Origin of the sequence: Streptomyces sp. (assembly GCF_019510245.1) — a bacterium.
Classification (GTDB): domain Bacteria; phylum Actinomycetota; class Actinomycetes; order Streptomycetales; family Streptomycetaceae; genus Streptomyces.
Genome location: NZ_JAEKKT010000129.1, coordinates 1 through 85,689, shown reverse-complemented (window position 1 = coordinate 85,689; position 85,689 = coordinate 1). Strand labels below are relative to the sequence as shown.

The window sequence follows — 85,689 nt, the reverse complement described above, 5'->3', positions numbered from 1 at the left end:
GCCTCCGGGTACGTGCAGAAGTCCTTCAGCCTCGGGTCCTACGCGGGCTCGACCGTCACCCTGAAGTTCAGCGGTGTCGAGGACTCCTCGCTCCAGACCAGCTTCGTCGTCGACGACACCGCCGTCACGACCGGCTGACGTACGGCAGTCGGGCGTCCCGCACTCGCGAGCCGGGTGCGGGACGCCCGCGTGGGTCAGCTCAGCGGGTCCAGCGTGAGGTACGCCTGCTGCGGACTGCCGTCGTTGACCAGCGACTCCTGGTTGCCGACGTCGTCGAAGGCGAAGGCGTACGCCTTGCCGTCGGCCATCTGGGCGTGGACGGCGCGCGCGTACTGGTTGGTCACGGAATCCTTGTAGAAGTCGGTCGGGTTGGTGTCCGGCTGGTTCGAACTCGTCAGCAGCGTGGACCGGTTGAAGCCCGCGCAGAGGGTGCGGGAGATCGGTCCGCGGACCTGGTCGTTGGGCGCGTCGAGCAGGTTGTGGCAGCCGAAGATGCTGTTCGCGTCCGGCTTCTGGAAGCTCGTCACCACCGCTCCGGCCGAGTTGGTGAAGTTCATGACGTTCCCCGAGACCCGGCCGTAGTACTTGGTGCCGGGCTGGTCGGCGAACGGCGTGACGGTCAGGGTCGACGTCGCGTACTTCGACCAGACCCGGTTGACGTAGTAGTCCATGACGGTCGAGGCGAGCGCCCCGGTCTCCACGCCGTAGAGCGGGGAGAGTGCGCGGAGCACGGTGCCGTCGGACCGGCTCTGGACCAGGTTGGCCCAGCCGCCCGGCTGTCCGCGCAGGGCGCTGAAGAACCCGCTGTAGCCGCCCGGCTTGAGGTGCCCGGTGTCGGCCGTGCTGCCGTCGGAGCGCTGCACCCCGACCGCGTACGGCACCGAGAACATGTCCACCTGGGTGCTGTTGATCCACAGACCCGAGTCGTTCAGCGTGTACTCGGACCAGTTGAAGAGGATGTTGCGGTTGGGGTCGCTCGGGTTCTGCACGGCGGGCTGCACCAGACCGCCGGTGGTCAGCCTGAAGTCGAGCTTCTGGCCGTAGGAGAAGTAGATCCGGCCGGAGAACTTCGGGATCCGGATCGTCTTCGACTGGCCCGCCGCCGGGCCCGTGATCGAGGCGTCCGGGGCCGGGGTCGGCGGGTTGCCGCCGGCCGGCCAGGCGTGGAAGGTGCCGTTCGCGTCGGCCCAGCCCTGCTGTCCCGAGGAGAGCTGGGTGCCGAGGTCGTAGACGTACACCTGGTCGCCGCGGCCGGAATTGTTGGTGATCTTCAGCGGGATCGTGTCCGGTACGGCCGCGCCGGCCGGCGCCGGAGTGCCCAGCGTGAGCACCCCGCCGATCAGCGCCGCAGCGGCCGCGAGCGGCAGCGCCCGGCGTGCGAGTCCTGTGCGCACTCTCCACCTCCGTGTGGGGTCGGGGTCGGCCCGGGAAATTGGTCCGGACCAAGTCTGAGAGCGCTCTCAGGTTGGCTGTGGGTCGGGTGCATGTCAATGGTGTGGACGAAATCAGGGGCCCGTCGGTCGACGGGCCCCGGAACCGGGTGGATCGGGATCCGGTGGATCCGGTGGAGCCGGATCGGGTGGATCAGAAGGTGCGCTTGAGCAGGTCGAGCAGGGCGGACCAGTGCCGCTCGTCGGCCTCGGCGGAGTAGGCGGGGGTGTCGGCCTGCGTGTAGCCGTGCGCGGCACCCGGGTAGATCTCGCAGGTGTTGCGGACCCCGGCGGCGTCGAGCGCCGCCTCGAAGATGCGGATCTGCTCCTCGGTCATCGACTGGTCCTGGTCGGCGAAGCCGAAGTAGAGCTCCGCGGTGATCCGGTCGGCCAGCAGGTGCGGGCTGTCCGCGTCGTCGGTGACCATCCGGCCGCCGTGGAAGCCGCCCGCGGCCGCGACCCGGTCCGGGAACGCGGCGGCGGTGCGCACCGCCAGCCGGGCGCCCATGCAGTAACCGGTGATCGCCACCGGCCCGTCGGCCACCAACGGGCTCGCGGCCAGCCAGTCCAGGTAGGCGGCCGAGTCCCGGTCGCTGAGCTCGGGCGTCAGCGACGTCATGATCGGCATGATCCGCTGCCAGATCGTCGGGTCCGCCGAGGGGTCGATGAACTCCGGGAGGTCGATGACCGGCGTGCGGCCGCTGCGGTGGAAGACGTTGGGGAGCAGGACCGTGTAGCCGGCCCCGGCGAGCCGGTCCGCCATCGACTTCAGGTGCGGACGGATTCCGAAGGCGTCCTGGTACAACAGCACGCCCGGGTGGGGGAGTCCGTCGGCGGGGTGGGCCAGGTAGGCGTCGGCGACACCGTCCGCGGTGGCGATGTCCACGTCGGTTCCCTGTACGGCGGTCATGGCGCAAGTGCCTCTCTGTGGAGTCGGCGTCGGGGTGGGGGACACCCGGCGCGGCATGTCCCGATCATCGTGGCACGCGAGGGTGGGGGAGTCGTGGACGGGGGATCCTCGAGTTCACTCGAAGCGGGAGGTGTCGCCCGCGCCCCGGCGGACGATCTCCGCCTCGCCGCCGGAGAAGTCGATGACCGTGGTCGGCTCGGTGCCGCACTCCCCGGAGTCGACCACCGCGTCCACCTGGTGGTCCAGCCGGTCCTTGATCTCCCAGCCCTGGGTCAGCGGCTCCTCCTCGTCCGGCAGCAGCAGGGTGCTGGAGAGCAGCGGCTCGCCCATTTCCGCCAGCAGCGCCTGGGTCACCACGTGGTCGGGGATGCGGACGCCGACGGTCTTCTTCTTCGGGTGCAGCAGCTTGCGCGGCACCTCCCGGGTCGCCGGAAGGATGAAGGTGTAGCTGCCGGGCGTCGACGCCTTCACGGCCCGGAACACGTCGTTGTCCACGCGCACGAACTGGCCGAGCTGCGCGAAGTCCCGGCACATCAACGTGAAGTGGTGCCGGTCGTCCAGATGCCGGATGGTGCGGATCCGGTCGATGCCGTCACGGCTGCCGAGCTGGCAGCCCAGCGCGTAGCAGGAGTCGGTCGGATATGCGATGAGCGACCCCGAGCGGACCGCGTCGGCGATCTGCGAGATGCTGCGCGGCTGCGGGTTGTCGGGGTGCACGTCGAAGTACTTGGCCATCTGCCGAGCTTATGCCGTACGGCGACTTCCGGCCGACCGGAGCGCTGCGCTGGACGTACCGCGACATGCCGTCCGCCGTCCGCGGCGCCGTCGCGGCTGGTCGCGCAGTTCCCCGCGCCCTTTGGGGTCGGTGGCGGATCGCCGTCTGTCTGCGGCGCGGTCGTGGCTGGTTGCGCAGTTCCCTGCGCCCTTTGGGGTCGGTGGCGGATCGCCGTCTGTCTGCGGCGCGGTTGGGGCTGGTTGTGTGGTTCCGCCCCCGGCCGAAGGCTGGGGGTACCCCCAGTGCCCCGAAGGGGCGCTGCGCTCGGTGTCGGGATGCGTGCGGGCCGGAAATCGGTGTGCATACCCGGTGGATTCCTGGGCAGCCGAAGAATCAGCCACCCCGGGACCCACCCCCCGGCCCCGGGTGAGGCTTTCTCCGTCGGCGGCCCTTCCCCCGAGGGCCGCCGGCGGAGCCGTGCCCGCCGGTCGGGACCGGGCCCCGTCCATCGGGTAACGTCCGTGGACCGAGGCCGACGTGAGGGACGAGGGGCAGGGCGAGATGGCAGGCCGAGCAGGCGAGGGCCCGCAGCCCCCGGTACTCCACGGCGACGGCTGGGCCGAGCAGCTCCTCGACCATCTGCGTCCCGGCGCCCGCGACCCGCGCCGGGTCGTCGCCTGGCTCGCCGGCGCCGTGCAGGGGACCGTCTGCCTCCAGGACGCCGGCGGCACCCTGCTCGCCGGGACCCCGGTCGCCCTCGACGCGGGTCTCGCAGCCGACGTGATCGCCGGGCGGATCTCCGCCGCCGCCGTCCAGGACGGCGACCGCCACCTGCGGCTGGTCGCGGTCCGCGCCCCCGACCCCCGGCCGACGGCCGCCGGACTGCTCGCCGTGGCCCGCGCGGCCCCCTTCGACCGGCGCGCCGCGGAGATCGTCACCCACACCGCCGGAGTCGTCGAACTCCTGCTGCGCGAGCGGGAGCTGACGGCCGCCGGGCACCGGCTCCGGCGGGCCACCGCCGACCTGCGCCTGGCCATCCTGCAACTCCTGATGGTGGAGGACACCGTCTCCGCCCGCCGCGTCGCCGCCGGCCTGTGGCCCGGACTGCTCGACACCGACAGCGCCTGCGTGTACATCGTCGAGGGGCAGCCGGCGGAACGCGACGGCCTCGCCGAGGACTGCCTCGTCGTGACCCGCGGCCAGGCCCTCGTCGTGCGCTGTCCCGCGATGGACGGCCACGTCATCGTCCTCAGCCCCGCGCCGGCGACGGCCGAGCGGCTGCGCTCCCTCGTCGACGGCCGCCCCGGCACCTTCCTCGGCGGCAGCGTCCGGCAGAACCTGGCCCAGACGTCCACCGCCTACGGCCAGGCCGTCAGCGCCCTCGCCGTCGCCCGCTTCCGCCCCGACCAGGCCGCCGTCTACGCCGAACGCACCCATCCGGAACGGCTGATGGACCCGGCCGCGCTGCACGCCTGGTCCGCCGCCGTGCTGCGGCCGCTCGACGCCCTGCCCCACCACACCCGCGCGGAACTCCTCGCCACCACCCGCCTGGGCCTGGAGTTCACCGCCGTCAGCGCGGCCAAGGTCCTCGGCGTCAGCCGCAACACCGTGCGCGCCCGCATGGACCGGGTCGAGACGCTGCTGGGCGCGGACTTCTCCGACCTCACCGTGCGTGCCGCCGCCCATCTGGCCCTCAACACCCAGGCGGTCCTGACGGAGGGTCTCGCCGCCGCGGTGCCCCGGCCCTCCGGCGTCCGGCTGGTCGACCTGCTGGCCGGTCCGGCGCTGCGGGCCTGGGCGCACGACCTCCTGGACCGGCTGGTCCGGGACGGTCGCGACCTGCGCGGCACCCTGCGTGCCTGGATCGCCGCCGGCGGCAACGCCGAACGCGCCGCCCACGACCTGGGCGTGCACGCCCAGACCGTCCGCGAACACGTGCGGGGCGCCGAACCCGTCCTGGAACGCCAGCTGCTGGCCACCGGCACCGACCTGTACGAGGTGGTGCTCGCCCATCTCGCCCTCGGGGACCTCGCCGTACCCGTCCTGCTCCGGTCGAATCCGGGCCAACCGGACTCACCTGTGCACGGGTGAGTCCTCGGCGGGTACGAACGGGCATCGGCGCGATACCCAACGGCCGGATCCGGACGTATGTTCACGATGCGCGGGGGCACGATCGGAACGGGGGACCGGTCGACGCCCCCGCGACCTCCGTTTTTCACGCCTCAAGACGTACCGGGATCTCCTGCCAGCCGCACGCGATGAACGACGGCACCTGCCGCAGCTCGTCCGCCCCGACACCGAGCCGCAGCCCCGGGAACCGCTCGAACAGCGCGGGCAGCGCGGCCAGCGCCTCCGCCCGGGCCAGCGGCGCGCCGATGCAGCGGTGCACGCCGATCCCGAACGCCAGGTGGTCGTCGCCACCCCGAGCGGCGTCGAACGCTGCCGCGTCCGGCCCGTAGTGCGCCGGGTCCAGGCCGGCCGCCGCGAACGTCGTGATGATCGCGTCCCCGGCGGGAATCGCGACGTCCCCGACCTTCAGGTCGCTCACCGCGAACCGCAGCGGCAGCGAGGCGATGGACGGATGCACCCGCAGCGTCTCGTCGATCACCGCGTCCCAGCCGACCGCCCCGGCGCGCACGGCGGCCAGCTGCACCGGGTCCGTCAGCAGCGCCACGACCGCGTTGCCGATGAGGTTGACCGTGGTCTCGAAGCCGGCCCCGATCACCAGCAGCAGCGTGTACAGGAGTTCCTCGTCGCTGAGCCGGTCGCCGTCCTCGTCACGGACCCGGATCAGCTCCGTGGTCATGTCGTCGCCCGGATGCTCCACCTTGTACGCGATCAGCCCGCCGAGGACCGTGCCGATCCGCTCCTGCACGAACGCGGCGTGCTCGGGGGTCGGGTCGGAGGTGTCCATGATGGCCGCGATCAGCCCACCGGTGTCGTCCCGCATCCCGTCGGGCACCCCGAACAGTTCGCAGATCATCCGCATGGGCAGCGGCTGCGCCAGCGCGGCCCGCAGATCCACCACCGCCCCGTCGGCCCCGGCATCCGCGACGCCGTCGAGCAGCTCCGCGGCGATCGCCGTGACACGCGGCCGCATCGCCTCGGTACGGCGGTGGGTGAAGCTCGGCGCCACCAGCTTGCGCAGCCGGGTGTGGTCGGGGCCGTACGCGGAGAGCATGTTGACCACGCCGATCCAGCCCAGCACCCAGCCCCAGGAGGGGTGTTCGCCGATCTCCGGCCAGAGCCGCCAGTGCCTGCGCGGGTCCTTGCTGACCCGGGGATCGAGGATCAGTTCCCTGAGGACGTCGTAGCCGGTCGGCGCCCAGGCGGGTATGCCGCCGGGCAGTTCGACGGGCACCACGGGGCCGAGGGCGCGCAACCGCGCGCTCTCCGCCGGGATGTCGGAGCCGAACGGGTCGAGAGCGATGCGGTCGGTGACGGTCACGACGACTCTCCAGGCTGGTCGGGGGAGCGGGGACTGAACCGGACGGGCAGCGAGGTCAGCGAGCGGTGGAACGGGCCGGGCCGCCAGCTGAGCCTCTCGCGGGGCAGGACCGGTTCGAGGTCGGGCAGCCACAGGGTGAGCTGTTCGATCGCCTCGGTCGCGATGAGCAGCGCGTGGTGCCGGACCGGGCAGGCGTGCGGTCCCGCGCCCCACGACAGGTGCGAGGCGTCCGCGGCGTGCCGGCCGCTCGTGACCTCCCGCTCGGCGAACAGCCCCACGGCACCGAAGGAGACCACCACCGGGATCGCCGGCCTGACCCACCCCCCGTGGAAGGAGACCGGCCGACGGGCGTAGTAGATGCCGTAGTTGGCCAGCGGGGTCTCGTGGTGCAGCACCTCGATCACCGCGTCCATGACCGGACGGGCGCCGCTGGTCAGCGTGGAGTAGTACAGCGGGTTGCCGAGTATCCGGGAGAGCGCGTTGGAGACGAGGTTCGTGCTCGGCTCGTAGCCGGCGCCGAGGGTGAGGAAGACCTGCCAGGTGACCTCCTCCGGGGTCAGCTCGGCGGGATGGTCCAGGAGCATGCTCGGCAGGTCCTCGCCGCGCTCCTCGACCTTGGCGGCGACCAGCCGCAGCACGTAGTCGGCGTACTCGGCCTCGCCCTCGGCGGCCTGCGGGCCGCCCTCCATCATCTTCAGGACGCCCTCGTTGAGCCGGTCGCCCTGGCTGTCCGGCAGCCCGAACAGGTTGTTGAAGACCAGCGCCATCAGCGGCCGGGTGAAGTCGACGACGAGATCCGCCTCGCCCTTGGGCCCGAACCGGTCGACCAGCAGCCGCACCGCCCGGTGCACCAGCTGACGCAGGTCGTGCGGCTCGATCAGGTCGAACACGTCGATGAGGGTGGTGCGGTAGCGGATGTGCGCGTCGGCGTCGGAGAACAGGGCGTTGGGCCGCCAGCGCATCATGCCGAGCAGCGGGGAGTCCTCGGGGACGGTCGCCTCCCAGTCCCGCGGGTCGTGCGAGAAGGTCTCCACGTCCCGCAGCACGTCGAGGGCGGCACGCCGCTCGGTGACCACGTACGCGGGCGTGCCCGGTGCGAGCTCCGCCCAGCCGACCGGGCCTTGGGCGCGCAGGGCCGCGTAGTAGCCGTGCGGGTTGCGGGCGAACCCGTCCTCCCACAGCCGTACCGGCCCCGAGACGGTGAAGGACTGCTGTGCGGTCATCGGGCCTCCGCCGGCCGGTGGTCGATCAGATGCTGGACGAGGGCGAGCAGCGCGTCGACCGAGGAGTGCCCGTCCCGGGCGTCGCAGGTCACCATCGGGGTGCCCGGCGCCAGGTCCAGGGCGGCGCGCAGCTGGTCGCCCGTGTAGTGGCTCGGCGCGTCGGGAAACGCGTTGAAGGCGACCGCGTACGGCAGCCCCGCCTCCTCCACCAGACCGAGCACGTCGAAGGAGGCGTCGATGCGGCGGCTGTCGACCAGGACCAGGGCGCCGAGAGCGCCGTGGGAGATGTCGTCCCACAGCGTCCGGAACCGGTCCTGCCCCGGTGTCCCGAACAGGTACAGCACGATCCCGCCGGACAGGCTGATCCGCCCGAAGTCGATGGCGACGGTCGTCGTCTGCTTCTCCCGTACCCCGTCGAGATCGTCGACGGGGACGGAAGCCTCGGTGAGGTGCTCCTCGGTGTGCAGCGGGCGGATCTCCGACACCGAGTCGATCAGGGTCGTCTTGCCCACCCCGAACGGCCCCGTGACCAGGATCTTGACCAGGTCGCGGGCGCTTTCGGGGAGATGGGGGCCGCCCCCGCGGGGCAGCTCACCGGTGCTTGAGGGCGCGGAGGCCATCGGCCACTCTCTTCAGCAGGTCGGGGTCGAACCGTTCGGCGGGCGGGATCGGCGCGCGGGCCAGGACCAGGTCCCGGTCGACGAGGTCGGCGGCCAGCACCCGCACGGCGGAGAACGGCAGCCGCAGCAGCGCCGCCGCCTCCACCACCGTCAGCGCGCCGCCGGACAGCAGTTCCAGCAGGGCCTGTTCGGCCGTCGGCAGACCGGCGGGCAGGGGAGTCCCGTCACGGCTGAGCACCGTCAGCCGTTCCAGGTGCGGACGGCTGGGCCGGGCCACCCCGCCGGTCGACAGGTACGCGGGGACCAGGGGACGGCCGCCACGGCGGCCGGTCATGCCGGCGCGCCGCCGTCGGAGCCTCTGGGCGCGGTCGCCATCGCCTTCTCGCCCAGCCGGGCCACCTGCGAGTGCACCCGGTGCGCCAGCAGGTCCAGGCGCACCTCCGGGTCGCCGTAGGCGGCGACGCAGGTGCCGTGATCGGTCGGCACGATCAGCACGTACCCGTGGTCCGACTCGATGACCACCTGCCGTACGTCGGCCCGGTCCCGGTCCGCGAAGGCGGCCGCCGCGGCCCGGCAGGCGCCCTGCACGGTGCTGGTGATCGCGGCGACCCGCTCGGCGCTCGCCCGGGACAGGCCGTCGGTGTAGCCGGTGGCGAGGCCGTCCCGGGTGAGCAGGACGGCGGCCAGTACATGCGGAACCTGCAGGACGGGGTCCAGCACCCATGCCGTCTCGCCCACATCGCGGCTGGTCATCTGGCCGTTCCTCCTTCGTCGTCGGTCCGCTGGGGTTCGGGCGCGTCGGCCCGCTTGGGGGCCCGCGCCGCCGCGGTGCCGTACTGCAGGGCCGCGAGCGCGGCGGCCGCCTCCTCGGGCCGGCGCGGGGCGGGCTGCGGCTGCGGCGCGCCGGGTGCGGCGGCCGGGGTACGACGGCGCCGCTGCGGCAGACCGCCCAGGTGCTCCGGGTCCGTACGGCCGGGGGCAGGGGTGCGTGCGTGCTCGGTCTCCGGCCCGGACCGGACCGGGGGCGGCTCGGTGGCCGCCGGAGACCCGGCCGGCGCGATCTCGGGCCCGGGGGTCGCGGGCACAGGCGTCCCGGGCTCGGGGGTCCCGGGCGCGGGCGCCTCGGGTACGGCTCCCTCGCGTACCGGCGTCGTGCGCGCAGCGGCCTCGCGCACCGGTTCCCCGCGCCCCACGCGCTCCCGGGTCGAGCGCGGCGCGCTCGCCGAGGGGGGCCGTTCGCCCGGGTCGATCCGGCCGATCAGGTGGCTGTCCACCCGCAGCACCGCGCGCACCCCGCCGTAGGGCGAGGGGGAGGAGACGTCGACGTTCAGGGCGAACTGGCGGGTGAGCTGGCCGATCGCGGCCAGGCCCATGCGCGGCGGGTCGCCGAGGTCGGTCAGCAGGATCGGGTCGCTGCCTGCCACCAGTCGCTGGGCGCGGGCCCGTTCGTCCTGTGTCATGCCGAGGCCCGCGTCGTCCACGGTCACGCACACCCCGTGGTGGACGTGCTCCAGATTGACCACGACGTCGGTGTCCGGCGCCGAGTGGCGCAGCGCGTTGTCGAGGAGTTCGGCGACGATGATGGCGACCGGTTCCACCGCGTGCGACACCAGCGCGGTGCCCGGCTCCAGGTGGTTGTGGACCCGGACCCGGTGGTAGCCGGAGAGCCGCGCCTGGCCGCCGGTGACGGCGTCCACCACGTGGGACTCCTCGCGGGCCAGCCCCACCCAGGCCCCGCACACCACGGCCGCGACCTGCGCCCGCCGCAGCGACTGCTCGTTCTCGTGGTCCAGCGCGAACAGCGTCTGCGCCAACTCCGGTTCGTCGTAGCGCTGCTGGAGCCCCCGCAGGGCGTCCTGAAGGCGGTACAGGGCGGCCTGGATCTCCCGGGTGGCGCCGCGCATCCCGGCCTGCGCGGCCGCGTCGATCCTGACGCGCTGCGCGGTCAGCTCCTCGCGCAGCGCGGTGAGCACGTACTCCAGCGCGATCCCGGTGGGCGTCCCGGGGGTGTGCTGCCCGGCCGGGCCGGGGACCCTCAGGTGCGGGTGGACGAGCTGGGCCGCGGCCGCGGGCATCCGGCGGGCGGCGAGATGCTCGACCTCGGTGACGAACGCGCCCTCGGCGCCCTCCAGCCTGGCGCGCAACTCCGTCACCTGGGCCCGCAGTGCGGCCTTCTGCCGCCGGGACCTCAGCAGGCTGCCGCCGAGAACGAGCGCGCAGAGCGTTCCGGCGGCGAGACCACCGGCCACCAGGTCCGGTAATTCGATCATGGAATCGGTTTCCAGGGGAGTAGGGCAGCAGTGGGCAGGGGGGAGCCCGGGGCCCTCCCATGTGGCGCTCGCTGCACAGTACACACCGTCATTGACCGGCCTCGCACGGTGAATCGTTACATCGCTGCGAATCCGTTCGGTGGCTGTTCGCTTCTGTGTCAAGTGTCGGAAATGCCGTATGGGAAACGTGAGTTGAGGCTCCACGCCCGGGTGGTGTCAGCGGGTGGCGGAGGCCGGTGCGGGGAGGGCGAAGACGTGGGCCGGGGAGATGATCCGGGTGAGCGCCTCGCCGAACAGGGTGCTGGGCTCGATGTCGTCCTTGGGGCTGATGTCGGTGTTGAGCAGCACGACCACGGTCGTCCGGGTCGACGGCAGATGGACGGTCAGGGACTCGTAGCCCGGCAGCGAGCCGTTGTGCCCGATCCACCCCTGGACGTCGAAGATGCCGAGGCCGTACCCGGCACCCCGGACGCCGGTCGACGGAGTGGTCAGCCGCTGCCTCTGGACGGCCGGACCGACCATGGTCCTGCCGTCGGGGAAGATGCCGGTGGCCACGGTGCGTGCCCAGGTGCGCAGATCGTCGAGGTCCGAGATCATCGCGCCGGCGGCCCAGCCCCAGGACGGGTTCCAGTCGGCGGTCTCCTCGACCTGCCCGGTGGCCGTCTGGTTCGTGTACCCTTGGGCGTGCGGGGCGGGGAACTCGTTCCCGGTCGGGAACAGGGTGCGGCTCATGCCTGCCGGTTCCAGGACGTGCTGTTCGAGGTAGTCGCCGAGCCGCTGTCCGCTCTCCTTCTCGACGAGCAGGCCGAGCAGGATCAGATTGGTGTTGGAGTAGGAGAACTTCTCCCCGGGGCGGAACAGCGCCGGGTGCCTGAAGGCGTACCCGAGCAGCTGCCGCGGAGTGAAGGAGCGCTGCGGATCCGAGGTCAGCGCCTTGAAGAAGTCCGCGTCCTCCGAGTAGTTGAACAGTCCGCTGCGCATCCCCGCCAGGTCCCGGAGGGTGATCCGGTCGCCGCCGGGCACGCCGTCGAGGTACTTGCCGATGGGGTCGTCCAGGCCGACCCTGCCCTGGTCGACCAGTTGCAGCACGGCGGTCACGGTGAACGTCTTGGTCTCGCTGCCGATCCGCATGTACAGATCGGGCGACATCGTCTGCCCGGTCGCCTTGTTCGCGACCCCGAAGGAGCGAACGTAGTCGCGCTGCCCGGGTGTCCAGACGCCGACGGTGACGCCGGGCACGTCCGCCTCGCGCATGACGTGCTGTACGGTCGCGTCGAGTTGGCGGGCGACCGCCGGGGTCATCGTACGGACGTCCGCGCTGCCGGGCGACGAGGGGGCGGGCGACGGCGCGGCGGACACGGCCGGGGCGGGGGCGGGCGCCGCGACGACGGGCGGCACGGTGAGCGCCCCCAGCGCGACGGCGATCGCGGCCCCTCGGCGCAGCACGGCGGACGGGTACGGCATGGGCTGACTCCAAGCACGTGAGAGGGACCGTGCGGTGGGGTCGGACGTCAGAACCCTGACTTCACAGGATACGAGCAGGGGTGCGAAGCCGCCCGCCGGCCACGGGCCGCCGCAACGCGCGCAGGGCGGGCGGACGGGCCCGGTCGGGGGTGCGCTTGGGGGGTGCGCTCACCCGCCCCCGCCGTCCTCGTCCTTTCGCCCCGCCGCCGACCTCACTGCTCCTCGCACACCGGCCGCAGCGCCGCCAGGGTGCCGTTGGCCTCGCGCAGCGCCGACTCCAGCGTGGCCGGCCTGTGCAGCGCACCGCTGCCGTCGGGCGGCACCAGCCACTCCAGGCACCGCGTGGGCCGGTACGGCGGCGGTACGGCGACCCACGCGCCCTTGGTCGCGTACCGCAGGCCGCCGCCGATCCAGCCGCCGGACGGGTCGGGCGGCAGGAAGAACCCGACCCGGCGCGCCGCGGTGTCCACCAGGGTCGGCCCGGGCACCGGCAGGGACGGCCGCCACAGCAGGTCCAGTGTGAGCAGCCCGAGCCGGTCCGGCACGCTCAGCACGTCCCAGAAGCGCCCCGCCTCCAGCAGCGACACGCCCTCACCGTGGTCCCACTCCCACTTGCACGCCCGGGGATCCGCCGACGCCGCCGCGAGCCATTCCACACCCTGCATCCACATCCTGTTCGTCATGCGCCGCTCCGGGATATCTCGCTCACCTGTTCCGCGTGCAGGGGAACGACCGAGACCGGGCACTCGGCGCGTCCGCACGCCAACCCGGCATATGCATGCTGGTAGATATTTCTAACTGGCGGAAGGGGTGGCGAACCCTGGCGTTTGAGGGCGAATGTTCGAACACTGCACAGCGGTACGGGTGTTGCTCAAAACGGAAGATGTCGCCTGACCGGCGCATACGCTCGATTCAGTCGTCGTGACAATCGATTCGAGCGTCACACCTTGATTCGGGGGCGATATCAGTCGTACTCTCCCGTCATTCCGCCGTCACCGCTCGACCAGGAGTACTCCATGGATCGCACCCGACTGCACGCCCTGCTGGCCCGCGAGAGCGCCGAGGCCGAGCGGCGAAACCCCCGCTCCCGAGCGGCATATGCCGATGCCGGCCACCTCTTCGGCCGGGTCCCGATGACGTGGATGAACAAGACCGCCGGCGCCTTCCCGCGGTACCTGGCGACCGCCCGCGGTGCCCGGGTCACCGACGTCGACGGGCACACGTACATCGACTTCTGCCTCGGCGACACCGGCGCGATGGCCGGTCACTCGCCGGCCGCTGTGACCGAGGCGGTGCACCGCCGGTTCGCCGAGCTGGGCGGGGCCACCGCGATGCTGCCCACGGAGGACGCGGAGTGGGTCGGCGCCGAGCTGACCCGACGCTTCGGGCCGGCCCGCTGGAGCTTCTCGCTGACCGCGACGGACGCCAACCGGTGGGCGATCCGGCTCGCCCGCGCCGTCACCGGGCGCCCGAAGATCCTGGTGAACAGCTACAGCTACCACGGCAGCGTCGACGAGTCCCTCATCGTCGTCGGCCCCGACGGCAAGGGAGCGCCCCGCCCCGGGAACGTCGGCGCGCCCTGCGACGTCACCCTGACCAGCCGGGTCGCCGAGTTCAACGACCTGGACCAGCTGGAGCGCGAACTCGCCCACGGCGACGTGGCGGCCGTCCTCATGGAACCCGCCCTCACCAACATCGGCATCGTCCTGCCCGAGCCCGGCTACCTGGAGGGTGTGCGCGCCCTCACCCGGCAGTACGGCACGCTGCTGATCAACGACGAGACGCACACCTTCTCGGCGGGCCCCGGCGGCTGCACCGCCGCGTGGGGCCTGGAGCCCGACCTGCTCACCATCGGCAAGGCCATCGGCGGCGGCATCCCGGCCGGCGCCTACGGCCTCTCCGCCGACCTCGCCGAGCGCCTCCTCGCCCGCGACGACCTGGACCTGGTGGACATGGGCGGCGTCGGTGGCACCCTCGCCGGAAACGCGCTCTCCATGGCGGCGACCCGGGCCACCCTGGAGCACGTGCTCACCGACGAGGCGTTCGAGCACATGGCACGGCTCTCCGCGCGCTTCGAGTCCGGCGTCCGCGCCGCCGTCGAGGCGCACGGCCTGCCCTGGTCGGTCAGCCGCCTCGGCGCCCGCACCGAGTACCGCTTCGCCTCCCCGGCCCCGCGCACCGGCACCGCGTCCGAGGCCGCCGCCGACCCCGAGCTGGAGGACTTCCTGCACCTCTACCTCGCCAACCGGGGCATCCTCCTCACCCCCTTCCACAACATGGCCCTCATGTGCCCCGACACCACCGAGCAGGACGTCGACACCCACACCGCCGTGTTCGGCGCCGCCGTGCTCGAACTGGCCGGCTGAGGACGAGGGGAAGAGACGAGGAAGGGGAGGGACATGGTGCACATGGACGACATCGACCGGGCCATCCTGCGCGAACTCCAGGCCGACGGCCGTATCGCCTACGCCGACCTCGGCCCCAGGGTCGGTCTCTCCGCCTCCGCGGCCCGGCAGCGGCTGCAGCGGCTGCTGGACTCCCGGGCCGTGCAGGTGGTCGGCGTCACCGACCCGATGGCCATGGGCGGCCAGGCGATGGCCCTGCTCGGCATCGGCGTGGACGGCGACCCCCGTGCGGTGGCCGACGCGCTCGCCGGTCATCCCGCGGTGGTGTACTCCGTCTTCACCTCGGGCGGCTTCGACCTGTTCGCCGAGGTGGTCACGCCCGGCCCGAAGGACCTGCTCGACTTCGTCAACGACGTGGTCAGGCCGATCGAGGGCGTCCGCGAGGTGAGGCCCTTCCCGTACTTCGGCATCCACACCCACCGGTTCCTGTGGGAGGTGGGCTGAGCGTCCGGCCGGCGGCGGTGCCCGGACCTCAGCCGATGGCCGGGGTCAGGACCAGCATGGTGGCGTCGTCCCGCACCTCGTAATGGCGGGTCAGGTCCGTCCACACCAGTTCGGTGAGCGCGGCCGCGTCCACGCCCGCGAACCCGGCGAGCCGCGCCGGCAGTGGATAGAAGCCCCCGCTCCGGTCGCGTGCCTCCCAGACGCCGTCCGAGGCGAGGAACAGCCGGTCGCAGGGCCCCAGCTCCACCGTGACCTCCTTCGCCCGCTCCACTCCCACCAGCCCCAGCCCCAGCGGCGCCCCGGGAGCGACGGCCACTTCCTGGGCCTGCCCGTCCCGCAGCAGGACGGGCGCCGGGTGACCGCAGGCCACGATCCGCACGGTCCGCAGATCGGCGGAGAACTCCAGCAGCAGGGCTGTGGCGAACAGCTCCGCGTGCGGGACGTCGGCCGAGTCCACCGTCAGCCTGCGGTCCATCCGTGCCGCCACCGACTCCAGGTCCTCCCGGTCGAGCACCGCCTCCCGGAACGTGCCGAGCAGCGACACCACCGTGGCGACGGCGGCCAGCCCGTGCCCCCGTACGTCCCCCATCACCGCCCGGACCCCGTACGGGCCGTCCCGCACGTCGAAGAAATCCCCGCCGACCAGCGTCCCGTGCTGCGCGGCCCGGTACAGCCCCACGCACCCCACCGCGCCGACCCGTTCCGGCAGCGGCGGCAGTACGGCCCGCTGCACCGCCTCGCCCACCGCCCGCTCGGTGAGCAGCTGGGCGTCGCGGTGACTGCGCACGTAGGACACGAAGATGCTCAGTAGCGCCACGAAGGTGACCGTGAGCAGGTCGGTGTCGCCGGGACGGTTCAGGTGGGTGGCGGGCACGTTGAGCAGCAGCACCACCAGGCAGCTGAGGACGGCGGTCGCCAGCGGGCCGTAGGAGAGGACGGCCAGCGGCGGGATGGCGCCGAGGAGGAAACCGAAGTCGCGCCCGTCGGGGCTGATCAGCGTCGCCGCCGTCACGACCCCGAGCAGGGCGACGGGCAGCACCCGGACCCAGCGTGGCGGCGGCGCACCCTGCAACCAGCCACGACCGTCCCGGTAGTCACGCGACGACCAGCCGCGCACCGAAGTCACATCCCTAAGCTACGCCCGTGAGCGGTCGCCGCACCTGTCCCGATCTTGAAATGCCCGCGGGGAAAACCCGTGGACGCGTCGGTGCCCGGCCCTCTAACGTGTGACCGCACGCCCAGGACCGGACGGAAGGAGGCGAGTGCGATGTCCCAGACACCCATCCCGCGCTCCCTCCCCGTTTCCCGGGCGTGACAGGTCAGAGCTGACCCGGGAGCGCTCCCCGTAGCACGCATCCCGGAGGAATCCGTGACCGATCCGGTCATCCGTACGCTCGACGACAGCACCGCCCATCTCTTCGACGACCTGCCCGACCCGCTGCGCATGCGGGAGAAGCACCAGCGCATCCGATTCCGCCCCGACTGGCAGCGCGTCGCCCTGCGCGACGGACGCGTGGTCGCCCGGGCCGCCTGGTGGGGCGCTCCCGGGGCCACCGAGCCGCTCGTGATCAACTGGTTCGACGTGGCCGAGGGCGAGGAGGAGGCCGGCGCCGAGCTGCTGCGCGGCGCGCCCTGGCAGGTCGAGGAACTGGAGCTCGACCTGCCCACGGGCTGGCACGGCGTGCCCGACCTGCGCACCGCCGCCGAGACCCGCTTCACCGCCGCCCGCAAGGCGGGCTTCGAGCTCCTGGTGGAGCGCTACAACTACCGCTGGACCCCCGACTGCGGCCTGCCCGAACGCCCCGGCCGGCTCCTCTTCACCCCCGAACCCGACGACGGGGTGTTCTTCGACGCGCTGCGCCGCATCCACTCCGTCACCCTGGACGCCCACGCCCTTCGCGCCATCGAGCAGGGCGGAGTGGACCAGGCGGCCCAGGAGGAGATGGACTTCTTCCACTGGATGCCCTCGCCCCGCGAATGGTGGCAGATCGGCCGCACGCCCGACGGCGAGCCGGTCGGCATCCACATCCCCGGGCGCAACCCGGGAGGACCCTGCATCGGGTTCATCGGCGTCCTGCCCGAGCAGCGCGGGCACGGCTACGCCTACGACCTGCTCGTGGAGTGCACGCACTTCCTCGTCGAACAGGGCGCCGAAGCCATCGCCGCCGCCACCGACCAGGGCAACACCCCCATGGCCGCACACTTCGCCAGGGCCGGATACCCCGTCGTCCGGGAGCGGGTGAACTTCTGGGCGATGCCCTGACTGCGCCCCGGGGGCGCGGGGCCGTACGGCATGTGCGGCAGCGTGGGGGCCGGCCGCGCAGTTCCCCGCGCCCCTTCAGGGGCGCGGGGAACTGCGCGAGCAACCACGACGGCGCCGCGGCCGAACCGCGGCCCCTCCAGCGGAGCGTCTAGCCGACGTCCTTGCCCAGCACGGTCTCCGCCTCCGCGAGGATCTCGGTGACCCGCAGGCCGAAGGCCGCGTCGCACGGGTGCGCCCGCCCCGTGCGCGCGGCCGTGACCAGGGCGTCGGCGGCCCGGGTCAGAGCGGGAACCGCTCCCTCCGCACTCCTCGGAAGGAGCGAGACCCCCGCCTCGCCCCGCAGCTCCACGTCGGCCCCGGCCGCCTCCGGCGGCGCGGTCAGGCTCAGCGTCACCGTGCTCGACGCCCCGCCCGCGTGTTCCAGGACGAGATGAACGGTGTCCGCGGAGCCGTGCACGGCGGCCGCCACCCGCCGTACGTCGCCGAGGACCGGCAGCAGCACGGACAGGGCGTGCGGACCCACGTCCCACAGCGCGCCCTTCTCCCGCCGCCACGGCGAGTCGGTGGCCGGGCCCTCACCGGTGAACAGCGAACCCAGCCAGTGCGCCCGTGCCGTGAACCACCCCGCCGTTGCGGCCTGTTCCCCGATCCACGCCTCGGGTTCCTGCTGGAACCGGGTGGTGAAGAACACCACGGAGGCGACCCGGGCCCGCTCGGTGGCCTCCACCACCGCCCGCCCCTCGGCGACGCCGAGCGCGAGCGGCTTGTCCAGCAGCAGATGGCGGCCCGCCGCAGCGGCCCGCACCGCCAGCTCCGCCTGGACGACCGGCGGCAGCGCCACGGCCACCGCGTCCACGTCGCCGAGCAGCGCGTCCACGTCGTCGTACGCCCGGACGCCGTACTCCCCGGCCAGGTCCGCCGCGGCCTCGGGGCGGCGGCCCCACACCCCGGTGAAGTCCAGCGAACCGTGCCCCGCCAGCGCGGGGGCGTACGCCGCCCGTGCCCAGGGCCCGGTGCCCAGCAGTCCGATGCGCATCTCGCGTTCCTTTCTCCGTACCCGGTTCCCCATCGTCGCTCAGCCGGTCAAGGCGTCGTGCTCCGCCCCCGCTCGGCGTAGGACCGGCACCGGCCGCTGCCGTGCGCCAGCCATCCGGCGATGGTCTCGGCGATCGGCTGACCGGTGTCCATCTCGACGAACCCGAACTGACCCGACTGGTTGCACTCCAGGAACCACCAGATGCCGTCGGCGTCCTCCGCGAAGTCGAAGGCACCGTAGGCCAGCTCGTCGTCCTTCATGTACGTGTGGACGGCCTCGGCGACCCGCGGCGGCACCTCCGCCTCCTGCCAGGGGGAGTCGGACGGCGCGAACCGGACGTCCACGTCGTCGGGGTGGGCGTCCGGGCTGACCGGCTTGCGGGCGGCCAGCAGCCGCTCACCGACCACCGTCAGCCGGATGTCGGCCCGTTTGGCGACCCGCCGCTGCAACAGCGTCGGCCCGAACGCCACCGCCGAGAAGTCGGTGTCCGGCGCCACCCGGCTGGTCGGCACCGCCCGCGGCGGCTCCTGCGGATGCGCGCCCGACACCGGCTTCACCACGAGGTCCGGGAACCGCTCCGCGAACTCACGGGCCGCCTGCGGAAACGTGGTGATCAGCGTCGCGGGCACGGCGAGCCCGCTGTGCTGCGCCAGCCGCAGCTGCCAGGGCTTGTGGCGGGCCCGGCGGGCCGCGTCCGGATGGTTCATCCAGCGCGCCTCGGTCCCGCGCAGCATGCCGTACAGCGCCTGCGCGGACTCCTCGGTCAGCCAGGGCGACGGCTGTGCGGCCCGCGCGGCCGCCGCTCCCGGCCTGCGCACCCAGATGGAGCGCAGGCCGTTCATGCTCACCAGGCGCCCGTTCACGGACAGATGTCCGCGGCTGACACCCTGCACATACTCGCCCGACAGGGCCACACCACTGGTCAGATCGGCAGGATCGAGGCGGACGACGGGCACTCCGGCCTCGTGCAGCCGGAGGACCACCATGTCCGCCGTCACGTCCTCGTCACTGGTCAGGATGAGCACGGTCATCGTGAGGATCCGCGATCAGTCGTCGAAGTGCGTCTTGGAGCCCGCGGTGGAGGTCGTGGTCCCCAGGGCTCTGAGCGTTGCGTGATCGGTGGCTGCGATCCGGCCATCGTGGAGAACGTTCAACTGCAGTCCGGAGTCATACGCGTACGGAGTGGTGACGTCCAACTGCACTGCGGGGCGTGCATAGTTGAGCGCGAACGGTTGCATGGTCTCTCCCTGTTTCGTTCTTCCATGCACTTATACGATTCGAACGCGTGGTTGGTTTCCTTACTCTGCGTAATCTCAGGCCGAATTAAGAGCTTGTTAAGGGAGAACCGGCGAATCGCTCCCACACGTGGCCGATTTCACATTCCCGTCCGGCACATGACGGCGTCACATGTCCGCGAAATTCCGGGATGTCGCCAAAGCCTGTTCGGCGTAGCTCCGTCCGAAGAGCACCGTGTGCACCAGCAGGGGGAACAGCTGGTGCAGGCCGATCCGCTCCTCCCAGCCGTCGGCCAGCGGCGCCGTCTCCTGATAACCCGCCACGATCCGGTCCAGATACGGGCAGCCGAAGAGATGCAGCATCGCGAGGTCGGTCTCGCGGTGCCCGCCGTGCGCGGCCGGGTCGATCAGCCGGACCCCGCCGTCGGCGCCCCACAGGACGTTGCCGCTCCACAGGTCGCCGTGCAGCCGGGCGGGCGGCTCGGGCGGACCCGCGAGTTCCGGCAGCCGCTCGCAGACCCGCTCGATCACGGCGGCCTCGCCCGGCAGGAGGGTCCCCCGGTCGACCGCTTCGCGCAGGTACGGCAGCACCCGGTGCTCGGCGTACCAGTGCGGCCAGTCGGTGCCGGGCTCGTCGCGCATCGGGGCGCGGCCGATCCAGGCGTCGCGTGGGCCGCCCGGCGGGGCCGCCCCGAACGCCGGAGCACCCGCCGCGTGCAGGGCGGCCAGCGCCCGGCCGAAACGCGTGGCCGCTCCGGCGTCCGGACGCCCGGTGCGGATCAGTTCGGTCACCATCCACCGCTCGTCGTGCCCGAGCACCTCCGGCACCGGCACCGCCCGGGCGGCGGCCAGCCAGCGCAGCCCCGCCACCTCGGCCCGTACCGCCCCGGGACCGTCGCCGCGCTTGACCATGACGGTGGGACCGCCCGCGAGGGTCACCTCCGCCAGGCCGCCCGACCGTGCCCGCTCACCGGAGACCGGCCGCCCGGTGAGCCGGGCGGCCACCGCACCCGGACCCTCGCCGCCGTCGACCACGGCCACCAGGGTACGGTCCGGGCGGGATCACGAGCCCCAGGTCCCCTGGTCGACGGCGCAGTTCCACCCCGAGCCGTGCAGCGTGAACCGCACCTTGTAGGTGTGGGTGTTCAGCAGGTGCGTCTGCACCTTCACCCCGAGAGCGGCCTTCTTCTTCAACGTCGTCGTGTACACCGACACCGTCTTCGACGTCCGGTGGCTGACCTAACAGGCGAATTTCGACAGCCTCGCGGCGTCGCCGCGCACAGTGAATTCCCAGTAACTCCCTTGTTGCACAAGCATTGACGCGCCCCACGCACCCCTCTAGTTTCTGATCGGTTTCCCGAACCGCGTCCGAAATCCCGGACATCCCCCCCTCGTCTGGAGCGCACATGAACGGCACCCCCCTGTCGCGCCGCCACTTCCTCGGTGCGGCCGCGACCGTCCCGCTCGCCGCCACCGGCGCCCTCGCCCTCGGCGCCGGATCCGCCCGGGCCGCGGCCAACTCGGCCTACGTGATGTGCTACTTCACCGAGTCCCCGGACATGCTGGCCGCCAACTACGGCCTGCACCTGGCCGTCAGCGCCGACGGCCTCCAGTGGACCCCGCTCAACCAGAACGACCCCGTCGCCACCCCCACCGCGGGCTCCCTCGGCCTACGCGACCCGTTCATCCTGCGCAAGCAGGACGGCACCTTCGTGGTGCTCGCCACCGACCTGTACGGCACCGACTGGTCCTACGTCAGCCAGTACATCCACGTCTGGGACTCCACCGACCTGCGCAGCTTCACCGGCTACCGGCGGATGAAGCTGCACGACATGAACACCCACGCCTGGGCGCCGGAGGCCTTCTGGGACGCCGGACGCGGCACGTACGGCGTCATCTACTCCGCCGTCAACGACAGCGGCCACAACGTCATCATGATCAACTACACCGCCGACTTCGCGACCGCCGGCGACCCCCAGGTCTTCTTCGACCCCGGCTACGACGTCATCGACGGCGACCTCGCCGTCGGCGTGGGCGGCGTCAACTACCTGTACTTCAAGAAGAACTCGACGCTCGTCGGAGCCCGTTCGACCTCACTGGACCCGGGCAGCTTCACCGAGTTCTCCACGGCCGTCTCGCACAACGGCACCGAGGCCCCGACCCTGGTCAAGTCCCTCACGACCGGCTCCACCTGGTATCTCTGGGGGGACACCTGGGACCCCAACGGCGTCTTCTACGCCTGGCAGACCAGCGCCCTGTCCGCCGGCACCTGGACCGCCCTCGACCAGAAGACCTACACCCAGCCGCTCAACTCCAAGCACTGCGGCATCCAGCCCATCACCGCGACGGAGTACGACAACCTCGTCGCCAAGTGGGGCACCCCCACCTGGAACCGGCTGAAGTCCTACAACTACCCGGCCAGGTACGTCCGGCACAGCAACTTCGTCGGCCGGATCGACGAGTACGCCTTCGACCCGTACACCGACGGCATGTGGAAGCTGGTCCCCGGCCTGGCCGACAGCGGCGGCGTGTCCTTCCAGTCGGTGAACTACCCGACCCGCTACCTGCGCCACTACGACTACCAGCTGCGGCTCGACGAGAACGACAGCACCGCGACGTTCGCCGAGGACGCCACGTTCTACCGGACCGCCGGTCTCGCCGACTCCTCCTGGTCCTCGTTCCGCTCGTACAACTACCCGACGCGCTACATCCGCCACTCCGACTTCGTGCTGCGCATCGATCCCGTCTCCACGAGCACGGACCGGGCCGACGCCACCTTCCACGTCGGCTACTGAGTCCACGACGGGCCCGTCCCGCGGCGACACGCCGACGACGGGCCCAGGACCGCCCGAATGGCGGTGCGTGCCGCCGGGGGATTGACCCAGCCGGGCGGTGTTGGGCGTGTCGTGACCACGGATGGGCGGCCTGGATGGTGCGCGACGCGGGGCTGGCTGACGGTGGTTCATGTCGGGCCGGGTCGTTACAGCTGATGGAGTATCGGCGCCCGGCCACGGCGGAAGGACATCGAGATGCGTTCTGCCCGCATGATCCTCGCGACGACGGCCGCCACCGCGGCCCTCGCGTTCTCCGCCCCCGCAGCCCAGGCCGCGGTCGCGGGCGACTTTGACAACGGAGGCCGTGACGACTCTTCCTACAGCAGCAACGACAGCAAGTTCGACCCCGACACCTACAAGGGCCAGGACGACGAGGAGAAGGGGGACCAGGGAGGCAAGGAGAACCAGGGAGGCAAGAACCAGGGGGGCAAGCAGGACCAGGGGGGCAAGGGGAAGAACGAGGGCGGCTCCTCGTGGGGCGGCGACGACGAGGGGAGCGACCGGCCGCACGGCGGCATGCACACCGGCGGCGGCGCCCTCGCCACGTCCGGTGTCACCGCGGGCGGGCTGGCCGTGCTCGGCGTAGCGGCCACCGGTGCCTACGCGCTGCGGCGCAGGAGAGTCCCCGGGTCCGCGTCCTGATGGGCCCACGCATGCGGCCGCGGTGCCGTCGGCGCTCCACACTCCGACGGCACCGCGCCACCTGTGTCCCGCCCTCCCGCTGCCGTGCCCCAGAAAGGTGACCTCCGATGGCAGCTGGCCCCACCACCCCCACCAAGCCCACCCCGCCCCACCCCGACGCCCCGGCCGGTCCCGGCGACGAGGACGGCCCCGGCAGCCCCCCGTCCGGCGGCCGGCTGCCCGTGTGGGGCATCGCCGTCCTGCTCGTCGCCGTGGCGCTGATCGGCGGACACACGGGCGGCTCCGACGTCACCGGCACCACCGGCACCACCAGGGCCGAGAGCACCGACGCCGTACCCTCGTCCGATCCCCGCCGGACCGGTGAGGCGCTGCCCCGGTCCACGCCGACCCGCCTGCTCATCCCGAAGATCGCCGTCGACGCTCCCTTCACCGCCCTCACCATCGGTTCCACGGGCCAGCTCCAGCCCCCGCCGGCCGCCAACACCAACCTCGTCGGCTGGTACTCCAGGGGTGCGGCACCCGGCGAGGCGGGCACCGCGATCATCGCGGGCCACGTCGACACCGTGACCTCCGCGGCCGTCTTCGCCAGGCTGGACGAACTCGAGCGCGGCGACCGGTTCACGGTGAGCCGGGCCGACGGCACGGACGCGGACTTCGTGGTCGACGACGCCGAGACCTTCGCCAAGGACGACTTCCCCAGCGACCGCGTCTACGCGGACACCCGCCGCCCCGAGGTGCGCCTGATCACCTGCGCCGGCGACTACGACCACGATGTCAGGGACTACACGGCGAACCTGGTGGTCTTCGCCCACCTGGTCTGACACCGCACCGGTGCCGCCGGGTCAGCCGCCCGTGGACTCCCGCACCACCAGGCGGAACGGACCGGCGAACTCCTCCCGTTCCGGTCCCGGCCCGCCCCGGTCCATGCGGGCCGCCAGCAGGGCGACCGCGCGCTCGGCCATCAGGTCGTGGTCCGGGTCGACGGTGGACAGGGAGGGGACGAGGTACGCGCTTTCGTCGACGTTGTCGAAGCCGATCACCTTGACCCGCTCCGGCACCCGGATCCCGCCGTCCGCGAGAGCGCGCAGCGCGCCCATGGCCACCGTGTCCGTCACACAGAACACCCCGTCGAAGCCGAGGCCCCGCGCCATCCGCTCACGGATGCCGCGGGCGGCCTCCTGCATGGTGAGCGACTCGGCCGTCACCACCAGCTCCGGGTCGGCCGGCAGCCCCGCGGCCGCCAGTGCCCGCAGATACCCGGCGTGTCGCAGGCTCGACACGTCGGCCTCGGCGCCCAGCCGCCCGCACACGATGGCGATCCGCCGGCAGCCCCGCTCGACGAGATGGCGGGTCGCGGCCTCGGAGGCGGCCTCGTTGGGCATGGCGACATGGTCGACGGGCCCGCCGAAGATCCGCTCACCGAGGATCACCACCGGATGGTCGACGTCGAGCGCCCCGACATCGGCCGGGCCCATGCCGACCGTGCTCAGGATGAGACCGTCGTAGAGCCGGTTGCGGGACAGCGAGAGAGCCGCCAGCTCGCTCTCCCGGCGGGCGCCGGTCTGCTCGATGCTCACCCGCAGGCCGTGCCCGGCCGCCGCCGCGATGATCGAGGCGGCCAGCCGGCCGTAGTAGGGGCGGTTGATCTCGGGGACGGCCAGGCCGATGGTGCCGGTACGGCCCTTGCGCAGGTTGCGGGCGGCCACGTTGACCCGATAGCCGAGCCGGTCCATCGCCTCCAGGACCCGCTCGCGGGTGGCCGCGCGGACGTTGGGGTGCCCGTTCATCACGTTGGAGACGGTCATCGCCGACACCCCGGCCGCCTTCGCCACGTCCTGGATCGTCGCCACACTCACTCCCGCCGGCTGTCCTCGGCAAGACGATAGAGGGCGGCGCCGTGGGCGGGCAGCACGGCGACCAGTTGCCGGCCGTCGTGAGCGGTGTCCGTGCCGGTCCACACCTCCCGGACGCGGTCTCGGGAGGTGGCACCGATCGATCCCAGCGGCACCTCGAAGCGCCGCTCCTCGTCCGCGAGCGAGAACACCGCCGCGTACCGGGTGTGCCCGTCCGTGTCCCCGGCGGTCCAGAGCACGAGGTCCCGCTCCCGCAGCACCTCCTGGTTGCCGGTGCTGTGCCACAGGACGTCGAGGGCCTCGTCGTTGGTGAGCAGCGCGATGGTCTCGGGGCGGGAGGTGGGCAGGTCGCCGCCCATCATTAGCGGCGAACGCGAGATCAGCCAGAGAGTGAGCAGGCTGACCTGCTCGGGGTGGGTGAGGGCGCACTGGCGGTCCGCGCCGCGCTCCGCGCGGATCCCGATGTGGCCGAGCGGCAGCATGTCGGCGTCCGCCCAGCCCGGCCCGCCCTGCCAGGGAGCCCAGCGGGCCATCCGCGCGAACTGCGCCTCGACGTCCTCCCAGCGGTCCCACAGGTCGTCGCAGACCCGCCACATGGTGGCGTGCTCCCGCAGGTGCTCCAGACGGGCGACGGACAGGTCGGTACCGGGGGAGAGGCTGAGCTCGATGGCCCGGCCGCTGCGCTCGATCGCCCGCGCGTAGGCGGCGATCTCCCGATCGTGGTACGGGAAGAGCATGTCGTCGGCCTTGACGAAGTCGACGCCCCAGTCGGCGAACTGGGCGACCTGGGCGTTGTAATAGGCCTGGGCGCCGGGGTGGTCGTGGTTCAGGCCGTAGTTGTCCGAGTTCCAGGGACACACGGAATCGGTGTCGGCGACGTCCGCCGCTGTGAACTCCGTGCCGAGCACGGGCAGTGCGGCCTCGACCGCGCGCCGTGGGACGCCCCGCATGACGTGCAGCCCGAACCGCAGGCCCATGCCGTGCACCCGCGCGGCCAGCGGCCCGAAACCCGCCCCGCCGGCGGCGGAGGGGAACCTGTTGGGCGCGGGGAGCTGGCGGCCGTGGCCGTCGAGGACGAGCGGGGCGTCCGGGTTGTAGCCGTGGGCGCGGGCGGTGGGCTCGTACCACTGGATGTCGACGACGACGGTGTCCCAGCCGTGCGGGAGCAGGTGCTCGCGCATGAACCCGGCATTGGCGAGGACCTCTTCCTCGGTGACGGTGGTGCCGTAGCAGTCCCAGCTGTTCCAGCCCATGGGCGGCCGCAGATGACGGGCGGGCAGCGGGCGTGCGGATCGGGTCATGTGCGCGCTCCTGCGGGTCAGCGCCGGTCCAGGGGCGCCTGGACGGTGACGAACGAGTGGGGCGGGAGGGTGAGCCGCAGTCCGCCGGCGGTCGCGGACACGCCGTCGAACGCGGTGGGGGAGACGGCCGTCGCGGCCTTTGGGGTGTTGTGGGCCTGGAGCGTGTCGGCCGTGAGGATCCGGGCGGCCGGCTCGCCGAGGCTGCCGCCGCGCAGGTCGAGGGTGACCTCGGCCGGTTCCTCCGCGTCCAGGTTGCTCAGCGAGATCAGGACGGTGCCGTCCTTGACGCTGGCCGAGGCGGACACCGTCTCCAGCTCCGTGTCGCCGACCGTGCGCCGGGTGTCCTCGCCGCGCAGGTGCACGGGGAGCGAGGTGGCGTCCTGGTGGCCCTTGTTCATCTCGAAGACGTGGTAGGTCGGGGTCAGGACCAGGGCGTCGCCGTCGGTGAGGAGCATGGCCTGGAGCACGTTGACGGTCTGGGCGATGTTGGCCATGTGCAGGCGGGCCGCGTGCTTGTGGAAGATGTCGAAGTGGGTGCTCGCCACCAGCGCGTCGCGCAGGGTGTTCTGCTGGAAGAGGAAGCCCGGGTCGGTGCCGGGTTCCACGTCCCACCAGGTGCCCCACTCGTCCAGGACGAGGCCGACGGTGCGCCCCGGGTCGTAGACGTCCATGACCGTGGAGTGGCCGGTGAGGATGCGGTCGATGCGGTGGGCGGACACCATCGTGCGGTAGTAGTCGTCCGTGCCGAAGCCGGTGGCGCTGCCCTTGGCCTCCCAGGGGCCGGAGAGCGTGTAGTAGTGGACGGAGATGCCCTGGAAGAAGTTCTTCGGGGTGGCCTCGCAGCCGAAGCAGCTGATCTGCTGCATCAGCGTCTCGGTCCACTTGTAGTCGGCGTCGGAGGCGCCCGAGGCGATCCGGTAGAGCTTGTTGTCGCCGTGGTCGCGGCAGTAGGTGGCGTACTGGCGGGCCAGGTCCGCGGAGTACTCGGCGCGCATGTTGCCGCCGCAGCCCCAGGTCTCGTTGCCGATGCCCCAGTACTTCACGCGCCACGGCTCCTCGCGGCCGTTCTCCTTGCGCAGCCTGACCATCGGGCTGTCGCCGTCCCGGGTGAGGTACTCCACCCACTCGCTCATCTCGCGGACGGTGCCGGAGCCGACGTTGCCGCTGATGTAGGGCTCGGCGCCGAGGAGTTCGCACAGGGCCATGAACTCGTGGGTGCCGAAGTGGTTGTTCTCCTCGACGTTGCCCCAGTGGGTGTTGACCATCCGGGGCCGCTGCCCGCGCGGGCCGACGCCGTCCCGCCAGTGGTACTCGTCGGCGAAACAGCCGCCCGGCCAGCGCAGGTTGGGGATGCCCAGGGCGCGCAGCGCCGACACGACGTCGAGGCGGATGCCGCCCTCGTTGGGGACGGGGGAGTCCTCGCCGACCCAGAAGCCGCCGTAGACGCAGCGGCCCAGGTGTTCGGCGAAGTGGCCGTAGAGGTGGCGGCTGATCGTCGGGCCCTCGATGTCGAGGTTGATGATCGCGGTGGCGGTGGGCACGCGCGCAACTCCTGTCCGGGAAGCCGATTGTTCGAGATACGGAACGCCGTTCGCCAAGTCGATGATGCGACCGTCGTTTGTATCGATAAAAAGCTGCCATCGGGCCGTGATCGCGTCAAGAGCGCGGACGGCCCGGCTCCTGTGCGCACAGGAGCCGGGCCGTCGGGAGCGAGGGGTGTCAGACCGCCGGGGACGGGAACGTCGGGTACTCGACGCCAGAGACGTGCTGGACGACCCGGACCACCTGGCAGGAGTAGCCGAACTCGTTGTCGTACCAGAGGTAGAGGATCGCGTTGTCGCCCTCCACCTTCAGCGCGCCGGCGTCGACGATCGACGCGTGGCGCGAGCCGATGAAGTCGCTGGAGACCGCGTCCGGGGCGGTGATGAAGTCGATCTGCCGCTTCAGCGGCGAGGTCAGCGACACCTCGCGGAGGTAGTCGAGGACCTCCGCGCGGGAGGCCTCGCGGGCCAGCTGGAGGTTGAGGATCGCGATCGACACGTCCGGGACCGGGACCCGGATCGAGCTGCCGGTGATCCGCGCCTTGAGGTCCGGCAGCGCCTTGGCGACGGCGGAGGCGGCACCCGTCTCGGTGATGACCATGTTGAGCGGCGCGGACCGGCCGCGGCGCTCGGACTTGTGGTAGTTGTCGAGCAGGTTCTGGTCGTTGGTGAACGAGTGGACCGTCTCCACGTGACCGCGCAGCACCCCGTACTCGTCGGCCATGGCCTTCAGCGGCGGCACGATCGCGTTGGTGGTGCAGGAGGCGCAGGACAGGATCTGCTCGTCCGGCTTGACGGTGTCGTGGTTGACGCCGTGCACGATGTTCGGGACGTCGCCCTTGCCCGGCGCGGTCAGGACGACCTTCTCGATGCCCGGGCGCAGGTGCTTCGACAGGCCCTCGCGGTCCCGCCACTTGCCCGTGTTGTCGATGAGGATCGCGTCCCGGATGCCGTACTCGGTGTAGTCCACGGCGCTCGGGTCGTCGGCGTAGATCACCTTGATCTCGTTGCCGTTGGCGAGGATCGTGCTGCTCTCCTCGTCCACGGTGATCGTGCCCTGGAACTGGCCGTGGATGGAGTCGCGGCGCAGCAGCGAGGCGCGCTTGACGATGTCCTCGCCGCCCGCTCCGCGCACCACGATGGCCCGCAGGCGCAGGCCGTTGCCCGAGCCGGCCTTCTCGATGAGCAGCCGGGCGACCAGGCGGCCGATGCGGCCGAAGCCGTACAGGACGACGTCCCGCGGCTCACGCTGCTCGATCTTGTTGGCCCCGGTGGCCCCGGCGACCGCCTCCGCGGTGAACGCCTCCACGCTCAGGCCTCGGTCGTCGGCCTTGTGGGTCGCGGCGAGCATGCCGATGTCGATCTGGGAGGGGCCGAGGTCGAGGGCGGTGAGCGCCCGCAGGAACGGCATCGTCTCGGTGACCGACAGCTCGGCACCGTCGATCTGGCGGGCGAAGCGGTGGGTCTTGAGGATGCTGACCACCGACTTGTTCACCAGGGAGCGGCTGTGGAGGAGGACCGTCACGTCCCGCTCCCGGTGCAGCTTCCCGATGAGCGGGATCATCGACTCCGCGATCTCCTCGCGGTTCTTCCAGTTGGTGAACGAGTCGTCGTTGACAGTCACAGACCTGAATCTCTCGATCGAGCTGGGTTGCGCTCATATGCTAAACCGGCCGGTGAATGATCGATCAAGGGGGTCCGGGTGTGATGCGGGTCGCGGAGTTCTGAACCCGGGCGGAAGACCGTAAGAAGCCTCCGTGTCGTGTTGCGGAGTCGCGGGCCGCTGCCGAAGGTCGAAGCGTGAGCACGTCCTCCGTCCCGCGGCCCGAGCCGGCCGCGCAGATCGGCCCCGCCCATCCCGCACCCGTCCGCCGTGCCCCGTCCGGCCTGCTGCCCGCCCTCGCCCTGTTCGCGGCCGTCCGGCTCGCCGGGGTCGCCGCCGTCGCCATGGCGAACCACGCCATGGGGCGCCCCCTGGTCAGGAACCTGGCCCACGCGTGGGACGCCCGCTGGTACCTGCACATCGCCGTCCACGGCTACGGCGACCTCATCGAGATCACCCGCAAGGGGGCCGTACAGACCGACTGGGCGTTCTTCCCGCTGTACCCCGGGCTCATCCGCGCGGTGACGACGGTCTTGCCGCTCACCCCCGGCAAGGCCGCCCTGATCGTCGCCTGGACCGCCGCCGTCGTCGCCGCGTGGGGCATCCACCGGATCGGCGACCACCTGTACGGCCGAGCCGTCGCCACCGCGCTCGTCGTCCTGTGGGCCGTACTGCCCCAGTCGGTCGAACTCACCGTCGCGTACACCGAGTCCCTCTTCTCGGCCCTCGCGGCCTGGTCGCTGTACTGCGTGCTCACGGGCCGCTGGCTGTGGGCCGGCTGCCTGGCCGCGCTTGCCGGGCTGTCCCGCCCCAGCGGCTTCGCGGTCGCGGCGGCCGTCCTGGCCGCGGGCGCGTACGAAGCGGTACGGCGCCGGGGCCGCGTCCCGCTCGCCCTGTGGGCCGGCTGCCTGTGCGCCCCGCTCGGCTGGCTCGGCTACGTCCTGTGGGTCGGGTGGCGAACCGGCAACCTCCTGCACGGCTACTTCGAGGTGCAGCGCGCCTGGAGCTCCCGCTTCGACTTCGGCGCGGGCTCACTGAGCTTCCTCAAGGGCCTGCTGCTGCACGGCGGCGGCTTCGTCTACACGGCGGACCTGGTGATCGTCGCGGCGGGGCTGCTGCTCTTCTGCCTCCTCTGCCTGGACCGGGCCCCGCTGGTCCTGGTGGTCTTCGCGGGCGTGCTGGTCCTGGTGGTCGTGGGCGGCTCGGGCTCCTTCTCCTCCAAGCCCCGCTTCCTGCTCCCCGCCTTCCCCCTCCTGATCCCGCTCGCCCGCGCCCTGGTCGGCAGCGGGCGCGTGCGCCCCGCCCAGGCGGTGCTCGTCGTCGGCGCCCTCGCCGCGGTCTCGCTGCTGTTCGGGGCCTACGTGATGACGGTCGCCCGCTCGCCCCTGTGACGTCCGGGCGCCCCTCAGGCCGATGGTCGCGTCGGGCAGCGGGGTCCGGAAGACGTCGGCCGGGCGGGGTCGGCGCGTGGTCCGACCGGGGTACGGCGTGGTCGCGGTACGGCGTGGTCGCGGTGGGGCGGCGGGTCGGCCGGTGGGCGGTGCGGGGTGCCCGGGACCAGGTGAGGGGCGGCCGGGAGAAGGGCGCGGCGCCGTGGCGGTCCCGGTTTCGCGGTGGCCGCGGACCCTGCCCCGGCCAGCGGGGGCCAGCGGGGGCCAGCGGGGGCCGTCGGGGAAAACGGGGCAGGCACGCCAGACGGCCGGTGGCGCCGATCACCGCGAAGTGATCGGCGCCACCGCAGAGCCGAACGGGCCACGGCTTGCGTGCCCGGTCTGCCGCGCCCCCGCGGGGCGCCTGCTCAGCGGGGGTTGAAGACCACGCTGGCGAAGCGGACGCTGCCGGACGCCGAGTGGCCGGGGGCGATCCGGTGTTCGGTGCCCTTGCACTTCGCCTTGCTGTAGACGACGAGCGCCTTCTTCGTGGCGTTCTGCGGCCCGCGCGCCTCCTGCGCCATGTCGAGGCACCTGCGGTCCGGCGGGTTCTGGATGGCGTACGCCTTGCCCTTCGGCCCCACCCAGACGAACGTCCCCTCGGCGGCGGACGCCGGTCCCATGGTGACGACGGTGAGGGCGAGCCCGCCGAGAGCGACGGCGAGCGGACGGAGGAGGCGCATCGTGAAGTCCTTCGTGAACGGTGAAAGCGGTGACCAGCGGACACCCCGGGTACACCGGGGTCCGGTGCCATCACACACCGTCACCGAACCCTAATCGGCGAGCGACACGGAAACCTCCCACGTCCGGGGGACCCCTGCCGGCGTGTCGTGACGTCCGGTCGGCCCGGCCGCGGGCTCACACGAACGCCACGACCAGGGCGACCGCGACGGTGAGCGCCGACAGTCCGACCATCGCGGTCCGCCACACGGACGACGGCCGCGGTGCCCGGGGTGCCGGGTCCGGGACCTCCTCGCCCGGGCCGGGACCGTCCGGCCGGGAGGCGTCGGACCGGTGGGCGGAAGAAGGGGTGTCACTGAAGCCCATGCCTCATCCAACGTCCGCGACCCGCACCGGAGTCGGCGCGGCCGGCGCGGTCACACCATCGGGGCAGTCCCCTTCCCCGGACGGACGCTCCCGTGGACCGCGCAGCGGCCGCGGCGCGGGCGGCGAGCCGCCGGCGTGCCCGAACTGCCATGTCGGCGATTCCCTGCCGGAATTGGGCGACATAAGAGTAAATTCCCGAACATTGCTTGAGAGAGCTGTCACCGGCAGACGGGGCAAGGAATGAGCACGGACGACCGCGGCACGGTGACGACCGGGATCGCACGACTGCACGCCATGCCCGCACTCGCCGGGCCCGGCCGCTTCGGGCTGGTGACCAACCACACCGGTGTCCTGCCGGACCTGCGCCCGGCCGCACCGGCGCTGCTCGCGGCCGGCGCGCCGCTGACCGCCCTGTTCGGACCCGAACACGGACTGCACGGGACCGGCCAGGCCGGCGAGAGCGAGACCGCCCGGACCGATCCCGGCACCGGCCTGCCGGTCCACGACACGTACCGGTGCGACGGCGAACGGCTCGACAAGCTGCTGATCGACAGCGGCGTCGACGCCCTCGTGTACGACCTCCAGGACATCGGGACCCGGTGCTACACCTATGTGTGGACCATGTTCGACCTGATGGTCTCGGCCGCCCGCACCGGTATCCGCTTCGTGGTCGCCGACCGGCCCAACCCCCTCGGCGGACTCGTCAGCGAGGGCCCGCTGCTCGACCCGGCATGGGCCAGCTTCGTCGGGCGCGCCCCGGTCCCCGTCCGGCACGGCCTCACCTGCGGCGAACTCGCCCGGTACCTCAACGCCTCGGCCGTGCCCCGGGCGGCGGGCCGCGCGGCCGACCTCACGGTGATCGAGGCCATCGGCTGGCGGCGCGGCCTGGACGCCGCCGCCACCGGCCTGCCCTGGATCGCCCCCTCGCCGAATATCCCGACGCCCACCACCGCCACCGTGTACCCCGGCACCAGTCTCTTCGAGGGCACCAACCTCTCGGAGGGCCGGGGCACCACCCAGCCCTTCGAGATCGTCGGCGCCCCCTACCTCGACGCCCGGTTCGCCCCCGCGCTCGCCGAACTCGCCCTGCCGGGCGTGCACTTCCGCGACCTGCGGTTCGTCCCGGCCTTCCACAGACACGCCGGACGGCAGCTGCGGGGGGTCCAGCTCCACATCACCGACCGCGCGGTGTTCGCCCCCGTACGCACCGCCGTCGCGATGCTCGCCGTGCTGCGGCGGCTGTACCCCGACGACTTCGCCTGGCACACCACGGACGGCGGCGCCGAGGGGACCGGCCACCGTCACTTCGTCGACCTGCTGTGGGGGTCCGACCGGCTGCGGCACACCGTCGACGCCGGAGACGACCCGCTGCCGCTGTGCGACCCCCCGGCCCCGCCCGCCGGATGGGCCGGCGACGACGTGCTGCTCTACCCCTGAGACCTGCCGCCCACCACGTCCCCGAACCCGTCCGCACCGCCCCCGAACCCGTCCGCACCCCCGACACCCGCCGCACCGCTCGGAAGGACACCCCCGTCGATGACCGACCTCACGACTCTCGCGACGACGACCCGGGCCGGGATCCGCGGCTTTCGCGCGGGTGACGGACCGCAGGTGGTGGCGGTGTGGCGGCGGAGCGCGCCGGCCGACCCCATCACCCCGGACCGCTTCCGCTCCCTGGTGCTGCTCGACCCCAACTTCGACCCGGAGGGGCTGCGGGTCGCCGTCGACGGCGAACGGGTCGTCGGCGCCGCCTACGCGGTGCGCCGGCGGGTCCCGATGGCCGGCACCGATCTGGAGCCCGAACAGGGCTGGATCCCGTTCTTCTTCGTCGCCCCGGAGGCACGAGGGCGCGGTCTCGGCCGCCGGCTGCTGACCGAGGCCCTCGACTGGCTGCACGGCCACGGCCGTACGAGGGCGGACTTCTCGTCGTACACCCCGAACTACGTCTTCCCCGGCCTGGACGCCGAGGCCTATCCCGAGGCGGCGGGGCTTCTCGACTCCCTGGGCTTTCGCACCCTGTACGAGGCGGCGGCGATGGACCGTGTCCTGGTCGGCTACCGCCTCCCGGACGCCATCGCGCTCCGCGTGGAGGACCTGACCGCGCGGGGCTACCGGTTCGGCACCCCGGCCGACGACGACCTCGTGGACCTCCTCGCCCTCGCCGGGAACCACTTCGGCCCGGACTGGGCCTGCACGATCCGGGCGTGCCTGGCCGCGGGCACGCCGCTCGACCGGATCGTCGTGGCCCGCGATCCCGGGGGCCGCATGGTCGGCTGGGCGATGCACGGCGCCTTCGACGCGGTGGACGAGCGGTTCGGGCCGATCGGCGTGCTGGAGGAGATGCGCGGCACCGGACTCGGCGAAGTCCTCCTCCACCTGGTCCTGGAGCGGATGCGGGCGCTCCGCGCGCACTCCGCGTGGTTCCTGTGGACCGGCGCGCAGTCCCCGGCGGGTCACCTCTACCGCAAGAGCGGCTTCACCACGACCCGGGTGTTCAAGGTGCTGCGCAGGGAGACCGCCCGGTGACACCGTCCCTGAGCCGGCGTCACTTCGCGCTCGCGCTGCCCTCGGCGCTCCTCGCCGCCGGCTGCGCGGCCCCCCACCAGGGCACCGGGCGGCCCGGCGACCCGGTCGTCCTCACCCTGCTCTCCCACTACGCCAGCGGGGAGCTCAAGAAGGCCCTCCAGCGGCCGGTGGACGAGTGGAACGCCCTGCACGACCGGGTCAAGGTGCGGACGAAGGCCGTCGAGTTCACCGACCTGCTGACCACCTTCATGGTCCGCCAGGCCGCGGGCCAGGGCACGGACATCCTGCACCCGTACTGTCTGTGGAACGGGCAACTCGTGCGCGCCGGGGTGCTGCGGCCGGCGCCGCCCGAGCACGCCGCGGAGATCGGCCACGGCTACGGCGCCGCCGCGGTCGGCTCCGCATCGGTCGGGGGCAGGGTCTACGGCTACCCCACCGAGATGCAGACCTACGCCCTCTACTACAACAAGCGGCTGCTGCGCGAGGCCGGCATCGACGGACCCCCGCGCACCTGGCCGGAGCTGGAGGACGCCGCCTGCCGGACCGCCCGGCAGGACCGGTACGGCAACACGCTGGTCCAGGGGTTCGGCCTGTCGGCCTTCGACGACTCCACGACCGTCGGCCAGACCCTCGCCCTGCTCAACGCCGCCGGCGGGCGGTTCGTCTCGGCCGACGGCAGGCGCACCGCCATCGACTCGCCGGCCGGCCGCGCCGTGTTCGGCCTGGAGCGCCGCCTCGTCGACAAGGGCGCGAGCGCCCCCGGCGTCAACGTCTACCAGGCGTTCGCCTCCGGACAGGTGGCCATGGTGATCAGCGCCGGCTGGTGGACCGCGAACCTCAAGGCACTGATGGGGCCGGCCTACCGTGACGTCGGCGTCGCCCCGGTACCGCTCCCCGCCGCCGGCGGCAGGCGCGCCACGCTCTCCACCGGCTTCATGCTCGGCGTCAACACCGCCAGTCGGCACCCGCGCGAGGCCTGGGAGTTCCTGCGCTGGCTCAACGCCGACAAGGTGCGCGGCACGAGCCGGATGAGCGCGCTGCAGGCGTCGGTCGGCTCCCTGACCGGCCGCGCCGACGACATGCGCACGCTCCTCGGCGCGGGCGGCGACCCGAACCTGCACCCGTTCCTGGACGCGCTGGCGTACGCCGTACCCGAACCGAACGTGCCGGGCGCGCAGCAGGCCAAGTCGCTGCTGCGCAAGAACATCGAGGCGCTGTGGACCGGTCAGCAGACGGTCGACGAGGCCCTGCGCGCCACCCGCCGCCAGGTCGACCAGGAGGTGGCGCGGTCATGGTGAACGCCACCCTGGCACCGGAGCCGACCGAACGGGCGGCGCGCGACAGGTCCGCCGCCACAGGGGTACGCGTCCACGCCCGGCGCCGGCGCCGCCAGGCCGTCGTCGCCTATCTCTTCCTGGCGCCGACGCTGCTGTTCTACGCCGTCTTCCTCGCCCTGCCGCTCGGCTTCGCGGCGCTGCTGTCGACGTCCCGCTGGGCCGGGTTCGACCTCGGTGACATCGACCCGGCCGGCCTGGACAACTTCGCCGGCCTGTTCGCCGACGGGGCGACGTTCCTGGCGCCGGTCCTCACCAACACGCTGCTCTTCGCCCTCGGCACCGTGGCCCTCGCACTCGCCGGGTCGGTGCTCGTCGCCACCTGTATCGACAGACTGCGCTTCCAGGGGCTGTGGCGCACCCTGTACTTCCTGCCGATCGTCACGACCGTGGTCGCCGTCGGCAACGTGTGGAAGTACATGTACCAGCCGGGCGGCCTCGTCAACGGCGTCCTCAACGCCGTCGGGCTCGGCTCGGTCGCTTTCCTCCAGGACCCGGACACCGCGCTGCCCGCGGTGGTGGTCGTGCAGGCCTGGGCCTCCGTCGGCTCGGCGGTCCTCGTCCTGACGGCGGGACTGAAGTCCATCCCGGAGACGTACTACGAGGCCGCCGCACTCGACGGCGCGGGGCCCGCGACCGTCTTCCGGCGGATCACGCTGCCGCTGCTGCGGCCGTCCCTGCTGTTCGTGTGCGTCACCCAGTTCCTCACCGGCCTCCAGTCCTTCGCGCTGATCATCGTGATGACCAAGGGCGGACCGGGCGACGCGACGAACGTGGCCGCGCTCGAGATGTACCGGCAGGCCTTCTCCTACGGCGACTGGGGCACCGCGAGCGCCGCCGCCTTCGTGCTGTTCGCGGTGGTCCTGGCGGTCACGCTGGTCCAGCTGTGGCTCTTCAGGCGCAAGGGGGAGGACGCGTGATCCGCCGCCGTTTCCCGTGGCTGTCGTATCTGCTGGTGGTCACCGGCGCGGTGCTCACGGTGGTGCCGTTCGCCGACATGCTGATGACGTCCTTCAAGGGACCGGACGAGGCCGGCACGCTGCCGTACCGGTTCCTGCCGAAGGCGTTCGACCTGTCCAACTACCGGGCGGCGATCCACCAGCTCGACCTTCCGGTGCTCTTCCGCAACAGCGTCGTCGCCACCGCCCTGATCACCGGCTCGGTGCTGCTCACGTCGTCGCTCGCGGGCTACGCGCTCGCCAAACTCCGCTTCCCCGGCCGGGACCTCGTCTTCCGTCTGGTGCTGTCGACGATGATGTTCCCGCCGTTCCTGTTCTTCATCCCGCACTTCCTGATCCTGGTGCACTGGCCGCTGGCCGGCGGCAACGACCTGTTCGGGCGCGGCGGCGCGGGCCTGACCGTCAGCATCGTGGCGCTCGCCATGCCGTTCCTCGTCAGCAGTTTCGGGATCTTCCTGACGCGCCAGTTCATGGTCGCCATCCCGGACGAGGTCCTGGAGGCCGCGCGCATCGACGGGGCCGGGGAGTTCGCCGTGTGGTGGCGGATCGTCGTCCCGCAGACCAGGCCGGTCCTGGTCACCCTCGGTCTGCTCACCTTCGTCGACGCCTGGAACGAGTACATCTGGGCGCTGCTCGTCTCGACCGCCAACCCGGACGTGATGACCCTGCCCGTCGGCATCCAGTTCCTCCAGGACTACGTCGACCCCACCCGCACGCTGCCCATCGTCATGGCCGGCCTGGTCCTGAGCGTCCTGCCGGTCCTGGTCCTCTTTCTGTTGCTGCAGAAGCACTACATCAGGGGCGTCATGCTCAGCGGCCTCAAGTGAGGCCCGGCACCGGCCCGCGCCGTTCAGCGGCCGTGCGTCGAGGCGCTGCGGTAGTCGGTGTACGTGTACGGGTTGTCGAGGACCTTCGTCTCGGGGACGTCCGGGTCCATGCCGTTCACCCACGCCTCCTCGCCCAGGGCCGACCGCAGGTGCTCCACGGTCCGCTCGACCGTGTGCCGCACCGAGTTCAGGTCCACGCCGAGCAGCCGGTGGTCGTGCTTGACCACCCGGCCGTCGACGACCACGGTGTGCACGTCGCCGCGCTGGGCCTGGAACGCCACATGGCCGTAGGGGTTGAGCACCGGGAAGGGGACCGGCGAGTGGTCGTTCCTCAGCAGGACGAGGTCGGCCTTCTTGCCCGCCTCGATGCTGCCCAGGTCCTGCTCGCGGCCGAGTGCCCTGGCACCGCCGAGGGTCGCCCATTCCACCACCTGGTCGGCGCGCAGCGCGCAGTGGGTGACGGTCTCGCCGCCGGCGTGGGCCTCCAGGTGCTCGCGGGCGCGATCCGCGCCGAGCGTGGTGCGCATGGCGGAGAACAGGTCGCCGCTCCACCACACGCTCGTGTCCATCGACAGGGAGACGGGGATGCCGTGGGAGCGGATCGCCCAGGTCGTCGGATAGCCCTGGCCGGCGCTCTGCTCGCGCTCCGTGGACACCGAGACCGAGCCGCCGGTCGCCGCGATGCGGTGGTAGGAGTCCGCCGACAGGGTGGCGGCGTGCACGTACACCGTCTCGGGGCCCATGAATCCGTGCTCGTGCATCAGCCGGATGCCGTCGTCGTCGGTGGCGCCCCAGACGGCGGCGTGGGTGGTGACGGCGACGCCCAGGTCGCGCGCCACCTCGAAGGCGGGCTTCTCGGGGAAGGCGGGATCGCCGGTGACGTCGAAGGCGAGCTGGAAGCCCAGCATGTCGTCGCCGGTGATCCGGCGGCGCACGAAGTCCCGGAACTCCGGTGCCGCGGTCCATTCCGCCGGCGCCTGCCGGATGTTGCCGTAGGCGAGGACGAACCGGCCGGGCACCGCCTGCAGCGCGTCCACCGCGGCGTCCGCGTGGTCGACCGTCTGGAGCCCGTGGGACCAGTCGACGACCGTGGTCACCCGCCTGACCTACCTCTCCGCGCCGGACTCCGTCCAGGGCGCGCTCGCCGCCGGGCTGCTCGGCGGCGGCTCCCGCTTCCTGGGTGTCACGGAGGACACCGGCCGCTTCCTGCACGACGTGCTGCAGTCCCTGGACGGCGCCCTGCCCACCGACGAGGCGGGCTGGGACGAGATCGCCCTGCGCACGGTCCGGGACCGGCGCGCGGCCGGGAAGTTCGTCCCCGGGCTCGGCCACCACGTGCACAAGGAAGGTGATCCGCGCACACCGCGGCTGATGCGCATCGCACAGGAGGAAGGCGTCTTCGGGCCGCACCTGCACCTGTTCGCCGCCATCGGACGAGTACACCCGGCCGTACTGAACAGAACGCTCCCGCTCAACGGAGCGGGCGTCTGCGGCGCCGCCCTCGCGGACCTCGGTCTGCTCCTGCCGCTGCTGCGCGGCTTCGCGCTGCCGGCCCGTACCGCCGGACTGATCGGCCAGCTCGCCGAGGAACTGCGCCATCCGGTCGCACAGGACGTCTTCCTCTCCGTCGACCTCAACAACACCCCTGTCGCACCCGACCCCTACACCCCGGAACCCCTCACGGGAGAACGCCGCGAGGGCTGACCCCCGGACCGCCGCACCGCCCTCCACCGCGACCGCCCGCAGACCTAGGAGCCGCAACCGTGTCCGTCGACGAGGACAACATCACCGAGCTGGCCGTCCGGCTCTGGGCCACCGCGCACTCCCCGCGGCTGGGTGAGCTCATGACCGCACTCGTCCGTCATCTGCACGAATCGCCCGTGAGGTGCGGCTCACCGAGGACGAGTGGACGGCCGCGATCGAGTGGCTGACCGCGGCCGGCCAGACCTGCGACGACAAGCGCCAGGAGCTGATCCTCACCTCCGACGTCCTGGGACTGAGCACCCTCGTAGTCCAGTTGAACAACAGGTTCGCGCCGCAGGCGACGCCCGCCACGGTCCTCGGGCCGTTCCACGTCGACGGCTCGCCGACCGCGCCCTACGGCTTCGACATGTCGGACGGCATCGACGGCACCCCGCTGTTCCTCACCGGCAAAGTGAGGAACACCGAGGGCAAACCCCTCCCCGGCGTGGTGCTCGACGTCTGGCAGGCCGACGCCGACGGCGCCTACGAAGCCCAGCTCCCCGACATCGACGAGGCCCGTCTGCGGGCCAAGTACCGCCCCCGCGAGGACGGCACGTACTGCATCCGCACCATCGCCCCGCGCGGCTGCGCCATCCCCATGGACGGCCCCGTCGGTGACCTGATGCGGAGGACGGACATCAGCCACTTCCGCCCCGCACACGTCCATTTCCTCATCGACGAACCCGGCCACCGGAAGCTGACCACCCACCTGTTCCAGGAGGGCGGCCAGTACCTCGACTCCGACGTCGTCTTCGGCACCAGGGACGCGCTGATCACCCCCTTCGCCGAGCGACCGGCGGGCACGGCTCCCGACGGCGGCACGCTCGCGGTTCCGTACCTGCTCGTCGAGTACGACTTCGTACTGCAACCAGGCTGAAAGGGACTTCTCCGCCACGTACAACCTTTCGCAGCGCCGCCGGTCTGAACAGACACACACCTACGCGAGAGCTGCTGGGGGTAGCCATGCGACGAACAGGTACTGCAGTGGCCGCGATGATGCTGGCGGGCGGCGGGCTGTTGACCGGCGCGGTTCCGGCGGTGGCCGCGCCGACGGCCGTGAACTGTGCCGTGACGTGGGGAGGCCTGGACAAGACCGGTGACCCGGTCGCCTCCAGGCGACTGACCGACGTGCGGACCGGACAGCACGAGTGCTTCGACCGCCTGGTCTTCGACGCGCAGGGCACGGCCGCCGACCCGATCGGCTACACCGTCCGCTACGTCGACGTACTGCACCAGGACCCGTCCGACGCCGTGGTGCCGATCAAGGGCGGTGCCATTCTGGAGATCTCGCTGTTCGCCCCGCGCTACGACCCGGCGACCGGACAGCCCTACCCGCCGCTTCCTGCCGTCGACGTCACCGGGTACCGGACGTTCCGGGAGTTCAAGGTCACCGGTGGCTCCGAGGGCTACACCCAGGCCGGACTCGGCGTCCGCGCCCGGCTGCCGTTCCGGGTCTTCCAGACGGCCAACCACCTCGTGGTGGACGTGGCCCACACCTGGTGAAACCGCTCGTTCACCCGCGCCGGGCAGTCCGTCGGCGGGGCGAGCGGGCATAGTCTGCGGGGAACGGAGGCGTACGGAGGCGTCCTCGACGAGGGCGGGACGCAGGTGCGGAAGCGGGTGAGGCCGCAGTGCAGACCCCAAAGGGGCAAGCGATGACGGTGCGGCCCGTGTCGGCGCGGCAGATGTGGCCGCTGTACGCCGCGGGGTTCACCACCGCGTTCGGGGCGCACGGCATCGCCGCGAGCCTCGGTGGCCAGGCGGGCATGTCGCTGCTGGTGCTGGGCGGGCTGCTCGCGCTGTACGACGGCGCCGAGGTGCTGCTGAAGCCGGTGTTCGGGACCCTCGCCGACCGGATCGGCGCCCGTCCGGTCCTGCTCGGCGGGCTGGTGTCCTTCGCCGTCGCGTCCGCGCTGTACGTCGCCGCCGACAGCCCCGGCTGGCTCTGGGCCGCGCGCCTCGGGCAGGGGGCCGCGGCCTCCGCGTTCTCCCCGTCGGCTTCCGCCCTCGTCGCCCGGCTCAACCCGGCCGCACGGCACGGCCGTGCCTTCGGCGGTTACGGCTTCTACAAGTCCATCGGCTACACCCTCGGCCCGCTGCTCGGCGGCGTTCTGGTCCGGGTCGGCGGACTGCGACTGCTGTTCGCCGTGCTCGCGGTACTGGGGGCGGCGGTCGCCGTGTGGGCCGCGTCCGCCGTGCCCGCCGTGCCGCCGCTGCCCAGAGCCCGCCAGACCGTCCTCGACCTGGCCCGTCGGCTCGCCGACCCGGTGTTCCTCGCCCCCACCTCCGCGCTGGCCGCCGCCACCGCGGCACTCTCGGTCGGGGTCGGCTTCCTGCCCGTCTCCGGCCGCGCCGCCGGGCTGGACACGGTCGCCACCGGCGCCGCCGTGTCGCTGCTCGCCGCGACCGCCGCAGTGGTCCAGCCACGCGCCGGACGTGCCCTGGACGACCGGCGCCTGAGCACCGGCAGCGGCCTCGCCGCGGGGCTGTCGGTCACCGCCGTGGGCCTGGCCTGCGCCATGCTGCCGGGACTGACCGGCATCCTGGTCGGGGCCGCCCTGATCGGCGCCGGCACCGGGCTGATCACCCCGCTCGGCTTCGCCGCGCTGGCCACGAGCACCCCCGCCGAACGACTGGGGCAGACCATGGGTGCCGCCGAACTCGGCCGCGAACTCGGCGACGCGGGAGGCCCGCTGCTGGTCGCGGGGGTCGCCACGCTCGCCTCGCTCACCTACGGCTACGGGGCGCTCGCGGTCCTGACCGGGCTGGGAGCGGTGGTAGCGCTCGTCCGCCGTCGGGCGGTGCCGGCCGTGCCCGGGGCCGAGGCGGAGGGGTGAACGCTCTTCCGGTCAGGCCGGGCGCCGGCGGCGCAGGAGGTGCCGGGCGACGAGCGCGGCCACGAGCACGCCGACGGCGATGAGCGCGTACCGCTGGTAGCGGCTGATCGCGTCGTAGACGGCGGTGATGTGGGTGCCCGTCACATAGGCGAGGCTCGTCCACAGGCCGACCCACAGTGCCGCGCCGAGGGCGTTGAAGACCAGGAAACGGCGCCAGGGCATCCCGCTGGTGCCCGCGATGATGCCGTTGACCTGGCGGAGCCCCTCCACGAAGCGGGCGACGACGACGATCTTGCCGCCATGGCGGGTGAAGAACTCCTCGGCCCTCCGGAAGCGCTCCGGGGTCAGGAACACATAGCGTCCCCAACGGTGCACGAAGGCCCGTCCGCCGGTGTGGCCGATCAGATACCCGATGTTGTCCCCGATGACGGCGGCGGCGAACGCGATGACCGCGACGGCCACGATGTTCAGCTGACCGGCCCCCGCGTAGACGCCCGCGGCGATCAGGATGGTCTCCCCCGGGGCGGGGACTCCGAAGTCCTCCACGAGGACCACGGCACCGACGGCCCAGTAGCCGTAGTGGCCGAGCAGGGGGGCCAGATGGGCCAGTGGGCCCGGAAGCGGCGGCGCCATGCCCCCACCGTACGCGGCCGGGCTGTCGACGGCCGGGGCAGGCACTCCGGTGGGCAGACGGCGGCCGTTACAGGCCGCGCCAGACGTTGTCGAAGGCCGCGTCCTCGATTTCCCGGCGCTGGCGTACGGCGGCCAGTTCCGTCACGGCGTCGTCCACGGCGGCCACCACCGTCACGATCGCCTCGGAGACCGCACTCGCGAGGTCCTTGGCCGCCTCGTCCCGGATCCCCACCGCGGCCGCGAGGGCGGCGAGCACCGGCTCACCCGACGCCCAGCGCTCGTGCGCCTGCGCGCGCTCGGGCGAGTCTGCGGCCTCCGTCCGCCCGGTCGGCAGCGGCAGCCAGCGCCGCCGCTGCCGGGCGACGGTCCCGTCCGCCTCCAGGGCGTCCAGATAGGCGGCGCCCAAGCCGCGCCCCCGCCGCCACAGCCAGTCCTCGACCGACTCGTACGGCGTCTCCCGCCGCAGCGCCGCCACCGCTTCGTCGAGGAGGCGGTCGGCCGTCCCGCCCGCCGCCGCGGGCACGATGAGCTCGCCGTCGAGCGTGACCGCCCCGGCGTCGATGAGATCGACCAGTTCGGCTCCCGCGAGCGCCAGCGAGAGGTCACCCTGCTCGACGGGCCGTGCGGCGGCGTCGTACACGGTGACGAGGAACAGGTCCCGGGGTGTGGTCATGACGGACTCCCCAACAGAGGCGACGAAGGCACCAGAGGTATCTGAAGCACTAGAGGTATCAGAGGTATCAGAGGTATCGAGAGGTGTCAGGGACAACGACGGCGCAGGGGTCAGGATGCCCGGCCGGACGCCGCCGCCCGTGCCGTACCACCACCATGTGCCGTCGGCAGGCGACCCGCAGCACGACGTGCGGGGCGGTGCCCGCGGCAGCGATCCGCGCCGCCGACGGGCCTCCCCCCGGGGACACCGCCGGCGCGCTCTTCGAGGAGCCGGACAGGACGCTCCGGCAGACCGCCCGTGCAGACGCCCTGACGGTCATGGACACCCGTGAGGGCCCCCGCCCGGCGCTGCTGCGGGCCGGGCAGGCGGGGAGGGCGTCCGTCCGGGGTGGCAGCGTGCGGGGGAGGGGCGGCCGGCGGTGCCCTGACGTCAGGCGGTTCCGGCGGAACGGCTGCTCGCAGGGGCGAGCGGCAGGGTGACGGTGCACCGGGTGTCGCCGGGTGCGCCGCCCACCTCGACGCGGCCGCCGTGCGCCTGGGTGATCGCCGCCGCGATGGCCGGCCCGAGACCCGCCCCGCTCGCGGCGCCGGGGGCGCGGGAGCGGGAGGCGGTCGAACTCCTTCGCGGTGAGCGAGATCTGCGTGCCGCCCCGGCGCACCTCGCGGGTCCGCTCACCCAGCATCAGGTCGCCGAGCACCCGCCCCCCTCTTCCGCGACGACCCCGCCGGCCCCGGAGCGGCACAGCAGCCCGCCGCTCTGACCGCGACCGGGAGCAGTTCGTCAGTTCCGGCTCGTCGTCGACGATCAGCACCCGGATCGCGCCCGGCGCCGGTGTGGGGGTGACAGACATGGGCGATGGTCTCGCGGCGGCCTGTACGAGAGCTGTGGAGGGTGCCGGCACCGCGCCGCGGACCACGCGAAAGGGCCCCGGATGCGTGACACCCCCCATAGGAGCCAGATCACATCCTATAGAGCGTCGTAGGTACGGAACGCCCTGAACTGGCGACAAGCCACCTAAAAAGGGCATTTACGTCATTCAATCCTAAGTCGGGTAGTACGTCACATCATTGCGGCCCGCTCCGCCGACCGCTAACCATTGCTCTCGTCGCCGGGAGCGACGGGCCGAGCGGATCACGCCGGGCCCGACCCCCTCCCGCCGGTAGTACGGGCTCCGCCCACCGCCGCCGCACACCGCGGCCGGCGCCGACGCCGTCCCCCACCGGAGAGTTGCTTACACATGACCACGATCAACCGCACCCGCATCGCCCGCCTGCGCACCATCGGCCTGACCGGCTTCGTCACGACCGGTGCCGCGGCCGCCGCCCTCACGCTGATGCCGGCGAACGCACAGGCTGCCGAGATGACGCAGGCGCACACCTCGACCGCGGTCACGGCCTCCTCCGGCGACAGCAGCCGCACCATCTCGAAGACCGGTTCCGCCAACAACCTCGACGGCTGGATCAAGCAGTCCCTGCAGATCATGAAGTCCAAGGGCATCCCGGGCAGCTACGAGGGCCTCAAGCGCAACATCATGCGCGAGTCCGGCGGCAACCCGAGTGCACAGAACAACTGGGACGTCAACGCCAAGAAGGGCACCCCCTCCAAGGGCCTGCTCCAGGTCATCGACCCCACCTTCAACGCGTACCACGTCGCCGGCACCGCGGGCAGCGTCACCGACCCGGTCGCCAACATCACCGCCGCGGCCAACTACGCCGCGCACCGGTACGGCTCCATCGACAACGTCAACTCCGCGTACTGACCCGGCCGTGGTGCCGGAGCAGGAACGAGTCGACGAGGGTGCCGGCAGGCCCCTCGTCCACCGGAGCGGCCGACACCGGCACGGGGAAGCGCAGCGTCCCCGCCGACCGGTCCGCCGGCACGGAGATCAGCTGCCGCCTCCGGCGGCCGCCGGTCACGGCTCGCGGTGCTCGTGTGCCGCCTGCTCCAGGGCGGCGGCCTCCGCCTCGGCGATGCGGGTCTCCTCCGCGACGTCGATCGAGCGGGTCAGCCACCAGTACAGCAGCGCCGACACCGGCAACCCGACGAACAGGGAGATGTCGGCGCCGTCGAGCGCCTCGGCGGCGGGACCGACATAGAGCGTGCCGACCGAGAAGAACGGGATCATCACGGCGAACCCGACCAGGTACGAGACGATCCCCTGCCATCCCCAGCGGCCGTAGATGCCGTTCGGCTTGAAGATCTCGGCGATCGCGTAGTGGCCCCGGCGCACCACGTAGTAGTCCATCAGGTTCACGGACGTCCACGGGATGAACAGGTAGAGCACCAGCAGCAGGAAGTTGTTGAAGTTCGTCAGGAAGTTCGACGTGGCGGCCAGTGCGCCGATCAGGGAGAGCGCCGCGGTCACCAGGAGGGTGACCAGACGCACGCCCAGCGTCGGCCGTACCCGTCTGAACGAGTCGATCGCGCTGATCAGGGTCAGGGAACCGCCGTACATGTTCAGCGCCGTGACCGAGATCAGGCCCAGCGCCGAGAACAGCAGCACGATCGCGCCGAAGCCGTTGAAGACCTTGTCGCCGGCGGCGTTGATCGACGGGATCGTGTCGAAGCTGTCGCCCGCCCAGCCGGCCAGCAGCGTCCCGAGCACCATCAGCCAGATGCCGCCGAGCGCCGAGCCGAAGTAGGTCCAGTAGAACGTCTTGCGGACGGTGACGTCCGGCGGCAGATAGCGCGAGTAGTCCGAGACGTAGATGGCCCAGCTGATCTGGTAGCCGGCGACCACGCCGAACTGCGCCAGGAACGGTGTGGCCTTGAAGGCGCCCAGGTCGAAGGAGCCCGCCGGGTAGTGCAGCGTGACCAGCACACCGACGGTGAAGATCCCGAAGACGACCAGGAACGTGTAGGTCAGGAACCGCTCGGCCTTGTGGATGACGTCGTACCCCACCAGCGCCACGACCAGCCCGATCACCGTGACCACGGCCACCCACAGCTTCACCCCGCCGTGGATCGTCGTGTTGAGCGCCTGGCCGGCCAGGATGGTGTTGAACACGTTGAAGCCCGCGTACTGCACGTACGCGAACAGCCACACCAGCAGCGCCCCGACGTAGCCGAACTGCGGTCGGGACTGGATCATCTGCGGCAGACCCAGCTGCGGCCCCTGTGCCGAGTGGAACGCCATGAAGAACGTGCCGATCAGCGTGCCCGCGACGATCGCCAGCAGCGACCAGACCAGATTGCCGCCCTCCGTGATGCTGATCAGCCCCACGGCCAGGGTGGCGATCTGCGCGTTGGACATGAACCACAGCGGCCCCAGATGCCACAGCTTGCCGTGCCGCTCGTCCAGCGGCACGTAGTCGATGGACCGGACCTCCAGACCGCTCAACCGCGGTTCCGCCGATGTGCTCATGGCACCTCCCAGGGGCCAGGTCCGCCGCTCTGACCTCATTCTTTCCCCGGACCGACACGGATGAGGCATGCGGAATCCGTGTTCCGTGCACCGGAAGGCCCGTCTCGCGTGCGGTTGTGTTGCCCCGCTCACAGCCGGCCCTGTTGCTCTGCTCACAATCGGCCCCGAACCGGTCCAGGCGTGGCGGCGGTCATGTCGCAGGACGGACATTTTGTCTACGTTCGCAGCTCTGTGTCCCTCCGACCCGAACTGCGAAGGTTCCGCATGCTCAACCGAACCCTGTCCGTCGTGGCCACGGTGGTGACCCTGCTCGCCGGAGCCGCGCCGGCGGCCATGGCGGCCGGTGCCGGCTCCGGCACCACCGACTTCCGCACCACCGTCCAGGCGCGGGGCACGGCCCGGGTGACCGCCGCCGTCCTCGACCTGGACGCCACCGGCGGGGAACCCGCGGTGTACGGCGACGACACGCCCTACGACACGGCGAGCATCGTCAAGGTCGACATCCTCGCCGCCATGCTCCTCCACGCGCGGGACCACCGGCGCGCCCTCACCGCACGGGAGAGCGCCGAGGCGCAGGTGATGATCCGCGACAGCGACAACACCGCGGCCACCGCCCTGTGGCGGGCCATCGGCGAGGCCCCCGGCCTGGCGTCGGCCAACGAACGGCTCGGACTGACCTCGACCCAGGGCGGTCCCGGCGGCCTGTGGGGGCTCACCCGGACCACCGCCGCCGATCAGATACGACTGCTGCGCGCGATCTTCGGCACCGGCAGCACGCCCCTCGACGCGGCGTCCCGGAACCGTATCGGCACCCTGATGAGCGAGATCGCCACCGAGCAGTCCTGGGGCGTCTCCGCCGCCGCCGACGCCGGGTGGGCGCTGAAGAACGGCTGGCTCATGCGCACCACGACCGGACTGTGGGACATCAACAGCATCGGGCGCATCACGACCGGCGGCCACCACTACCTCGTCGCGGTCCTCTCCGACGGCAACGCGTCCATGCCGAAGGGCGTGAGCCTGGTGGAACGAGCCGTCCGCACCGCCGTCGCCGAGACGGCCGCGCACTGACCCCCTTGGCCCACCGCAACCCGCCCGCCGCCCGAAATGCCCCTAACGTGCTGTAGAGGCGAGGGAAGCCGGCGACAGGAGGCACGGTGGCGGGTGCGGGCGGGCCGGCGGCCGGGCGGGGCCGCGCGCGCCGGACCCGTGGCGCGGCATCGGAGAGCCGGGCCGCACGAGCGGTCTGGATCCCGAGACGGGCCCGCGACCCGCGCGCCTCCGCCTCCGTCAGCGCGGTCGTCGTCCCCGCCCTGCGGATCGCCGCCGCCTACGCCTGGCGGCTCATCGTGGTCGGCATCGTCGTCTACGGCGTCTTCGTCGTCCTCGGCCGCTTCCAGCTGATCGCCGTCTCCGTGTTCCTGGCCCTGGTCATCACGTCGGTCCTGCGCCCGCTCGCCGACGTGCTGGCCCGGTGGCTGCCCAGGCCGCTGTCCGTGGCGGTGAGCCTGGTCGGCAGCATCTGCCTGTTCTTCGGCCTGCTGGCCCTGGTGGGCAACGCGGTCGCGCAGGAGTCCGCGACGCTGGCCGACGAGTTCCGCGGCGGCATCCACCGCATCGAGGTCTGGCTGCGGCGCCCGCCCTTCCGGCTCGGACCGGGCGCCCTGTCGCACCTCCAGCAGCAGATCGTCGACTACGTCCAGGCCCACCGCTCGAACCTGGCGAGCAGGGCCCTCAGCGGCTTCGGCACCCTCGTCGAACTGGTCACCGGCGGCGCGCTCGCGCTCTTCACCTCGGTCTTCTTCATCCACTCCGGCGAACGGCTGTGGGCCTGGACGAGCAGCGAACTCCTGCCCGCCGGCGCCCGCAACGCCTGGGACCGGGCGGGGCGCGCGGCCTGGCGGACGTTCGCCGGATACACCCGCGGCATCATCATCGTGGCCGCCACCAACGCCGTCCTCGTGGGCGTCGCCCTGCTCGTCCTGCGGGTGCCGCTCGCGCTGCCGCTCACCCTGCTGGAGTTCTTCGCCGCGTTCGTCCCGCTGGTCGGCTCACCGGTCGCGCTGAGCGTGGCCACGGTGGTGGCGCTGGCCGGCCGCGGCCCGCTCACGGCCGTCGCGGTCCTCGTGCTCATCGTCGTCATCGGGCAGCTGGAGGGGCATGTGCTGCATCCGCTGGTGATGAGCTGGGCGGTGCGGCTGCACCCCCTCGCCGTCGCCGTGTCCGTCATCGCGGGCAGCATCGTCGCGGGGGTGATCGGCGCAGTCGTGGCCGTGCCGTTCATCTCCGTCGTCTGGGCGGTGGTGCGGGCGTTGCGCCCGGTGCAGCCGCCCTGATCCGGGGGCCGGAGGCTCAGCCCTCCTTGGCGGGGCGACGGCCGTGCTTCGACCCGCGCCGGGGACGACCGGACGGCGCGGAGGCGTCCGACGCGCCGGGGACATCGGGCGCGGTGGCGACCTCGGCCGCGGCGGCAGCGCCGGACGGCACGGCAGCGCCGGACGGCACGGCGGCGCCGGACGGCACGGCGGGACCGGGGGCCGGAATGCCGTCGTCCCACGCCTCGTGCGCGCCGAACGGATCGGCCGGGCCGTCCGCGAGCAGCGCCGCGAGCCCGGGCGTGGCGTGCGCCCGGACGGTCGCGAGCGCCAGCGTGTCGGCGTCGGACGCGGTGTCGCTGCGCCAGGTGACGGTGCCCGGGAGCATGACGAGGGAGGTCGTGCCGGACTCTGCGGCGGCCGGCCGCAGCTGGACCCGGATGCCGTGCCGGTCGGCGAGCCTGCCCACCACGAACAGGCCCATGTACTGGTAGACATCGGCGTCGGCGGTCGGCGGGTTCGCGAGCTTGTGGTTGATCTGCGCGAAGTCCTCTGGCACCAGGCCGATGCCCTGGTCATGGATCTCGACCATGATCCGGGTGTCCGGCAGCCGGGTCGCCGTGACCCGCACCGTCGAGCGCGGTGAGGAGAACGACGTGGCGTTCTCCAGCAGTTCCGCGAGCAGGTGCACCAGGTCGGTGACGGCCCGGCCGTGGATCTCGGTCTCCGGGATGCCCGCCAGCTCGATCCGCTCGTACTGCTCCACCTCGGAGGCCGCCGCCCGGATGACGTCGACCAGGGGGAGCGGGTGGTCCCACTGCTGTCTGGGGCGCTCGCCGCCCAGCACCAGCAGGTTCTCGCCGTTGCGGCGCACCCGGGTGGCCAGGTGGTCGAGCTTGAACAGGTTCGCCAGCTGCTCGGGGTCGGCCTCGCGCTCCTCCAGGTCGGTGATGAGGGCGAGTTGGCGCTCGATCAGCGACTGGTTGCGGCGGGACAGGTTGGTGAAGATCGTGTTGATGTTGCCGCGCAGCAGGGCCTGCTCGGCGGCCAGCCGGACCGCCTCCCGGTGCACGTGGTCGAAGGCGCGGGCGACCTCGCCTATCTCGTCGGTGGTGGTGATCGGGATCGGCGCGACCCCGGTGTCCACCTGGCCGGGCACGGCCTGCGACAACTGGGTGATCACCGCGGGCAGCCGCTGCTCCGCGATCTGGATCGCCGAGGCGCTGAGCCTGCGCATGCCCCGGCTCATCGAGCGGGCCACCCAGGCGGCGAGGAGAACGGCCGCGAGTACGGCGCCGAGCGCGGCGGAGCCGTTGGTGATCGCGTCCCGTCCGGCGTCGGCGGCGACGCTGCGGGCGCCGGCGAGGGCGGTGTCGGTGAGATGCACCTCGATACCCCGGTAGGCATCGAAGGCGAGCGCGGAGGCGGCGAAGAACGACTCGGGCGTGATGCCCTCGGCGGCCAGCTGCTCGGTCGTCCTCCCGGCGGCGATCTCACTGATCATCTTCGGCAGGGCCGGCGGCGTGACGAAGGCCTGCCCGGCCGCCTGGGCTTTGCGGGCGGCCTCGGCCGTCTGCTGGGTACCCTTCTTCTGCGCGTCCGCCAGCGCCGCCCGCAGCCGGGTCATGTCCCCGGCGGTACCGGCGCCCGCGTACTCCTGGAGGCCCACCTGCTCCAGATAGGCGTAGGAGCTGAACGAGCCGAGCTGGTTCTGCAGTTCGCCCTCGGCGAGCGCGTCGCGATCCTCCACCAGCAGGTGCGTGCCGATGCTGCGGACCAGGGACTCCGCCGCCTGGGTCAGGGAGATGGCGTACAGGGTCCGCCCGAAGCTCGCCTGGTTGTTGCTGCCGAAGCCCAATTCGTTCGAGAGCTCCATCAGCGGGTGCTGGACGGCGTGGTAGCTCTCCTCCGTCTGCACCCCCGACGACTTGGCCGTGAACGCGTCGGCCCGCACCGCCGGCAGCTGTTTCTCGCCCGCCCGCACCAGCTCGATCCGCCGGGTGAGTCCGGCGGTCTTCGGTGCCCGGGCCACCGCGGCGTCGAACGCCCTCGCGTCGGCGTCGGTGACCTTGCGGGCCGCCACCACGGCGGGGGCGTCCCGCTTCCCCTGAAGGAGTGGGATGACCGACACGTCGCGCTCGTTGATCGCGTCACTGGCGTAGGCGTTCGCCGCTTGGACCAACTCCGCCACGTGCACCGCGTCGTTGGCGTCCCGCAGCGTGTCGATCGAGTTCTTCACCCGGAGGCCGCCGAGGCCGAGGGCCACGAGCACCGGGATGAGCAGGATGGCCTGGAGGCGTCTCGCGACGCGCCAATTGCCGGTCAGAGGTCTGGACTTGGACAAGATCGTCCCATTTCACAACAGGGATGGCGTGCAGGGCTGTGCGCAGCCCGACGTTCTGTGGCCAATTTCTAACACCCGGCGATCGGGATCGGTCAGTGTTTGTGTGAAGCGGTTTCTCCGAAAGTGGTACAAAGCTCAACCAAAACCATCGGTGCTCAACACACGGACCACCGGGTGGATGGCCTGTTCCCCTCGGTCCGTTCGGCGGGCTGAACGGGTAGCGCTTACCGCCCCCGGCTCTACCGACCCGGACCACTCCCGGCACTCCAGACGACGGCCGGCGGTACGACCCGTGCGCAGAGCGGCATGCCCCGGGCGTCGGTCAGCCCGAGGCGGCCGACCAGCAGACCGTCCCGCGCGGCCGCCTCGGCCACCGCACCGGGGACGGCACCGAGCATCAGCTTGGCCCGGCGGAACATCGTGAAGGCGCCCCCGGCGTCCACGGTTCCCCAGGACAGGTAGACGAACCGGCCGCCGGGACCGCCCTGGACGTACGGCCCGGTGAAGTCGACGCCGGTGGCCGAGACCGCAGCCGTGCACGGCAGGGTCCAGGTCGCGGAGGCGGCGTCGCCGGGCTGCGGGTCGAGCAACTCGCCGGGGCGGTTGCGGTGCTGTACCGCGACGTGGATGTCGCCGTAGCGGGAGAGACCGCTTTCCTCGGGTGCCGTGCAGGAGCGGCCGGGCAGGTCGGTGGCGTCGATGCGGAGGTACAGGGCGGCCATGCGGCCATCATCGCCGATGTGCCGCTCGCCCGGCCGGCCGGCGGACGTGACGAACGGTCCGCCGGCCGGCCGGGCGCGGTCAGCGCTTCGTGTAGATGAAGCCGACCTTGTCCACCTCGTCACCGGAGCGGCCGTGGAAGCCGGCGATCTGCCAGCCCGACGGGGCGGTGCGCGTCACGCAGTCCGAGGTCGTCGTACCGCCGGCGAGGGTGCGGCCCAGGTTGGTGGTGAACTTCGCGTAGAAGATGCGGGTGGTGTCGTTGTACTTGCCCTCGCACAGGTACGCCGTCGTCACGTACTCGCTGCTGCCCAGGGTCAGCGAGGACGCGGTGCCGCCGGTGCCGCCGTGGGTCAGCGTCGTGCCGTCGGCGAGGGCGACGCCCACCTGGTCGACGCGGGAGCCGGAGCGCAGCGAGATGCTGGTGGCGCGGGCACCGGCCGCCACCTTGTCGATGTCCTGGTAGTAGTCGCCGTGCGGACCGCCGAACTGGTCGCTCAACTGGAAGGCGGCGTTCTGCGACCAGGAGAAGCCGACCGTGATCGGGTCGTGGTCGGAGAGCATCAGCCCGTCGCTCGTCAGGAACTTGGCGTGCTCGTTGTTGTACGAGGTTGCGTTGAGGCTGACGAGCTTGCTGCCGCGGTACAGGACCTTGTCGACGACCTCGCAGGTGTTGGGGACGGTCGCCCCGGACTGGTCGCAGACCAGCGCGTCGCTGCCCTTGGCCGGCGCGCTGCCGCCGCGGATCAGCTGTACCCAGGCGTCGGTGAGCCCGTTGGCGGCGGCGAACTCCGCGATGGTGTCGGCGGAGCGGGTGTAGCGGGTGTTGGTGTCACCCATCACCACGACGGCGTTGCCGGCCGAGTGGGTGCTGATGAAGTCGGTGAGCTGGCTGAGGTTGTCAGCCCGGGAGGCCTCGTCGCCGTCGTTCGTGCCCGCGTTGGTGTGCAGGTTGTAGAAGTCGACGTAGACGCCCTCGGCGAGCCGCTCGCGCATGAAGGTGAAGCCCTTCGGCGTGAGGCAGTCGCCCGAGTCGATCTGGCAGGAGTTCCAGCCGACGCGCTGGAAGTCGTCCTCGTCCCAGTCGTGGTCGGAGACGGTGTTGAGGCCGCTGCCGATACCCGCCCCGCCGCTGGTGGCGGTGCGGTAGGGGTGCGTGTCGGTGGCGTACAGGTACGCGTGGTAGTTGAAGTCCTCCTGGACGTTGACGATGTCGTACGGCGCGATGCGCTTGCCGATCTCCGTGGTGCTGGTGTCGCGCGGGGTGGGTGCGCTCGACAGGCCTTCCGGAAGTCCGGCGACGTTGTACGTGAGCACGCTGAACGTGCCCGAGCCGGCCGCCGCGGCCGGAGAGGCCGTCGCCGTGAGCCCGCCGAGAGCGGCAACCGCGGCCGCCAGACAGGCAACGAGTCTGCGCATGGGGGTTTCTCCTACGGGGAGGGTGTGCGCTGAGGGTTGTGGGCATGCCAATGAGGCACGCCAAAACGTAGCGGCAAACGCTTTCTCCCGACCCCCCCTTGTTACTAACCAGTTTGGAAATTCCTCGTGACGCACGGAAGATCGCCCGCTGCCGGGGAGCCGATCGGGTGCTGACTGTTACTCACTTTCGGGTGAACCGGGCGCTGTTCACCCCTGGGGCCGGTGGCGGCCGAGGCCGCTGCCTGCGGGGCAGAATAGGGCGAAGAGGTGTCAAATCCGCCCATTCAACTAATAAATGGACGTTACATCCGAGAGTCATAGGAAAGCGAAGGATCCGTAATAGGCGCCGTGTGTCGCCCGGTCTGTGCGCGTCGGGGGCGCAGGGTGTGGCTGCGCGGCCGACCGGTCGCCATCTCGCCCCACACACCCGGCGCGGCCTGTGGTTTCACGCGGCACGCGGCTGGAGTGTGCTCGAACCCCGCGAAGGGGGACCACGTGTCCGTTTCCGTTTCCGCGACCGCCCGCCGTCTCGGTTCCGCCGCCGCAGTGGCGGCCGCCCTGGTGGGCGTCACGGCCCTGCCGGCCGCGGCGACCGTCGCCCGACCCGCGGTGCCGCACCGCGACGCGGTCGTCATCAGTGCCGTACAGCACGACCTGCAGGGCCGCGCGGTCTTCTCCGGCCGCGCCCTGAACCGGGAGTGGGTGGACGTCACCAACACCTCGCGCCGGGAGGTGAACCTCAGCGGCTGGTCGCTGTCGGACGCCGACGGCAACCGCTACACCTTCCGCCATTACCGGCTGGCGGGGGGCACCACGGTCCGCGTCCACACCGGGGAGGGCCGGGACACCAGGACGGACCTGTACCAGGACCGCCGCTCCTCCGTGTGGAACCGCGACGCCGACACCGCCACCCTGCGCAACGACCGCGGGCGCTACGTCGACTCCGCCTCCTGGGGCCTGCACCACCGCCGCGACGCGGACGAGCGGCACGCCTTCGCCGACCGTCCCGGGGACGAGCGGCACGGCTTCGCCGACCGTCCGGGGGACGAGCGGCACGGCTTCGCCGACCGTCCGGGGGACGAGCGGCACGGCTTCGCCCACCGTCCGGGGGACGAGCGGCACGGCTTCGCCCACCGTCCGGGGGACGAGCGGCACGGCTTCGCCCACCCGGCCGTGGAGGACCGGCACGGCTTCAGCCACCGTCGCTGACCGGTGAGACATCCGCCGCCGGTCCCCGTAGAGGGGGCCGGCGGCGATGGTGTGCCACAGCGGCGTCCCTCGTCAGGCCTGGACGAGCGGTCCGCTCACCGTGGACGTGAAGACGACCTCGCCGTCCTGTACGCCGACGACGTCGACGGTCGCCGTGCCGTCGCCCCTGGCCGTCACCTCCGTGACGTCGATCCAGCAGGGGCTGTCCAGTTCGACGTAGCGGTTGAACGACGTGGACGTGCTCGCCGGAATCAGGGCGCGGGGCGCCAGCCGGGCGCAGGCGGCCTGCCGGGCGCCCTCCATCAGGACCATGCCGGGCAGGTGGTCGCCGTCGTGGTCGAACAGGATCGGGTGGTCCAGGTCCGGGGTGAGCAGCCAGCGGTCCGGCGCCTCCGTGGCCGTCAGCACCACGTCGGCCGGAGAGGTGCGGCCGACGGCCGCCGGTGGCATCGGGCCGGCCGCGACGGCCGGGCCTGCCGAAGCCGGCTGCCTCTCCGGCCGGTTGGCACGCAGCCGGGCGTAGACGGGCGGTGTGACGATGGAGTACCGCCCCTCCCCGTGGGCCACGGGGGCACCGTCCCGGAGCAGGGTGAACCCGATGCCCATCAGGCGCGCGGACGCCCGGCCGCGCGGTGCCGGGTCCGGGCAGGTCACGTCGAGCTGGAAGTCGGTGGGGCGGGAGGCGATCCGCAACCGCTCCAGGTGGGTGTGGCAACTGAGCGACCACAGCACGAAGTGATGGCCGAGCGGTACGCCGTGTTCCGCGTGCGTCACGTACATGCCGGCCTGGCGAAAGGTCTCGGCGGCCTGGAGCGGGTCGTGACTCGAACCGTCGGCGCTGTTGAAGAACGTGTGGGCGCGGGGCCACTGTCCGATGAGGGAGAATCGCCGCCTGCCGTCCTGGGCGGTGCAGCCGGTGAGGAACACCTCGGCGAGGGAGGCGCGGTGGACGTACTCCTTGGGGACCGTGGTGGTCAGCTGGGGCAGCACGGGCAGCCCGACCCCGACCCCGCTCGCGGACAGACTCACTGATGGCCCCCCGTCGGAAAGCTCTTCGCTGGCTTGAAGCTCTGTTCGACGCCTATAAGATACGGACCTCACGGTTTTCTCGGGTTGGCCACCAGGTAAAGGATGCACCCAGCGCGGTGCGACTCGATCCATGCATGACTCCGTTCAGTGGTGGTTTGGCCAAATATTTTTACTCTCAACCACGCCGAAGGCACAGCGAAAAACGGACTAACTGGCGGATGTCGGTGGCCTGTTGTCGATGGACGCGAGGTCCGCACCGCTCCCTGGAAACCCCTTCGACGGTTTCTTTCGGCCAGAATCCCGGGAGTTGGCCCGCCCGTCGCGGCACATGAACCCCACCTCGCCCCGACAGCCCCTGCATGATGGTCGAACGGCCCGCGAGAGGGAGACCCGATGAAACCATTGCGCACTCTGCGCCTCGCCGCCGTCAACATCGACGGCGTCCTGCTCAACGACAGCTTCAGTCCCGTCCTGCACCGGCTCGTCCTCAAGTACGGCGGCACGTACACCCGGGAACTGGAGCAGCGGCTCTTCTCGCAGTCCCGGCTCGCGGCCGCCAAGGTGCTGCTGGCGGAGACCGGCGCCGGGGTGAGCGAGCGGGGGGCCATCGCCGACTACTTCGCCGAGCGTGAGCAGTACGTGCGCGACCACCCCGTCCACACCCTCGACGGCGCCGAGGAACTCCTGCACCGCCTGCGCGGCCTGGGCCTGGACGTCATCTGCTACGGCGGCCTCGACGAGACCCATTTCCGCCGTCATCTGGGTGCCTGGGAGCACCTGTTCACCGCCCCGCACTACATCTGCACCGACGGCTTCCGCCCCGGCATCCGGGAGATCGTCCGGGACCGCTTCGGCCTCGACTACCACCAGGCCGTCTTCATCGACGACGTCGCCCGCTTCGCCGGTCACGCCAAGGAGCTGGACGTGCCCTTCGTCGGCCGTCCCAGCACCTTCGAACACGGCTTCCAGCGGGAGCTGATGCGTGAACTCGGCGTCCGGCACCTGGTCGGCGGCCTCGACGAGATCGACGAGGAGCGCCTGCGCACCCTCGACCGCGAGGCCGGGCTCGGCACCGTCTGGCAGGGCGCCGACTCCTCTCCTGCGCACGTGAGGTGAGCGGACGACCGCGGGGGAGGAGGCCGCACCGCCGGGTCGGCCCCGTCGCCGGCGCCGGCAGCGGCAGGGCGTAGGCAGGGCGTAGGCAGGGCGTAGGCAGGGCGGGCTTCGCCACGGGTGCCACACTTACCGTGGACGGCGGACGCACCGCCTGCTGAACTGCCCGGCAGGTCGCCCGCGCCGAGGCTCCGGTTCCCGCGCGGGACCGGGCCGGGAAGCGGTGGGACCGGGCCGGGAATCGGTCCGGCACGGCCGAAATGCCGACCCCCGATTGGGGTAAGGTACGTCACGTCCGGTTTTGTTTTGACCGAGGAGGGGTCCCCATGGCGCGTCAGGAGCGTGCGATTCGGACCCGGCGCGCTGTTGTCGAGGCCGCCGCCGCGGTCTTCGCCGAGCGCGGGTACACGGCGGCGACGATCGCCGAGATCCTCGAGCGGGCCGGAGTCACCAAGGGTGCCCTGTACTTCCACTTCGACTCCAAGGAAGCCCTCGCGCGGGGGGTGATCAACGCCCAGATCAGCGACGACTACTGGGTGCCGCGCGAGCTCAAGCTCCAGGAGTGGGTGGACATCGGCATGACGCTGGCCCACCGGATCCCCAAGGAGGTCATCCTCCTCGCGGGCATAAGGCTCTCCGCCGACCTCCAGGGACGCTCCCTGTTCGGCAGCGCGTGGCCCGCCTGGACCGAGCTGGTCACGGACAAGCTCGTGGAGGCGAAGGAGCGCGGGGAGGTACTGCCGCACGTCACACCGCGCGAGACCGCCGAGTGCTTCCTCGGGGCCTGGATCGGGACCCAGTTCATGTCCGAGGTGGTCTCCGACTGGACCGACCTCAACGACCGGATCTCCGTCCTCTACAACCACGTACTGCCGGCCATAGCCACTCCCGCGGCCCTGATCCGGCTGGACACCGCGCCCGACCGGGGCGCCCGGGTCGTCGAGGAAGCCGAGCGTCAGCGGCAGGAATCGCCCGTGCCCACCGAGGCCTGACCAGCCTCCGACCAAACCGCCCGCCTGGTTTGTCACGGGCCGGTGCCTGCGGGGCGCGTGGGTACAGCCGTCGTCGTCCGGCCGGGCCTCGAACCCCGGCAACCTACCGATCGTGCTGTTTACTGAAATTCTCGAAGCGCAATGTTGCAGGCTCAGGGGAACGGGCCGTTGGATCCCGGATCCGCCCGGACGACAGGGGGACGCGTTGGTCAAGCAGCTCCGGGCGGCCCGAACCCGGCAGGCCCTCGTTCTCGCCGCCGCCGAGATCTTCGCCGCCGACGGGTACGCCCTGTCCTCGCTGCCCGCGATCAGCAGGCGGGCCGGAGTGAGCGCCGGAGCGCTGCACTTCCATTTCCCCAGCAAGGAAGCCCTCGCGAGCGAGGTGGAGAGCGCGGCCCGGAGGGCCGTCGGGCAACTGGTCGCCGACAGGCGGCCGTCCACCGCCTCCGGACTGCATCTGCTGGTCACGGTGGTGCGGGAGGTCCTGGCCGCGGTCTCCGCCGACGTCGTCGTCCGCGCCGGATTCAAGCTGAGCGTCGATCCCTCCCGCAAGAACGGCATGGGCTTCGGCTCCTGGTGGCGTGCCTGGGTGTGCGAGGAACTGCTGCGGGCACAGCACGCCGGGGAACTGGCCGACGGGGTGTCACCGGACCGGGTGGCCGCGGTGATAGTCGCTGCGACGATCGGCTTCGAAGTGCTCGGCTCGGAGGACCGCGACCGGCTCTCCGCCCGGCACGTCGAGCAGTTCTGGTCCCTGGTGCTGCCCCAACTCGCGGCGCGAGGCGACCAGTTCGCGAGCGTCACGGTACCCGACTCCCGGCGGGCCAAGAGCCTGCCAAGCGGCCGGAGTCCCGTTTGACAAACCGTCCGCGCCGTTTTTGACTCGGGAGCCCGGGAACCGCCCCGCACCACCCACGGTGGCGGACGAGCAGGGGGGACGGCATGGACATCCGCATACTCGGCACTCTCGACGTGCGGGAGAACGGCGTCTCCGTCGTCCCGACGGCACCCAAGCCACGCCAGGTGCTCGCCGTGCTCGCGCTCCACGCCGACCAGGCGGTCACCGTCGGCACGCTGTCCGAGGAGCTCTGGGGACGACGGCCGCCGCGCAGTGCCCGCCCCACCCTGCAGACGTACGTCATGCACCTGCGCGACCTCATCGCCCCGGCACTGCGAGGGGCCGGCGACGGCGCCGGCGCGCGCACCGCCAAGGAGGTGTTGCGCACCGTACCCGGCGGCTACCTGCTCGACAGCGGTGAAGGCACCAGCGACGTAAGGGAGTTCGAGCGGATCGCCGGAACCGGATACCGGACGAGGGAGGCCGGTGACCAGCGCGAGGCGGCCCGGCTGCTGCGCGCCGCGCTCGACCTGTGGCAGGGGCCGGCCCTGGCCGACATCACCGCCGGGGAGTACCTGAGCATTCGTGTCCGGGCACTGGAGGAGAGCCGGCTGTGCGCGCTGGACCAGCGCATCGAGGCCGACCTGCGGCTCGGCCGCCACCGTGAGCTGATCCCCGAACTCACCGTGCTGGCCGACCGGCACCCCACCCACGAGAGCCTGTGCGGCCAGCTCATGCTCGCCCTGCACCGCTCGGGCCGCCGTAGCGACGCCCTGGACGCCTACCGGCGACTGCGTACCACTCTGGTGCGCGACCAGGGCCTGGAACCCTCGGCCGCGCTGGGCCGGATACGGCAGTCGGTCCTGTCGGCCCCCGCCGACGGCACCCCGCCACCCGGCACGGCGAACCCGCTCGCCAGGATCGGCTGACGGCCCCGCCAGGACCGGCTGACGGGCCGCCAGATCGGCCGACGGGCCCGCCAGGACCGGCCGACGGCTTCCTCAGACGGCCGCGACGTGCCGGGAGATGCGGACGGCGGCGAACTCCGTGCCCGCCACGAACCGCATCATCGGCCCGAACATCGGCGCCGCGAGCGAACCGGTGAAGTACAGGCCGGGCACCGACGACTCGAACGTCCCGCGCAGCGCGGGCGCCTTCGAGCCCGGCACGCACGCCACCGCGCGCCGCACCGTGGGCGACAGGAACGGCAGTGCGTCCAGGTCCAGCCGGTACCCGGTGGCCGCCAGCACATGGTCCACCGTGAGGGACTCGCGCCCGCCCCCGGGGCCCGCGACGTCCAGACGCACCTCCGGCCCGTGCACCACGGCGCCCGTGACCCGGCGCGAGGTGTGCACCGGTACGACACCTTCCACCCGGTCCCGCAGCCACCAGCCGCCCGAGGGGCCGAGCGCCCGCCGGAACAGCAGCAGCCGGGCCGCCGCGGGCAGCAGGCGTACGGCACCCGGTGACGCGCAGACACCGGCCAGGACCCAGCCCGTGCCGAGGGGAGAAGCCGGTTTGACCAGCCGCTGCGTCCAGGGCCGGGCCAGATCGGGCGTCATGCCCCAGAGCACCGTCCGCTCGCGGACCAGGACCTGCGTCTCGGCGCCTGCCTCGTGCAGCAGCGCGGCGCTCTCCAGCGCGGACTGGCCACCGCCGATGACGGCCACCCGCCGTCCCGCGTACACGGACAGATCCGTGTGGTGGCTGGTGTGCGACACGTGCGCCCGCGGGCCCGGACCCTCGGGAGCGAGCTGCCGCAACTCGTCCGGTACATGGGCGAGACCGTTCAGCCCGGTCGCCACCACGACGGCCGAGGCGGCCATCTCCGTCCCGTCGTCCAGCCGGACGACGAAGCTGGGTCCGGCCGCAGCCCGCTCGACGGCCGTCACCCGGGCCGGCTCGACCCCGCCGACGTACCGCTTCTGGAACCACTGTCCGTACCGGACGAAGACGTCGCACGGAATCGGTGTCAGCTCGGTCAGTTCCGGCTCGCCGTGCTCGCGCCGGAAGTCCGCCAGCCGGCCGCCCGGCTCCGGCGCCGACAGGTCGGTCGCGGCCGGCGTCGATTTCAGGTACATCCCGGTGGCCATGGCGTGCCGCCAACTGCCCATCACGTCACCGAAGACGCGCACCGGCACCTGCGCCGCCCGCAAGTGGGCGGCCACCGACAGCCCGTAGGGCCCGGCGCCGATCACGACGACGGGTGGCCGCCCGTGTCCGGTGACCGCCTGCTCCTGGGCAGGGCGCTGCCCCGGAAGCGACTGCGTCATGCATTCCTCCGCTGGTCTGCTCGCCGCCTTCCCCTGGGCGACGCGACACTGCGGGATGGCACGTCCGGCGTGAAACGAACGTGCTCGTCCCCCCTCCGCGGGTGAGTCTCTCCCACGGCCAGGCACCGGGAAACGATATCGACGCACGTTGGCCAAAACTTGGTCGAACTATACGACAAGTGACGTCAGGCATGTCATCGACGTGCGAGGGGTGGATACCGACGATCACGGAAGCGACAGGATCGATCCGCACGCCGGCTCCCTTCGGCCCCTCCGGTACGATCCTCCCGTGAACACCTACTGGCACGTCGTTCTGCCGCCGCTCTGCGCCTGACGGGCGCACACGCCGACGGAACGAAGCCGAGCTCCCGGCCCTGCCCTCGCGGCGGCCGAGGGCCTGTGTCGTGCGCCCGTATCGAAACCAGTCCGCAGACGGTATTCGACGACGGAAGTTCACGACTGTGCCGAACGACACCTCATCCCGCTCCGACCGCTCTTCCCGAGCGCTGGACGGCGCCACCGCCGCGCGCCCGCGTCCCCGCCGCACCGGTCCGTTCGCCGGACCGCTGCCGATCCTCACGGCCGCCGTGCTGTGGGGGTCCACCGGAACCGCCAGTTCCCTCGCCCCCGCCGGAGTGCCGGCCGCCGTCATCGGCGCCGCCGGCCTGGCCCTCGGCGGCCCGCTGCTGTTCCTGACCGCACCCGGCGGCCGCTCCCTGGCCGGGGTCTGCAACGGCGGCGAACGCCGACTGCTCGCCCTGGGCACCCTCGCGGTGGCCGGCTACCCGCTCACCTTCTACCCGGCCGTCGCACGTACCGGCGTGGCCGTGGCCACCGTGGTCGCGCTCGGCGGCGCCCCCGTCCTCGCCGGTCTCCTCGCCTGGCTCACCCGCCGGTCCCGGCCCTCGGCCCGCTGGGCCGCCGCGACCGCGGCAGCCGTCCTCGGCTGCACGGTGCTCGTCCTCGGCCCGGGACTCGCCGGTGACGGCGCGCCCGTGGACGCCCTCGGCGTGCTGCTGGCCGGGCTCGCGGGCCTGTCGTACGCCGGGTACGCCCTGGTCGGCGGGCAGCTCATCGGCCGTGGGCATGCCTCCGGCGCGGTGCTGGGCGTGATGTTCGCAGGAGCGGCACTGCTCGTACTGCCGGTGGCGCTGTGGGGCGGCGCCGGCGTGCTGCTGACGGCACGGGGAGCAGCGGTCGTCCTGTATCTGGGGGCGATCACCACCTTCCTCTGCTACCGCCTGTTCGGGTACGGCCTCGGCCACACCACCCCGCAGGTCGCGACGACCCTGACGCTGGCCGAGCCGGCCGTGGCCGCGGTCCTGGGGGTCACGGTCCTGGGCGAGCGCCTGCCGGCCGTCTCCTGGTGCGGACTGGCGGTCCTGGCACTCGGCATCCTGCTGCTCGCCGTCCCCGTCGGCACCGGCGGGCAGGACGGCTGACCCGAGCGGCGGCCAAATAACCGACCGGATGGTCTGTTTATGGTTGCTCATGGGGGGCGAAATCCCGCCCGATGTCGTCGCCGGTCCGAAGGGTCGCCGCGACGGCGCCTGACCCGTCAGTCGCCGGAACAGCCGCACTGTGCTGCCGTTTCGGCGATCGGCGGGAGGGGAGCGCACGCGTCGGACCGTTCTCGCCGGATCGCCGAAAACGGTCCGGTCGTTCGCTTGTTGACAGACCGTTCGTGCTGTTTTCTACTGGCGGAGTGTCAGAGAAGGTCAGGGAGACGCGTGTGGACATCGGGTTGCTGGGCGTACTGAACGTGCGGGAGAACGGGGTCTCCATCGCTCCGACCGCACCGAAACCCCGCCAGCTGCTGGCCCTCCTGGCACTGCGCGCCGACCAGGTGGTGCCCGTCCCGATCCTGATCGAGGAACTCTGGGCGGGTACTCCACCGCGCAGCGCCCGCACCACCCTGCAGACCTATGTGCTCCAGCTCAGGGATCACATCTCGGCGGCGCTGCGCGGGGGCGCGGATTCCGAAGCCGCGGCCGCCCGGTCCGCGAAGGACGTGCTGATGACCCTGCCGGGCGGCTACCTGCTCGCTGCCGGAGGCGGAAACAGCGACATCCGGGAGTTCGAGCGGTTGTGCCAACAGGGCTTGCGCGCGATGGACGACGGGAACCTCGCGGGCGCCGCCGACACCCTGCGCCGGGCACTGGACCTGTGGACCGGGCCGCCCTTCGCCGACGTGCCCACCGGGGCCCACCTGGCCGTGGAGGCGCGGCGGCTGGAGGAGAGCCGGCTGTGCGCCCTGGACCAGCGCATCGAGGCCGACCTGCGGCTCGGCCGGCACCGCGAACTGCTCGCCGAACTGACCGTCCTGACCAGCCGTCACCCGTCCCACGAGAACCTGCACGCCCAGTTCATGCTCGCCCTCTACCGCTCCGGCCGGCGCGCCGAGGCGCTCCTCGCCTACCGGCAGCTGCGGACCCAGCTCGTGAGGGACCTGGGGCTGGAACCGTCGGCCCGCCTGCGCCGCCTCCAGCAGTCCATCCTCGCGGCCACCGCCGACAACCCCGCCGCCCCGCCGCACCACGACGACCTGACAGCTCCGGCTCCGGGCGGGGGACCGTCTCGCGCGCACGTGTGAGGTTTCGAGCTCTCGCGGTGCAGAGTGCCCGCCGCCGAGGCCGCGCCCGAAGGGTTGATTCCGGCCAGGAGCGAGCGTATAAATAAGCAACTTTCTTTCTTACAGGCTCGTGCAGGCCTCTCCACAGGCCCTCGACGGCGAGATGGGGGCACCGTGACCCGCCGTTATCCAGCAGGTCCGCAGCGGTTGCTGCGTTCGCTCAACGGCCGTGCCGTCCTGGAGGCGATCGACGAGGCGGGTCCCGTCACGACCACCGATCTGGCGGGCCGGATCCCGCTCTCCCGGCCGACGGTCGCCGCCGCGGTCGGCCTGCTGCTGGAGCGCGGGGTCATCACCGAGGTGGGCCCGGCGACCGGCCGCAAGGGGCCGGCGCCGGCGCAGTACCGGGTGAACGCCGACTGCGCCTTCGCGATCGGCGTGGACGTCGGGCACCGCAGGATCCGCGCCGCGGTCGCCGACGTCACCGGCCACATCCGCGGGCGCGCCGAGACCGAGCAGCACGGGGAGCGGGGCGCCGAGGCGTTCGTCGGGCAGATCCTGGACATGTGCGTGGACCTGGCCGGGCAGGTCGGCCGGGAGCTCGGCGAGATCACCCAGGTCGTCGCCGGTCTGCCGGCCGCCGTCGGCCCCGACGGACGTCAGCTGTCCTACACCACCGGGCTGCCCGACGCGGGGCGCGGACTGGGCGAGGCGCTCGGCCGGGCGATCCCCGTGCCCCTGGTCCTGGAGAACGACGTGAACCTCGCGGCGCTGGCCGAGCGCACCCACGGCCTCGGCACCGAGACCGACGACTTCGTCCTGGTCAGCCTGGGCGTCGGGCTCGGCCTCGGGCTGGTGGTGGACGGCAAGGTCCGGCGGGGCGCCACGGGTGTGGCGGGCGAGGCCGGCTATCTGCCGAGCGACCGCATGATCGCGCCGGTGGGGCAGCGCCGGGATCCGGTGCAGGAACACCTCGGCGCCCGCCACATCAGCGCCGAGGCCCGCCGGCTGGGCCTGCCGGGCGACGGCAGCCCGCTCACCGTCTTCGAACTCGCCCGCGCCGGCGACCCCGGCGCGCTGGAGATCGTGGACGACACCGCCCGCAGCGTCGCCTACGTGGTGGCCTGTGTCGTCCCCCTGATCGACCCGGCGCTAATCGTCCTGGGCGGCGCCATCGGCGCCAACGGCGACCTGCTGCTCGAACCCGTCGCCCGCCACCTGGCCGATTTCAGTACGTTCCGGCCGACCGTCGTCACCTCCGGGCTCGGCCAGGACGCCGTGCTCACCGGAGCGACCACCATGTCGGCGAAGCTGGCCCGCGAGGCCGCCTTCGCCGCCGCCACCACCCCCGTCCCCCAGGCCGAGCCCTCGGCTCTGTCCTGAGAGACACCGCGGCGACGCCGTCTTGCCGGACAGCGCCGCCGCTTCGGGTCACCGGGCATTGCCGTGCCCGTCGACCGACGACCGATCCGTCACCCAGGGAATCCCGTCTCCGAGGAAGGACGATCAGTGTTCAAACCTACCACCGGGGCCGTGTCCGCCACGGCTGCCGCAGTGCTGCTGCTGGCCGGCTGCACATCCACCGGGCCCTCGTCGTCAGAACCCGACACCGCCATCTCCGCGGGCGCCTCGCACCAACCCACCACCGTCACCGTCTGGACCTTCAACCACCTCCCCAACGAGGTGGCCGCGTTCAAGGCGACCCTGAACCGGCTCCACAGCACGTACCCGTGGCTGACCGTGAAGTTCGTGCCGAACAAGGACGACGCCGCCTACGCCAAGGCGGTCGCCGCTGGCGATCCCCCCGACGTCTTCATCAGCTCCGCACCCGACAACGTGGCCAAGTTCTGTTACAACGGGACGGTCGCCGACATAGGTCCCTACCTCACCTCCGCCAAGATCGACACGGCGAGGACCTTCCCGGCCGCGACCCTCGCCTACACCCGCTACCAGGGCAAGCAGTGCGCCCTGCCACTGCTCACCGACGCCTTCGCGCTCTACTACAACAAGCAGATGTTCAAGGCGGCCGGCATCACCAGGCCGCCCACCACCCTCGCCGAACTCACCGCCGACGCGAAGAAGCTGACCGTCAAGAATTCGGACGGCTCGATCAAGACCTACGGCTTCGTGCCCCGCTCCGACTACGACGTCAACCGGTACCTGTTCACCGGCGCGCACAGCGGCACCGAGTTCTACGGCAAGGACGGAAAGACCACCTTCGCCTCCGACGCCACGTGGCAGCAGCTGCTGAAGTGGGACCAGGACCTGATCGGCTACTACGGCGAGGCGAACGTCCAGAAGTTCGTCGGCCGTTACCAGCCGCACGCCGACGACGCCGGCAACCCGCTGCTGACCGGCGCCGCGGCCATGGAGTACGACGGCGAGTGGCACGTCGGCGAGATCGCCTCGGAGAAGAAGGACTTCGACTACGGCGTGGTGCCGATGCCGGTGCTGGACAACTCGTCGGGCACCTACGGCGCGGGCAGCACCCTCGGCACGGTCGCCTACCTGTCGGCGGGCTCGCGGCACAAGCAGGAGGCGTTCTTCGCACTCCAGCAACTCACCACCGACACGACCTTCCTGAACACCCTTGCGGACACGGTCTACAACATCCCGACCACGTTCGCCGCGCTCAAAGCCTGGGACAAGCGGAACGACCCGCACTGGAAGCCGTTCGTCGACGTCTTCGAGAACAAGCACTCCACCTACAAGACGCTCACCCCGGCCGGCATCGAGGACATGGACACCTGGCGGGCGTTCCTCCTCGACTACGAGCAGGGCAAGGTGAGCAGCGCCGCGAGCGGTCTCGCCGGGGTCGGGAAGAAGATCGACGACCTCAACTCCGAGAGCGGGCAGTAGAGATGACGACCGTTCTCGCCCCCGTCGGCGAGGCCCCGGGCACCGCGCGCACGCGCGCCGCCCGGGGCGGGCGGCGGCGCGCGAGCGGCGCCCGCTGGTGGGTCGTGCTCGCCTTCCTGTCCCCGTTCGTCATCGGGTTCTGCGTCTTCGTGCTCTACCCGGTGGCCGCCACGCTCTACTACTCGCTCACCGACTTCCAGGCCGGCTCCTACCGCCCGGTGCAGTTCGTCGGACTGCGCAACTACCGCGCCCTGTTCACCCAGTCCGACACCTTCTGGGTGGCCGTGCGCAACACCCTGTGGATGGTCGTCGTCATGGTGCCGCTGCGCACCGCCTGGGCCATGTTCACCGCCTGGGTGATCATCCGGGTCAAGCGCGGCCGGGCCGTGTACCGCACGCTGTTCTTCCTGCCGTCGATGGTGCCCGTGGTGGCCGCAGCCCTGTCGTTCATCGTGCTGCTCAACCCGGTCGGCCCGCTCGACCGGATGCTGGGCTGGGTGGGCATCGACGGCCCCGGCTGGTTCTCCGACCCGGCCTGGTCCAAGCCCAGCCTCGTCCTGATGGCGCTGTGGGCGAGCGGCCACGTCATGGTGATCTTCTCCGCGGCCATGCTCGACGTGCCCCGTGAGCTGTACGAGGCCGCCGAACTCGACGGCGCGGGCACGCTGCAGAAGTTCCGCAGCGTCACCCTCCCGGCGATCTCCCCGGTGATCTTCTTCGCGCTGCTCACCGGGATGATCTACACCTTCCAGTACTTCACGGAGGCGTTCGTCGCCTCCAGCTCCGCGAACGCCACCTCGTCCAGCAACGACCTGATCGGCTACCCCGCCAACTCGCTGCTGTTCTACTCGACCGAGCTGTACCGGCAGGGCTTCGCGTACTTCAAGACCGGCTACGCCTCGGCCATGGCCTGGCTGCTGTTCCTCGTCATCTTCGCGGCGACCGTGGTCTTCATCCGCGCCTCGCGCCGCTTCGTGCACTACTCGGGCGGTGGCCGATGAGCACTGTTCCCCTGACCAGGCGGCCCCGTGCCGGGCGCCGCGCGCTGTACGTGATCGCCGAGCACGCGCCCGCCGTCGCCGTCGCGCTCTGCTTCCTCCTCCCGCTGACGATCGGCGTGCTCACCGCGTTCATGACCCAGCACCAGGCCGGCACCGGCTCGCTGTGGCCCTCGCCCTGGGAGTTCGGCAACTTCGGCGAGGTCTTCAAGGCCATGCCGTTCGGCCGTGACCTGCTCAACACCATGCTCTACGCCGGGCTGTCCACGATCGGGGTGGTCGTCTCCTCGGTGCCCGTGGCCTACGCGCTGGCCCGGCTGAAGTGGCGCGGCCGGGAGGCGGTCTTCCTCGTCGTCCTCGCCGCGATGATGATCCCGGCCCAGGTCACCAGCCTGCCGCTGTACGTCATGTACGCCCACGCCGGCTGGATCGGTACGCTCAAGCCGCTCATCGTGCCGTCGTTCTTCGGCGACGCCTTCAGCATCTTCCTGCTGCGCCAGTTCTTCCTCACGATCCCGGACGAGTTCACCGAGGCGGCCCGGGTGGACGGCGCGGGCGAACTGCGCATCCTTCTGCGGGTGCTGATCCCCATGGCCCGCCCGGCGATCGCCGCGGTCGGCCTGTTCGCCTTCCTCTACGCCTGGAACGACTTCTACAACCCGCTGCTCTACACGGGCAACAGCGACACCGGCCAGACCCTCGCGGTGGCCCTCAGCCAGCTCGCCAAGAACGGGCACCAGAACGCCTATCAGCTCCAGATGGCGGCCTCGCTGATGTTCCTGCTGCCGGTCCTGGTGCTGTTCTTCCTGGCGCAGAAGGTCTTCGTCGAGGGCATCGCGCTGACCGGCGTCAAGGGCTGAGCCCTCCGGGGCCGACCTCCCGGGGCCGAGCCGCCCCCACCTCTCTCACAGGAGTACGAGTGAAGATCACCGTTGTCGGCGGTGGCAGTACCTACACGCCCGAACTCATCGAGGGCTTCGCCCGGCGCGCCGATGTGCTGCCGGTCGACGAACTCGTCCTGCACGACACCGACGCCCAACGCCTCACCGTCATCGGCGCGCTGGCCCGCCGCATCCTCGCCCGCCAGGGCTTCCCCGGCCGGCTGACCACCACGACCGACCTCGCCGAGGCGGTCGACGGAGCCGCCGCGGTCCTGATCCAGCTGCGGGTGGGCGGGCAGACCGCCCGGCTGGTCGACGAGACCCTGCCGAACCGGTTCGGTCTGCTCGGCCAGGAGACCACCGGGCCCGGCGGCTTCGCCAAGGCCCTGCGCACGGTGCCGGTGGTGCTCGACATCGCGGAGGAGGTACGCCGCCGGGCCCGGCCCGGCGCCTGGATCGTCGACTTCACCAACCCGGTCGGCATCGTCACCCGAGCCCTGCTCGACGCCGGCCATCGCGCGGTCGGCCTGTGCAACGTGGCGATCAAGTTCCAGCGGCAGCTGGCCGCCCGGCTCGGCACCGACCCCGGCCGGGTGCGCCTCGGCCACGCGGGCCTCAACCACCTGTCCTGGATCCGCTCGGTCACCGTCGACGGCGTGGACCGCCTGCCGGAACTGCTGGACGGGCCCGCCCTCGACGAACTCGCCGCGGAGATCCGCGTCCCCGCCGGGGCCCTGCGCGACCTCGGCGCCATCCCCTCCTACTACCTCCACTACTTCTACTGCACGGAACACGAGGTCCGTGCCCAGCAGGCGGGCGGTCACCGCGCCGAGCGGGTCCTCGCCATCGAGCAGGAACTGCTCACCCTCTACGCCGACCCCGCCCTGGACCACAAGCCCGACCTGCTGGAGCAGCGCGGCGGGGCCTACTACAGCGAGGCCGCGGCCGCCCTGGTCACCAGCCTGCTCACCGGCGACGGCGCCCATCACTACGTCGACGTCCGCAACGACGGCCTGCTGGCCGGGCTGCCCGACGAGGCCGTGGTCGAAGTGGCCGCCGACGTCGACACCGACGGGCCGCACCCGGTGCCCGTACCGCCGTTGCCGCCCGAGATGCTCGGGCTGGTCCAGGCGGTCACCGCCTACGAGACGCTCGCGATCGAGGCGGCCCTGACCGGGGACCGCACGGTGGCCCGGAGGGCGCTGGTGGCCAACCCCCTCGTCCGCGAATGGGGGCTTGCCGCCGCGCTCCTCGACGCCCTGCTGGCGGCCAACCGCGCCCATCTGCCCCGGTTCTTCGCGAACGAGGCCGCCGATGCCTGAGCTGGTGGTGGGCGTCGACGGCGGGAACTCCAAGACCGACCTCGTCCTCGCGGACACCGAGGGCCGGCTGCTGTCCTGGGTACGCGGCGCGGGCACCCGCCCGCACGCCGAGGGCATGGAGACCACCACCGAACGGCTCGCCCGCCTCGGCCGGCACGCGCTCGCACAGGCGGGTCTGCCCGCCACCACCCCGGTCCTGGTCGGCGCGTACTTCCTCGCGAACGTCGACCGCCGGGCCCAGGAGCGGCTGGCGCTACGGCAGTTGACCGCACGGGGCGTTGCGGACCAGGTCCTGGTCCGCAACGACACCCTCGCCGTCCTGCGGGCTGGCGCGCCGGACGGCTGGGGGGTGGCGGTGGTGTCCGGCGCCGGCATCAACGCCGCCGCCGTCCGCCCCGACGGCCGCTCGGCCCGGTTCCTCTCCCTCGGCGACATCACCGGGGACTGGGGCGGCGGGCTCGCGGTCGCCCGGGCCGGTCTCGGCGCGGCGGTGCGCGCGGGCGACGGACGGGGGCCGGCCACCCGGCTGCGCCGGGAGCTGCCGGTGCCCTTCGGTGTCGGCAGCGTGGAGGCCGTCGCGCTGGCCGTGAGCGCCGGCGAGATCCCGATGACCGCGCTGCACGGCCTGGCACCCGTGGTCTTCGCGACCGCCGAGAGCGGCGACGCCGTGGCGCGGGGCATCGTGGAACGCCTCGGGGACGAGATCGTCGCCATGGTCACCGCGTTGCTCCGCCGCCTGCGGCTGCTGCGCACCCCGACCCCGGTGGTCCTGGGCGGTGGCACCCTGCAGAACGACCAGTTGCTGCTCCGGGACCACATCGCCGCCCGCCTCACCGTCGAGGCACCGCTGGCCCGCCCCCGGGTCCTCGACGTGGCCCCGGTCGCGGGCGCGGTGGCCCAGGCGCTGGTGACCGCGGACGCCCCCATCGACGCACAGAACCGCCTCCGCAAGACCATCGCCGCCCGAAGACCACCGGCCGTCACCGCCGACTGACCGCCCGGAAAACGGGAGACGTGCCGTCGTGTCCGTGCCCGCGGCGGCGGTCGGCAGCCTTGCGTCGTCGGACGGCTGCTGCTTGTCGCATGACCGCGGCGAACGCGGGCACGGACACGACGGCAGTGTGCACCGGTGGCGCTTGGGCTGCGCTGACCACTCTCGTCAGGACGGCAGCGGCACGCACAGCACGGCGGCCGGTCCCTGTGCGCTGCCGACCCGGGTGGTGAAGGCGACGCCCGCGATGAACTCGCCGGCGGCGCACTGGCCCTTGTAGGCGCCGTATGCGAAGTCGTCGCCCGCTCCGTCGGCGGGGCGGTTGTCGGAGCGGTCGAACCACACCGTCCGGCCGCTCGCGCGCAGCGCGGCGGACGCGGGTGCGCACAGCACCGCTGACACCCGCTCCCCGCGGCGGCTGTAGCCGATGACGAACTGGCCGGCCGGGCACTGCAGTTTGGTGTACCCGGACGCCCAGTCGCCGCCCGCCGGGAACCGTTCGTCGGTGACCACCGTCTGGGCGTTGCCCGTGGCGCGCAGGTCCCCGGCGGTCGCGTCGGTGCACAGACCGCGTCCTCCGGAGTGCGCGAGACCGATCAGCCGCAGCCCGTCCGGGCAGACCGCCTTGTAGGCGCCCGAGTCCCAGTCGCCGCCCGCCCGCACGCGCAGGGACTCGACCTGGTCGCCGTGGTCCGTGGACAGCATGCGCCACGTCGTCCCCGGTCCCACGTACCCGGTGCGCCCGGCGGAGCTCATGAGGTGGTGCCAGGCGGTGGCCCGCCAGTCGCCTCCGTCGAGGATGCCGGACCGGTGCCCGGAGCCGTCGTAGCTCAGCAGCGCCCAGTCGTCGTGGCCCGCCCAGCCGACCAGCGGCCAGTAGGCGAAGTCGGCGTCCTGGTCGGCGAAGTAGTCGGTGATGTTGCCGAACCAGGTGCGGGCGGCCGTGCCCGTCTCGTTCGCCCCGATGCCGAACTCGCTGATCCAGACCGGCGCGGTGTAGTGCCTGCCCTCGGCGGTGACGAAGAAGGCCTCGTCGGCGAGGGCCTGGTACAGCTCGTCGCGGGTCAGGTCCTGGTAGCGGGGGTCGCTGGCCTCGCCGATGCCGGTGGCGCCGCTGTGCCGGGGGCCGGTGTAGCCGTAGAAGTGGGCCGAGTAGACCAGCTTGTGGGCGTCGACGAGCGTGTGGGAGAGGGTGCGGACGGGGGTGAGCATGGGGCGGCCGTGGGGGAGTCCGTCGACCGGCAGACCGGTCCAGTTGATGCCCTCGACGACGATGAGGAGGTTCGGGTTCGCCTCGGTGAGGATGCGGTCGCCGGCGAGCTGGGCCGCCGCGTACCAGTCGTGGCCGTCGCCCAGGCCCCAGTTGGGATCGTCGAGCACGTCCCGGCGTACCTCGTTGTAGAGATCGGCGCCCACGACACGGGGGTTCGCGGCGTAGCGGCGGGCCATGAAGACCCAGTCGTCGGCCCACTGCTGGGTCGACTGGCTGCTGTTCCACCGCTCGTTGCCGTCGACGCCGCAGCACCAACGGGAGGTGTTGGTGTGGTTGTTGAGGATGACGGCGAAGCCCGCGCCGGTGAGGGCGGTCACGACGGCGTCGTAGACCTCCAGCGGGGTCCTGCCGCGCAGCTGCGGGTTCGCGGTGACCGCGGTGTCCGGCACCGGGGCCGTCGTGTGGATCATCTCGTTCGAGAACGGCAGCCGGATGCTGTTGATGCCCAGGGCCTGGAAGTCCGAGACGAGCTGGGACAGGGGCGCGCGGTCCAGGCCGAGGGGGATGCCGTAGGAGTCCTGGCCGGCGTGGTGGTTCGCGGGATCGGTGCTGCTTCCGCTGCCCGTCCAGGAGCCCTGTGCGCCGTCCCAGTTGGCGGCCTCGAGGCGGAAGCGGTTGCCGTCGGCGTCGACGATGTAGCGCCCCCGGGTGGACAGCGGGGGCTGCCAGGTGCCGGTGGCCTGCGCGGCCGGTGCCTGGGCGGCGGGCTGTGCGGACTGCGGCCCGGCGGTGGCCGGGGCGGTGCCGGAGAGGGCGAGAACCAGGAGCGTGACTGTCAGGTACGTGACAATCTGGAACGGTCGTGCGATCGGCATCGGCAGTCCTCTGGGTGGATGTCCCGTGCGGGTGGGTGTCCCATGGGGGCGAGGCACCTTACCAGGGTGCGGATCAGCGCAGAAGCGGCTCGTCCGACGCGCAGGCCTCGGCCGTCCATCCGTCGAGGTCGCGTTCGGGGCGCAGCAAACGCCTGATGGCGGCCGCCGAGGCGCGGTGCCAGTCACGGCTGCGGCGGAGCATCGCGTGCTCGCCGCCGCTGAGCAGCACCATCCCCGCCTGTGCACCGGCGCCGCGGGCCTGCCGTACGTACGCGGCCGAGTCGGCGGGAGCGGTGGTCCGGTCGCGGTCCCCGTGCAGGACGACGATCCTCGTGCCGGTGAGATCGTCCACCGGGTCGCCGGGCGGACACCAGGGGGCCAGCGCGAGCACCCCGCGCACCGCGGGATCGGCCGCCGCGCGCAGCGCCGCCCGGCCGCCCATGGAGTGGCCGACCAGCACCACGGACGCGTCACCGGCCAGGCCGCGCAGCTCGTCGAGCGCGCGCAGCGTGTCCTGGAGCGGGTCGGCGGCGTCGTTCCAGCCCTGACAGCGGTAGCGCACCTGGCCGATCAGCACGTCGCGGGGGGAGGAGACCGAAGCGGCGGCGCTGAGGAAGGGACGCATGCGCAGCGCGGCCGGCTGCCAGGAGCGCGCCGGGCGGAGTCCGTTCTCCTGCCCGCCGTGCAGGACGAGCACCGCGGCACGGGTCCGCTCCCGCGGCCTGCGACGCACCACCAGCGCGCTCCCGCCCGCCTCGACGACCCGTCCGTCGGTCATCGCGCCCCCCTGTTTCCTCCGGCTCGCAGCGTGCTGCCGCCATCAAACACTCCCGGAGGATTCCCCTGCCACCGAGAGGCATGTGCGGCGCGTGCCTTCCCCGTGAACATCAGTTAGGCTCCCTCGCGCACAGGGGACGCACAGCGGGGGTAGGGGACATGACCGAGGGCTTCGCCGAGCCCGAAAAGGACGGCAGACCGGGGCTCCAGGTGATCGCGGCGGTGGCGTTGTTCGCGGTCGTGGTGGGTGCGCTGTGGGCGCAGAAGGAGTTCGTCCACCAGAAGGACACGGCGAGCGGACCGGCGGCCTGCTCGAAGCCGGACGACCATCTGCCGGCCCGCTATGTCTCCGGCGCCCGGTTGTGCAAGGCGCTCAACCGCCCGGACCTCCCGGCCCTGCTGGGGACCTCGCACGAGCAGGCCGAGACCGCCGGCGGCAGCGGCGAGTGGCTCACGCTCGCCGGCGGCACGAAGATCGCCGAACCAGAGGCCACGGTGACCCTGGAGACGTACTCCGTGAAGCTGACGGCGTCGTACGACCGCATGACCGTCGCCACGGCGGGCGACCTGATGGGCGACGCCCGCAGGACGACGGTCCTCGGGCACCCCGCCGTCCTCTACTCCAGCCCGAACATCTCCATCGGATTCAACCTCGGCGGTGGCAAGGCGAGCACGGGCCCCGGCGGCACCGCGCGCTGCCTCCTGGTCTCCAAGCACGGCAAGGACGACGGCAGGGGCACGTTCGAGGTGGCGCTCTGGCGCCAGGACGACGTACCGCCGGACGACACCGCCCTGGCCCGGGTCGCGGAGCAGGTGCTGCCGACCGTCCCCGGCTGGAACGGGCACTGACGGGTCGGGGGAGGGGGCACGCGCACCGCCGGGCCGCCCGCAGCTCCGGGCGGCCGGCGGCGGCACCGTACCGACGCCGGGTCAGTTCCTCACGGTGCGACGGTCGTCGTGGAGACGAGGCTGCCCGCCGAGGGCACTGACGGCAGTGCGGGCACGGCGCCGAGGAGGCCGGTGATCGCGTCGAGGATGGGGGCCAGCAGTCCGGTGACGGCGCCCAGCACCCCGCCGAGATCGAGTGAGGTCAGCGAGCCGAGCAGGCTGTTGACGGCGGCCTGGATCGCGTTCACCAGGTCGGAGACGGGGTCGGCCGCCCGGGGTGCGGCCCGGTGCACGCGGTCGGTGGCGCCGGCGTCCAGGTGCCGCAGCCGTTCCTGGACCGTGTTGCTCCACTCCCGCAGAGCCTTCGCGTAGGCGGCGGCCCGGGCGGGGTCGATGCGGGTGCCCTGCGCCGCGGCGAGGCGGGGCAGCGTGTCCAGCAGGGGCGCCAGGGCGCGGTCGTACCGGGTCGAGTCGATCCCGTCGATCCGGTCGAGGAGGGTGGCGAGGTCGGTGCCGGGCTCCAGAGCCGTCTGCGCGACGCCGGGTCCCGTCGCTTCTCGTCCGGCGTCGGCGGCGGCAGCGGAGGCCGCCGCCGGGCCGAGGACCAGGGCGGCACAGACCCCGTCTCCGCTCTTGCATGTTCTATGGCACACACCATAAGTTACCCTTGCGTAAAGATGTGATGTGTGTCCATGAGCACGCCGGAGAGGCGGTGGTGGTCGCATGAGTCCGCGCAGGAGCGACAGCCGGGAGCGGATGCTGCGCGGCGCCGCCGAGCTGCTGCGCGAATACGGCGCCGGCGCCACCAGCATCGACCGGGTCCTCGCCCGCACCGGCGCCCCCCGGGGCTCGGTCTACCACCACTTCCCCGGCGGCCGGGCACAACTGGTCGAGGAGGCGGTGAACCGGTCCGGTGACCACATGACGAGGCGGATCGACGCGGCCATGGAGGCCGACGACCCGGTGGCGGCGGTCGACTCCTTCGTCGCACTGTGGCGGGAGCGGCTGACGGAGAGCGGCTACCGCGTCGGCTGCCCGGTAGCGGCCGTGGCCGCGGAGACCAACGACGAGGCACCCCAGCTGGCCCGCTCCGCAGCCGCCGTCTTCGCCCGCTGGCAGCAGGCCCTGGCCGCGCACTTCACCCGGCACGGTCTCCCGCAGCCGCGCAGCACCCGGCTGGCCGCCTTCGTCATCGCCGCCCTCGAAGGCGCCGTCATCATGTGCCGTGCCGAGCAGACCACCGCACCGCTGGACGCGGCCGCCGCCGAACTCCGCGACCTGCTGACCCACGCCTTCAGCGACCGGTGACGATCTGCCGACACACGCCTGCCACGACCGGTGACGACCTGCCGGGCCCAGGCCTGCCACGACCGGTGACGACCTGCCGGGCCCAGGCCTGCCACGACCGGTGGCGACCTGCCGGGCCCACGCCTGCCACGACCGGTGACGACCTGCCGGGCCCACGCCTGCCACCACCGGTGACGACACCTGACGACCACTGCGGCCCGCTGCCCCGAGAGCGGCGGACCGGCCCGCACCACCACCAGCACACCGAGGAGCCACCCGTGTCCACCACCGACCTCGCCGCCCTGTCAGGCCTCGAACTGATGCGCTGGATACAGTCCGCGCCGCCGACCGACTCCGCGCCCCCCTCCATCGGCCGGCTGCTCGGCATGCGCTTCGACGAGGTGGAGCACGGCCGCATGGTCATCTCGCTCGACACCCGCCCCGACTTCGCCAACCCCCTGGGCATCGTCCACGGCGGCATCGCGGCCACCCTCCTCGACTCCGTGATGGGCTGCGCCGTACACACCACCCTGCCCGCCGGCGTCGGCTACACCACCCTCGAACTCAAGGTCAACTACATCCGCGCCGCCCACACCGGGGGCCAGACCCTCACGGCCGAGGGGAACGTCATCCATGCCGGCCGCTCCACCGCCACGGCCGAAGGAAAGGTGTTCGACGAGCGCGGGAAACTGATCGCCCACGCGACCACCACCTGCCTCATCATGCGACCGGCCGGTGACTGACGGCAGCGCCCGCCCACGCGCGGAGCCCCGCACCCGGTCCATCGGGTGCGGGGCTCCCCGCGTGACAGGCCGGCCGGCGCTTACTCGGGGACGCGGGCCAGATCGTGCAGCCAGGCCTTCGCCGAACTGTCCGACGGAGCACGCCAGTCGCCGCGCGGGGAGAGCGAGCCGCCCGCCGAGACCTTCGGCCCGTTGGGCATCGCCGAGCGCTTGAACTGGGCGAAGGCGAAGAAGCGGCGGCAGAAGTAGTCGAGCCAGTGCCGGATCTCCGCCAGGTCGTACGTCTTGCGCTCGCCCTCGGGGAAGCCGGGCGGCCACGCGCCCGCCTCCCGGTCGTGCCAGGCGTGCCAGGCCAGGAAGGCGATCTTCGACGGCCGGAACCCGTGCCGCAGCACCTGGTAGAGGGTGAAGTCGTGCAGGGCGTACGGGCCGATCTTCGACTCGGTGGACTGCAGTTCCTCACCCGGCACCAGCTCCGGGCTGATCTCGGTGTCGAGGATCGCCGCGAGGGTCCTGCCCGTCTCCGCGTCGAACTGCGCACTGCTGATGACCCAGCGGATCAGGTGCTGGATCAGCGTCTTCGGCACCCCGGAGTTGACGTTGTAGTGGCTCATCTGGTCGCCGACGCCGTACGTCGACCAGCCCAGCGCCAGCTCCGACAGGTCCCCGGTGCCCAGGACGATGCCACCGCGCTGGTTGGCCAGCCGGAACAGGTAGTCGGTGCGCAGACCGGCCTGGACGTTCTCGAAGGTCACGTCGTAGACCGGCTCGCCGGCGGCGAACGGGTGGCCCATCTCCTGGAGCATCAGCCGCGCGCTCGGCGTGATGTCCAGTTCGGCCGCCGTCACGCCGAGCGAGTTCATCAGCCGGTGGGCGTTGCCCTTGGTGTGCTCGCCGGTCGCGAAACCCGGCAGGGTGAAGGCCAGGATGTCGCTGCGCGGACGGCCCGCGCGGTCCATGGCACGGGCGGCGACGATCAGCGCGTGTGTGGAGTCGAGGCCGCCGGACACGCCGATGACGATCTTCGGGCCGCCGATCGCCGCCAGCCGCTGCTGGAGCGCGGCGACCTGGATGTTGTACGCCTCGTAGCAGTCCCGGGCCAGCCGCTCCGGGTCGGCCGGGACGAAGGGGAAGCGCTCCACCCGGCGCCGCAGCCCGAGGTCGGCCGTCGGCGCATCGAGCCGGAAGGCGATGGTCCGGAAGCCGCCGGTGCGGGCCGCGTGGGTACGGCGGTTGTCGTCGAACGAACCCATCCGGGCCCGCTCCTGCCGCAGCAGGTCCAGGTCGACGTCGGCCACCGCGTACTGGTCGTCGAGCGGGAACCGGTCCGTCTCGGCCAGCAGCGCGCCGTTCTCGTAGATCATGGTCTGGCCGTCCCAGGACAGGTCCGTCGACGACTCGCCGAGCCCGGCCGCCGCGTAGACGTACGCGGCGAGGCAGCGCTGCGACGCGGAGCGGCACAGCAGCTTCCGGTCCTCCGCCCGGCCGACCGTGATGGGGCTGCCCGAGAGGTTGACCAGCACGGTGGCGCCGGCCAGCGCCGCCTCCGCGCTCGGCGGCACCGGCACCCACATGTCCTCGCAGATCTCGGCGTGCACCACGAGACCGGGGACGTCCTCCGCCTCGAACAGCAGGTCCACCCCGAACGGCACGCTCTCGCCGCCGATCCGGATGGTGCCGCCCCGCTCGTCGTCGCCGGCGGCGATCTGGCGCCGCTCGTAGAACTCCCGGTAGTTCGGCGGGTACGACTTGGGCGCGACCCCGAGGATCCGGCCGCGGTGCACGAACACCGCGCAGTTGTAGACGCGATTGCGGTGCCGCAGCGGGGCGCCGACGACGAGGACCGGCAGCAGACCGGCCGAACCGTCCCGCACCGCCTCGACGGCCTCCTCGGCCTGGTCGAGCACCGCGTCCTGGAGCAGCAGGTCCTCGATCGAGTAACCGGTCAGGCCGAGCTCCGGGAAGACCGCCAGCGCGACGCCCTCCTCGGCACAGCGGCGGGCCTGCCGCAGCACCGCCTCGGCGTTGGCGCGCGGGTCGGCGATGACGGTGTGGCCCGTGCACGAGGCGACGCGCGCGAAACCATGCTCATAGATCGACCAGAAGTTCAACGGGGCTTCCTCGGGAGAGACGGACACGGTGCGGATGCCGGACAGGGGGCGCCGCCGTACCCCGGCACCCTCTCCGCCGACGGTCTGGCGAACGTCCTGCCCCCAGCAGCATAGATCGCCACGCGATCCGGGCTGATCAGGGCTTCTGCGGGGGCCGCGCGCAGATCCACCGCGCACGGCGGGTCACAGGGGCAGGTTGCCGTCAGGGCCGCGGCCATCCGGCGGGCTGGGGCCTCGGGAGCCGTCCGAGTCGGCGTGGACCGCGCCGGTCTCCCGGATGCGGCGTCGGCCGTCCGGCAGGATTTGCCTGGCGGGCGGCGTCCGGCCGAAGTCCGTCGTGTGGCCCTGCCGTTGGCGTCGCAGCTGGTTCCGGTTGACCATACAGGGGAGCGTGGAGCGTAGGGCCTGCTCGCCGAGGTCCGTCCGGGGCTGCGGGGCGTCCACGGGTTCCGGGGTGATCTCGGCGTCCAGCTGCGCAGGATTACGTCCCCCCAGCCGTGCCGGAGCACGGCCGGGGGGGGGTGCCTCTATGTCTTTCGTCAAGCGAGGCGTGGGGTTCGGGGTTCGTAGAAGGTGCCGTCGCGGAGCATGGCGAACAGGACGCTGATGCGGTGGCGGGCGAGGCGGAGGAGGGCCTGGGTGTGGGTCTTGCCGCGGGCTCGGCATTGGTCGTAGTAGGTGCGGGAGGCGGGATCGTGGAGGGCGGCGAACGCGGACAGAAACATCGCGCGTTTGAGCTGCCGGTTGCCGCCTCTGGGCGCGTGTTCGCCGTGGATCGAGGTCCCCGACGATTTCGTGGTCGGGGCGAGGTGGGCGTAGGAAGCGAGGTGGGCGGCGGTGGGGAAGCTGGTGCCGTCGCCGACGGTGACCAGCAGCGTGGCGGCGGTCCTGACCGCGATCCCCGGCATGGAGGTCAGGACTTTGGAAAGAGGGTGTGCCTCCAGCAGGGCGCTGATCTGGGCTTCTGTGGCCCGGCGTTGTTCGTGGACGGCGCCGAGCGAGCGGGCCAGGGAGGGGACCACGATGTCGAGGGTGCCGGTGCCCGGGACCACGGCGGTCTGCTCGTCGAGTGCCTCGAAGATGTCGTCGATCAGCCGGGCAGCCATGCGCGGGGCCTTCGGGCGGACTACCTCGACCAGCCTGCGGCGTCCGGCCTTTCGCAGCGCGGCCGGGGATGCGTAGCGTTCCAGCAGCCAGGTCACAGCCTGGTGGTCCAGGCGCGGGCCGGGGCCCGCTCAAGGCTGGGGTGGAACTGGGTGAGCAGGCCGCGGATCCGGTTGGAGGTGCGGGTGGCCTCGGCCGCCGGGTCCTGGTCGAAGCCGACGAGGGCGGTGAGCTCGGCGGTGATCTCGTCGGTCAGTTCCAGCGAGCGCGGGGTGTGCGGCATGGTGCGTGCCGCGTCCGCGATCACCGCGGCGTCCTTCGCGTCGGTTTTCGCCTCGCCGGGGTAGAGGTCGGCGATCCGCCGCATGGACAGGCCGGGCAGGTGGGCGACCTTGCAGCCGGTGTCCCGGGCGGCCGTGAGCGGGAGGGCACCGATGGAAGCGGGCTGGTCCACCACGACGAGGACGGTGCCGAAGTTGGTCTTCAGTTTCTCGAAGACCTCCCGCAACTTCGGTTCGCTGTTGGGCAGCTGCTTGTCGAAGACCTTCTTGCCCGCCGGAGTCAGCCTGTGCCCGTGGTGGGCGCTCTTGCCGACGTCCAGACCGAGGAAGACGCCTATCTCGTCGCTGTCGTTCAAGCCGTCCTCCCGAACGGATGTCATGCGTGCTGGCCTGGGCGTTGGCGTCGTGCGCGCATCCACGTTATGCAGACCTGCCGCCCGCAAGCGGCCGGGCGTTGCGCCGGGCCAGGCGGTAGTCGGACCTCTGACTTGTTGAATCGGACCCAGACGCGCGGTCTGCAGCCGTAGCGTCCAGGGTGCCGACCGGCACGGGCTCGCGTGACCTCATGCCGCCCCAACTCGGGCTGGCTCATGATGAGTTTGCCGCCGCCGGCCGGCACCCGCGCGGTGTGGCTCGACAGAGGCGTGACCAATGGACGCTGAGACTTCAAGTCAGAGTGCCCACCGCACCCATCCCATCCCGTTCGACCTGGGCAAGGTGCACGTGATCACTATCGGTATCGACCCCCACAAGTCGTCCCACACCGCCGTCGCCGTCGACGCCGCAGGACACCAGCTCTCCCAGCGGCGCTTCGTCGTCAACGCAGGGACCGTCCGACAGCTGATGCGCTGGTGCGAGCGGTGGCCCGAGCGCCACTTCGCGGTCGAGGGAGCCAAGGGACTCGGTCGCAGCCTCGCCCAGCAGCTGGCCTCCGCCGGCGAGCACGTGGTGGACGTGCCCTCCACCCTCTCCGCCCGGGCCCGGCTCCTGGCCACCGGCGGAGACCGCAAGACCGACGCGGCCGACGCCCTGCACGTCGCCCAGGTCGCCCTCTTCCGGCACGACCTGCACAAGGTCGAACCGGAAGACCAGTCGACGATCCTGCGGCTGCTGACCGAGCGGCACGACGACCTGGTCAACGAACGCACCCGCATCATCAACCGGCTCCACGCCGTGCTGCGGGACCTGCTGCCCGGCGGTGCCCCCACCCGCCTGTCCGCGGAGAAGGCCGCCGCCCTCATGAAGGGCATCCGCCCAGCCACCGCCACCGATTGCTGCCGCCGTGACCTCGCTCGGGATCTTCTCGCCGACCTGCGACGCGTCGACCGGCAAGTCCGCGACAACGAAGCCCAGATGCACAACGCGCTAGCCGCCGCCCGCACCACGCTGACCGCCCTCCCCGGCCTGGGCACCGTGCTCGCAGCCAAGCTCCTCGGACACGTAGGCGACGTCACACGCTTCGCCACCGAGCACCACTTCGCCAGCTACACCGGCACAGCACCCCTGGACGCCTCCAGCGGCAAGAACACCCGCCACCGCCTCAACACCGGAGGCAACCGCGCGCTGAACTGCGTGCTGCACATCATCGCGGTCTGCCAGATACGCGACGGCGGCCGAGGCCAGGACTACTACCTGCGGAAAATCGCCGAAGGCAAGACGCCTTCGGAGGCCCGCAGAGCTCTCAAACGACGCCTGTCGAACGTCGTCTACCGCACCCTCAAACGCGACCGCCACAGGACTCTTCCTGCGGCCGCTTGACACACAGAGGCACTCATCAGCGTCTCCAACGGCGCCTCTCGGGCCCGGTGACACCACCCCCCAGGTCATCGGTTCGACAGGGGGGAACAGTCATGCCGGGCCCGGAGGCCAGCGGCCCTCTTGCAGGACCGCGGAAAACATAACGGGGGTGCCTCTATGAAGCTTCTATGTCCCGTCAACTCCCAATTCAGCCGCGGCGGCGTTGTTGAGATGACGGTAGGGGCGTCGGGCGAGGTAGCGTTTGAGTCCTCTGAGCCAAGTCAGGTGGCTTTGAGGCGTTGGGCGGCGGGGTGGCTGTCGGGGTCGTAAGGGGTGGCGTTGTGCCAGCAGGCCCATATGACACGGAGTCATGCGCGGGCGACGATCCGGGTGGCGTGCGGATTGCGTTTTCCACGTGCCCGGGCCTTTGCATAGAGGCTGGCGGCCCAGGGTGACTGCATGCGGGAGTTGTGAGCGAAGGCAGTGATGGCTTTGCGGGCACGTGTGGTGGCAGCCCACTGGAAGTAGACACCGTGTGACTTCCCTGATGCCTTGGTTACCGGCGCGGCTTTGCACTCGGCGGCGGCCTGTTCGGCGGACTCGACGCGGTCAGGGACCGGGCCGACCTCGGCGAGCAGCTGCGCGAGGTTGATGGTTCCCACGCCAGGCAACTCGGCGAGGAGGAGGGCCCGAGGGTGCGTGGCAAGACGGCTTTTGATGGTCGTCTCGAGCTGGGCGATGGTTGTCTGCAGACTGCGCAGGAGCTGGACGTGCGCGGTGATGAGGGCGGTGAGGACGTCGGCGGGGAGGCTGACGGGGGCGATGGGAGCGGAGCGGAGCCGGGCCAGTAGTGCGGATGCCGGCTTGCCGCCGCGGTAGGCATGACGCTTGCAGAAGGCGGCCATGCGGGCTTCGCCGAGTCGGGCGGCGGACTGCGGGGTGGGGTAGTCGGTCAGGAAGTTCAGGGCACTGTCGGAGACGAGCGAGCAGAACAGGTTCTTGGGTCCGGGCCAGTGCTGTTCGAGCAGGGCACCGAGCTGGTTGCCGGCGGCCGTGCGTGCGCGAACGTGGTCGTCGCGCAGGCGCACCAGGGCTTGGAGTTCTCGCAGGCCGCTGTCGACAGGCACGAGGCGGCGCAGGCGGTGGCCGTCGGTACGCAGGTAGTCCGCGAGTTTGTAGCTGTCACCGGGATCGGATTTGGCGCCGGAGGCGCCCCATCGAGGTCGGGCGGCGTGGAAGGCAGTGGGGTGCACGGGCACGACCGGATGTCCGGCCTCGAGCAAGCGGTCGACGATCAGCCCGCTGGAACGTTCGATGATGACGGGCAGTTCAGCCGGGGTGCCGTGGCTGGGCAGTCGGGCCAAGGCGGCCGAAAAGTCGTCTTCGCTGTGCTCGAAGGCCCAGTGGTCGATCACGGTTCCGCGGTCGTCAATGACGGTCACGTCGTGGCTGGCGCTGGCCCAGTCCCATCCGACGAACATCAATCCCGTCCCTTCTGGGGGAGTTGGTGGTCGACTCCACAGGTGGTGGCGAGACCCGGCTGCCGGTTCCTCATTGTTCGGCCCTCGGTGGGGCATGTCCTTGACGCCGGTCTGGGGCCTCGGCGTGTCAGGGGCGGCAATACTCAAACTGGCCGTCGAGCGCGGCACGGCAACGAGGCCGTCCACCAACACTCACCAAGGAGTCACGGCCCATGGATTGGGCCGCGGCATCGATACTTCCCCAATGAGGCAGCGGCGGATCTCGCGGTCTGTCTTGCCTTCGGTTCGCCGTCGGTCAACGTAGGCGCGGGTTTGCGGGTGATGCACCATGCGGACCATCGCGATGACGTTCAGAGCTCGGTTGAGACGCCTGTCGCCGCCGCGATTGAGGCGGTGGCGAGTGGTGTTGCCCGAGGAGGCGGGGATGGGGCTCACTCCGGCGAGGGCGGCGAACGCGGCCTCGTCACGGACCCGTCCCGGGTGGGACCAGGCGACCAGGGCGGTGGCAGCGGTGACGGGGCCGATCCCTCGGCCTGTCCGACGAGCCGCCGGCCCGGCGTCCCCCGGGAGATCACCGACGCGGACGTCGAGCGGGTCATAGGGCTGGCTCTACCTCGCCTGCCGGCTGGACCTGGCCACCCGCGAGGTGGTCGGCTATGCCATGGCTGACCACCACCGCGCCGAACGCGCCGTCAGTGCCCTGGACAATGTCGAGCTTGATCAGGAACTTCTTGAACTCGGCGGCGCGGTGGCGCCGGTGCAGCGAGCCGATCACCTTCCCGGGGTTCGCCGAGCTCACGCAGAAGAAGCTCAAGCGAGGCGTTCACCGCTCCGTCCAAGCCTTGGAACGGGACATCCGCAGCTGGCTCGCCGACTGGAACGAACACCCCAGGCCGTTCATCTGGACCAAGACCGCCGACGAGATCCTGGACAAAGTAGCCGCCTACTGCCGACGAATCTCCGACTCAGGTCACTAGCCGATCACCCTGCTGTGCCGGGTGCTGCACATGGCCCGCTCCTCCTGCTGTGCCTGGCGCGAGGGCGAAGCGCCCCGCTGCAGGCGCCGGGTCCCGGCGACGCACTCGCGCACGAGATCACCGTGCTGCAGGTCGACCAGTGGGCCGCGTTCTTCGGCTTCTCCTCCAGCGTCTCATCGGCAGCACGGGCTGGGACCGGTCGAGGGCCTGGATCTGGGACTTCTCGTCCACGCAGAGGACCAGAGCCTTCTCCGGCGGATCGAGATACAGGCCCACCACGTCTCGGACCTTGTCGATGAACAGCGGGTCCGTGGACAGCTTGAACGTCTGCGACCGGTGCGGCGCCAGTGCGAAGGCCCGCCAGATCCGGGAGATAGCCGACTGCGACATGCCCGTGGCCGCCGCCATCGACCTTGGTGACCGTCTTGCCCGAGGAGTCAGCGAGCGCGGTCGCGTCCCGCTTGAACTCCTCGATGTACCGCTTCGTGTCCTGCTGACCTTGATGTCCATCTGATCCTGGACAACTAACGTCACCCACAAGACGCCTGCAGTCAAGCAGTGGCTGTTGGCGTACCCGCGGTTCCGTCTCCACTTCACACCGACCCCGGAACCCAAAACGGGTCGGCGACATCACCTACCTGCCCACCGCCGGGCGACTTCCAGCGCGGCGAACAGGGTCGTGGTGCCGGCCCGGACGTAGTCGTGACTGCGGCGTTCGGGAACTCGACATCAGCTGGGAGTCCCTGCGCGGCTGGTACCGCAAGACCAAGGCCGACCGGGGCGGGGGCCAGAGCGGCGAGCTGACCGGTGCCGAGCGCGAGGAACTGCGGCGGCTGCGCAAGGAGTACCGCGAACACCAGCAGACGATCGAGATCCTGAAAAAAGCGACCGCCTTCTTCGTGAAGAGAACGACCGGTGAGCGAGCTGTACCGGTTCATCCATGCGGAGAAGGCGAACTAGTGACCTGAGTCGGAGATTCATCGTTGGTTCGGTATGAGTCGTCCGGGTCCGACGATTCCGCCGTTGTCGGTGACCGATGCCCAGCGGGCCGTGCTGGAGGGGTGGGTGCGTCGCCGGACGACGGCCCAGGCTCTGGCCCAGCGGTCACGGATCGTGCTGGAGTGCGCCGACGGGCACTCGATCATGGAGGTGTCGCGTCGGCTGCGGGTCACTCCGGACACGGTCCGCACCTGGCGGCGGCGCTTCCTCGAACGGGGCCTGTGCTTTCCACCTTGTGCTACTTCCTCTGGAACCTCAGGCCCCAGTCTCCAGGTGTCCACGATCAAGAAGAAGCTTCATCGCGTGTTCCTCCTCGAGCTCGCGGACCTTCTTGCGCAGAGCGGCGTTCTCCGCCTCCAGCGGTGTCGGCTGCTCGACGGGTGCCTGCGCCCGGTGTCCCCGCGGCCGGCTCGCGTCGGCCGCCCGTACCCAGTTCCGCAAGGTTTCGGGGTTGATCCCCCAATCGGCAACGACTTGCCGGATCGTCGCCTCGGGCCGCGACTGGTACAGCACGACCGCGTCCGCCTTGAACTGCGGCGGATAGTTCTTCATCACCACGAGATGTCCGTCCTCAGATCCCCAGGATCCAGTGTCTCGTGTGTCCAAGATCAAGGGGCAAGGCCCAAGGCCGGGTAGTTAAGGGATTTTCGCTGGTGGCAAGGGGTTTCGGCATCGGTCGCAACGCGGGCAACGGGATCGGCGGTGATCAGATAGTCCGCCAAGACTGCTGATGA

Annotated in this window: 76 protein-coding genes and 7 pseudogenes; 41 read left to right on the top strand and 42 right to left on the bottom strand. The window is 71.8% G+C overall.

Annotation, left to right across the window (positions count from 1 at the left end):
- Nucleotides 1–194 precede the first annotated feature (194 nt).
- From JF597_RS16735 to JF597_RS16725, 3 genes are all read right to left on the bottom strand, one after another.
- On the bottom strand, nucleotides 195–1,394 hold the full coding sequence (locus tag JF597_RS16735; protein ID WP_293995099.1) for a glycoside hydrolase family 64 protein: 1,200 nt from the start codon (nucleotides 1,392–1,394) through the stop codon (nucleotides 195–197).
- A 190-nt stretch (nucleotides 1,395–1,584) separates the two neighbouring features.
- Entirely contained in the window at nucleotides 1,585–2,340 is a 756-nt protein-coding gene (locus JF597_RS16730; RefSeq protein ID WP_293995096.1) for a dienelactone hydrolase family protein, read from the bottom strand.
- 114 nt (nucleotides 2,341–2,454) lie between these two features.
- Nucleotides 2,455–3,075 (bottom strand): L-threonylcarbamoyladenylate synthase, encoded by a 621-nt coding sequence (locus JF597_RS16725; RefSeq protein ID WP_293995093.1) that lies wholly within the window; start codon nucleotides 3,073–3,075, stop codon nucleotides 2,455–2,457.
- A gap of 541 nt (nucleotides 3,076–3,616) precedes the next feature.
- On the opposite strand from JF597_RS16725, the gene JF597_RS16720 reads away from it, so the two are divergent.
- The gene (locus tag JF597_RS16720) at nucleotides 3,617–5,146 is read left to right on the top strand and encodes a helix-turn-helix domain-containing protein (RefSeq protein ID WP_293995090.1); all 1,530 of its coding nucleotides are present in this window, start codon (nucleotides 3,617–3,619) and stop codon (nucleotides 5,144–5,146) included.
- A gap of 124 nt (nucleotides 5,147–5,270) precedes the next feature.
- On the opposite strand, the gene JF597_RS16715 is transcribed toward JF597_RS16720, so the two are convergent.
- The 8 genes from JF597_RS16715 to JF597_RS16680 form a co-directional block, all read right to left on the bottom strand.
- The gene (locus tag JF597_RS16715; protein ID WP_293995087.1) at nucleotides 5,271–6,503 is read right to left on the bottom strand and encodes a cytochrome P450; all 1,233 of its coding nucleotides are present in this window, start codon (nucleotides 6,501–6,503) and stop codon (nucleotides 5,271–5,273) included.
- A complete protein-coding gene (locus JF597_RS16710; RefSeq protein ID WP_293995085.1) occupies nucleotides 6,500–7,726 on the bottom strand; it encodes a cytochrome P450 in 1,227 nt (408 codons plus the stop codon). Before JF597_RS16710 ends, JF597_RS16715 begins: the two co-directional genes overlap by 4 nt.
- Complete coding sequence (locus JF597_RS16705; RefSeq protein ID WP_293995082.1) at nucleotides 7,723–8,346, bottom strand: ATP/GTP-binding protein; 624 nt, start codon at nucleotides 8,344–8,346, stop codon at nucleotides 7,723–7,725. The genes JF597_RS16710 and JF597_RS16705 overlap by 4 nt, the downstream gene beginning before the upstream one ends.
- Nucleotides 8,318–8,680 (bottom strand): DUF742 domain-containing protein, encoded by a 363-nt coding sequence (locus JF597_RS16700; RefSeq protein WP_293995079.1) that lies wholly within the window; start codon nucleotides 8,678–8,680, stop codon nucleotides 8,318–8,320. The genes JF597_RS16705 and JF597_RS16700 overlap by 29 nt, the downstream gene beginning before the upstream one ends.
- A complete protein-coding gene (locus JF597_RS16695; RefSeq protein WP_293995077.1) occupies nucleotides 8,677–9,099 on the bottom strand; it encodes a roadblock/LC7 domain-containing protein in 423 nt (140 codons plus the stop codon). The genes JF597_RS16700 and JF597_RS16695 overlap by 4 nt, the downstream gene beginning before the upstream one ends.
- On the bottom strand, nucleotides 9,096–10,616 hold the full coding sequence (locus JF597_RS16690) for an ATP-binding protein (protein ID WP_293995075.1): 1,521 nt from the start codon (nucleotides 10,614–10,616) through the stop codon (nucleotides 9,096–9,098). The genes JF597_RS16695 and JF597_RS16690 overlap by 4 nt, the downstream gene beginning before the upstream one ends.
- Before the next feature lie 216 nt (nucleotides 10,617–10,832).
- On the bottom strand, nucleotides 10,833–12,080 hold the full coding sequence (locus JF597_RS16685) for a serine hydrolase domain-containing protein (RefSeq protein WP_293995073.1): 1,248 nt from the start codon (nucleotides 12,078–12,080) through the stop codon (nucleotides 10,833–10,835).
- Nucleotides 12,081–12,292: 212 nt separating this feature from the next.
- Nucleotides 12,293–12,763, bottom strand: a complete 471-nt coding sequence (locus JF597_RS16680) for a hypothetical protein (RefSeq protein ID WP_293995071.1) — start codon at nucleotides 12,761–12,763, stop codon at nucleotides 12,293–12,295.
- 333 nt (nucleotides 12,764–13,096) lie between these two features.
- Between JF597_RS16680 and JF597_RS16675 the strand changes: the two genes are divergently transcribed.
- A complete protein-coding gene (locus tag JF597_RS16675; protein ID WP_293995069.1) occupies nucleotides 13,097–14,446 on the top strand; it encodes a transaminase in 1,350 nt (449 codons plus the stop codon).
- Nucleotides 14,447–14,488: 42 nt separating this feature from the next.
- On the top strand, nucleotides 14,489–14,929 hold the full coding sequence (locus tag JF597_RS16670; RefSeq protein WP_293995112.1) for an Lrp/AsnC family transcriptional regulator: 441 nt from the start codon (nucleotides 14,489–14,491) through the stop codon (nucleotides 14,927–14,929).
- Between the two features lie 28 nt (nucleotides 14,930–14,957).
- Here the strand turns inward: JF597_RS16670 and JF597_RS16665 are convergent, their stop codons facing one another.
- A complete protein-coding gene (locus tag JF597_RS16665; RefSeq protein WP_293995067.1) occupies nucleotides 14,958–16,055 on the bottom strand; it encodes a PP2C family protein-serine/threonine phosphatase in 1,098 nt (365 codons plus the stop codon).
- 243 nt (nucleotides 16,056–16,298) lie between these two features.
- Between JF597_RS16665 and JF597_RS16660 the strand changes: the two genes are divergently transcribed.
- The gene (locus tag JF597_RS16660) at nucleotides 16,299–17,192 is read left to right on the top strand and encodes a GNAT family N-acetyltransferase (protein ID WP_293995065.1); all 894 of its coding nucleotides are present in this window, start codon (nucleotides 16,299–16,301) and stop codon (nucleotides 17,190–17,192) included.
- A gap of 148 nt (nucleotides 17,193–17,340) precedes the next feature.
- On the opposite strand, the gene JF597_RS16655 is transcribed toward JF597_RS16660, so the two are convergent.
- From JF597_RS16655 to JF597_RS16635, 5 genes are all read right to left on the bottom strand, one after another.
- Nucleotides 17,341–18,228 carry a Gfo/Idh/MocA family oxidoreductase gene (locus tag JF597_RS16655; RefSeq protein WP_293995062.1) on the bottom strand — a complete coding sequence of 296 codons (888 nt, stop codon included), beginning with the start codon at nucleotides 18,226–18,228 and terminating at the stop codon, nucleotides 17,341–17,343.
- A gap of 47 nt (nucleotides 18,229–18,275) precedes the next feature.
- Nucleotides 18,276–19,259 (bottom strand): ATP-grasp ribosomal peptide maturase, encoded by a 984-nt coding sequence (gene tgmB, locus JF597_RS16650; protein ID WP_293995059.1) that lies wholly within the window; start codon nucleotides 19,257–19,259, stop codon nucleotides 18,276–18,278.
- A 15-nt stretch (nucleotides 19,260–19,274) separates the two neighbouring features.
- A complete protein-coding gene (gene tgmA / locus JF597_RS16645; protein WP_089102565.1) occupies nucleotides 19,275–19,466 on the bottom strand; it encodes a putative ATP-grasp-modified RiPP in 192 nt (63 codons plus the stop codon).
- Between the two features lie 165 nt (nucleotides 19,467–19,631).
- Nucleotides 19,632–20,498, bottom strand: a complete 867-nt coding sequence (locus JF597_RS16640; RefSeq protein ID WP_293995109.1) for a fructosamine kinase family protein — start codon at nucleotides 20,496–20,498, stop codon at nucleotides 19,632–19,634.
- Between the two features lie 27 nt (nucleotides 20,499–20,525).
- Complete coding sequence (locus JF597_RS16635; protein WP_293995052.1) at nucleotides 20,526–20,672, bottom strand: hypothetical protein; 147 nt, start codon at nucleotides 20,670–20,672, stop codon at nucleotides 20,526–20,528.
- Nucleotides 20,673–20,869: 197 nt separating this feature from the next.
- On the opposite strand from JF597_RS16635, the gene JF597_RS16630 reads away from it, so the two are divergent.
- The 3 genes from JF597_RS16630 to JF597_RS16620 all read left to right on the top strand — a co-directional run bounded on the left by JF597_RS16630 (nucleotide 20,870) and on the right by JF597_RS16620 (nucleotide 23,760).
- Nucleotides 20,870–22,258: a glycoside hydrolase family 43 protein gene (locus JF597_RS16630; RefSeq protein WP_293995049.1), complete on the top strand. Its 1,389-nt coding sequence runs from the start codon at nucleotides 20,870–20,872 to the stop codon at nucleotides 22,256–22,258.
- Between the two features lie 234 nt (nucleotides 22,259–22,492).
- Entirely contained in the window at nucleotides 22,493–22,939 is a 447-nt protein-coding gene (locus JF597_RS16625) for a hypothetical protein (RefSeq protein ID WP_293995046.1), read from the top strand.
- 107 nt (nucleotides 22,940–23,046) lie between these two features.
- The gene (locus JF597_RS16620; RefSeq protein ID WP_293995043.1) at nucleotides 23,047–23,760 is read left to right on the top strand and encodes a class F sortase; all 714 of its coding nucleotides are present in this window, start codon (nucleotides 23,047–23,049) and stop codon (nucleotides 23,758–23,760) included.
- A gap of 21 nt (nucleotides 23,761–23,781) precedes the next feature.
- On the opposite strand, the gene JF597_RS16615 is transcribed toward JF597_RS16620, so the two are convergent.
- From JF597_RS16615 to JF597_RS16600, 4 genes are all read right to left on the bottom strand, one after another.
- On the bottom strand, nucleotides 23,782–24,789 hold the full coding sequence (locus JF597_RS16615) for a LacI family DNA-binding transcriptional regulator (RefSeq protein ID WP_293995041.1): 1,008 nt from the start codon (nucleotides 24,787–24,789) through the stop codon (nucleotides 23,782–23,784).
- Nucleotides 24,790–24,791: 2 nt separating this feature from the next.
- Entirely contained in the window at nucleotides 24,792–26,093 is a 1,302-nt protein-coding gene (locus tag JF597_RS16610) for an alpha-galactosidase (protein WP_293995038.1), read from the bottom strand.
- A 17-nt stretch (nucleotides 26,094–26,110) separates the two neighbouring features.
- Nucleotides 26,111–27,634: an alpha-L-arabinofuranosidase C-terminal domain-containing protein gene (locus JF597_RS16605; protein WP_293995034.1), complete on the bottom strand. Its 1,524-nt coding sequence runs from the start codon at nucleotides 27,632–27,634 to the stop codon at nucleotides 26,111–26,113.
- A gap of 178 nt (nucleotides 27,635–27,812) precedes the next feature.
- Nucleotides 27,813–29,258 carry a glyceraldehyde-3-phosphate dehydrogenase gene (locus JF597_RS16600; protein WP_293995031.1) on the bottom strand — a complete coding sequence of 482 codons (1,446 nt, stop codon included), beginning with the start codon at nucleotides 29,256–29,258 and terminating at the stop codon, nucleotides 27,813–27,815.
- Between the two features lie 176 nt (nucleotides 29,259–29,434).
- Between JF597_RS16600 and JF597_RS16595 the strand changes: the two genes are divergently transcribed.
- A complete protein-coding gene (locus JF597_RS16595; RefSeq protein ID WP_293995030.1) occupies nucleotides 29,435–30,628 on the top strand; it encodes a hypothetical protein in 1,194 nt (397 codons plus the stop codon).
- Between the two features lie 407 nt (nucleotides 30,629–31,035).
- Here JF597_RS16595 and JF597_RS16590 read toward each other — a convergent pair whose 3' ends face one another.
- On the bottom strand, nucleotides 31,036–31,350 hold the full coding sequence (locus tag JF597_RS16590) for a hypothetical protein (protein WP_293995029.1): 315 nt from the start codon (nucleotides 31,348–31,350) through the stop codon (nucleotides 31,036–31,038).
- A gap of 175 nt (nucleotides 31,351–31,525) precedes the next feature.
- A complete protein-coding gene (locus JF597_RS16585; protein WP_293995028.1) occupies nucleotides 31,526–31,714 on the bottom strand; it encodes a hypothetical protein in 189 nt (62 codons plus the stop codon).
- 240 nt (nucleotides 31,715–31,954) lie between these two features.
- Here JF597_RS16585 and JF597_RS16580 point away from each other — a divergent pair, with 240 nt between their 5' ends.
- From JF597_RS16580 to JF597_RS16560, 5 genes are all read left to right on the top strand, one after another.
- Entirely contained in the window at nucleotides 31,955–33,151 is a 1,197-nt protein-coding gene (locus JF597_RS16580) for a DUF1343 domain-containing protein (protein ID WP_293995026.1), read from the top strand.
- Between the two features lie 99 nt (nucleotides 33,152–33,250).
- Entirely contained in the window at nucleotides 33,251–34,240 is a 990-nt protein-coding gene (locus JF597_RS16575) for a GNAT family N-acetyltransferase (RefSeq protein WP_293995023.1), read from the top strand.
- Nucleotides 34,237–35,538, top strand: coding sequence for an ABC transporter substrate-binding protein (locus JF597_RS16570; RefSeq protein WP_293995021.1), 1,302 nt, complete (start codon nucleotides 34,237–34,239; stop codon nucleotides 35,536–35,538). Before JF597_RS16575 ends, JF597_RS16570 begins: the two co-directional genes overlap by 4 nt.
- Complete coding sequence (locus JF597_RS16565; protein WP_293995018.1) at nucleotides 35,532–36,494, top strand: carbohydrate ABC transporter permease; 963 nt, start codon at nucleotides 35,532–35,534, stop codon at nucleotides 36,492–36,494. The genes JF597_RS16570 and JF597_RS16565 overlap by 7 nt, the downstream gene beginning before the upstream one ends.
- Nucleotides 36,491–37,360 carry a carbohydrate ABC transporter permease gene (locus JF597_RS16560; RefSeq protein ID WP_293995015.1) on the top strand — a complete coding sequence of 290 codons (870 nt, stop codon included), beginning with the start codon at nucleotides 36,491–36,493 and terminating at the stop codon, nucleotides 37,358–37,360. Before JF597_RS16565 ends, JF597_RS16560 begins: the two co-directional genes overlap by 4 nt.
- Nucleotides 37,361–37,383: 23 nt before the next feature.
- On the opposite strand, the gene JF597_RS16555 is transcribed toward JF597_RS16560, so the two are convergent.
- The gene (locus JF597_RS16555) at nucleotides 37,384–38,379 is read right to left on the bottom strand and encodes an amidohydrolase family protein (protein ID WP_366916409.1); all 996 of its coding nucleotides are present in this window, start codon (nucleotides 38,377–38,379) and stop codon (nucleotides 37,384–37,386) included.
- Between the two features lie 70 nt (nucleotides 38,380–38,449).
- Here JF597_RS16555 and JF597_RS16550 point away from each other — a divergent pair.
- The 4 genes and pseudogenes from JF597_RS16550 to JF597_RS16535 form a co-directional block, all read left to right on the top strand.
- Nucleotides 38,450–39,064 (top strand): annotated as a pseudogene (locus tag JF597_RS16550) (citrate/2-methylcitrate synthase); the annotation flags it as partial.
- 181 nt (nucleotides 39,065–39,245) lie between these two features.
- Complete coding sequence (locus tag JF597_RS16545; protein ID WP_293995008.1) at nucleotides 39,246–39,980, top strand: dioxygenase; 735 nt, start codon at nucleotides 39,246–39,248, stop codon at nucleotides 39,978–39,980.
- A 119-nt stretch (nucleotides 39,981–40,099) separates the two neighbouring features.
- Entirely contained in the window at nucleotides 40,100–40,606 is a 507-nt protein-coding gene (locus JF597_RS16540) for a hypothetical protein (RefSeq protein ID WP_293995107.1), read from the top strand.
- Between the two features lie 152 nt (nucleotides 40,607–40,758).
- Entirely contained in the window at nucleotides 40,759–41,940 is a 1,182-nt protein-coding gene (locus JF597_RS16535) for an MFS transporter (protein ID WP_293995006.1), read from the top strand.
- Between the two features lie 12 nt (nucleotides 41,941–41,952).
- Here the strand turns inward: JF597_RS16535 and JF597_RS16530 are convergent, their stop codons facing one another.
- Complete coding sequence (locus JF597_RS16530; RefSeq protein WP_293995004.1) at nucleotides 41,953–42,573, bottom strand: DedA family protein; 621 nt, start codon at nucleotides 42,571–42,573, stop codon at nucleotides 41,953–41,955.
- A 67-nt stretch (nucleotides 42,574–42,640) separates the two neighbouring features.
- On the bottom strand, nucleotides 42,641–43,246 hold the full coding sequence (locus tag JF597_RS16525) for a GPP34 family phosphoprotein (RefSeq protein ID WP_293995002.1): 606 nt from the start codon (nucleotides 43,244–43,246) through the stop codon (nucleotides 42,641–42,643).
- Between the two features lie 475 nt (nucleotides 43,247–43,721).
- Between JF597_RS16525 and JF597_RS55550 the strand changes: the two genes are divergently transcribed.
- Both JF597_RS55550 and JF597_RS16515 read left to right on the top strand, forming a co-directional pair.
- A complete protein-coding gene (locus tag JF597_RS55550; RefSeq protein WP_366916408.1) occupies nucleotides 43,722–44,006 on the top strand; it encodes a hypothetical protein in 285 nt (94 codons plus the stop codon).
- Nucleotides 44,007–44,483: 477 nt separating this feature from the next.
- A complete protein-coding gene (locus JF597_RS16515) occupies nucleotides 44,484–45,005 on the top strand; it encodes a transglycosylase SLT domain-containing protein (protein WP_293994999.1) in 522 nt (173 codons plus the stop codon).
- A 153-nt stretch (nucleotides 45,006–45,158) separates the two neighbouring features.
- Here the strand turns inward: JF597_RS16515 and JF597_RS16510 are convergent, their stop codons facing one another.
- A complete protein-coding gene (locus JF597_RS16510; RefSeq protein WP_293994996.1) occupies nucleotides 45,159–46,610 on the bottom strand; it encodes a cytosine permease in 1,452 nt (483 codons plus the stop codon).
- A gap of 264 nt (nucleotides 46,611–46,874) precedes the next feature.
- Between JF597_RS16510 and JF597_RS16505 the strand changes: the two genes are divergently transcribed.
- Nucleotides 46,875–47,678, top strand: coding sequence for a serine hydrolase (locus JF597_RS16505; RefSeq protein WP_293994993.1), 804 nt, complete (start codon nucleotides 46,875–46,877; stop codon nucleotides 47,676–47,678).
- 86 nt (nucleotides 47,679–47,764) lie between these two features.
- On the top strand, nucleotides 47,765–48,943 hold the full coding sequence (locus tag JF597_RS16500) for an AI-2E family transporter (RefSeq protein ID WP_293994990.1): 1,179 nt from the start codon (nucleotides 47,765–47,767) through the stop codon (nucleotides 48,941–48,943).
- Between the two features lie 16 nt (nucleotides 48,944–48,959).
- On the opposite strand, the gene JF597_RS16495 is transcribed toward JF597_RS16500, so the two are convergent.
- From JF597_RS16495 to JF597_RS16485, 3 genes are all read right to left on the bottom strand, one after another.
- Nucleotides 48,960–51,266, bottom strand: coding sequence for a nitrate- and nitrite sensing domain-containing protein (locus JF597_RS16495; RefSeq protein ID WP_293994988.1), 2,307 nt, complete (start codon nucleotides 51,264–51,266; stop codon nucleotides 48,960–48,962).
- Between the two features lie 239 nt (nucleotides 51,267–51,505).
- Entirely contained in the window at nucleotides 51,506–51,988 is a 483-nt protein-coding gene (locus tag JF597_RS16490; protein ID WP_293994985.1) for a DUF5990 family protein, read from the bottom strand.
- Nucleotides 51,989–52,067: 79 nt separating this feature from the next.
- Entirely contained in the window at nucleotides 52,068–53,405 is a 1,338-nt protein-coding gene (locus JF597_RS16485; RefSeq protein WP_293994983.1) for a jacalin-like lectin, read from the bottom strand.
- 495 nt (nucleotides 53,406–53,900) lie between these two features.
- Between JF597_RS16485 and JF597_RS16480 the strand changes: the two genes are divergently transcribed.
- Nucleotides 53,901–54,614, top strand: coding sequence for a lamin tail domain-containing protein (locus JF597_RS16480; protein ID WP_366916407.1), 714 nt, complete (start codon nucleotides 53,901–53,903; stop codon nucleotides 54,612–54,614).
- A gap of 72 nt (nucleotides 54,615–54,686) precedes the next feature.
- On the opposite strand, the gene JF597_RS16475 is transcribed toward JF597_RS16480, so the two are convergent.
- Nucleotides 54,687–55,643 carry a ScbA/BarX family gamma-butyrolactone biosynthesis protein gene (locus JF597_RS16475; protein WP_293994981.1) on the bottom strand — a complete coding sequence of 319 codons (957 nt, stop codon included), beginning with the start codon at nucleotides 55,641–55,643 and terminating at the stop codon, nucleotides 54,687–54,689.
- 393 nt (nucleotides 55,644–56,036) lie between these two features.
- On the opposite strand from JF597_RS16475, the gene JF597_RS16470 reads away from it, so the two are divergent.
- The 4 genes from JF597_RS16470 to JF597_RS16455 all read left to right on the top strand — a co-directional run bounded on the left by JF597_RS16470 (nucleotide 56,037) and on the right by JF597_RS16455 (nucleotide 59,515).
- Nucleotides 56,037–56,759: an HAD family phosphatase gene (locus tag JF597_RS16470; RefSeq protein ID WP_293994978.1), complete on the top strand. Its 723-nt coding sequence runs from the start codon at nucleotides 56,037–56,039 to the stop codon at nucleotides 56,757–56,759.
- 323 nt (nucleotides 56,760–57,082) lie between these two features.
- On the top strand, nucleotides 57,083–57,748 hold the full coding sequence (locus JF597_RS16465; protein ID WP_293994976.1) for a ScbR family autoregulator-binding transcription factor: 666 nt from the start codon (nucleotides 57,083–57,085) through the stop codon (nucleotides 57,746–57,748).
- Nucleotides 57,749–57,953: 205 nt separating this feature from the next.
- Nucleotides 57,954–58,607 (top strand): ScbR family autoregulator-binding transcription factor, encoded by a 654-nt coding sequence (locus tag JF597_RS16460; protein WP_293994973.1) that lies wholly within the window; start codon nucleotides 57,954–57,956, stop codon nucleotides 58,605–58,607.
- A gap of 83 nt (nucleotides 58,608–58,690) precedes the next feature.
- Entirely contained in the window at nucleotides 58,691–59,515 is an 825-nt protein-coding gene (locus JF597_RS16455; RefSeq protein ID WP_293994970.1) for an AfsR/SARP family transcriptional regulator, read from the top strand.
- Between the two features lie 72 nt (nucleotides 59,516–59,587).
- Here JF597_RS16455 and JF597_RS16450 read toward each other — a convergent pair whose 3' ends face one another.
- The gene (locus JF597_RS16450; protein WP_293994968.1) at nucleotides 59,588–60,859 is read right to left on the bottom strand and encodes an FAD-dependent oxidoreductase; all 1,272 of its coding nucleotides are present in this window, start codon (nucleotides 60,857–60,859) and stop codon (nucleotides 59,588–59,590) included.
- A gap of 461 nt (nucleotides 60,860–61,320) precedes the next feature.
- On the opposite strand from JF597_RS16450, the gene JF597_RS16445 reads away from it, so the two are divergent.
- The 8 genes from JF597_RS16445 (at nucleotide 61,321) to JF597_RS16410 (ending at nucleotide 70,485) form a co-directional block, all read left to right on the top strand.
- The gene (locus JF597_RS16445) at nucleotides 61,321–62,301 is read left to right on the top strand and encodes an EamA family transporter (protein WP_293994966.1); all 981 of its coding nucleotides are present in this window, start codon (nucleotides 61,321–61,323) and stop codon (nucleotides 62,299–62,301) included.
- 290 nt (nucleotides 62,302–62,591) lie between these two features.
- Complete coding sequence (locus JF597_RS16440; RefSeq protein ID WP_293994963.1) at nucleotides 62,592–63,452, top strand: AfsR/SARP family transcriptional regulator; 861 nt, start codon at nucleotides 62,592–62,594, stop codon at nucleotides 63,450–63,452.
- A 153-nt stretch (nucleotides 63,453–63,605) separates the two neighbouring features.
- Nucleotides 63,606–64,814, top strand: a complete 1,209-nt coding sequence (locus JF597_RS16435; protein WP_293994961.1) for an ROK family transcriptional regulator — start codon at nucleotides 63,606–63,608, stop codon at nucleotides 64,812–64,814.
- A gap of 150 nt (nucleotides 64,815–64,964) precedes the next feature.
- Entirely contained in the window at nucleotides 64,965–66,290 is a 1,326-nt protein-coding gene (locus JF597_RS16430; RefSeq protein ID WP_293994958.1) for an extracellular solute-binding protein, read from the top strand.
- Nucleotides 66,291–66,292: 2 nt separating this feature from the next.
- Nucleotides 66,293–67,291, top strand: a complete 999-nt coding sequence (locus tag JF597_RS16425) for a carbohydrate ABC transporter permease (protein WP_293994955.1) — start codon at nucleotides 66,293–66,295, stop codon at nucleotides 67,289–67,291.
- On the top strand, nucleotides 67,288–68,148 hold the full coding sequence (locus JF597_RS16420) for a carbohydrate ABC transporter permease (protein WP_293994952.1): 861 nt from the start codon (nucleotides 67,288–67,290) through the stop codon (nucleotides 68,146–68,148). Before JF597_RS16425 ends, JF597_RS16420 begins: the two co-directional genes overlap by 4 nt.
- 59 nt (nucleotides 68,149–68,207) lie before the next feature.
- Complete coding sequence (locus JF597_RS16415; RefSeq protein ID WP_293994950.1) at nucleotides 68,208–69,491, top strand: 6-phospho-beta-glucosidase; 1,284 nt, start codon at nucleotides 68,208–68,210, stop codon at nucleotides 69,489–69,491.
- Nucleotides 69,484–70,485, top strand: a complete 1,002-nt coding sequence (locus JF597_RS16410) for a BadF/BadG/BcrA/BcrD ATPase family protein (protein WP_293994948.1) — start codon at nucleotides 69,484–69,486, stop codon at nucleotides 70,483–70,485. Before JF597_RS16415 ends, JF597_RS16410 begins: the two co-directional genes overlap by 8 nt.
- Nucleotides 70,486–70,650: 165 nt before the next feature.
- On the opposite strand, the gene JF597_RS16405 is transcribed toward JF597_RS16410, so the two are convergent.
- Entirely contained in the window at nucleotides 70,651–72,570 is a 1,920-nt protein-coding gene (locus JF597_RS16405) for a cellulase family glycosylhydrolase (RefSeq protein WP_293994945.1), read from the bottom strand.
- A 73-nt stretch (nucleotides 72,571–72,643) separates the two neighbouring features.
- Nucleotides 72,644–73,348: an alpha/beta fold hydrolase gene (locus JF597_RS16400; protein WP_293994942.1), complete on the bottom strand. Its 705-nt coding sequence runs from the start codon at nucleotides 73,346–73,348 to the stop codon at nucleotides 72,644–72,646.
- Nucleotides 73,349–73,506: 158 nt separating this feature from the next.
- Here JF597_RS16400 and JF597_RS16395 point away from each other — a divergent pair, with 158 nt between their 5' ends.
- On the top strand, nucleotides 73,507–74,196 hold the full coding sequence (locus JF597_RS16395; RefSeq protein WP_293994939.1) for a DUF6215 domain-containing protein: 690 nt from the start codon (nucleotides 73,507–73,509) through the stop codon (nucleotides 74,194–74,196).
- 89 nt (nucleotides 74,197–74,285) lie between these two features.
- Here the strand turns inward: JF597_RS16395 and JF597_RS16390 are convergent, their stop codons facing one another.
- Nucleotides 74,286–74,888 (bottom strand): hypothetical protein, encoded by a 603-nt coding sequence (locus JF597_RS16390; protein WP_293994936.1) that lies wholly within the window; start codon nucleotides 74,886–74,888, stop codon nucleotides 74,286–74,288.
- A gap of 70 nt (nucleotides 74,889–74,958) precedes the next feature.
- On the opposite strand from JF597_RS16390, the gene JF597_RS16385 reads away from it, so the two are divergent.
- Entirely contained in the window at nucleotides 74,959–75,543 is a 585-nt protein-coding gene (locus JF597_RS16385) for a TetR/AcrR family transcriptional regulator (protein WP_293994933.1), read from the top strand.
- A gap of 257 nt (nucleotides 75,544–75,800) precedes the next feature.
- On the top strand, nucleotides 75,801–76,265 hold the full coding sequence (locus JF597_RS16380; protein WP_293994931.1) for a PaaI family thioesterase: 465 nt from the start codon (nucleotides 75,801–75,803) through the stop codon (nucleotides 76,263–76,265).
- A gap of 80 nt (nucleotides 76,266–76,345) precedes the next feature.
- Here JF597_RS16380 and JF597_RS16375 read toward each other — a convergent pair whose 3' ends face one another.
- Together JF597_RS16375 and JF597_RS16370 are read right to left on the bottom strand one after the other, a co-directional pair.
- Nucleotides 76,346–78,376 (bottom strand): NAD(+) synthase, encoded by a 2,031-nt coding sequence (locus tag JF597_RS16375; protein WP_293995105.1) that lies wholly within the window; start codon nucleotides 78,374–78,376, stop codon nucleotides 76,346–76,348.
- Nucleotides 78,377–78,915: 539 nt separating this feature from the next.
- Nucleotides 78,916–80,117, bottom strand: a pseudogene (locus tag JF597_RS16370) (IS110 family transposase).
- 367 nt (nucleotides 80,118–80,484) lie between these two features.
- Between JF597_RS16370 and JF597_RS16365 the strand changes: the two are divergent.
- Nucleotides 80,485–81,519 carry an IS110 family transposase gene (locus tag JF597_RS16365; protein ID WP_293994929.1) on the top strand — a complete coding sequence of 345 codons (1,035 nt, stop codon included), beginning with the start codon at nucleotides 80,485–80,487 and terminating at the stop codon, nucleotides 81,517–81,519.
- Nucleotides 81,520–81,866: 347 nt separating this feature from the next.
- Here the strand turns inward: JF597_RS16365 and JF597_RS16360 are convergent, their stop codons facing one another.
- The 3 genes and pseudogenes from JF597_RS16360 to JF597_RS16350 form a co-directional block, all read right to left on the bottom strand.
- On the bottom strand, nucleotides 81,867–82,979 hold the full coding sequence (locus tag JF597_RS16360) for an IS110 family transposase (protein WP_293994926.1): 1,113 nt from the start codon (nucleotides 82,977–82,979) through the stop codon (nucleotides 81,867–81,869).
- A 192-nt stretch (nucleotides 82,980–83,171) separates the two neighbouring features.
- Nucleotides 83,172–83,507: pseudogene (locus JF597_RS16355) on the bottom strand (IS110 family transposase); the annotation flags it as partial.
- A gap of 67 nt (nucleotides 83,508–83,574) precedes the next feature.
- A complete protein-coding gene (locus tag JF597_RS16350; protein WP_293995115.1) occupies nucleotides 83,575–83,778 on the bottom strand; it encodes a hypothetical protein in 204 nt (67 codons plus the stop codon).
- On the opposite strand from JF597_RS16350, the pseudogene JF597_RS16345 reads away from it, so the two are divergent.
- Nucleotides 83,765–83,956 (top strand): annotated as a pseudogene (locus tag JF597_RS16345) (IS630 family transposase); the annotation flags it as partial. The gene JF597_RS16350 and the pseudogene JF597_RS16345 overlap by 14 nt on opposite strands.
- A gap of 174 nt (nucleotides 83,957–84,130) precedes the next feature.
- Here JF597_RS16345 and JF597_RS16340 read toward each other — a convergent pair.
- A pseudogene (locus JF597_RS16340) lies at nucleotides 84,131–84,376 on the bottom strand (IS630 family transposase); the annotation flags it as partial.
- Nucleotides 84,377–84,445: 69 nt separating this feature from the next.
- Here JF597_RS16340 and JF597_RS16335 point away from each other — a divergent pair.
- Together JF597_RS16335 and JF597_RS16330 are read left to right on the top strand one after the other, a co-directional pair.
- Nucleotides 84,446–84,560 (top strand): annotated as a pseudogene (locus JF597_RS16335) (IS630 family transposase); the annotation flags it as partial.
- A gap of 389 nt (nucleotides 84,561–84,949) precedes the next feature.
- Nucleotides 84,950–85,168 (top strand): annotated as a pseudogene (locus JF597_RS16330) (helix-turn-helix domain-containing protein); the annotation flags it as partial.
- A 42-nt stretch (nucleotides 85,169–85,210) separates the two neighbouring features.
- On the opposite strand, the gene JF597_RS16325 reads toward JF597_RS16330, so the two are convergent.
- Complete coding sequence (locus JF597_RS16325; protein ID WP_293995102.1) at nucleotides 85,211–85,507, bottom strand: transposase; 297 nt, start codon at nucleotides 85,505–85,507, stop codon at nucleotides 85,211–85,213.
- Nucleotides 85,508–85,689 lie beyond the last annotated feature (182 nt).

Excerpts from the sequence above, each read along its gene's own strand:
- JF597_RS16730 (WP_293995096.1), bottom strand. The coding sequence starts at position 2,340 with ATGACCGCCGTACAGGGAACCGACGTGGACATCGCCACCGCGGACGGT.
- JF597_RS16725 (WP_293995093.1), bottom strand. The coding sequence starts at position 3,075 with ATGGCCAAGTACTTCGACGTGCACCCCGACAACCCGCAGCCGCGCAGC.
- JF597_RS16720 (WP_293995090.1), top strand. The coding sequence starts at position 3,617 with ATGGCAGGCCGAGCAGGCGAGGGCCCGCAGCCCCCGGTACTCCACGGC.
- JF597_RS16710 (WP_293995085.1), bottom strand. The coding sequence starts at position 7,726 with ATGACCGCACAGCAGTCCTTCACCGTCTCGGGGCCGGTACGGCTGTGG.
- JF597_RS16705 (WP_293995082.1), bottom strand. The coding sequence starts at position 8,346 with ATGGCCTCCGCGCCCTCAAGCACCGGTGAGCTGCCCCGCGGGGGCGGC.
- JF597_RS16700 (WP_293995079.1), bottom strand. The coding sequence starts at position 8,680 with ATGACCGGCCGCCGTGGCGGCCGTCCCCTGGTCCCCGCGTACCTGTCG.
- JF597_RS16695 (WP_293995077.1), bottom strand. The coding sequence starts at position 9,099 with ATGACCAGCCGCGATGTGGGCGAGACGGCATGGGTGCTGGACCCCGTC.
- JF597_RS16690 (WP_293995075.1), bottom strand. The coding sequence starts at position 10,616 with ATGATCGAATTACCGGACCTGGTGGCCGGTGGTCTCGCCGCCGGAACG.
- JF597_RS16685 (WP_293995073.1), bottom strand. The coding sequence starts at position 12,080 with ATGCCGTACCCGTCCGCCGTGCTGCGCCGAGGGGCCGCGATCGCCGTC.
- JF597_RS16680 (WP_293995071.1), bottom strand. The coding sequence starts at position 12,763 with ATGACGAACAGGATGTGGATGCAGGGTGTGGAATGGCTCGCGGCGGCG.
- JF597_RS16675 (WP_293995069.1), top strand. The coding sequence starts at position 13,097 with ATGGATCGCACCCGACTGCACGCCCTGCTGGCCCGCGAGAGCGCCGAG.
- JF597_RS16670 (WP_293995112.1), top strand. The coding sequence starts at position 14,489 with ATGGACGACATCGACCGGGCCATCCTGCGCGAACTCCAGGCCGACGGC.
- JF597_RS16655 (WP_293995062.1), bottom strand. The coding sequence starts at position 18,228 with ATGCGCATCGGACTGCTGGGCACCGGGCCCTGGGCACGGGCGGCGTAC.
- tgmB (WP_293995059.1), bottom strand. The coding sequence starts at position 19,259 with ATGACCGTGCTCATCCTGACCAGTGACGAGGACGTGACGGCGGACATG.
- tgmA (WP_089102565.1), bottom strand. The coding sequence starts at position 19,466 with ATGCAACCGTTCGCGCTCAACTATGCACGCCCCGCAGTGCAGTTGGAC.
- JF597_RS16630 (WP_293995049.1), top strand. The coding sequence starts at position 20,870 with ATGAACGGCACCCCCCTGTCGCGCCGCCACTTCCTCGGTGCGGCCGCG.
- JF597_RS16625 (WP_293995046.1), top strand. The coding sequence starts at position 22,493 with ATGCGTTCTGCCCGCATGATCCTCGCGACGACGGCCGCCACCGCGGCC.
- JF597_RS16620 (WP_293995043.1), top strand. The coding sequence starts at position 23,047 with ATGGCAGCTGGCCCCACCACCCCCACCAAGCCCACCCCGCCCCACCCC.
- JF597_RS16610 (WP_293995038.1), bottom strand. The coding sequence starts at position 26,093 with ATGACCCGATCCGCACGCCCGCTGCCCGCCCGTCATCTGCGGCCGCCC.
- JF597_RS16590 (WP_293995029.1), bottom strand. The coding sequence starts at position 31,350 with ATGCGCCTCCTCCGTCCGCTCGCCGTCGCTCTCGGCGGGCTCGCCCTC.
- JF597_RS16585 (WP_293995028.1), bottom strand. The coding sequence starts at position 31,714 with ATGGGCTTCAGTGACACCCCTTCTTCCGCCCACCGGTCCGACGCCTCC.
- JF597_RS16580 (WP_293995026.1), top strand. The coding sequence starts at position 31,955 with ATGAGCACGGACGACCGCGGCACGGTGACGACCGGGATCGCACGACTG.
- JF597_RS16575 (WP_293995023.1), top strand. The coding sequence starts at position 33,251 with ATGACCGACCTCACGACTCTCGCGACGACGACCCGGGCCGGGATCCGC.
- JF597_RS16565 (WP_293995018.1), top strand. The coding sequence starts at position 35,532 with ATGGTGAACGCCACCCTGGCACCGGAGCCGACCGAACGGGCGGCGCGC.
- JF597_RS16540 (WP_293995107.1), top strand. The coding sequence starts at position 40,100 with ATGCTGGCGGGCGGCGGGCTGTTGACCGGCGCGGTTCCGGCGGTGGCC.
- JF597_RS16535 (WP_293995006.1), top strand. The coding sequence starts at position 40,759 with ATGACGGTGCGGCCCGTGTCGGCGCGGCAGATGTGGCCGCTGTACGCC.
- JF597_RS16530 (WP_293995004.1), bottom strand. The coding sequence starts at position 42,573 with ATGGCGCCGCCGCTTCCGGGCCCACTGGCCCATCTGGCCCCCCTGCTC.
- JF597_RS16525 (WP_293995002.1), bottom strand. The coding sequence starts at position 43,246 with ATGACCACACCCCGGGACCTGTTCCTCGTCACCGTGTACGACGCCGCC.
- JF597_RS16515 (WP_293994999.1), top strand. The coding sequence starts at position 44,484 with ATGACCACGATCAACCGCACCCGCATCGCCCGCCTGCGCACCATCGGC.
- JF597_RS16510 (WP_293994996.1), bottom strand. The coding sequence starts at position 46,610 with ATGAGCACATCGGCGGAACCGCGGTTGAGCGGTCTGGAGGTCCGGTCC.
- JF597_RS16505 (WP_293994993.1), top strand. The coding sequence starts at position 46,875 with ATGCTCAACCGAACCCTGTCCGTCGTGGCCACGGTGGTGACCCTGCTC.
- JF597_RS16490 (WP_293994985.1), bottom strand. The coding sequence starts at position 51,988 with ATGGCCGCCCTGTACCTCCGCATCGACGCCACCGACCTGCCCGGCCGC.
- JF597_RS16485 (WP_293994983.1), bottom strand. The coding sequence starts at position 53,405 with ATGCGCAGACTCGTTGCCTGTCTGGCGGCCGCGGTTGCCGCTCTCGGC.
- JF597_RS16470 (WP_293994978.1), top strand. The coding sequence starts at position 56,037 with ATGAAACCATTGCGCACTCTGCGCCTCGCCGCCGTCAACATCGACGGC.
- JF597_RS16465 (WP_293994976.1), top strand. The coding sequence starts at position 57,083 with ATGGCGCGTCAGGAGCGTGCGATTCGGACCCGGCGCGCTGTTGTCGAG.
- JF597_RS16455 (WP_293994970.1), top strand. The coding sequence starts at position 58,691 with ATGGACATCCGCATACTCGGCACTCTCGACGTGCGGGAGAACGGCGTC.
- JF597_RS16450 (WP_293994968.1), bottom strand. The coding sequence starts at position 60,859 with ATGACGCAGTCGCTTCCGGGGCAGCGCCCTGCCCAGGAGCAGGCGGTC.
- JF597_RS16425 (WP_293994955.1), top strand. The coding sequence starts at position 66,293 with ATGACGACCGTTCTCGCCCCCGTCGGCGAGGCCCCGGGCACCGCGCGC.
- JF597_RS16420 (WP_293994952.1), top strand. The coding sequence starts at position 67,288 with ATGAGCACTGTTCCCCTGACCAGGCGGCCCCGTGCCGGGCGCCGCGCG.
- JF597_RS16410 (WP_293994948.1), top strand. The coding sequence starts at position 69,484 with ATGCCTGAGCTGGTGGTGGGCGTCGACGGCGGGAACTCCAAGACCGAC.
- JF597_RS16405 (WP_293994945.1), bottom strand. The coding sequence starts at position 72,570 with ATGCCGATCGCACGACCGTTCCAGATTGTCACGTACCTGACAGTCACG.
- JF597_RS16400 (WP_293994942.1), bottom strand. The coding sequence starts at position 73,348 with ATGACCGACGGACGGGTCGTCGAGGCGGGCGGGAGCGCGCTGGTGGTG.
- JF597_RS16395 (WP_293994939.1), top strand. The coding sequence starts at position 73,507 with ATGACCGAGGGCTTCGCCGAGCCCGAAAAGGACGGCAGACCGGGGCTC.
- JF597_RS16385 (WP_293994933.1), top strand. The coding sequence starts at position 74,959 with ATGAGTCCGCGCAGGAGCGACAGCCGGGAGCGGATGCTGCGCGGCGCC.
- JF597_RS16360 (WP_293994926.1), bottom strand. The coding sequence starts at position 82,979 with ATGTTCGTCGGATGGGACTGGGCCAGCGCCAGCCACGACGTGACCGTC.
- JF597_RS16325 (WP_293995102.1), bottom strand. The coding sequence starts at position 85,507 with ATGAAGAACTATCCGCCGCAGTTCAAGGCGGACGCGGTCGTGCTGTAC.